The sequence below is a fragment of the Curtobacterium sp. MCSS17_006 genome (assembly GCF_003234215.1).
GTDB lineage: Bacteria > Actinomycetota > Actinomycetes > Actinomycetales > Microbacteriaceae > Curtobacterium > Curtobacterium flaccumfaciens.
In genome coordinates, this window is record NZ_QKSO01000008.1 from 1 (window position 1) to 112,467 (window position 112,467).

Here is a 112,467-nt window from a genome sequence, read left to right on the forward strand (position 1 = left end):
TGTTGACTGTCTACTGACAATCTTCAATCCAAAAGGAATTGCTTCATGACCCGGTCAGCAAGCCGACCAGGCACGAGGTCAATCAATAAATTGGCATTGACAATGTGCACGCTGTTGAGTTCTCAAGGACCAGACGCACTTGCTCCTCGGCTCGAGTTCGAGCTTCAGCCACAAGGCTTGTGTTCTTGGCTTGCCACCGGTTGTTCGTCGGACCCGGAGGTCCAGTGGCTCATCCCGAGGGGAGAGAACCGGTGGGCTTGTCATCCTAGGCGTCGAAGCGATCCGGCGCAAGGCCCGATCTGAACTTCAGTGGAGGATGGTCCCGCTTGAGGGCCGACGTGCTCTGGGCTTTCGCTCCAGCCGCTCCGCCGCACCTTTGGGGTGACGAGTAAGAACTATACGCAGCCCTGAGCGAGTGCGCCAAGCCAGCCCCCATCCCGGGCGTGTCGCGTTGTGCAACACACGTCGCCCGGACGCAGTGATGCCCGGTTGCACAGGGGAACCGGGCATCACAGACGGTGGAGCAACCGGGATCAGGCGAGCGTCACTCCGGCGAGGGTCTTCTTGCCACGACGGAGGACGAGCACTCCCCCGGGCAGGGCGAGGTCGGACAGCGGGGCAGCCGGGTCTTCGGCCCGGACGTTGTTCACGGAGACGCCGCCCTGGTCGATCGCGCGGCGGGCCTCGCCGAGGGACTTCACGAGTCCGGTCTCCACGAGTGCCCGTGCGACGTCCGCTCCGGAGTCGAGCGTCACCGACCCCGGCAGCGCGGCGATCGCCGACCGCAGGGTCTCCGGGTCGAGCGCACCGAGGTCACCGTTGCCGAACAGCGCGGCCGCGGCATCGATCGCCGCCTGGGTCGCCGCGACTCCGTGCACGATCGAGGTGACCTCGAACGCCAGGGTCCGCTGGGCCTCTCGTCGGAAGGGTTCGTCGGCGACGGCCTGCTCGAGTCGTTCGATCTCGGCACGCGTCAGGAACGTGAACTGCCGCAGCCGGGCGATCACGTCGGCGTCCGCCGTGTTGAGCCAGAACTGGTACAGCGCGTACGGCGAGGTCATCTCGGCATCGAGCCAGATCGCGTTGCCCTCGCTCTTGCCGAACTTCGTGCCGTCGGAGTTCGTGATGAGCGGGGTCCCGAGGGCGTGCACCGTGGCACCTTCGGCACGACGGACGAGCTCGGTGCCCGAGGTCAGGTTGCCCCACTGGTCCGAGCCGCCGGTCTGCAGCGTGCACCCGTACTGCCGCCAGAGTTCGCGGTAGTCGAGCCCCTGGAGGATCTGGTAGCTGAACTCGGTGTAGCTGATCCCCGCATCGGAGTTCAGGCGCGCGGCCACCGCGTCCTTCTTGAGCATCGAGTTGACGCGGAAGTACTTGCCGACGTCGCGCAGGAAGTCGATCGCGGACAACGGGGCGGTCCAGTCGAGGTTGTTCACCAGCCGGACGCCGTTGTCGCCGTCCGGACTGAGGAACCGGGACACCTGGGTCTGCAGCCGCGACACCCACTCCGCCACGGTCTCCGGCGTGTTCAGCGTGCGCTCGGCCGTGGGACGCGGATCGCCGATGAGACCGGTCGAACCACCCACCAACGCGAGAGGCTTGTGCCCCGCGAGCTGCAGCCGACGCATGGTCAGGAGCTGCAGGAGGTTGCCGCAGTGCAGCGACGGCGCGGTCGGGTCGAACCCGCAGTAGTACGTGATCGGCTCACCGTCGAGGGCCTCTTTCAGCGCGGTCTCGTCGGTCGAGACCTGCACCAGCCCGCGCCACTGCAGTTCGTCCCACACCGAGTCGAAGGCGGGGTCGTTCTGCTGGCGCGTCAGGACGTCTTGAGCGGTATCACTGGACACCCCGCCATCGTAGCGGCGACGGACGTCCGGCAGGCGCGGCGGCCGGGAGGCCCGTGGCCGGGTTCACGAGTCGAGGGCGCCCTTGTGCCGCCGGTACGTCGAGACCGTGGGGTCACCCGTCAGCCAGAAGCGCCAGGGGTACCCCAACCCGCCGGCGATGCCGCCGACGCCGGTGCGCGGCCCGCGGGAGATCCGTGGGACCGCAGCGCCCGCGGGCGGACCGGCAAGGGTCTCGGACAGGAGCTCGTCGATCACGTGGGCCGGTCCGGCGGAGGCGAGCCGGGCCTCCAGGCCGGGTGCCAGGGTGAGCACGAACGGACCGGACCCGTCGAGGAGCGACGTGCCGTCGTCCTGTCCGAGGACCGCTCCGAGCGCACCACCGAGGTTGCCGGGCCCGCGTGCCAGGGCGACTTCCGCGACCTTCGACCCGCGACGCGCTCGCGCGACGTCGAGTCCCTCGACGACCTGCGCACCGCGCAGCAGGGAGCCCGACGAGGTGCCGGCAGGCCCGCTCACGACGTTGACGCAGGTGTGGATGCCGTACGAGCGGTAGGCGTACAGCGTGCCGGGCGGCCCGAAGAGGTGGCGGTTGCGCTCCGTCATCCCCCGGTGACCGTGTGATCCGGGATCGATAGGGCCGGAGTAGGCCTCGACCTCGGTGATGCGGAGCGCCACGCCGCGCCCAGCGATCGTCGCACCGAGCAGGGCCGGCGCGGCGATCGGGGCGGGCTCGGCGAGCAGCGCGGCGATCCCCTCGGTCATCGCGAGAAGGGCGCGCCCTCGGCCAGGTCGCGGACGCGACGGGTGACGGACGCGAGCTGCTCGGCGACCCGGTCGGGTGCAGTGCCCCCGACGCCGGAGCGCGATGCGACGCTGCCCTCGATGGTCAGGACGGCACGGACGTCGGGCGTGAGGTGCTCGGACACGGACCGGTACTCGTCGTCGGTCGGCTCGTCGAGCTCGATGCCGCGCTCCTCGCAGTACCGGACGAGCGCGCCGGAGACCTCGTGCGCGTCGCGGAACGGGACGCCCTGCCGGACCAGCCACTCGGCGACGTCCGTCGCGAGCGAGAAGCCCTGCGGCGCGAGCTCGGCCATCCGGTCGGTGTCGAAGGTCAGGGTCGCGATCATGCCGGTGAACGCGGGCAGCAGGACCTCGAGCGTGGCGACGGAGTCGAAGACCGGCTCCTTGTCCTCCTGCAGGTCGCGGTTGTACGCCAGCGGTAGTCCCTTGAGCGTCGCGAGCAGCCCGGTCAGGTTTCCGATCAGGCGCCCCGACTTGCCCCGGGCGAGCTCGGCGATGTCCGGGTTCTTCTTCTGCGGCATGATGCTCGAGCCGGTCGAGAAGGCGTCGTGGAGCCGGACGAAGCCGAACTCCTTCGTGTTCCAGAGGATGACCTCTTCCGACAGGCGCGAGACGTCGATGCCGATCTGCGCGAGGACGAACGCGAACTCGGCGACGACGTCCCGGGCGGCCGTGGCGTCGATCGAGTTGTCCGCCGGGCGGTCGAAGCCGAGCTCCGCGGCGATCGCGGCGGGGTCGAGGCCGAGCGAACTCCCTGCCAGCGCACCGGCACCGTACGGGCTGACGCTCGCGCGGCCGGCCCAGTCGCGGAGGCGCTCGAGGTCGCGGACGAGCGGCCAGGCGTGCGCGAGCAGGTGGTGGGCCAGGAGCACGGGCTGCGCGTGCTGCAGGTGCGTGCGCCCCGGCATGATCGCGGCCGGGTGCTCGGTCGCCTGCTGGGTGATCGCGTCGACGAGGTCGATCACGAGCCGGCCGATGCGCCGCCCGTGGTCGAGCATGTGCATGCGACCGAGGGTGGCGATCTGGTCGTTGCGGCTCCGACCAGCGCGGAGCTTGCCGCCGAGTTCGGGACCGAGGTCGGCGATGAGCAGGCGTTCGAGGGCGCCGTGGACGTCCTCGTCGGAGTCGTCGGGCTGCAGTGTGCCGTCGACGTGCGCCGCGTCGAGCCGGTCGAGGCCGGCGAGCATGCGCTCCAGCTCGTCGGCGGTCAGGTAGCCCGCGGTGTGCAGCGCTCGGGCGTGGGCTCGGGACCCCGCGATGTCGTACGGCGCGAGCTGCCAGTCGAAGTGCGTCGACTTCGAGAGCGCGGCGAGGGCCGCACTCGGGCCGTCGGCGAAGCGGCCGCCCCAGAGGGCACCGGTGTTGGTGGCGTCGGTCTTCTCGTCGGTCATGTCGTCCTGCGTCGTTTCGTCGGTGCTGGGTCGGGCCGGGGGCTGTTGGTCGGTGCGGGGTTGCTGTCGGTCAGTTCGCCGCGTCGCGGCGGGCGGAGATCTTGCTGGGCAGTGACCAGAGCTCGATGAACCCCCTGGACACGGACTGGTCGAACGCGTCGCCGGTGTCCGACGTCGCCAGGTCGAAGTCGTAGAGGCTCTGCTCCGACCGACGGCCCGTCACGGTGGCACGCCCGCCCTGCAGCCGCAACCGGACGTCGCCGGAGACGTGCTGCTGGGTGTGCTCGACGAACGCGTCGAGGCTGCGCTTGAGTCCGCCGAACCACAGGCCGTCGTAGACCAGGTCGGCCCACTCGGACTCGACGCCGCGTTTGAACCGGGCGACGTCGCGCTCGAGGGTGAGGCTCTCGAGCTCCTCGTGCGCGGCGATGAGCGCGATCGCGGCCGGCGCCTCGTAGACCTCGCGCGACTTGATGCCGACCACCCGGTCCTCGACGACGTCGATCCGCCCGACGCCGTGCTTGCCGGCGACCGCGTTGAGCTCCTGCACCATGCGCAGCACGCTGAACCGCTGCCCGTCGAGGGCGACCGGGACACCGCGGTCGAAGGTGATCGTGACCTCGTCAGCCTGCTGCGGGAGCGCCGGGTCCTGGGTGGTCGCGTAGAGGTCGGCGGCGGGGGCGGTCCACGGGTCCTCGAGGAGTCCGGTCTCGACCGCTCGGCCCCACACGTTCTGGTCGACCGACCACGGCTCCCGCTCCGAGTGCTGGATCGGCAGCCGGTGCTCCTGCGCGTAGGCGATGGCGCGGTCGCGGGTCAGGGCGAGGTCCCGCACCGGTGCGACGGTCCGCAGGTCCGGTGCGATCGCCGCGACGGCTGCCTCGAAGCGGACCTGGTCGTTGCCCTTGCCGGTGGAGCCGTGCGCGACGCTGTCGGCACCGAGTTGCTTCGCCGTCAGCGCGAGGTGCTTCGCGATGAGTGGGCGGCTCAGTGCCGAGACGAGCGGGTACCGCTTCTGGTAGAGCGCGTTGGCCCGGAGCGCCGGCACGACGTACTCGTCGGCGAACTCGTCCTTGGCGTCGACGACGAGTGACTCGACGGCGCCGCAGTCGAGCGCACGCTGCCGGACCGCCTCGATGTCCTCGCCGCCCTGGCCGACGTCCACCACGAGTGCGACGACGTCCTTGCCGGTGGCGTCGCGCAGCCAACCGATCCCGACGGAGGTGTCGAGACCGCCGGAGTACGCGAGGACGACGCGGTCAGCCACTGGTGTCCGATCCGTCGGCTAGTCGTTGGCGAGCAGCCAGGCCAGCAGCGCCTTCTGGGCGTGCAGACGGTTCTCCGCCTCGTCCCAGATGATGCTGCGGGGGCCGTCGATGACGTCGGCGGTCACTTCGAACCCCCGGTCGGCTGGCAGGCAGTGCATGAAGACGGCGTCGTCGGCGGCGTGCGCCATGAGCGCGTCGTCGACGCGGTACCCCGCGAAGGTGTCGAGGCGCGACTGCTTCTCGGACTCCTTGCCCATCGACACCCAGGTGTCGGTGACGACCACGTCGGCACCCGCGACCGCGGCCACCGGGTCGCTCACCACGAGGACGGAGCCGCCCGTCACGGCGGCGCGTTCCTCGGCGTCGGTGACGACCTGCGGCGACGGGGAGAACTCGGCGGGGGCTGCGACGCGGACGTGCATGCCCGCCGTCGCCCCGGCGAGCAGGTACGACTGCGCCATGTTGCTCGCACCGTCGCCGATGAACGCCACGGTCTGCCCGGCGAGGGCGCCGCGGTGCTCACGGATGGTGAGCAGGTCGGCGAGGAGCTGGCAGGGGTGGAAGTCGTCGGACAGCGCGTTGACGACGGGGACCGTCGTGCCGGCGGCCATCTCCTCGAGCCCGGCCTGACCGTAGGTGCGCCACACGATCGCCGACACCATGCGCTCGAGCACGCGGGCCGTGTCCGACGGGGTCTCCTTGCCGCCGAGCTGGCTGTTCGCCGTCGAGATGATCAGCGGGCTGCCGCCGAGGTCGGAGATGCCGACGTGGAAGGACACCCGGGTACGGGTCGACGACTTGTCGAAGATCACTGCGACGCTCTGCGGACCGGCCAGCGGCTTCTCCGCCCAGCGGTCGGCCTTCATGCGGTCGGCGATGTCGAGGATCGCGGACTGCTCGGCCTGGCTCAGGTCGTCGTCGCGGAGGAAGTGGCGGGTCATGCGGTGGGCTCCTGCGCTGCGGCGACGGCCGCGAGGCTCTGGGCGAGGATCGACAGGAACTCGTCGATCTCGGCGTCGGACACGATGAGCGGCGGCGCGATGCGCAGGCTCGACTCGTTGGGTGCGTTGATGATGAGGCCGCGCTCGAGGGCGGCTGCGTTGACGGCCGGACCGATCGGACCGGTCAGACCGACGCCGATGAGCAGGCCGGTGCCACGGACCTCTTCCACCAGCGGGGAACCGATGGCACGGATGCCGTCACGGATCCGCTCGCCCTTGACCACTGCGCCGGCGACGAGTTCCGCACGCTCGATCTCCTCGAGCACGGCGTTGGCGACGCGGGTGCCGAGCGGGTTTCCGCCGAAGGTCGACCCGTGCTGGCCGGCCGAGAACAGGTCGGACGCCCAGCCGAACGTGACCAGGGCGCCGATGGGGAAGCCGCCGGCGATGCCCTTCGCGACGGTGATGGCGTCCGGCGTCACACCGTGGCCCTGGAACGCGAACCAGTTGCCGGTCCGGCCGACACCCGTCTGGATCTCGTCGAGGATCAGCAGTGCGCCGTGCTCCGCGGTCAGTCGGCGTGCGGCCAGCAGGAAGCCCTCGGGCAGGTCGACCACGCCGGCCTCGCCCTTGATGGGTTCGAGGATCAGGGCGGCGACGGAGTCGTCGATCGACGCTTCGAGCGCCTCGATCGAGGTGTCGATGTGCTCGACACCCGGGATCATCGGCAGGAAGTCCTGCTGCAGCGCGGGCTTGCCGGTGAGCGCGAGGGCACCCATCGTGCGCCCGTGGAAGCCCTGCTTGAGCGCGAGGATCCGGGTCTTCGCGCCGTCCGCACCCTTGTTGAGGCGGGCCAGCTTGAACGCGGCCTCGTTCGCCTCGGCGCCGGAGTTGCCGAAGTAGACACGGCCCGCGTCGCCCGCGCCGGTGATGCGCTTCAGGCGCTCGGCGAGTTCGAGCTGCGGCGGGGTGGCGAAGTAGTTCGACACGTGCACGAGCTTCGCGGCCTGGTCGGCGATCGCCTCCACCAGGGCGGGGTGCGCGTGGCCGAGCGAGTTCACCGCGATGCCGGCGAGGAAGTCGAGGTACTCGTTGCCGTCGACGTCCCAGACTCGGCAGCCCTGGCCACGCTCGAGCATGATCTTGGGCGGGGTCAGGGATCGCATGAGCGACGCCCCGAACCGGTCGTTCCAGGTCTCGGTCTGCGTCTCGGTGCTCACTGCTGGTGTCCCTTCTCGTCCGTACCCGCCACGTGCTGGCCGGTACTGCTGTCGATCGACGGCGACGCCACGCGACGGCCGATCTCGGCGTGGGTCATCTGGTTCTCGGTTCGTCGGCTCGGGTCCGGGATCACCTCGGTGCCCGCACCCCGCAGGGTGAAGACCTCGAGCAGGATCGAGTGCGGGATCCGGCCGTCGATGATCGTCGCACCGCCGACCCCGCCGACCACGGCGTCGAGGCACGCGGTCATCTTCGGGATCATCCCCGACTCGAGGCTCGGCAGGAGTTCGCGGAGCTCGTCGACGGCGATGAGGTCGACGATCGAGTCACGGTCGGGCCAGTTGCGGTACAGGCCGGGGACGTCGGTGAGCATCATGAGCTTCGAGGCCCGCAGCGCGATCGCCAGGGCACCCGCCGCAGCGTCCGCGTTCACGTTGAGTGCCTGGTCGGGGTGCGCGTCGTCGATCGCGATGCTCGAGACGACCGGGATCCGGCCGGCCTCGATCGCGGCGAGCACACCCGACGGGTCGACGTGGGTGATGTCCCCGACGTGGCCCAGGTCGTACTCCTGCCCGTCGACGACGACGCCCTTCTTCTCGCCGGTGAACAGCGAGCCGCCGTCGCCGAACACGCCGACGGCCAGGCCCTCGCCGTGTTCGTTCATCAAGTCGACGATCTCGCGGTTGACCTCGCCGGCCAGGACGTCGCGGACGACCGTGATCGCCTCGGTCGTCGTGACGCGGTAGCCGCCGCGGAACTCGGACTCGATGCCCTGTTCCTTGAGGGCGGCGGAGATCTGCGGCCCCCCGCCGTGCACGACGACGGGGTGCAGACCGGCGTAGCGCAGGTAGACCATGTCCTCGGCGAAGGCGCGCTTCAGGTCCTCGTTCACCATGGCGTTGCCGCCGAACTTGACCACGACGACCTTGCCCGAGAAGCGCTTCAGCCAGGGCAGCGACTCGATGAGCGTCGCGGCCTTGACCGCGGCGAACTCGTGTTCTTCTTCCTTCGTGAGGGGCGTGCCGGCCCCGTTCGTGTCCGCCGCCATCAGCTGGAGTACGCGCTGTTCTCGTGCACGTAGTCGTGCGTGAGGTCGTTGGTCAGGATCGTGGCCGAGTGCGTGCCGACACCGAGGTCGATGCGCACGTGGGTGTCACGAGGGGTCAGGTCGACGGAGTCGCTCGGCTCGTCGGGTGCGCCCGCGTGGCAGACCCGGACGCCGTTCATGCTGACGTCCACCGCGTACGGGTCGAACTCGGCGTCGGTGGTACCGATCGCTGCGAGCACCCGGCCCCAGTTCGGGTCGTTGCCGAAGACGGCCGCCTTGAACAGGTTGTTCCGGGCGACGCTCCGACCGACGGTCACGGCGTCGTCCTCCGTCGCGGCGTGCACGACCTCGATCGCGATGTCGTGGCTCGCACCCTCGGCGTCCTGCTGCAGCTGGCGGGCCAGATCGGCGCAGACCGCGGTCAGGGCTTCCTGGAAGTCACCGACCTCGGGCGTCACGCCACTCGCACCCGACGACAGCAGCACGACGGTGTCGTTCGTGGACATGCAGCCGTCGGAGTCGACGCGGTCGAACGTGATGCGGGTGGCGGCACGGAGCGCCTGGTCGAGCTGGTCCGGCGTCTGCACGGCGTCCGTCGTGATGACGACGAGCATCGTCGCGAGGCCCGGGGCGAGCATCCCGGCGCCCTTGGCCATGCCGCCGACGGTCCAGCCGTCCTCGGTCACGACGGACTGCTTGGCCTTCGTGTCCGTCGTCATGATCGCGGTCGCCGCGTCCGGGCCGCCGTCGCTGCTGAGTGCAGTGCTCGCCAGGTCGACGCCACGGAGCACGTTGTCGCGGAAGGTCTGGTCGCCGACACCGATGAGCCCGGTGGAGCAGACGACGACGTCGCCGGCTCCGATCCCGAGGGCGTCGCCCACGGCCTCGGCCGTCAGGTGCGTGGTCTGGAAGCCGAACGGGCCGGTGAAGCAGTTCGCGCCGCCGGAGTTCAGGACGACGGCACGGGCGACGCCGTCCCCGACGACCTGGCGGGACCAGATCACGGGGTGCGCCTGGGCTCGGTTGCTGGTGAAGACGGCGGCCACGGCCGCGTCGGGGCCGTCGTTGACGACGAGGGCCACGTCCGGCTTGCCGCTCGTCTTGAGGCCTGCGGTGACACCGGCGGCGCGGAAGCCCGCTGCCGCGGTGACGCCCTGGAGGCCCGGCTCGGTCTGGGTGGTCGTGCCTGCGTCGGTCACGGTGCGACTCCGTCCACGCTGAGGCCCGTGGTCTCGGGGAGACCGAGGGAGATGTTCGCCGACTGGACGGCGGCGCCGGCCGTGCCCTTGGCGAGGTTGTCGAGCGCGGTCACCGCGACGACGCGGCCTGCGGCCTCGTCGACGGCGATGCCGACGAGCGCGGTGTTCGCACCGATCGTGTCCGCGACCCGGGGGAACTCGCCCTCGGGCAGCAGGTGGACGAAGGGCTCGTCGGCGTACGCCTGCTCCCAGGCGAGCCGGACGTCGCGTGCGCTGACGCCGGGCGAGAGCTTCGCGGTGGTGGTCGCCAGGATCCCCCGCGACATCGGGACCAGGACCGGCGTGAACGAGATCGTCACGTCGGCGGCCCCCGCGACCTGCAGGTTCTGCTGGATCTCGGGGACGTGCCGGTGCGAGCCACCGACGGCGTAGGCGCTGGCGGACCCCATGATCTCGGAGGCCAGGTAGGTGGTGGCCAGCTTCTTGCCGGCGCCACTCGGGCCGACGCTGAGCACCGCGACGAGGTCGTCGGACTCGACGAGGCCGGCCTGGATGCCCGGCTGGATGCCGAGCGTCACCGCGGTGACGTTGCAGCCGGGGACCGCGATGCGCTTCGTGCCGACCAGGGCGGAACGCTGCTTGCCCTGCGATGCGATGTCGTCGACCTCGCGCCATTCATCGGCCGAACCCGGGGTGGGCGCCGCGAGCAGGAGCTCGGGCAGACCGTACGTCCACGCGCCGAAGTAGTCACCGCCGTAGAACCGCTCCCACGCCGCCGGGTCCGTCAGCCGGTGGTCCGCGCCGCAGTCGATGACGAGCGCGTCGTCGCCGAGTTCCGCGGTGATCGCACCCGACTGGCCGTGCGGCAGCGCCAGGAACACCACGTCGTGTCCGCGCAGCGTCTCGGCCGTCGTCTCCGCCAGCGTCAGGTGCGACAGGGAACGGAGGTGCGGCTGCGTCGCGATCAGGGGCTGTCCGGCGTTCGAGAACGCCGTCACCGTCCTGACCTCGAACTCGGGGTGGGCGGAGAGCACGCGCAGGAGCTCACCACCCGCGTAGCCGGAGGCTCCCGCCACGGCGACGGATACGGACATGGGATTCCACCTTTGGTCGGACTGGTCGTCGAGAGAGTCGGAGGCGGCGACCCCGGGCGGTGCTGATCCCGTGTGGGTCAGTCGCGCAGGGTCGCCCCGAATCGCTCGCCGGCACGTCGGACAGCGCCGTCACGGGCCTCGGTGGCCTCGGCAGCGGTCAGCGTGCGGTCCGTGGCACGGAAGCGCAGGGCGAACGTCAGGGACTTCTGTCCCTCGTCCAAGCCGGAGCCCCGGTAGTCATCCACGAGCCGAGCATACTCCAACAGGTCTCCGGCGCCAGAGCGCACCGCATCCAGCACGTCACCGGCCGGCACACCGGCGTCGACGACGAGCGAGAGGTCCTGCGTGGCCGCCGGGTAGGAGACGATCGGCGCGACCGCGACGAGTTCCGGGGCAGCGGCGACGAGCGCGTCGAGGTCGAGCTCGACGACCGCCACCACCCGGGGCAGGACGGCGGCCTCGGCCAGTTCGGGCAGGAGCTCACCGGCGACGCCCACGACCGTGCCGTCGACGAGCAGCGACGCGGCCCGGCCCGGGTGCAGGGACGGGTGGGTCGTCTGCGCGACGGTGAGTTCCACACCGACGGCCCAGGCGACCTGACGGGCAGCGTCGATCGCGTCGGCGATGCCGAACGGTTCTGCCGTGGTGCCGGGCTGCTTGACGACCCGGTGGCCGGTGAGCAGTGCGGCGACGTGGAAGGGCTGGGCGGGCAGCGAGGCGTCCAGCGCCTCGAGCGTCGCACGGTCGGGCCGGGCGGCGCCCGCCGGGACCTCGTCGGTGCCGAGCGTCACGCCCGTCACCGGCAGGAACACCCGGGACGTCTCGTAGAGGGCGACGTCGACGAGACCGCGCGACACGTTGCGACGGGCGGCGTCGACCAGGGCCGGAACGCCGCTCCGGCGCAGGAGGTTCTGCTCGCTGTCCAGGGCGTTCGCGAGCACGACGCTCGGTCCGCCCTGCGGGTCGATCCCCGGGTAGGCGTCCTGCGTGGCCGCCGACACGAACGGTGCCGTGACGACCTCGGTCAGGCCCGCCGCGGCCAGCGCCGAGGCGACCCGACGACGAGCCTGCTGGTGCCGGGTCAGGCCCCGGCCGGGCGGCGCGACCGGCAGCACGCTCGGGATCCGGTCGTAGCCGACGATGCGCGCGACCTCTTCGACGAGGGTGGTGTCGTCGGTCAGGTCGGGACGCCAGGTGGGCGGAGTGACCGCGAGCTGCTCACCGTCGGCCTCGACCGTGGCGCCGATCGCACGGAGCGTGTCGATGACCTCGGCGTCGGTGTAGTCGACGCCGACGAGCTCGGACGGACGCGAGAGCCGCATCGTCACGGTCGCCCGCGGCTCGGTGTCGACGAGCGTGGACCCGAGGGCGTCAGCGGTGCCGCCGGCGAGCTCGACGAGGAGCCCGACGGCACGGTTCGCCGCGGCCTCGGCCACCTGCGGGTCGACCCCGCGCTCGAAGCGACGGGATGCCTCGCTGGGGAGCTTGTGGCGACGAGCGGTGCGGGCGATGGAGACCTGGTCGAACCCGGCGGCCTCGATCAGGACGTCGGTGGTGCTCGCCGAGATCTCGGTGCGGGCTCCGCCCATGACGCCGGCGAGGCCGACGGGACCGTCGTCGTCGGTGATGACGAGGTCTTCGGGGTCGAGCTTCCGAACCGTGCCGTCGAGGGTCTCGAGCGTCTCGCCAGCGGTCGCCCGACGCACGCCGAGGCCGCCCGCGATGGTCTGCAGGTCGTAACCGTGCAGCGGCTGGCCGAGCTCGAACATGACGTAGTTCGTGATGTCGACGGGCAGGGAGATCGAGCGCACCCCGGCCAGCGACAGGCGCGACACCATCCAGGACGGTGTCTTGGCGGCCGGGTCGATCCCGCGCACGACGCGCGTGATGAACGTCGACGCTCCGACTCGACCCCGGATCGGGGCCTGGTCGTCGATCGTGACCCGGAAGCCCTCGGCCGCACGCGGCGCGACGCGGTCGACGGGGTCGTGGAAGCTGGCTCCGGTGGCGTGCGCGTACTCACGGGCGACCCCGCGCATGCTGAGGACGTAGCCGCGGTCCGGCGTGACGTTGATCTCGACCGCGGCGTCATCGAGGCCGAGGAGCGCGATGGCGTCGGCACCGACGGTGGGGTCCATGCCGAGGTCGGCGAAGCGCAGGATGCCGTCGTGCTCGTCGCCCAGCCCGAGCTCGCGCGCCGAGGCGATCATGCCGTCGGACACGTGCCCGTAGGTCTTGCGGGCGGCGATCGGGAACGGCCCCGGCAGGACCGCGCCGGGCAGCGTGACGACGACGAGGTCGCCGACGTCGAAGTTGTGCGCGCCGCAGACGATGCCGCGAGGCTCGGCTTCGCCGACGTCCACCTGGCACCAGTTGATGGTCTTGCCGTTCTTCTGCGGCTCGGGGACGCGCTCGAGGACCCGACCGACCACGATGGGGCCGGTCAGGTCGAAGGTGTGGACGTCCTCTTCCTCGAAGCCGACCGACACGAGCGCCGCGTGGACGTGCTCGAGGGTGACGTCCTCGGGGAGGTCGACGGACTCACCGAGCCAACGGAGTGGGACGCGCATCAGACCACCGTTCCGAACTGCTGCGAGAAGCGGATGTCGCCCTCGAGGAAGTCACGCATGTCGTTCAGGCCGTTGCGGAACTGCAGTGTCCGCTCGATGCCCATGCCGAACGCGAAGCCCTGGTACTCGTCGGGATCGATGCCGGCGGCACGCAGGACGTTGGGGTTCACCATGCCGCAGCCACCCCACTCGACCCACCGCGCGCCACCCTTGGCGTTCGGCTGCCAGACGTCCATCTCGGCGCTGGGCTCGGTGAACGGGAAGTAGTTCGGGCGGAGCCGGATCTGCGCCTCGGCGCCGAACATCTGCCGGGCGAAGTGCTCGAGCGTGCCGCGCAGGTGCGCCATCGTCAGGCCCTTGTCGATCGCGATGCCCTCGACCTGGGTGAAGACCGGCAGGTGCGTGGCGTCGAGCTCGTCGGCACGGTAGACGCGACCCGGCGCGATGACGTACAGCGGGAGGTCGCGCGACAGCAGCGACCGCACCTGCACCGGCGAGGTGTGGGTGCGCATGACCAGGTGCCGGTCGACGGGCTCGACGAAGATCGTGTCCGCCATCGCCCGGGCCGGGTGGTCCTGATCGAAGTTCAGCGCGTCGAAGTTGAACCACTCGTGCTCGAGCTCGGGGCCTTCTGCCACTTCCCACCCCATGCCGACGAAGATGTCGGCGACGGCTTCGTTCAGCAGCGAGAGCGGGTGGCGGGAGCCGGTGGCGCGGTGGACCGGCAACGCGGTGACGTCGACGCGCTCGGCTTCGAGCCGTGCGCGTTCCTCGGCCACCGCGAGGACGGATTCCTGCTCGGCGATCGCCGCGTTCACCCGCCCACGGGCCTGCCCGACGAGCTTGCCCGCCGCGGCCTTCTGCTCCGGCGGCACACTGCGCATCGATGCGTTCATCCGCGCCAACGGTGACTGCTCACCGGTGTGCTCGGCCCTGGCCTGCTTCAGTTCGGCGACCGTCGTCGTGGCACGGACGGCGGCGAGGGCCGCGTCCACCGCGTCGGCGACGGCCGATTCGCTGATCTCGAGAGGTTCTGACACGAGACCCAAGCCTACCGGCCGTCGGGATACCACCCACCTGCACCGAGCGGACGGTGGATGACCGATGCCGACGACCGGCCTGGGGAGGGACGAGCGTCAGCTCCGGAGCGCGAAGGCTGACTCGTACAGGCACACCGACGCAGCGGTGGCGAGGTTCATCGACTCCGCCTGCCCGTAGATCGGCACCTTGACAGCCCGGTCCACGAGCGCCAGGTCGTCGGCGGTGAGTCCGCGTGCCTCGTTGCCGAAGACCCACGCGGTCGGACCGTCGAGCATCCCCTCGGCGCGGACCACCGGCAGGTCGTCGCCGGAGACGTCCGCCGCGAGCACCGTGTAGCCGAGGGCCTTCGCCCGCTCGATCGTGTCGGCCAGGGTCACGCCGACGGACACCGGGACGTGGAACAAGGACCCGGTCGTCGACCGGACGACCTTCGGGTTGTACGGATCGACCGAGCGTCCGGTCAGCACCACCGCGTCGGCGCCGGCCGCGTCGGCGGCCCGGATGATCGTGCCGGCGTTCCCCGGGTCCCGGACCTCTTCGAGGATGGCGACCAGTCCGGGCAACGCGGCCTGCTCGTCGGACGCATCACGGGCCTCCCGGTCGCCGGCGGCCGCAGCGCGGTCCGGGAAGACGTCCTTCACCGACGTCGGGAACTGCTGGCACACCGCCACCACGCCCTGCGGCGTGACGGTGTCGGCCATGGCGTCGAGCACCTGCTCGGTCACGAACCAGGTGTCCACCGGCGCGTCGTCCAGCCCGTAGCGGGCTGCGGCGGTCGGGGTCACGTAGAGCTCGCGCAGGAGCTCCGGGGCGTACTCCAGGGCTTCGCGGACGGCTTGGGGCCCTTCCAGCAGGAACAGGCCGGTCTCGGCCCGGACGTCCTTCTTGGCCAGGGCCGCAACGGCCTTCACGCGTCCGGCACGGGGGTTCTCGAGGAGATCGCTCACGACCCAAGTCTAGGAACGACGAAACCCCCGCCGTGCGGCGGGGGTTTCGCGAGCAGAAGAACTGACTACGCAGCCTTCGGGGCCGAGGTGTCGGCCGGGAGGGCCTTCTTCGCGGTCTCGACGAGCGCGGTGAAGGTCTCGGGGTTGTTCACCGCGAGGTCGGCGAGGATGCGACGGTCGACCTCGACGCCGGCCAGGTTGAGACCCTGGATGAGGCGGTTGTAGGTCAGGCCGTTCGCACGGGACGCAGCGTTGATGCGCTGGATCCAGAGGCGACGGAACTCGCCCTTCTTCGCGTGACGGTCGCGGTACGCGTAGACGAGGGAGTGGGTGACCTGCTCCTTGGCCTTGCGGTACAGGCGCGAACGCTGGCCGCGGTAGCCCTCGGCGCGTTCGAGGATGACGCGGCGCTTCTTGGCGGCGTTGACCGCTCTCTTTACTCGTGCCATTGCACTATTCCTTTACGATCCGGGGGCTCAGTGGCCGAGGAGCTTCTTGACGTTCTTCGCGTCACCCTTGGAGAGGACCTGGTCCTCGTTCAGGCGGGCCTTGCGCTTGGAGCTCTTGACCTCGAGGTTGTGACGCATACCGGCCTGCTGCTTCATGATCTTGCCGGTACCGGTGACCTTGAAGCGCTTCTTCGACCCGGAGTGGGTCTTCTGCTTGGGCATGGTGGTGCCTTTCCGTGGGATGGATGGGGGGCCGCGTCGTTGCGGGTTCGGTCCGGGGACCTATTCGGCCGCGGCGTCCGTGGATTCCGCAGCTGCCTCGGACGTGGAACCGGCCTCGGCCTCGTCCTTGCCCTTCGCGGCGTGCTCGGTGGCACGACGCTCGGCCTTCTGTGCAGCACGCTTGGCGTTCTGCTCGCCCTTGACGTCGGACTTGTTCTTGAGCGGGGCGATGATCATCGTCATGTTGCGACCGTCCTGGGTCGGACGCGACTCGACGACACCGAACTCGGCGATCTCTTCCGCGAACTTCTGGAGGAGACGGACACCCTGCTCCGGACGCGACTGCTCGCGGCCACGGAAGAGGATCATCGCCTTCACCTTGTCGCCGCCGAGGAGGAACCCCTCGGCGCGCTTGCGCTTCGTCTCGTAGTCGTGCACGTCGATCTTCAGGCGGAAACGGACCTCTTTCAGGTCCGTGTTCACCTGGTTGCGACGGGCTTCCTTGGCCTTCTGAGCGGCTTCGTACTTGAACTTGCCGTAGTCCATGATCTTGGCCACGGGCGGCTTCGAGTTCGGCGCGACCTCGACCAGATCCAGTTCGGCTTCCTGCGCGAGACGCAGTGCCATGGCGATCGGGACAACGCCGACCTGCTCACCCTGCGGACCGACGAGTCGGACTTCGGGAACGCGGATTCGGTCGTTGGTACGGGGATCGGTGATGCGGAGCTCCTTCAATCAGGTGGTGGCCGTCCGGGGCGTTTGCCCTGGACGACAGCACGAGAGAGGAGATCTGACGCACGGGATGTCGACCCGTTCGGCAGCCGCCCTGCATCGGATCTGTGGGATCCGACCGACGTGTGCAACACGTGCACTCGCGGAGCGGTGGTGACCCGGTAGCCTGGTGGAACGCGGCCGCGGGTGGGAGAGACTCCTCTTTCGTGACACCGTCCGGGTGTTGTCGAGGACCTTGATCTCAGGAGAACTGATGTCAAGGGAACTGACGGCACACGGACAGCATCTGCCGCCAGCAAGCCTAGCAGAGGAGCACCGTGAGCGACACCCCGATCGACGACACCGGCATCGACGCCGCCAGGGACATCGCGGAGGTGCCCGCGGTCGAACTCATCAACACCGTTGCGGTGCACCTGCTCAGTGCCGCGGCCGTCAAGGTGGGCCTGGCAGACGACCCGCAGGAGCAGACCGACCTGGACGAGGCGCGGAAGCTCATCACCGCGCTGGCCGGCCTGGTCACCGCAGCCGCGACCGAGATCGGCGACCACCACGCCCGTCCGCTCCGCGACGGGCTGCGTTCGCTGCAGCTCGCCTTCCGCGAGGCGTCGGCGATCCCGGACCCGATCGGTGCCGGACCGGGCGAGAAGTACACGGGTCCCGTCAACTAGACGACGTCACCCGGGGACGGACGGGAGGCCCGTGGCGGTGTCGCCACGGGCCTCCCGTCCGTTCGTGGGTCGCGGTCAGGACCCGCTGTCGCCGACCAGGCGCGCGACGGCCGCGAGCGGGATGCCGACCCAGTCGGGTCGGTTGCGGGTCTCGTAGACGACCTCGTAGACCGCCTTGTCGAGCTCGAAGGCGTCGAGCAGTGCGCTGTGGGCGGCGAGGTCCGCGCCGGTGCCCCGCTGGTAGCCCTCGAGGAAGCGTGCCCGCGCCTCGGCCGCCCAGGCGGCCGCGTCGACCGGTTCGGCATCGTGCGCCAGCGCACCCGCGACGTAGTCGAACGATCGGAGCATGCCCGCGACGTCGCGCAGGGTGACGTCCGGCAGCGAGCGTTCGTCGAGGGGGCGGAGGGGTTCGCCCTCGAAGTCCAGGAAGACCCACCCGCGGGGGTCCGGTGCGGACAGGACCTGTCCGAGGTGCAGGTCACCGTGGATGCGTTGCAGGTCCGGCCACGTCGCCCCAGCGGCACGGGCGTAGACCGCGCGGATGGCGTCCACGTGGTCGGCGACGGCCGGGGCCTCGCGGGCGGCGGTGTCGAGTCGGGCGTGCATCGTCGCGACGGCAGCGTCCCGTCGGGGAGCGTCTGCCGGTTCCGTCGGCAGCGCTCCGGCGAGGGTGCGGTGCACGTCGGCGAGCGCGGTGCCGAGCTGCTCGGCGCGGTCACCGAACGGCGTGCCGGCCTGCGCCTCCTGCAGGGCGACGCGCCAGGCGTCGTCGAGCCCGGGCAGGAACTCCTGGGCGAAGGCGAGGTGCCCCGTCGCCGTGCCGTCCGGGCGTCCGACGTCGGGCCAGTCGGCGCGGAGGGCGCCGTAGACCCGCGGCACGCGCGTGCTGCCCGCCGCCGTGAGGGCGAGCTGCGTGGTCACGTCGGGGTTGTCGCCGTGGTGCAGCACGCGGAAGACCTTGATGATGACGCGGTCGCCGGACTCGGTGTCGCAGATGACCGACGTGTTGGACTGCTCACCGGTCAGGACGCGGGCCGCGGAGACCCGACCGATCGGGCTGAGGCTGTCCGGTGCCGCGTCGATGCGTGCGGCGAGGGCCGACACCCACGCGAGGTCGGTGGTGGCGTCGACGATCGCGCCGTCGGCGTCGCTGGTGATCGGTGACTGGTAGAGGACGGGGACCGCGGGGGCCTCGTCGAGCACCAGCCGGGTCCCGTCGTCGGTCGAGATCGTCCGGAGGCGTGGCACGGACCCCTTCGAGGCGTACCAGCGGCGGTCGGCGATCCAGGACTCGAGGTCGCGGTCGCTCGGCGTGCTGGTGTCGGGGGCGCTGGTGTCGGGGGTGCTGGCGTCTGCGCGGGTGTCTGCGCTCGTGTCTGCGCGGGTGTCGGGGGCGCTGGGTGCTCCGTCGCTCATGCAGCGGAACCTACGCGCCGGGGCCTGGCGAGGCGCCGAGTCCCCCACAGGACGGGCCGGTCAGGGCTCTGTCCACAGAACCCGCTGCCCCCGGTCTGACACGGGTGCGTCGGACGACACTTGCGGCATGCCCCGATCCGCTGCCGCTCCTCCTCCCGCCGCTGACGCTGCACGTGCGCTCCCCGACCCCCGCCGGACCTGGCGGATCCTCGACGACCGCAGGCTCCCCGCACTCGAGCCGTTCGCCGCCGACGTCCGCCGCCACGGAACGGTGACGGTGCGCGAGACGGTGTGGGACTCCGACGACCGGGTGCTCGCCGCCGAGGGCGTCGTGCTCACACGCTTGCCGGACGGCACCTGGACGATCGACCGGGGCGCCCACGGGGTCGGCCCGGAACCGCTCGACGGCGCGTCCGACGATCCACCACGGGATGCCGTCGAGGTGTTCCTGCGTGGTCGTCCGCTGCGGACCGTCCTGGTCCGTGACACCACCACGACGCTCGTGACCCTCCGGGGCAGGGACAGCCGGGTGCGGGCCGAGGTCGCCGACGTGCGCGTGGACGACGGTGACCCGGACACCACCGTGCTGCGGTCGTCGCGGTGGTGGGCCCTGACGGACGACGGACGCGACGGCGCCACGGCACGAGCGGCCGAACGAGCGTTGCACGACGCGGCGACGGACCCGATGGACGTCGCGTCGGTGCCGCTCCCCCGGGGCCCGGAGCCCGCCCCGGAACGCCGACGCGGCCGAGCGAAGCGCCCCCGGTCGGACACCGCCGCCGGGTTCGTCCTGCGGGTGATCGATGCCCTGCGGCGCGACCTCGTCGCGGTGGATCCCCGGGTACGGGCCGACGAGCCCGAGGCCGTGCACGACCTGCGGAAGGTGCTGCGCCGCCTGCGGAGCGTGCTCGCGGCGTTCCGCGGCGCGCTCGACCGCCAGGCGACCGAGGAGCTCCGTGCCCTGCTGGCCGAGACCGGACGGATCGCCGGGACCGCTCGCGACGCCGAGGTGTTGCACGCCGGCCTTTTCCGGTCGGCGGCACACGCCCCCGACGGGTACGTGGACGCCGAGACCCTGGACCGCATCGGCGCCGAGACCGCGGACCGTCGCAGTGTCGCCGCTGCTGAACTCCGGCGAGCGCTGCGTTCCGACGCTTGGTTCCGGACACTCGACGCCCTCGACGACCTGCTGCTGCGGGCACCGGCCGGCCCGCACGCGGACGACGCCGCGGCCGCGTTCGCCACCAGGCGCATCCGGCACGAGCGGGCACGCGTCGGTCGGCTGCTGGGTGATCCCAGCGATGACCTCGACACCCTGCACGAGGTCCGGAAGGCCGCGCGCCGGTTGCGCTACGCCCTGCACGCGGCCGGTGACCTGCCCGACGTCGGGAAGCGCCGGCTCGGTCGACTGCGACGGGTGCAGGAGACCCTCGGCGAGACGCTCGACGCCGCACACGCAGCCGATGCGTACCGACGGCTGGCAGCCGTGGCAGCGCAGCACGGCGAGGACACGTTCGGGTACGGCGTCTTGGCGACGACCGAGCAGGCGGCCAGCACACAGGGCCTGCACCGATCGCGGAAGCTGCTCGCGCGGCTCTGACCGGGTGCGAGAATCGGGCCGTGCCGCACTAGTTCGAGGACCTCGCTGCCGGACAGACCTTCACGACGCCGGGGCGCACCATCACCGAGGCGGACGTGGTGTCGTTCGCCTCGTGGACGAACGACAACAACCAGGTGCACACGGACGTCGAGTTCGCGGGGAAGACCCGGTACGGGCAGCGGATCGTGCACGGGTTGCTCGGCACTTCGCTGTGCCTCGGGCTCATCGCGCGCACGGGCGTCTTCGAGGGGTCCGCGGTGGCACTGCTCGGGATCGACCAGTGGCGGTTCACCGAGCCCGTGTTCATCGGCGACACCGTGACCTGCACCGTCGAGGTCCTCGGCACCCGGCTGACGAGCTCGGGGACGACCGGGATCGTCGAACGAGCGGTGGCCCTGCGGAACCAGCACGGCGTGGTCGTCCAGCAGGGGCGGATGGACGTCATGGTGCTCACGCGCGACGCCGCGATCGGCTGAGCGACCGCTCGGCGAGCACCCGGCGGAACCTGCTCCACGCAATCCCGGTTCCCTGTTCACAACGAGCCCTTTACAACGATGTACCAGCACGGGAGCATGGACGCATGAGCACGCTCGACGGCATCGTGGCCGCACCTGACTCCGCTTCCGCCCCCGGCCTCCCCCTCGCTTCGCGGCAGGACGGCACGTACCCCCGGCCGCAGATGCTCCGCACCGCCTGGGCAGACCTGGACGGCACGTGGTCGTTCCGGAACGACGGCGACGACGACGCCTGGCGCACCGGCTTCACCGACGCCCGGGACATCGTCGTCCCGTTCCCGCCGGAGTCCCCGGCCTCGGGCATCGACGAGCCCGGGTTCCACCCCGTGGTCTGGTACTCCCGCGCGATCGCCCGCTCGGAGCTCGACGCCGCCGGGTTCGGCACCGGCGCGCCCCGGCTCGTGCTGCACTTCGGCGCCGTCGACCACCGTGCCCGCGTCTGGATCGACGGGCAGTTCATCGGTGGACACGAGGGCGGCCACACCCCGTTCTCCTTCGACGTCACGGAAGCGCTGGCCGCCGACCCCGACGCCGTGCACACCCTGGTGGTCCGCGCCGAGGACGACCCGCACGACCTGACCCAGCCGCGCGGCAAGCAGGACTGGCACGAGGACCCGCACGCGATCTGGTACCGCCGGACCACGGGGATCTGGCAGACGGTCTGGCTCGAGGCCGTGCCGACCGCCTCGATCGCGTCCCTGCGCTGGACGAACGTCGACCACGCGACCATGCGGCTGACGGTCCGACTCGACGGTCACCGCACCGGCGGCGAGCGCCTGCGCGTCGAGGCCCGCTGGGACGACCGCGACGAGCACCTCGCCACGATCGAGACCACCGTCGGCGAGACCGGGGACGAGTTCGACGTGGTCGTACCGATCGCGCGGCAGACGAACGGACAGGCCGAGGACGAGCTGCACTGGACGCCGAACACGCCCCGGCTGATCGACGCCACGGTCACGCTGCTGCCGCGCTCCGGCAACGGCAACGGCAACGGCAACGGCAACGGCACGACGGTGGGCACGGGCGCGCTCGACGCCGTCGCCAGCTACTTCGGGATCCGGACGGTCGGGGTCGACGGCGGCGCGTTCCTGCTCAACGGCCGACGCCACGACGTCCGCAGCGTCCTGAACCAGGGCTACTGGCCCGAGTCCCACATCGCCGCCCCGTCCCGCCAGGCACTCCGCCGCGAGGTCGAACTCATCAAGGAGCTCGGCTTCAACGCGGCCCGCAACCACCAGAAGATCGAGGACCCCCGGTTCCTGTACTGGGCCGACCGGCTCGGACTCCTGGTGTGGGGCGAGGCCCCCGGCGCCTACGCGTTCTCCCCCCGCGCCGTGCAGCGTCTGATGCGCGAGTGGATGGACGCCGTCGAGCGTGACGCCTCGCACCCGTCGATCGTCACGTGGGTGCCCGCCAACGAGAGCTGGGGTGTGCAGCACATCGCCACCGACCCCGCCCAGCAGGCCTACGCCCGAGCCCTTGCCGACGTCACGCGGGCGTTGGACCCGACGCGTCCGGTGATCTCCAACGACGGGTGGGAGCACACGAACTCCGACATCGTCACGATCCACGACTACGAGGGCGACGGACCCCGGCTCGCTGCCACCTACGCGGACGAGACCGCACGGACCCGACTCCTCGGTGGGATCGGCCCGGCGGACCGCCGCATCCTCGTCGGCGGCGCCGAGGACCTCGGCCAGCCGGTCATGCTCACCGAGTTCGGCGGCGTGAACTACCAGCCGGGCGTCCAGCGCGAGGACGGCTGGGGGTACACGTCGGCCACTGACGGCGACGACTGGGTCGCCCGGATCACCGCGCTGTACGACGCGATCCGCGCGAGCTCGTTCCTCGCCGGGTCCTGCTACACGCAGCTCACCGACACCATGCAGGAGACGAACGGCCTGCTCAACGCAGACCGCTCCCCGAAGGTCCCGATCGAGCAGATCCGTCGCGCGGTCACGGGACGCTAGCCGGGAGGCCCGCACTTCGTGAGCAGGAATGATCGGGTCCGGCAGACGGACCCGACCAGTACTGCTCACGATGCGCACGGGTTGCCTCGCGCCGGGCGGGTGGCGGCCCGCGATGCGGGGCGCAGCCTGCGATCTGGGAAGATCGGGCGGGTGACGAGCGTGGCGGAAGCGAGCCGGGCCTCCAGGCGGGGGTTCCGCAGCCTGCTGACCGGACGGCGCAGCGCCTGGACCACACCGCTGCTGATCTGGTCGGCCTCGCGGGTGGTCAGCACGGTGATGCTGGCGACCGTGTACCTGCTGGCGACCGCGAACGGCTGGCCGTTCGCCTCGTACCGGCAGGATCCCTCGTTCTTCACGTTCTCGGGCTCGTGGGACGCCTCGTTCTACCGGACCATCGCCGAGCACGGGTACCCGGCAACGCTGCCGGTCGACGACTCCGGGCACGTCCTGCCGAACGCGTGGGCGTTCCTGCCGGTGTTCCCCGCGGTGGTGCGGATCGTGATGACGCTGACCGGCGCCTCGTTCTGGGTCGCCGGGGTCGTGGTGGCGTCGATCGCCGGAGCGGGCGCCTGCGTGCTGCTGTACCGGCTGGTGCTCGCTGTCGGCTGCTCGCACCGGGCCCGCTGGGCGACGGCCCTGTTCGCGTTCGCGCCGACGGGGTTCCTGCTGCAGGTCGCCTACGCGGAGAGCCTGCTGCTCGTGCTGCTGTTCGGCGCGCTGCTGGCGCTGGTGCGGCGACGGTACTGGCTGATCGCGCCGCTCGGTGTCGTGGCGGCGTTCACGAAGCCCGGGGTCCTCGCGCTGGCGCTGGCACTGGCCGTGCACCTGGTCGTGCGGTGGGTCGGAGCGCACCGCTCGGGGCGCGCTGCCGAAACGTTCCCGTGGCGTGACCGGGCGGCGATCGTCGTGACCGGCCTGGTCGTCGCGGCTGCCGGACTGGCGTGGCCCGTCATCGCGACGGCCGTGACGGGGCGACCGAACGCGTACCTGGACACCGAGCTGTCGTGGTGGGTGGGGTTCGTCGGCCGGCAGCACTTCGCGCCGCTGACGCCGTGGTTCACGATGGCGGGGACGTGGCTCGGGCCGCTCGGCATCGTGCTCGTCGTCATGGTGCTCGCCGGCGCGGTGTGGTTCTTCTCGCGCAGGAGCACCAGGGCCCTGGGCCCCGACGTGCTCGCGTTCACAGCCTCCTACGGGCTGTACCTGGTGGCGGTGTTCCTGCCGCAGCAGTCGTTGCCGCGGTTGCTCGTGCCGATGGCGCCGCTGCTCGGGTCGGACGTCTTCGTGGGGACACGGCGGCGGGCGGTGACGTGGCTGGTCGTCGGGGTGTGCCTGCAGCCGCTCGCGATCGTGCTGCTGTGGTTCCTCGGGTACCCGTGAGCGGCGCTGTCAGTCGGCGCTGCAAGACACCGGTGTTCGCCGGTTGAACACGCGCAGACCGCGGTGCGACGCGCGAACACCGGTGTCTTGCGGGCCGCGACAGCGCTACGCGTCGAAGGTGTGGAACCAGGCCGATCCGCCGGGGTGCTGCACCGTGATCATCTCGTCGAGGTCGCGGTAGGGGCCGTCCTGGTTGTGGCTCGCCGACTTGATGCGGATGGTGCCGTCGGGTTCGGTGAAGACCTCGGACACGATGGTGGTGTGGTCCGGTGACCCGTTTGCGTTCCAGTCGAAGAACACGATGTCGCCGACCTGCACCTTGTCGCGCTCGTCCGACGACCGCCGGGTGAGCCCGAACTCCGCCGCGTTGGTCTCGAGCCACGGGTCCATCGTCGGGCAGTAGGTCCACGTCGCACTGTGCTCGGCACCGGCCGCGCGGTTGTACCAGTCGGACCGCTGCTCCCACCCGCGGGCGATGAGCGTCTGGCTGACGTAGTTCGCGCAGTCGCCGCCGATCGGGTTCATCGTGCCGTACTCGGCGAGGTTGTAGTCCTTCCAGTACCGCATCGCGTAGGCGAGCTGCCGGTCGACGTCGGTCAGTGCGGCGTAGGCCAGGGTGGTCGAGGCGACCGCGCTGCCCGCAGCGGGCGTCGCGGCGGCGGTCGGGGTCGGCGTGGTCGTCGCGGTGTCCTGGGTGGCGCCGCTCTGCCCGTCGTTCGCGGCGCTGCCGTTGCCGTCAGAGGACTGGTTCGCCGACGCGGTGGGCTCGATCACCGAGGTGAAGAGCGCGACGTCGGCGTCACCGGCCGTGTACATCGCCTGGTGCGGGGCCGTGAAGGTCACCTTCGACGCGGTCGCCGTGACGTCGCGCGCAGCAACACCGCCGACGGTGACGCCCTTGACGGCGGCGAGTCCGGTCCCCGTCACGGTGATCGTGACGCCACCGGCGAGCGGGACCTGCGCCGGAGTGACGGCCTTCGCGACGGGCTTCGCCGTCGGGGTGGACGATGCGTCCCCACCCCCGGAGCTCCCACGCCCGCCGCCCGAGCCCTTGCCCGAGTCGCCGCCCTTGTCGCTGCCGGAAGAGCACGCCGCGACGGCGAGCCCGATCCCGGCGACGCCGGCGAGGGACAGGAGTGCGCGGCGGTTCATCGAGGCAGTCATGACACGACCAGCGTAAGCGACACCTCCGTCGTTCCGACACGGCATGATCGTCTTCGGGGGCGAGCGTCCTCCGTGTCCCAGCGGACCCGTTCGGAAGGAACACACATGCCCGAGAGCCACGACTTCTTCGTCGCCACCGACCCCGAGACCGCCCGTGCCCAGGTGCGTGAGGCGCTGTCACGCGAGGGCTACACCGTCGACGACGCCGAGCAGGGGGCACTCCGTGCGACCCGTGGCAGCCTCGGCCTGACGCTGCTCATCGGCGGCATGGCGAACGACCGCACGTTCCACACCCGCCTGGACGTGCAGATCATGATCGCCCCGGACGGCCGCACCGTCGCCCGACTGCTGCGCGGCTCGGGCAAGTCCGCGATCAAGGGTGGAGCGCTCGGCATCTCGCGCGGCAACCGTGCCTTCGAGCAGGCCGCGAACGCGATCCACACCACCTTCGCGCAGTCCGGCGTGCTGACGGAGAGCATCGCCGGCTGACACGTCGACGTCGGGGCCGGGTCCGACGCGACCCGCAGACGGGCGGGAGGCCCGGTGCCAGCTGGCACCGGGCCTCCCGCCCGTCTGCGACTCGCGCTCGCTGTCATGATGCGCGCCGATCCGCTCGCGAACCGTCGCAGGTCGCGTGCCCCTGCGTCAGCTGCAGGACCAGTCGCGGTCGATCGCGGTCGAGCCAAACGGCGTGACGTACTGCGTCATCCTGATGGGTCCACCGAGCAGACGAGCGCCGGAGCAGGCCGCCTGAGCCTGGTCGAGTCGGGCTGCACCGAGCGCGATCCAGCTCGGCAGCGGCCGGAGCGGACTCGATGCCGGGACGGTCCCCATGATCTTGTTGAACTGGTACGAGGTCGAGTAGACCCCGATCTGGGTCACTCCCGCGTCCTGCAGGGCCTTCGTCATGCCCTCGAGCGCCGCACGGTTCTGCCCGGCGTCCGAGGTGACGTAGGACAGCCCAGTCTCGACGTCGAGCCACCAGCGGTACTGACCAGGGTTGGTGACTCCGCGGGTGTTGGCTGCTTCGTAGGCGCGGGCGTACCCGTACATGTACGAGCACGCTGCCGTCGTCTTCCAGGTCGACTGCGCACCGGACTGCGGTGTGCAGGTGCCGTACGCCGTGGGCACAGCGACTGTCTGGCCGTTCGGCGCGAGGTTCGACGTCGGCCACACCGAGGCTGCCCGTGCCCCGGGGTTCGTGAAGAGCGAGTAGACCTGCGTCGTCGGCTGGGCGGTGCCGCCGGCGGAGGCCTCGGCCCAGCCGAGCTGCTGTTGCAAGCAGGGGTTCGTCGTGTTGGCCCGTTCACCGTTCACCCCGACGATCCCGAACGACTGGTCGGTGGGGACGGTCTTGCCGCACTGCGGCCAGGAGATGTCCACGCCGGTCCCCGAACCCGTCGATCCATCGAGGAAGTACCCCACGACGTCGACGTAGACCGTCGCAGTCCCGCCGGACACCTTCGCCTGCACCTGCCCTCCGGCTGCGAGCGGCGCGATCAAGGCGTTCCCGATCGTCTGCCCCTTGGCGTAGACCTGCGTCGGCACGCTCGAGGCCAGCCCCGCACCGACGACGCGGAGTGATCCCCCGGTGCTTCCCTTGCCGACCTTCGCGTTGATGACCGCAGCGGTCGCATTGCGCGGGACACCTGCGGTGCCGGCGACGGTGACCTTCTTCGCGGTGGTCCCGGCAGCGACGGTCGCAGCTCGGACCGGGTGCGCGGGGACGAAGACCGAACCGTTGGCGTTCGGCGCGTAGTACCCGACCACGTCGGCGAGCACCCGTGCGGATCCGGAGGAGACTCGCGCTTGCACGGCGCCGCCGGAGAGCCTGACCGTGGTCGTGTTGGCGACGGTGATGCCCTTCTCGTACATCAACGAGACGACCCCGGCGTTGTTGCCGGACGGGGTGATCCGCAGCCGACCACTCGTTGCGGGGCGGGAGACGTCGGTCTGGAGCACCACTGCGGTGGCGTTCGCCGGGACACCCGCCTTCCCCGCGACCACGATCTTCTTCGCCGCGGTGGACACCGTCCCGTTCAGCACGTTCGTCGGCGGCAGCGGCGTGTACGTGGAACCGGATGTACTCGTGCCGTACCACCCCGCAACGTCGAGCGAAACGGTGGCCTTGCCCGCGGACACCTTCACCTGGGCCTTGCCCGAGGTGAGGCCGACCGTGGTCGTGCCGGAGATCGGCTGCCCCCGGCGGAAGTTCTGGATCGCGGGGCTCGCCGTGCTGCCGGCAGGGGCAACACTGACGTACCCGTCGGCGCTCGGCGCGTTCACCGTCGCGGTGAGCACGACAGCCGTGGCCGAAGCGGGGATGCCGTTCCTGCCGCCGAGGGTGACCGTCGTCGCGGTGCTCGTCGCGGTGCCGGACCAGGCTCGTGCCGGTGCGACGGCGGTGAATCGGCCGGTCGTCGGGGCCGCTGCCGATGCCGGCGCGACCGGCCCGACGACGGCGAGCCCGGCGGCGACGGCGAGCACCGTGCCGATCGATGCGATGGCGGTCCTGAAGCGCACGTGTTCCCCCGTTTCCCGCGCCGGTCGGCGCACGGGGAGTCTAGGGCGGTGCGTTGGACAACACACCACCCCTGTCCGTGAACTGTGTCGAACGATCCACCTGACTCGGCCCGTGGAGGACGATCCACTCGACACGACCGCCAACGACAGAACGACCCGGAACCTGTGGGTTCCGGGCCGTTCTCGTGGTTGCTACCTGGTGGAGCTAAGGGGATTCGAACCCCTGACCTTCTCATTGCGAACGAGACGCGCTACCAACTGCGCCATAGCCCCAAGTGCTCGACCACACTAGCACCCTCGTTCGGCCCAGCCGAAATCGCAGGTGGGCCTTCGGGCGTGCCGCGGGTCAGACCGCGCGGCGCCGTCGCATGATCGCGTCGAGGTCGGCCTGCTGGTAGGCGTCGTCGTCGAGGACACCCATGCCGGCCCACTTGCTCGGCGGCCCGGCGGGCTCGTCGGCGGGAGCAGGAGCGGCAGGAGCAGCAGGAGCAACGCCGGCCGACGCAGCAGGGGCCGCGGGGGCCCGGAGCCCGAGCCGTTCGGCCAGACGCCCCTGGTCGTGCGCGGACAGCGACGCCGCAGCCTCTTCGAGTTCGGGTCGCATCCGCGACACCCGCGCCAGCGACGGGTCGGACTCCCCGGCGCGGATCGCGGCCGCTTCGGCCTCGGCTTCCGCCTTGGCCGCGGCGACGCGCTCCTTCAGGCGGGCAGCGAGTTCCGCCGACGACTCGGGCGACGCGGCCGGAGCGGCCGGCCGCTCCACGTAGAGGGGTTTCGGAACGTGGTTCGGGGTCCAGGAGCGGTCTGCTGCAGGCTCGGCAGGCTGCTCGGTCGACAGGGGCGGCGCCGGGTCCGTCCAGGCGGTGGACGGCCGGGAGGCGCGGGTCGCGCCCGTGTCGGCGGCCGCGAGACGCTGCTTCCGCGCCGTCGCCACCTGGTGCAGCTGGGCCAGGACCGCTGCGGACCCGCCGGCGGCGACGAGGCCGGCGACACCGACGAGCCAGAGCGACGGTGCCGCGACGAAGACCACGAGGGCGATGACGACGCCGAGCGTGCCGAACAGGGTCGCCCCGAGCCGGGAACGGCGCATGCGCATCGCGGTCAGGGCCGGCACGGCGGACGCCCGCTCGAGCACCGGTGCCTGCTCGGCCAGGCGGCGGGTGATCTCACGCTGCCGTGCGGCTTCGTGGGCTCGGACGATGGCGGTGCGCTTGGCCTCTTCGGACCGGGCGACGCGTTGCGCCTGGGCGAGGGACTTCGCGTTCATCTCGATGCGGACCTCGTCCGGCAGCTCGGCGGTCTGCGCGAGGATCCGGAGGGTCTGCTGCAGCCGGATGGCGTTCCGCTCGGTGGCCAGGTACTGGCGGCGGGCGGCCCACGACGGCATCAGGTAGACGAGCCAGAGGACGGCCGCGACGAGCAGGACGATGCCGCCACCCCACGAGCCGATTCCTGCCATGCGAACACGGTAGGGGCGGCGGTTCCCGCGCCGCGTCATTGCCGGACGCGTGTTGCGCGTGTCGGGGCGGAATCCGTGGGAGGCGAGCCGCGCCTCCAGGCCCGTCAGACGTGGGACGTCAGATGCGGGGCGTCGTGTCCAGCGGCATCGCCGCCTCGTCACGTGCGGCGAGCGGCACGGTCCCCACGCCGGGCGGCACCTGCCCCTGCACCCAGCGCTCGAGGACGCCCCCGCGGACCTCTTCGGCCACCAGCGCGAAGCAGAAGTGGTCGCGCCAGTCCCCGTTGATGTGGATGTACCGGCGTCGGAGTCCCTCGTACCGGAAGCCGAGCTTCTCGACGACGCGCAGGCTCGGGGCGTTCTCCGGCCGGATGCAGATCTCGATCCGGTGCACGCCGAGCGAGCGGAAGCAGTGGTCGACGGCGAGGGCGACGGAGATCGGCGTCACGTTGTGGCCGGCGGCGTCCTCGACGACCCAGTAGCCGATGGAGGCGCTCGCGAGCGAGCCGTAGGAGATGCCGGAGACGTTGAGCTGCCCGACGAAACGGCCGTCGAGCTCCATCGCGAACGGGAGTCCGAGTCCCGCGCGGGCGTTGGCCTGGAGCGCGCGGATGCTGCCCCGGACGTCGGTGGAGACGTGACCGGAGGGGTTCGTGGCCTCCCAGGTGCGGAGCCACGAACGGTTCGTCGCGAGTGCCGCGTCGAGGTCGCGGGTGTCGCGGAGCCGGAGGGGCCGGATGGTGACCCGCCCGTGGGACAGGGTCGGGATCGTCGTCATCGCTGGGTTCCTCCGGGGTCCCGCCCCGGTGCGGGACGGGGTGTCCCGCCCGGGTCCGTGATCACCGGACCCGAGCGGGATGGCCGACTATTCGCCCGCGTTGAACTCCTTCAGCCACGACTTGAGGTCGGGGCCGAGGTCATCGCGGTCCGAGGCGAGCTGCACGATCGCCTTGATGTAGTCGAGTTTGTCACCCGTGTCGTACCGGCGTCCACGGAACACGACGCCGTACACGCCGCCGGTCCACTCCTCGGCGCTCGCCATCTTCATGAGCGCGTCGGTCAGCTGGATCTCGCCGCCCTTGCCCGGCTCCTGCTTCTCGAGGACGTCGAAGACCTCGGGACGGATGACGTAACGGCCGATGATGGCCAGGTTCGAGGGCGCCTCGCCCTGCGGGGGCTTCTCGACGAGCCCGGTGATCTTCACCACGTCGTCGGTGTCGGTCGGCTCGACCGTGGCGATGCCGTACAGGTGGGTCTGCGACTCGGGGACCTCGAGCAGGGCCACGATGGTGGCGTTCTTCTCGCCCTGGACCTCGATCATGCGCTGGAGCAGCGGGTCACGGGCGTCGATGATGTCGTCACCGAGGAGCACGGCGAACGGCTCGCGGCCGACGTGCATCTTCGCGCGGAGCACCGCGTGGCCGAGGCCGAGCGGGTCACCCTGTCGCACGTAGTGCATGTCGGCGAGGTCCGTCGACTGGTTCACCTTCTGCAGCTTCTCGTGGTCGCCCTTCTTGCGGAGGGTCTCCTCGAGCTCAGACACGTGGTCGAAGTGGTTCTCGAGCGCGTTCTTGTTGCGCCCGGTGATCATCAGCACGTCGGTCAGCCCGGCACCGACAGCCTCTTCCACCACGTACTGGATGGCCGGCTTGTCGACGACGGGGAGCATCTCCTTCGGCATCGCCTTGGTCGCGGGGAGGAAGCGGGTACCCAGCCCTGCGGCCGGGATCACCGCCTTCGAAATCTGGAAGCCCATGCTCAGACCGTATCCGATCCCCCTTTCGAGGGCATGTCGTCGCTCCGGGGGACACGGGACCCCGCGTGTTCCCGGCGGGAAGCCGCAACCGCACCCCTCGGTAGACTCCTGCGCATGATCGCCGATCTCGGGAACGAGAAGCGCGCCCTGCGAGCCGAACTCCGGCAGCGGCGGCGCACCCGGACCACGACCGAACGCGACGCGGACACCGAGACCCTGACCGCGACCCTGCAGCGCTTCGTCGAGGAGCGCCAGGTGACGTCCCTCGCCCTGTACCTGTCCGCACCGGACGAGCCGAACGTGCGGCCCTTCCTGAACTGGGCGTTCGGGCAGGGCATCCGCGTGCTGCTGCCGATCACCCGCGAGGACGGGCTGCTCGACTGGGCCGTCGGCGACGGCGAGAGCGAGACCGAGAGCCTGCTCGGCCTGCCCGAGGTCGTCGGCGAGGTCCTGTCCCCGCTCGCGATCAACGACGTCGACGCGATCCTCGCCCCGGCGGCGGCGGTCGGGCACGACGGCGTCCGCATGGGCTGGGGGCGCGGCTACTACGACAAGACCCTCGGGTCCATGGCGAACCGTCCGCCCGTCTATGCTGTGATCTTCGACGCGGAGTACCTCGACGAGGTCCCGCGCGAACCCCACGACGAACCCGTTGACGGCATCATCACGCCGTCGCGCATCATCACGTTCCGGAGCTGACGTGCCCACCTACTCGTACCGTTGCACCGAGTGCGACAACGCGTTCGACATCAAGCAGTCCTTCTCCGACGCCACCCTGACGGAGTGCCCGGTCTGCGGCGGCGTCCTGCGGAAGGTGTTCTCCCCCGTCGGCGTGACCTTCAACGGCGGTGGCTTCTACCGCACCGACTCGCGCCCGGCCCCGAAGTCCGAGGGCTCGTCGAGCACCCCCGCGAAGTCCGAGCCGAAGAAGTCCGAGCCGGCGAAGAAGGCCGAGTCGAAGCCCAGCGGCTCGAAGCCCGCCGCGTCCTGACGCGGTCTGCGCTCTCCGGATAGGTTGGGGCGCGTCGCCACTCGGCGGCCGTCCTCGACCCGGAAGGAGACCCTCGCATGAAGGGCTTCAAGGAGTTCCTGCTCCGCGGCAACGTCATCGACCTGGCCGTCGCAGTCGTCATCGGTGGTGCGTTCACCGCGATCGTCAACGCGATCGTCAACGCCGTGATCAATCCGGCAATCGGCGCGGTCTTCAACGCGTCCAGCCTGGACAAGGCGCTGCCCGTCGTCATCCCGACCGTGTCCGGCGGGAACGCGACGATGTACTTCGGTGCGGTCATCGGCGCGGTCATCAACTTCGTCATCGTCGCCGCGGTCGTGTACTTCGCGCTCGTCGTGCCCGTCAACCACCTGAAGAAGGTGGCGTTCGAGCGCGTCAAGAACGACGAGCAGCAGACCCCGCAGGACGTCCCCCCGACCGACGTCGAGGTGCTGCTCGAGATCCGCGACCTGCTCCGCCCGCAGAACGGCGGCGCGACCAGCACGGGGGCGCACATCGCCCCGTCGAACGCTCCCGAGGGTCCCGGCATCGGCGGCTCGACGAAGCTCTAGCCCAGGCGCCTTCGCAAGACACCGGTGTTCGCGCGCTGCACACCCGCAAACCGCGGTGCGCAGCGTGAACACCGGTGTTTTGTGCGGGGGCCCGTCAGGCGGCGGGGACCGTGCGGCGCTTCGCGAACATCGCGACGGCGTACTGGGCGCCCGCGAGCACGTGGCCCGCGGTACCGAGGTACACGAACACCAGGGCCACCACCCGGACCCACGGCGCGTTCTCGTCGACGGTGTGCACCGCGGAGAACAGCAGCACCGGCAGCCCGACGAACAGCAGGGCCGAGCGGATCTTGCCCGTCCACGTGACGTCGAGGTCCGGGTTGCCGTGGAACAGCACGCTCGACAGGACGACGAGCACCAGGTCGACGAGCACGACGACGGCCACCACCCACCAGGGCAGCAGGCCGACGAGCACCAGGGACAGCACGATCGCGATGATCGCCAGGCGGTCGGCGACGGGGTCGATGGCCTTGCCGAGCTTGGATCCCTGGTCGAACCTGCGGGCGATGAAGCCGTCCGCCCAGTCGCTCACGCCGATCACGACGAGGGCGACGAGCGCCCACCCCGGGTGGCCGGCGACGACGAGGCCGATGAACACCGGGATCAGCATGAGGCGGAACAGCGTGATCAGGTTCGGCCAGGTCTGCCAGTCGGGGCGCTGTCGCGCGGTGTCAGTCATCACGGGCCAGGCTACCGGTTACCAGTGCGGAGGGACGTCGCGCCGGAGCTGGTCGTCGTTCTCACCGTCGCGGTGCCGCGCCGGTTCCGGCGGCGGTGCGGGGTCGTAGCCCGCCACCGGCTGGGTGGTGACGCGTCTGCGGCGCCGCACCGGGCCTCCCGGCTGGTCCGCCGTCTCGCCTCCGTCAGCGGCGGGACGGACGGGAGGCGCGGCTGACGACGCGTCGTCGACTCGCGTCCACGTGCCCACCAGCTGGTCCGTCTCCGGCGTCACCGGACCGGCGGGCCGCGAGGCCCGGCGGCTCATCGGCGGGCGGGGATCGGGGGTATCGAGATCTCCTGCGTGGCACCGCGGTCGACCCCGAGCACGGACGCGACGGTGTCGGCGACGCGGTCCGGGTCGGAGAACAGCTGGAACGCGTGCACGCGCACGTAGTGCCAGCCGAGACGACGGAGCACCTCGGGGCGCAGGCGCAGGGACTCGCGCAGCGATCCCTTGACGAGCGACGCATCGGTCTCGATCGTGACGCAGACCCCGCCGTGCGCGGCGACGAGGCCGAGCTTGCCGCGGTGTCCGAGCGCGACCGGGATGCCACGCATCTCGAGGCGCCGGGCCAGGTCGACGAGCAGCGGGTCGGAGTCGTCCGGCACGTACTCGGCGGTGGTGCGCGCACGCACCTCGGCCAGGATCTCGGCGAGGGCGACGGTGCCGTGGCCCATGCGCTCGGCCTCGATGTCCGACGGCTGGAAGCAGGTGACGATGACCATCGACCGACGCGCACGGGTCATGGCGACCGCCAGCAGCCGCTCGCCGCCGGGCTTGCCGAGCGGACCGAAGTCGCGGAGCACGCGGCCGTGCGGAGTGCGGCCGTAGCCGATGGAGAACACGACACGGTCGCGGCTCTGCGCCACCGACTGCTCGAGCGTCGCCACGATGAACGGCTCGGCACGGTCGCCGATGACGAACTCGGTCAGGTCCTTGTGGCCCTGCGCGGCGGTCAGCACGGCCTGCTCGACGCGCACGGCGTGCTTCGCCGACGCGGTGATGACCATGAGGGACTCGGTCGGACGGGTGCGGGCGTGGTCGATGACGAGCCGGACCACGCGGTCCACCTCGGCGTCGACGCTCTCGACGGCACCGGACTCGGGGTCGGGCACCGCCTTGCCGTCGCTGACGTAGTCGAGCGCGATCGAGCCGTGGCCGAGGAACGAGCCGGCCCACGGCAGGGACTCGATCTTGCCGCCGTAGAAGCGACGGTTCACGAGCTCGGCGAGGTCCTCGCCGCCGGCGCGGTACGACCGCGACAGCGACAGGGTCGGCAGCAGGGTGGACAGCTTCGCCAGGGCGGAGTCGGCGTGGAACGCATCGAGCGTGCCCTCGTCGACCTGTAGCGCCCGGTGCTCGGGGTCCACGGCGATGCGGAACGGCGACGGCGTCTGGGTGACCGGGTCGCCGAACACGACGGTCTGGCGGGCACGGCGGACGGCACCGACGGTCTCGGCGATCGTCACGGCGCCGGCGTCGACCAGGATCACGGTGTCGAACGGCATGGTGTCGGCGATCTGCGGCACCTCGTACGGGCTGGCGAGCCAGACGGGCGCGATCGACCGGGACAGGTGCGGTGCGGAGTCCTGGAGCAGGCGCGAGGTGATCGCGCCGTCGCGGAGCTGGGTCTTGAGCGCGGTCGCCTCTTCGGGCCAGTCGACGAGACCGACCTTCCAGTTCTCGGCGAGCTGCCACGCCAGGCCCTGGGAGACCCCGGCCGCGTGGGCGTCGTCCACCAGGCGGAAGTCGGCCTCGACCCGGTCGAGCATGTCGGTGTTCGCGCCGAGCAGCGCCCGGTCGGACTCGAGCATGGTCTCGAGGGCGGACTGCCACCAGGCGAGTTCGAGCTCGGCCGGCACCTGCACGTCCGGCACGTGCCGGTTCGCCAGGTCGGTGATGAGCGGCTCGAGCTGCAGGTCGCGCAGGGTCTGCATGAGCTCGGTGCGCTCCTGCAGGTTGTGCAGGACGTCGGACTCGGCCGCGAGTTCGGCGATGGTCGGGACGAGCTGGTCGACCGGGGTGTTCGCGAGCTGGCGGTCACGCTCGGTGCGGCCCAGCGGCTCGTCGAGGCGCGCGAGGTCCTCGGCGACGTTCGAGAACAGCACCTGGACGTCGGCGATGCCCGTGGGCACCTCGGGGTTCACGCCGGCGGCGACGTAGCGCTGCCAGAGCACCCGCTGCTGCTGGACGCGGGTCAGGGCCTCGTGCAGGTCGGACACGTGCACGCCCGGACGGACGTACTCGCGGGCGAGCTTCTTGAGCCGGCGACGGTTCGTCGACGACATCGGGGCGCCCTCGCCGCGGGGAGCGGTGGCGGCCACGAGCTCGGACACCGAGCGGTCGAAGACCACCGGCAGGAAGCGGTCGAGCGTGTCACGGATCTCGGTGAGCAGGCGCAGGTAGATGCCGAGCTCGTTGATCGTCGTGAACTGGCGCATGTGCGTCGAGCTCACCAGGTCGTGGGCGCGACGGAGCAGGGTCGGCAGGCCGTCGGCGTCGAGGTCCTTCGCGATGCGGTGCGCACGCTGGGCGCCATCGCTCGAACCGAACTTCGCGCCGTACCAGGGCGAGTCGTCGGGGCCGTAGCGGAACTCACCGAGGTTCGCGGCGCTGACCATCGTCTCGGCGACGCGCGAGCGGCCCTCGACCATCGAGGCGACGGACTGCTTCGACAGCCGCGCGGTGGTCGACGGGGCGACGGGCAGCAGCGACAGGCGCGACAGCTCCACCAGGCAGTCGAGCACCGAGACGCCGAAGTCGGGGTCCTTGCGGGTGAGCGAGCCGCGGTAGTCCTTGAGCACCTTGCGCAGGCGGACCAGGGCGTCGTCGACCTCGCGGAGGTTCGGACGCGCGGCCTTCTCGTTCCGGGCGATCGCACGGACGACGTCGCGGCGCAGGGTCGACGGCGTGACCGCGACCCCGGGCAGCTGGACCTCGCCGAAGCGGGCGGCGATGCCCCGCAGGGTGGCGCGGCGCGGGCTCACGACGAGCACGCGCTTGTTCGCGGCGACCAGGCCACCCAGGGCGTTCACGATGGTCTGGGTGCCACCGGTGCCTGGAAGGGTCTTCACGACGATGGAGTTGCCGGCCGTGATCTGCGCGATCACGTTCTCCTGCTCGTCGTCGGCGTCGAGCAGGAGCGTGTCCGTCTCCGGGCTGCGCTCGTCCGACGGGGTCTGCTCGACCGGGTGGTAGGACTGCTCGACCTGCCACTTCGCGCTCGGGTTGCCGGCGAGGGCGTCGAGCACGGGGTGCGACAGGTCGCCGGTGTCCTCGACCATGCCGGTGGCGACCTCGGCGAAGGTGGACACCACGAGGCGTGCGTGCACCGAGAAGCCGGGGATGTGCGCGGTCAGGCCACGCAGGCGGTCGATGACGGGGTTCGGCGTGAACGAGCCGTCCTGCTGCGCGAGGGCCACGAAGGACTGCGCGTCGAGGATGACCCCGAACTGCTCGTGCAGGGCGTCGGCGAGGCCCGGGTTGAGCACCGGCTCGCCGAGCAGGCGCACCTCGAAGTCGCGACCGTGCCGGCGGATCGCCAGGGGACGCAGGAGCACCGGGCCGCGGAACTGCTCGTCGCCGTGCTTCCAGTCAGCCATGCCGATGCCGAGCTTCACGGCGTCGATGCCGCGCACGGTGGCCAGCTCGGTGCCCTTCGCCTCGACGTGTCCGGCGGCCACGCGGGCGGCACGGAGCGCCACCTCGTCGCGGATCAGGCTGGACAGCAGGGTCGTCTTGCCGGTGATGAACTGCGCGAGACCGCCCGGGTGGGTGGTCGAGAGCTCGATGCGGGCGCGCGGGTGGTCGCTGAAGTGCGTGAGCGGGCTCGTGCCGCCGACGCCGGTCAGCTGGGTGCGCCAGCCGTCCCACGTCGGTTCGGCCGCGTTGCCGGCCTGCAGCCGCGGGTCGCCGAGGCTGATCGCCTGCGGGCTCGTCATCTGCAGCTCCGGGCGGAGCGTGCGGTCCGGCTCGTCGTCGGTCCGTTCCTGGTCCACGTCCTGCTGCTCGTCTCGATCGTCGTCGGGGCGCGCGCGGGCACCCTCGACGGGGACGTCGTCGTTCACGTCGTCCTCACCGTCGGTCACCCTGTCCGCTCGCCACACATCCGACACTGTAGGCGGAACCGGACGGCCTCTCTGGCAATGAACCGAGGTTTCGGGGTTTCCGCACGGACGTGACCGCCGTCCGGCCCGACGTGCGCCGCCGTCCGACCCGACGTGCGGCGCGCCCGATCCGACGGCGGCCCCGTCCGGTGTGGTACCAACGGGGCATGGCCATCGACGACCGCACCGCTCCGTCCGCCCCCACGCCGAACCGGCGTCGATCGGTCCCCGCCGAGATCTCACGGTCGTGGCTGCTGGTCTCCGGCACCGCCACCGACCGGTTCGACAAGTCCCAGCGCTCCCGCGCCGACCAGATCATCCTGGACATCGAGGACGCCGTCGACCCCGCCGCGAAGCCCTCGGCCCGGCAGGGCGTCGCCGCCTGGCTGGCCGGCGGTGGCGAGGCCTGGGTGCGCATCAACGACGTCACGACGGACTTCTGGGCGGACGACGTCGAGGAGCTCCGCGGCCTGCCCGGGCTGCAGGGCGTCATGCTCGCCAAGACCGAGTCCCCCGCCCAGGTCACCGACACCTGGCACCGGCTCGGCGGCCAGACGCCGGTGATCGCCCTGGTCGAGTCGGCCCTGGGCATCGAGGAGTCCGTGTCGATCGCCAAGGCGCAGGGCGCGTTCCGCCTGGCCTTCGGTTCCGGCGACTACCGCCGCGACACCGGGACCAGCGCCGACACGCTCGCGATGGCGTACCCGCGGTCGAAGCTGGTCGTCGCCTCGCGCGTCGGCGACCTGCCGGGCCCGATCGACGGCCCCACGGTCGGGTCGTCGCACCCGATCCTCCGCGAGCAGTCGCAGGTGGCGGTGTCGCTCGGCCTCACCGGCAAGCTCTGCCTGGACACCGAGCAGCTCCCCGTCATCAACGAGGTCATCTCCCCCACACCGACCGACGTCGCCTGGGCGCAGGACTTCCTCGACGACTTCGAGGCCCGCGGCCGGGTCATCCGCGACGGTTCCGACCTGCCGCGGCTCGGTCGGGCGCAGAAGATCCAGCGGCTCGCACAGGCGTTCGGGGTCGAGGCGCGGTAGGACTGCACGCATGACCTGGTCCAACGTCCCCGGCCCTCCGCCGCAGTCCTCCTCCGGTCCCACGGACGCGCAGCGCGCGGCGTGGGAGCGCGGTGGCACCACGCTGTTCCCGCCGGCGAAGCTCGCCGACCGGATCTCGACGGTGCTGCTCCTGGTGTTCGGTGCCGTCATGACCGCGATCACGGCGGTCGTCGGCATCGTCGCGATCGCCTCGGCCACGGCGGAGTGCGACGCCTCGTCGGGCTGCACGCCCGGCGGGTACTTCGGTGGCGCGGCCATCGCGGTCGGTGGTGCCTTCGTCATCGGGGTCGCCACGATCGTGCTGTCGATCGGCGCGTGGATCCGGCGGAAGCCGTCGTGGTGGATCGCCGCGATCGGCTTCGTGCTCGCGATCGTCGTCATCGTGTGGGGCGGGGTCGTGTTCGCGAACGCCGTCGACAGCGGTTCTGCCTCGTCGTCGGTGTCCGCCAGCGCCTGACCGGCGCCACGCTTCCGACAGGACACGCGTCGATCGACGCGTGTCCTGTCCGAGAACGCGTGTGCGTTCCGGCCTGGAGGCGCGAAGGCGGGGCCGCCACGCGCCTCCAGTCCGCCTGTCGGTCACGGCCACGGCGTGACCACCTGGGCGTGCGAGCGCACCCCCGGCGCATGCTGGGCCGATGAAGCAACGAGTCATCGGAGACGTGTCCGTCAGTGCCATCGGTCTGGGCGGGATGCCCATGTCGATCGAGGGCCGACCGGACGAGCGTCAGTCCATCGCCACGATCCACGCAGCGCTCGAGAACGGTGTCACGCTCATCGACACCGCCGACGCCTACCACCTGGGCGGCCACGACGAGGTGGGGCACAACGAGGAGCTCATCGCGCGGGCCGTCCGGGAGTTCCACGACGACACCTCGGACGTCCTCATCGCGACGAAGGGCGGACACCTGCGCCCCGAGGCCGGCAACTGGGCGCAGAACGGGCACCCGGAGTACCTGAAGGAGGCGGCGAAGGCCTCGGCGAAGCGGCTCGGCGTCGAGCAGATCGGCCTGTACCAGTTCCACCGCCCCGACCCGGCGGTGCCGTACGCCGACTCGATCGGGGCGCTCGCCGAGCTGCTCGACGAGGGCGTCATCCGGATGGCGGGCATCTCGAACGCCGACCCGGACCAGATCCGCACCGCGAACGAGGTCCTCGGCGGACGCCTGGCGTCGGTGCAGAACCAGTACTCGCCGAAGTTCCGGTCGAGCGAGCCGGAGCTCGAGCTGTGCGACGAGCTCGGCATCGCGTTCCTGCCGTGGAGCCCCCTCGGTGGCATCGGGAGCGCGGCGGACCTCGGCACGGCGTTCGAGGACTTCGCGTACATCGCCCGCGACCGTGGGGTCACCCCGCAGGTCATCGCTCTGGCCTGGGAGCTGCAGAAGAGCGACGTCGTCGTGCCGATCCCCGGTGCGTCGCGGCCGCAGTCGATCCTGAACTCGATCACGGCGCCGACCGTGCGGCTGCGGCCGGAGGACGTCGCACGCCTCGACGCCTCGCAGCCCGCGGCCGTCTGACGCTCGTTCCCCCGACGGGGCAAGCACGTCGCCCCGCCGCTCCTGGTCCAGGAGCGGCGGGGCGTCGTCGTGCGTGGCCGCGCGTGCGCCCGCTCAGCTCTTGGCGGGACAGACCGCCGAGACCTGGTCGAGCGTGGTCTGTACCTCGGACTGGGCCTTCGTCACCTTGGCGGAGTCCTCGGCGGCGCCGGAGCGGATGGCGGAGCTGTAGCCCTTCGCCGCGCTGGAGAAGTCCTCGAACGTGTCGTGCACCTGCTCGTTCGAGACCTTCGTCAGCGCCGAGTCGATGCGCTGGACGAACGCTCCGATGAGCGCCGCGCGGGCCTTCACGTCGGACGGCGCCGTGTTGGCGCCCTGCTCCTTGAGGAACGACGCGAGTTCGTCCTCGAGCAGGGAGCAGGCTTCCCCCTTGGTCTGGGCGGGTGCTGCGGCGGCCGTCTTCGAGGCCGACGGCGCGCTGGACGAGCCCGAGTCGCCGCCGGAGGAGCCGCCGTCGGACGAACCGCCGTCGCCGCCCGAGCAGCCGGCGAGCAACGTGAGCGCGAGGCCGGCGGTGGCGAGCGCGGTGAGGGTGCGGCGCATCAGGAGTTGCACTCCTTCTGGAACGCGTTGCCGGCGTCCTGCACCTTGGTGCTGGACTTCGTCAGGGCCGAGACGTCGGCCGACTGCGGGTCGTCGGCGATGTCCTCGATGTCGTCGACCAGGTCGCCGTACGCCTCTTCGAAGGCGTCGCCCTTGGCCTTCAGGTCGTCGTCCGACAGGTCGTCGACGCCGTCGGAGATCTTCTCGTCGAGCTCCTTGAGCTTCGTGACGGCGGCGTCCGGGTCGGACTGCAGGTTCGCGGCCTCGGACTGGACGCCCTGGGCGGCGGACTTGACGGTCTTCTCGAACTGCGTGCACTGCTCGGCCTTGGACGGCCCGGTCGAGCAACCGGCGAGCAGCGTGAGCGCGAGGCCGGCGGTGGCCAGCGCGATGAGCTTCTTGGGCATGGTGGAGAGTCCCCCTCGATCTGTCCGCACTCCCCCGGATGAGGTGCAGATCCGTCATCGAGCGTACAGGGAACATCCACAGGGAGACCGGCCGGGTTGTGGGCGATCGGCACCCGGCCGGAGGCACGTGGCGCGTACCGTCGAGGGCATGCGAGCCATCACGTTCGACGACGCTTCCATGTCCGTCACCGACCTGCCCGACCCGGAACCCGGTACGGACGAGGTCCTGATCGAGGTCGCCGCTGCCGGCGTCAACAACGCCGACCTGCAGCAGCGCGCCGGGAACTACCCCCCGCCGCCCGGGGCCTCGCAGCTCCTCGGGCTCGAGGTCTCCGGCACGGTGCGGGCCGTCGGCGCGGGCGTCACGACCGTGGCGGTGGGAGACCGGGTGTGCGCGCTGCTCTCCGGCGGCGGGTACGCGGCACTCGTGGTCGCGCCGGTCACCCAGGTGCTGCCGGTCCCCGAAGGCGTCGACCTGGTCGAGGCGGCCGGGCTGCCCGAGGCCGCCTGCACCGTCTATTCCAACATCGGCATGCTCGCCGGGCTCCGACCTGGGCAGACGCTCCTGGTGCACGGCGGCACCGGCGGCATGGGGTCGCACGCGGTGCTGTGGGCGAAGGCCCTCGGTGCGACGGTGATCGCGACGAGCGGCGGCGACCGCAAGGTCGCCGCGTCCCGTGACCTCGGCGCCGACCTGGTGGTCGATCACCGTACGGAGGACTTCGTGGAGCGCGTCATGGCGTTCACCGACGGTGTCGGCGTCGACGTGGTGCTCGACGTCGTCGGACCGTCCTACCTGGAGCGGAACCTGCAGGCCCTCGCCCCGAACGGGCACATCGCGGTCATCGCCTCGGGCAGCGGCCGCACCGCCGAGCTCGACTTCGGGGTGCTGATGCGGAAGCGCGCGACGATCAGCGGCACGACCCTGCGTGCACGGCCGCTCGCCGAGAAGGCCGCCATCGTCGAGGCGGTCCGCTACAACGTCTGGCCGCTGGTCGCCGACGGCCGGGTGCGCCCGGTCATCGACTCGGTGCTGCCCCTGGCCGAGGTCGAGGAAGCCCACCGCCGCGTGCGCGACGGCGAGGTGATCGGCAAGGTGCTGCTGACGCCCTAGGCGTGCACGCGGGCGAGGAACTCGACGAGCGCCGGGTGCTGCGGGTGGTCGAGGACGTCGGCGGGGGATCCCTGCTCGACGACCTCGCCGCGGTGCAGGAACACGATCCGGTCGGCGACGTTCCGCGCGAAGTGCATCTCGTGCGTCGTCATCAGGATCGTCGAACCCTGCCGCTTCAGCTCGGTGACCAGGTCGAGCACCTCGCCGACGAGCTGCGGGTCGAGGGCGCTCGTGACCTCGTCGAGCAGCAGGAGTTCCGGGTCCGACGCGATCGCCCGGACGATCGCGACGCGCTGCTGCTGCCCACCGGACAGGCGGTCGGGGTACGCATCGGCGAACGAAGCGAGGCCGATCCGGTCGAGCAGCCGGCGCGCGGTGTCCTCGGCCTGGGCCCGTCCGATGCCGTGCACCTGGCGGGAGGCGAGCGTGACGTTGTCGAGCACGCTCATGTGCGGGAACAGGTTGAACTGCTGGAACACCACGCCGATGCGCGCCCGCACGGCGTCGACGGCGACGCGCGGGTCGGCGATGTCCGTGCCCTGCAGCAGGATCTCGCCGTCGTCGATGCCCTCGAGCAGGTTGACCGTCTTGAGCAGCGTCGACTTGCCGGAGCCCGAGGCCCCGATGACGCAGATGACCTGGTGGCGGTGGACCGTCAGGTCGATCCCGCGCAGGACCTCGTGCTCGCCGAAGGCCTTGCGCAACCCGCGCAGTTCGAGGACCGCGGCGTCCGTACCGGACGCACCACAGGCCTCCTGGCCGGCCTCGCTCATACGGTCCCTCCGATCTGTTCGCGCCGCTGCTGGCGACGCGCGATCGCGTCCGTGACGCGGATCAGCGGCAGGCTGATCACCACGAACAGCAGCCCGGCGACGAAGTACGGCGTGAAGTTGTAGGTCTCGGCCTGCGCGATCTGGGCGGAGCGGACCGCGTCGACGGCCCCGAGGATCGACACCAGACCGACGTCCTTCTGCATCGACACGAAGTCGTTCATCAGCGCCGGAGTGACCTTGCGGATCGCCTGCGGCAGCACCACCAGCCGCAGGGTCTTGGCGTGCGAGAGTCCGAGCGACCGGGCGGCCAGGCGCTGCGAGGGGTGCACGGCCTCCATGCCGGCGCGGAGCACCTCGGCGATGTACGACGAGTAGGTCAGGGTGATCGCGATCGTGCCCCAGACCTCGGCGGGGAGCCGCGGGAACACCCCGAGCCCGGGGATGCCGTAGCCCACCAGGTAGAGCACGATGATGAGCGGCAGGCCGCGGAACAGGTCCGTGTAGCCGGTCGCGAGCATCCGCAGCGGGAAGAACACCGGGTTGCGCAGGCCGCGGACGACCGCGAGCAGCGTGCCGAACACGGCGACGCCGATGGCGCTGAAGAACAGGATCCGGACGTTGAGCCAGAGGCCCAGCAGGATGTCCGGGAACGTGTCGACCGCGGTCTGCGGGTCGAAGAACGACTGCTGCACCGCTGCCCAGCCGGGGGTGTTCACGACGCCGAAGTACACGACGGCGAGCACGACCAGGGTGGAGACGACCGACACCACGACCGAGCGACGGCCACGCTGGCGGCGGTAGAGCCGACGCTCGAGCTCGACCTGGCTCGGCGCGGGTGCGGCGACCGGGGTGCCGGCCCCTGCTGGCAGGGTCATCCGGTTACTTCAGGACCGGCGTGCCGGTCTCCGACGACAGCCACTTGGTCTGCAGGTCCTGCAGGGTGCCGTCGTCGTCGAGGGTCTTCAGGGCCTTGTCGACCTTGCTCGTCAGCTCCGAGTCCTTCGGCAGGACGAAGCCGAACTGGTCGCCCTTGCCGTCGTCGGGGAACTGCGCGGACACGGTGCCGTCGTCGACCTGGGCCGAGGCCATGTAGAACGCCGTCGGCAGGTCGGTGACGATCGCGTCGATCTGCCCGGACTTGAGCGCGAGCACGGCGTCGTCGTTGGAGTTGAACACCTGCGGCGTGACACCGAGGACGTCCTTGACGCTCGCGATGCTCGTCGAACCGGTCGCGACGCCGATCGCATCCTGCTTGAGGGCAGCGATCGTGGTGTCGCCGGCGGCCTTCGACCCGGAGGTCGTCACGACCGCCTGGGTCGTCGTGTAGTAGGCGCTCGACATGTCGACGGCCTTCTTGCGCTTCGCGTCGATCGAGAACTGCTGGACGTTGAGGTCCCAGTCCTTCGGGCCCGGTGCGATGGCACTGTCGAAGGTGCTGCGCTTCCACACGACGTCGGACTTGCTGTAGCCCATCTCCTTCGCGACCGCGTAGGCCACGGCGGACTCGAAGCCCTTGCCGGACTGCGGCTTGTTGTCCTCGACCCAGGGCGAGTACGCCGGGTCACCGGTGGCGATCGTGAGCTTGCCGTCGGTCACGGTGCCGTCGGCGTTGCTGCTGCCCCCGGCGGAGCAGGCCGACAGGGCGAGGGCGGCGACCGCGGCGGTGGCGACGGCGAGGGTGAAGCGGAGGGGACGGGTCACGGTCGGGCCTTCGTGCGAGGGGGTGGGGGCAGGTCGAAGTGTACTTCGCAGTGGGATACCAACGCGAAACAGTGTCGCGGTGCTACTCGGCGGCAGGGTCCCCGTCGTCGGCCATCGTGAAGTCGTCGAACGAGAAGCCCGGCGACACCAGGCAGCTCAGCAGCACCTCGCCGTCGCCCGGGATCGTCCGCTGCCACACCCCGCCGCGCACGAACGCCTGCGCGTCGTTCACGCGGTCGCGTCCGGCGTCCGGGCCGAGCGTGATCGTCGCGCCGGGCTCGGGGACGTCACCGTCGCCGCCGAGCTGCAGGTCGACGGTGTCCGGCCCGTGCCACATCCAGATCTCGTCGCTCGTGACCCGGTGCCAGGCGGAGGCCTCGCCCGGGGGCAGCAGGAAGTGGATCAGGGTGGCGGCGGGACGGTCCCCCGCGGGGGTGGTGACCGTCGCCGGCGAGGTCCAGGTGCGGACGTACCAGCCGCCCTCGGGGTGCGGTTCCATGCCGAGGGCGATCGCGCGCTTCGGCACGTCGAGCCACTCGATCAGCTCACCGGTGACGGTTCGGCGTGCGGCCATTCCGGGGTGGGGTGCGGTGTCGGTCATCGTTCCTCCTGGTGCGGTGCGGGGATGTCCATGTGCGGGGAAGCCGGCTCGGTGACGACGCCCGCCGCGGCGCGGACGACCCCGCGGATCACGGTGGCGGCCGCCCGCCCGGCGCCGTCCTCGACGAGCTCGGCGAGTGCGTCCGGCACGGTCCGGGCGTCGACGTCGAAGACCGCCAGGTCGGCACGCGCCCCGACGGCGAGGTGCCCGATGCGGTCCGGCCCGACGGCGAGGCCCATCGCGTGCGCACCACCGAGGGTCGCCGCCGCGAGCAGCCGCTCGTGCAGGTCACGGTGCCCGTAGCCCTGGGCGCGGGCAATCCGGTGCAGCGCGGTGACGTCGGCCATCAGGTCGAGGGACGGCGACGACGACAGGGAGTCGGTGCCGATGGCGATCGGGCTGCCCTCGCGCAGGTAGTCGGCGACGGGCGGCGGGTCGAGGCCGATGACGGCGTTGGAGCGGGGGCACAGCGCCACCGCGGTGCCCCGAGCACGCAGGAGGGCCCGGTCGGCCGCGGTCATGTAGACGCCGTGGGCGATGTGGCAGTCCGGGCCGAGCACCCCGAGCCGGTCGACGAACGCGGTCGCGCTCGCACCGAAGCCCAGGGCTCGCAGCGCCCGGAACGACGGCACGTTCGCCAGGTGCCAGTCGTTCCCGTGGCCGACGCCGTCGACCCCGTCGAGACCGGGGACCGGACCGAGGGCGGTGCGCTCCCCCTCGAACGCCGCCTCGCCGAGGTGCAGGTGCAGTCGCAGACCGCGCTGCCGCACGATGTCGGGGAGCTCGAGCAGCGGAGCGACCTCGAGCGAGTAGGGCGCGTGCGGCGACAGGCCGGCACCGGGCGTCGTGGGGATGCGGTCGAGTTCGTCGAGCACCTGGTCGCGTCCGTGCGACTGCCAGGCGTCGTTCTCCCAGTCCATCACCTCCCAGTACGCGATGCCGCCGAGCCCGGCGTCCTGCAGGGCGGTCGAGGCCTCGATGTCGGTGACGATGTCCGCGATGCTCGTGACGCCGGCCAGGATCGACGCCCGTGCACCGTCCGCGGCTTCGGCCCGCCAGTCGTGCGGTTCGGCGTAGTCGACGTTGAACGCTGCGGCCCAGTCCTCGAATCCGCCGTACTGCCGTTGGCCGACACTGGCCATGCCGGTGTACTGGAGGTGCGAGTGCGCGTTCACGAGTCCGGGCAGGAGCGCGCCACGCCACTGCCGCTCGGTGAAGGTCGCGCCGGACCCGGTGAGCTGGTCGATGACCCATGACCGGTCTCCGACGTGCAGGATCCGGCCGTCCTGCACGGCGACCGCACCGTCCGCGATCGGTGGTGCGGTCATCGGGACGACGACGCGCGCCGAGTGCACCGTGACCGGCTGCTGTCGGGCGCTCACGACGGGGCTCCGAAACGGTGCGTCCGGACGTCCGGCTCGCGGTCCGCGGGGTGCTCAGCGGGGAGGCCGGGAGGCACGGGTCGGCTCCCGAACGCGGCGAGCGCCGCGCGGGCGGTCACGTCGTCGACCGCGGGGTCGATCGGCACGACGGCACGCTCCAGCTCGTCGCCGCGCTCCAGGAGCATCCGGACGGCGCCGAGCTGCACGGCGAACGACAGGTCCATGATCTCGACCGGGTTGCCCTCGGCCGCGGTGATGTTGATGCAGCCGCCGTCGTCGAGCACGATCGGCCCACCGTCGGACCCGGGGAACACGAACCGCTCGGCCTCGGGGCCCGCGTCCTGGCGCCGGGCCCCGGCCGCGAGCGCGTCGTCGGTGGCGATCTCCTGGTCGACCCCGCCGGCGACGGCGAGGACCGCACCGTCCGCGCAGGCACGGAGCACCTCGAGGCCGATGGTGTGCGACACCCCGGTGGCGCTCATCACGAGGTCGGCGTCACGCACCGCCTCGACGAGCGGGGCCACGGCGTACCCGGCGAAGCGCGCCTGCAGGGCGCGGACAGGGTCGGTCTCGGCGACCGTCACCCGGAACCCGAGGGCGGTGAGCACCAGGGCGACCCCCTCGCCGACGTGCCCGAACCCGGCGACGACCGCCGCGCCTCCCGGGATCACCCGGTGTGTGCCGGACGCGAGCCCGTCGACCAGGTCGAGCACCGCGAACACCGTCGACTGCCCGGTGCCGTACCGGTTGTCGAAGAACGTCTTGGTGCGGGCGTCGTTCACCGCGATCACCGGGATGCCGAGCTCGCCGCGCGCTGCCAGCACACGCAGGGGTCGCAGGCCGCTCGTGGTCTCCTCGGCGGCGCCGAGCATCGTCGGCAACAGGTCGGGGCGTTCCTGGTGGGCGAGCCGGATGACGTGCGAGCCGTCGTCGAGCAGGATGTGCGGCGCGGTGTCGAGCATCGCGAGGGCCAGCTGTTTCTGCTCGGGGAGCGTCGCCGTGCTGCTCGCGAAGACCGCCAGGCCGGCGGACCGCAGTGCCTCGGCGACGGCGTCGTCGGTCTCGTCGGCGTGGGCGTAGACGACGACCTCGGCGCCGGCGTCCCGGAGCAGCAGGCTCAGCACGGCTGTCTTGGGCTCGAGGAACATCGCGACGCCGATGCGTGTGCCGCGCAGGAGTCCACCGACGCGGAGTTCCGCGGCGACCGACCGGGCGACCGGCATCGACCGTCGCGCCCAGCGCAGGCGGGCGTCCGCTGCTGGGTCGTCCTCGGGGTCGCGGCCGGTGGAGACGAGGAAGACGTCGTCGGAGAGCATCGGGACGGCGAGGACGCCGGGGCGGGCGGGCGCGATGGAGCCGAAGGCGTCCTCGTCGACGGCGGGCAGGTACCGGCCGGCGTCGATGACGACCAGGGTGGTGCCGCGTGGGCGGTCGGCGGCCTGCTCGACCGCGGGGGTCGATTCCTCGGGCGTGCCGAGGCACCAGAGCTGGTCGACGAGGTCGGACGGGTGCTGCCGGTGCTGGTGCTGGTGGTTCGACTGCTCGGCCTCGTGCGCGCCGAGTGCGGTCAGCAGGTGCCGCAGTGCCGCGGCGTCACGGGGGTCACCGCCGACGATGCGGAACCGGCGGGCGGCGACGAGCAGGTTGGTCGCGGCGGCGAAGCGCCGGACGGCCGCCGAGGCCCAGGCCAGCGTCGCGGGATCGGGTGCTGGCGGCATGTGCCAATCGTAGGGCGAGGCCGGGCAGACGCCTGCTGCGAAGGCCTGCAGTCCTGCGGCGCTCCGGGAATGCCCGGGGGCGCTCCGACGTACTCTCTGCACATGAGCGATGCGACGACTGCCCCCGACCGCGTGACCATGTTCGGTGCCGACTGGTGCCGCGACTGCCGTCGGTCCAAGGCGCTGCTCGACACCCTCGGCGTGGACTACGAGTACGTCGACGTGGAGCAGGACCTGTCCGCGGCCGACCGCGCCGAGGCGATCAGCGGCCGGAAGAACATCCCCGTCGTGGTGCTGCCGAACGGCAAGCACTTCGTCGAGCCGTCGGACGCCGAGCTGCGCGCCGAGCTCGAGGCCTCCGGCATCGTCTGATCGCCACTGGCCGCTGCGACTCCACGCGCCCAACGACACCTCACGGGCACTGTGGCGCGTGAGGTGTCGCTGAGCGCGAGCGGTCGCCGCACCGGCACCCGAGCGGACATCGGATGAATCGGGCATCATGAGCGCGTGATCATCGACGCTCACCACCACCTCTGGGATCCCGCCGACCGGCCGTACCCCTGGATGGACGACTCGGTCGCTCCGATCCGCCGCCGGTTCGACGTGGACGACCTCCGCGCCGCCGCCCGGAGCACCGACGTCACCCGGACGATCGTCGTGCAGGCCGTGCACGACCCCGGCGAGACCGCCTGGCTCCTCGAGCAGCCCGAGCCGGTCGCCGGGGTCGTCGGCTGGGTGGACCTGACCGCCCCGGACGTAGTCGACCGCATCGCCGCACTGATCGCGGGGTCCGGCGGAGACCGGCCGGCCAGCAGACGGCTGGTGGGCAATCGGCCAGGCAGCAGCCGGCTGGCGGGCAATCGGCCGGCCAGCACCCGCCTGGTCGGCATCCGCCAACAGGCGCACGACGAACCGGACCCGGACTGGCTCGCCCGGCCCGAGGTCGTCCGCGGAGTCCGTGCGGTGGCCGCCGCCGGCCTGGTGTTCGACGTGCTCGTCCGAGCGCGTGAGCACCGCGCTGCCCTCGCGCTGCTCGACGCCGTGCCCGAGGGATCGTTCGTCCTCGACCACGCCGGCAAACCCGACATCGCGGGCGGGGACCCCGGGTGGGCGGCCCGGATCGACGACTTCGCCGCGCGTCCGAACGTGGCCTGCAAGGTGTCCGGACTGTTCACCGAGGCCGGACCGGAGTGGCGACGGCAGCCCGTCGACCGGTACGTCCGTGCGGTGGTCGAGCGGTTCGGACCGGAGCGGTCACTGTTCGGGTCGGACTGGCCCGTCTCGACGCTCGCCACGACCTACGACGACGTGGTGCGGCGGACCACCGACGCGCTGGCCGACCTGACCGCGGACGAACGGCAGTCGGTGCTGAGCGGGACGGCGGAGCGCACGTACCTGCATGGGAGGACCCTCAGCACCGGCGACCTTGTCGGCAACCCGGCGCAGACATAGGATGTCTCTGGTTGCGCCGGTGCAGCCGGAGAGCGAGGAACGATGCAGTTCGCACGACTCGGCCCCGCGGGCGGCGAGATCCCCGTCGCGGTCGACACCGACGGCGAGGTCCTCGACCTCCGCCCGATCACGACCGACATCGGCGGGGCCTTCCTGGCGTCCGACCCGGTCGCCCGCGTCCGGCACGCGCGGAGCGCCGGGGACCTCCGAGCGCTGCCCGACGCCGAGGGCCTCCGCCGCGGTGCACCGGTGGCCCGCCCCGGCAAGGTCGTCTGCATCGGCCTGAACTACCGCGACCACGCCGCCGAGACCGGCGCCGAGATCCCGACCGAGCCGATCGTGTTCATGAAGGACCCGATGACGGTGATCGGCCCGGACGACGAGGTCCTGATCCCCCGCGGCAGCGAGAAGACCGACTGGGAGATCGAACTCGCCGTCGTCATCGGGCAGACCGCCCGCTACTGCGACTCCGACGAGGCCGCGAGCGCCTGCATCGCCGGCTACGCCATCGCCAACGACGTCTCCGAACGGGCATTCCAGCTCAAGCGCGGCGGCCAGTGGGACAAGGGGAAGTCCTGCGAGACGTTCAACCCGCTCGGCCCGTGGCTGGTCACCCCCGACCAGGTCGACCCGGCGGCGCTCGCACTCCGGCTCACCGTCAACGGCGAGGTGCGGCAGGACGGCACCACCGCCGACATGATCTTCCGACCCGTCGAGATCGTCCGGTACCTGTCGCAGTTCATGGTGCTGTACCCGGGCGACGTCATCAGCACGGGCACACCGGCCGGGGTCGCCCTGGCCGGACACGCGCCGTACCTGCAGCCCGGCGACGTGGTCGAGCTCACCGCCGACGGGCTCGGCTCGCAGCGCCAGACAGTGGGAGCAGCCTGATGACCGACACCACCGACCAGACCAGCACGACCGGGATGCCCAGCACCCACGCGGGTCTCCGCGCGATCGTCACCGGTGGCGCCTCCGGCATCGGCGCGGCCATCGCGGCCGCCCTGCACGAGCGGGGCGCAGCGGTCGCCGTGCTCGACCTGCAATCGTCCGCCGCCGAGGGACTCGTCTCCGTCACCTGCGACGTGTCGTCCGACGAGTCCGTCCGTGCCGCCGTCGCGTCGGCCGTCGACCAGCTCGGCGGTCTCGACGTGCTCGTCAACAACGCCGGCATCGGCGCCCAGGGAACGGTCGAGGACAACTCCGACGACGAGTGGCGCCGCCTGTACGAGGTCAACGTGCTCGGCGCCGTGCGCCTGTCCCGCGCTGCGCTCCCCCACCTCCGAGCGTCGGACAGCGCGAGCATCGTCAACACGTGCTCCGTCGCGGCCACGGCCGGACTGCCCCAGCGGGCGCTCTACTCCGCCACGAAGGGGGCGATCTCCGCGCTCACCCGCGCGATGGCCGCCGACCACGTCCGCGAGGGCATCCGCGTCAATGCCGTCAACCCCGGCACCGCCGACACCCCGTGGATCGCGCGACTCCTGTCGTCCGCGGACGACCCGGCCGCCGAACGCGCCGCGCTCGAGGCACGCCAGCCGCACGGACGTCTGGTGCAGGCGGCGGAGGTCGCCGAGGCGGTCGCCTACCTGACGAGCCCGCTCGCCCGGTCGACGACGGGCGTCGAGCTGGCGGTCGACGGCGGGATGCAGGCACTCCGGCTGCGGCCGGCCTGATGGTCGCCCCGCGGCTCCGCCGCACCGGCCTGGAGGCCCGTCCCGGGTATCGTCGGGACGTCCCACCGCGCACGCGGCCGGGTCCACAGGAGGTGGTGACGTGGCGTCGTTGACCGACGATGCGATCGCACGCATCCAGCAGATGATCGTGAGCGGCGAGCTCCAACCCGGCCAGCGCCTCCCGCCCGAGAAGGAACTGAGCGAGTCGCTCGGACTGTCCCGCAACAGTCTCCGCGAAGCCGTGAAGGCGCTCGAGCTCATCCGCGTGCTCGACGTCCGACGCGGCGACGGCACCTACGTGACGTCGCTCGAACCGGGCGTCCTGCTCGAGGCGGTGTCGTTCGTCGTCGACATGCACCACGACCGGTCGCTCGTCGACCTGCTTGAGGTGCGCCGCATCCTGGAACCGGCGTCCGCCGTCCTGGCGACGGCCCGCGCCACGGAACAGCAGATCGACGAGCTCGCGACCCTGATGCAGTCCGTCGGCGAGGACACCGGCGTCGAGGACCTCGTCGCCCACGACCTGCTGTTCCACTCGACCATCGCGGGCATCGGCGGCAACCAGTACCTGTCCGGGCTGCTCGACGCGCTGTCGAGCAAGACGGTGCGGGTGCGGGTGTGGCGCGGACTGACGCAGAACGGGTCGGTGCAGCGGACCCTCGACGAGCACGCGGCCATCGTCGACGCCATCCGGCGCCGGGATCCGCAGCTCGTGCAGGCCCTCGTCGTGTCCCACGTCGAAGGTGTCGAGCGCTGGTTGCGGCGCTCCCTCGACTGAACCCGACAATCCTCCCAGGAACCTCGGAGTTGTGTCGGTCCTCGGCCCTGACTCCGGCAACCATGCCGCGGCAACCGCACCCACGAGGAGGACACCGTGCTCGGTCTCATCATCAGCTTGATCATCATCGGACTCATCGCCGGCGCTCTCGCCCGGCTCATCATCCCCGGCAAGCAGAACATCGGCATCCTCATGACGATCGTCCTGGGCATCGTCGGCTCGTTCGTCGGCGGGTTCCTCGGCTACCTGATCTTCAACCACGACGGGAACGACGGCTTCTTCCAGCCCGCCGGCATCATCGGCTCGATCATCGGCGCCATCATCGTGCTGTTCATCTACACGCGCGTCGCCGGCCGCGGTTCGCGCCGCTAGGCACCACGCTGCCGGTCCGACCGGCGCACCACCGAAGTCACCCCGAACCACGCAGACGCGTGGTTCGGGGTGACTTTCGTCGTACGTGGCGTCACATCGCGAGCAGGCCCGCTGCACGCAGGTCGTCCCAGAGCGCCTCGGGAACGACGGCGGCGGCCCGGGCGACGTTCGAGCGCACCTGGTCGGCGGACTGCACCCCGAGGGCGATCGCCGCGACCGCCGTGGCCCGACGCGGGAACGCCAGTGCGGCTTCGGGCAGCGTGACCCCGTGGCGCTCGCAGACGTCGGCGATGGAATTCGCCCGCGCGAGCAGCTGCGCGGAGGCCTCGGCGTAGTCGTAGGTCGCACCCGCCGAAGGGCGCTCCTGCCCGAGCAGCCCCGAGTTGTAGACCCCGACCGCCACGACCGCGACGCCCAGTGACGCACACCGGTCGACGAGCGCCGCCGCCGGTTGCTCGAGCAGGGTGTACCGCCCGGCGAGCATGACGACGTCGCAGAGCCCGGTGTCGACGGCCGCCGACAGCGCCTCGACGGAGTTCGACCCGACGCCGACCGCCCGCACGACGCCCTCGTCGCGGAGCTCGGCGAGCGTCGGCAGTGCCTGGGTCAGACCGTCGGTGAGTGAGTACACGTCCGGGTCGTGCAGGTAGGCGACGTCGACGTGGTCGAGCCCGAGGCGGCCGAGCGACTCGTCGAGCGAGCGCCGCACGCCCGACGGCGACGGGTCCCACTGCCGCACGGTGTCGTCCGGCACCGCGAAGCCCCCGGACGCCAGGTCGTCACCGCCACCGCGCCCGGGCACGAGCACCCGCCCGACCTTCGTCGACACGAGGAACTCCGTCCGGGGGCGTCCGGCGAGCGCCGCACCGAGCCGCCGTTCGGACAGGCCCAGGCCGTAGTGCGGGGCGGTGTCGAACCCGCGGACGCCGGCGTCCCACGCGGCGTCAACCGTGGCGCGGGCGTCGGCGTCGGACACCGGACGGAGCAGGTTGCCGATGCCGGCCCCGCCGAACCAGAACGGGCCACGGTCCAGGTCGAGATCGGTCACGGGTCCACCTGGTCCACGTGGTGCACCTGGTCCGCCAGCGACCAGACCCGTGGGACCCCGTCGTCGTCGCCCGAGTAGTCGTCGTCCGCCTCGAGCAGCGGGTTGATCGTCTCCTGCCACTCGGCGTTGACCGGGTCGTCGGCGAGCGCCCGGCGCATCGCCCGGTGGTCCTCGACCTCGATCAGGTGGACCAGGTCGAGCCCGTCCCGCCAGATCGTCCAGTCGTGCACGCCGGCCTCGCGCAGTCGCGCCGCGAGCGCGGGCGGGACCGAGGCGTGCACGGTGTCGTACGCCGCCTCGTTCCCGGCCCGCAGTCGCGTCCGCGTCAGGATCCGCTGCATCAGTCGCGCAGGAACAGCTCGACGACGGGCACGGCGACGTCGGGCCGCACGATCGGCAGCGTCAGGGTGAGCGTGCCGGCGGGCTGACCGCCGAGCCCGGTGTTCTGCGCCCGGGTGCCCGGCGGGATCTCGCGGAAGTGGATCTCCGATGCGTCGTTGAGCAGCTGCGCGTACGCCACCCGGCCGGCGAGGTCGGGCAGGTGCACGTGCTCGAACGGCCACGCGAACAGGTGCAGGTACAGGCGGTTGCCGTTCTGCGTGTAGACGGTGTTCCGCGGGGCGACGAACCGCGACGGCCCCGCCCCGTACACCGAGCGGGCGTGCTGGCGCATCCACGTCCCGATGCCGTCGAGTGTCTGCCGCGAGACCCCGTCGAACTCGCCGCGACCGGTCGGCCCGATGTTGAGCAGCATGTTCCCGTTGTTCGAGACCCCGTCGACGAGCATGCGGACGAGCAGGTCGACCGGCTTCAGGTTCAGGTTGTCGCGGTCGTAGCCCCACGAGCCGTTCAGCGTCTGGCAGGCCTCCCACGGCACCGGGACGCCGTCGACCTCCATCGGCTTGTCGGGCTGGTACTGCTCGGGGGTGACCAGGTCACCGGGGATGTCGAGCCGGTCGTTCACGATGATGCCGGGCTGCAGTCGCTTGGTCAGCGCCATGAGCTCCTCGGACCCCCACTCGTCCCGGCCCTTGCCGCCCCAGATGTCCTCGTGGTCGTTGTCCCGGTAGGAGAAGTCGTAGAACAGGTAGTCGATCTGCCCGTAGTCGGTGAGCAGCTCCTCGACCTGACCGTGGAGGTACTCGCGGTAGCGCGACATGTCGCGGCCCTCGTTGAACGCCTCGATCTCCTCCGGCGAGTCGTCGCGCCGGGGGTGCACGCCGTCGACGGTGAAGTCCGGGTGGTGCCAGTCGATGAGCGAGTGGTAGAAGCCGACCCGCAGCCCCTCGGCACGGACGGCGTCGACGAACTCGCGCACGATGTCACGGCCGAACGGGGTGTTCGTGGACTTGTAGTCGGTCAGGGCGGTGTCCCACAGGCAGAAGCCCTCGTGGTGCTTCGTGGTGAGGACGACGTACTTCATCCCCGCCTGCCGTGCCCGACGTGCCCAGTCCGCGGCGTCGAACAGGTCCGGGTCGAAGTGGTCGAAGTACTTCTGGTAGTCCTCGTCGGTGATCCGTTCGCGGTTCTTCACCCACTCGTGCCGTGCCGGCAGGGCGTACAGCCCCCAGTGGATGAACATGCCGAACCGGTCGTGGGAGAACCACGCGGGGAACCCCGCGGAGTCGGTCGCGGTCTGCGGCTCGGCAGGTGCGGTGATGGTCATGAGGCCAGTGTTCCTTTCAGTGGAGGACGAGAGAGGGACGGTCGGCGGTGTCACCGGCCGCCGAGACCGCTGGTGACGATCCCCTTGACGAGGTGCTTCTGGAGCAGGATCAGCAGGACCACCGTGGGCAGCATCGAGATCACCGACGCCGCCATCACGAGGTTCCACTCGGAGCCCTGCTGCCCGAAGAACTGCTGCAGGCCGAGCGGGATGGTGCCACGGGCCTCGACGTCGTTGACGATGACGAGCGGCCAGAGGAACGAGTTCCAGTACGCGATGAACGAGAACACGGCGAGGACCGCCATCGTCGGTCGCGCCAGCGGGAGCATCACCGAGAAGAACGTCCGGATCGCTCCGGCACCGTCCACCCGGGCGGCGTCGTCGAGCTCCTGCGGCACGGTGAGGAAGAACTGCCGCACCAGGAACGCGCCGAGCGCCGTGAACGCCCACGGGATGATGAGCGCCTGGAACGTGTCGACCCACCCGAAGCCCTGCATCATCACGTACATCGGGATGACGAGGACGTCCTGCGGGATCATCAGCGTCGCCAGGAACAGGACGAACACCGTGTTCCGGCCGCGCCACCGCAGTCGCGAGAACGCGTAGCCGGACAGCACCGCGACGGCGACGTTGATCGCCGTGCCGGCCGCGGCGACGAAGACGCCGTTCAGGATGAACCGGGCGAACGGCAGGTACGTGAACGCCTGTGCGTAGTTGCCCCACTCGATGGACGAGCCCCAGAGCGTCGGCGGGGTCGTGAACACGTCGGCTGACGGCTTCAGACTCGTCGCCACCATGTAGATGAGCGGCGAGACGAACAGCAGGGCCACCAGGCAGAGCAGCACGTAGCCCACCGCGTGGCGCACCCGGCCGGTCTGCCGGTGCGTGCGGGGCAGCGCCCGCGGGTTGATCGTCCGGTTGGACGAGGTCAGCTCACTCATAGTGCACCCACCGCTTCTGTCCGAGGAACTGGATGGCCGTGATGCCGAGGATGATGACGAACAGCACCCACGCCCCGGCCGATGCGAGTCCGAGCTGCTGGGTCTGGAACCCCGTGTTGTAGATGTACTGCACCAGGGTCTCGGTGGCGGTGCCGGGGCCGCCCTTCGTCAGGACGAACGGCTGCACGAACACCTGGAACGAGGTGATCAGGGTCATCATCGTCGCGAAGAAGATCGACGGCGAGATGAGCGGGAACTTGATCCGCCAGAACATCTGCCAGGCGTTCGCCCCGTCGAGCTGCGCAGCCTCGATCTGGTTCTCCGGCACCGAGTCGAGCGCCGCCGAGAAGATCAGCATGTTGTAGCCGAACCCCTGCCAGACGCTCATCGCGACGACGGCGAGCATGGCCCAGTTGTCGTCGGCCAGGAAGTTCGGGGCGTTCACGCCGACGGTCGACTGCAGCGTCGCGTCGATGGCACCGCCCGGCTGGTACAGCATCCGCCAGACGACGACGTTCGCGACGATCGGCGTGATGGTCGGGATGAAGAACAGCACGCGGAAGACGTGCCGGTGGCGGATCTTCGGCGTCAGCCAGGCCGCGAGCCCGAGGGACACGACCAGGTTGAGCGGCACGTAGAGCACGACGAACAGCACGGTGTTCAGCGTCACGGTGCGGAAGATCGGGTCGGAGAACAGCTGCGCGTAGTTCGACAGGCCTGCCCACGAGCGTTCGCCGAGCATCGGCCAGTTCATGAAGCTCACGACGAGCGACGCGAGGATCGGGAACGCCGTGAACACGACGAGGCCGATCGAGTGCGGAGCGGCGAAGGCGGCGCCCCACCAGGAGCGGCGGCCGAGCTCGGCGTCGGCGCCGCTGTCCTTCCGGCGCGGAGCTGCGCCGGTCGCGACCGCGACCGCGGGGGCGGGCAGCGCCGCCTCGGCGGGTGGGTCCTGGATGGTGGTCATGCGACGACCTCCTCGTCGTTCGCGCGGTCCTGGTCAGGGGATGGGACAGGCCGGGAGGCGCGGGGCGGGGTCCACCCGCGCCTTCCGTCCGTCAGGGGGTGACGCCCGTCACTGCGAGCCGAGCTGGCTCGCGATGGACGACATCGTCTCCTTGCCCGAGGTCTGTCCGTTCACCGCCTGCAGGGCGTACTGCGCGAAGAGCTGGTTGAGCTGGTCGCTCTGCTTGTTGCCGGGCAACGGGGTGGCGTTCTCGAGGCCGGTCTTCAGGGCGTCCTCGACCCCGTCGATGCCGGCGTTGTCGTACCAGGCCTGCTGTGCCGCGGTGCGTGCCGGGAAGGCGCGCCCCTGCTCGGCGAGCGAGGTGAGCGTGGCCTCGTTCGTCATCGTGGTGATGGCCTTGAACGCCTGCTCGGGGTACTTGCACTGCTTCGAGATGCCGAAGCCCGACCCGGCGGCGAACGAGCTGGGGCCGTCCGTGCCCGAGGGGATCGTCGTGATGCCGAGGTCGAACTTGACCTTGGCCTTCTGGCTGATGATCGACCAGGGGCCGTCGCTGTACATGGCGACGTCACCGGACACGAACGCGTTGTCGTCGGTGGAACCGTCGGTGCTCGCCTGTGTGGCGTAGCCGTCCTTGACGAGGCCGCCGATCCAGTCGAGCCCCTCGGCGAACTGGGCGTTCGAGGCGTCGAGTGTGCCGTCGGCATCGATCACCCGGCCGCCGTTGTAGCCGAGGATCATCGACTCCAGGGGGATGTCCTCGACGCTCGTGCCCCAGATCGGCGTGCCCGCGGCCTTGAGCTGTTTCGCGGCGTCCTCGAACTCGTCGACCGTCCAGCCCGGCTTCGGCTCGTCGACGCCCGCCTTCTCGAAGATGTCCTTGTTGTAGAACATGACCATGGGGCCGGTGTCGTACGGCAGCCCGTAGAGCTTGCCGTCGACCTTCATGCCGTCGAGCCCGGTCTGGTCGTACTCACCCAGGTCGAGGTCGGCCTGCTTCGCCATGTCGTCGATCGGCACGAGCACGTCCGTGTAGTTCGCGGTGCGGAGCGACTGGATGCTCACGATGCAGGGTGCGGTGCCGGTGGACAGCTGGGTGCGGAGCTTGGTCCAGTAGTCGTTGAAGGGTGAGCCCTGGATCGAGACGTCCACGTCGTCGTCGGTCTTGACCGTGTCGGCGACCTTCTGCCACGCGGCCTTGTCCTCCTTCCCGGCGATCCACATGGCCCAGGTGAGGGAGTCCTTCGACTGGCCGTCGCTGGCGTTGCTGCCAGCGGAACAGCCGGTGAGCACGAGCACGGCAGCTGCTGCTGCCGCCAGCCCGGCGGTGCGTCGTCGTTGCATCGGTGTCTCCACTTCGTCGTGGTGATGGGGTGTGCGGTGGGGTGTTCAGGCGACCCGGACGGCGTCCGGGACCCGATCAGGATCGGACTCGGCCCAGACCGGGCCGTCCGGGAACGCGTGGGTGGTCAGGGTGTCGGCGAGCATCTCGGTGCCGGCGCCGGGCGTGGTCGGCGGCCAGTAGCGGCCGTCGTGGACGTCGACCGGTGTCACGAAGTGCTCGTGCAGGTGGTCGACGAACTCGATGCACCGGGTGTCGAGGTCACCGGTCAGGGCGACCGCGTCGAACATCGACAGGTGCTGCACCGCCTCGCACAGGCCGACGCCGCCTGCGTGTGGGCACACACGGACGCCGTGCTTGGCGGCGAGGAGCAGGATCGCCAGGTTCTCGTTCACCCCGGCGACCCGGGTGGCGTCGATCTGCAGCACCGACATCGACCCGGCCTGGATCAGCTGCTTCGCGATCACCCGGTTCGCCATGTGCTCCCCCGTCGCGACCGGGATCGGGGCGATGCGCCGGGCGATCTCGGCGTGGGCGAGGATGTCGTCCGGGCTCGTCGGCTCCTCGACCCACGCGACGTCGAAGGGGCGGAGCCGGTCGATCCACGCCACGGCCTCGTCGACGTCCCAGCGCTGGTTCGCGTCGATCGCGATCCGGACGTCCGGGCCGACGGTGGCGCGGGCGATGCCCATCCGTCGGACGTCCTCGTCCACGTCGCCGCCGACCTTCAGCTTGATCTGGGTGAACCCGTCGTCCACGGCTTCCCGGCACAGCCGCGCGAGCTTCTCGTCGTCGTAGCCGAGCCAGCCCGGGGTCGTCGTGTAGGCACGGTAGCCCTCACGCTCCAGGCGCGCTCGACGTTCGGCACGCATCGGTTCGGCGGCGCGGAACAGTTCGAGCGCCTCGGCCGGGGTGATCGCGTCGGTCAGGTACCGGAAGTCCACCAGGTCGACGAGCTCCTCGGGGCGCAGGTCGGCGAGCAGGGCCCACAGCGGCTGCCCCGCACGCTTCGCCCGGAGGTCCCACAGGGCGTTGACGACGGCGCCGATCGCCATGTGCATGACGCCCTTCTCCGGGCCGAGCCACCGCAGCTGCGAGTCGTGCACCATCGCGCGCCAGGTGCCGCCCATGTCGGCGAGGACCGCCTCGGCATCGGCGCCGACGACCTGCCCACGGAGGGCTGCGATCGCCGACTCCTGCACCTCGTTGCCGCGGCCGATGGTGAAGACGAAGCCGGTGCCGACCAGGCCGTCGAGCGCGTCGGTGGTGAGCTCGACGTAGGCGGCGGAGTAGTCGGGTGCGGGGTTCATGGCGTCGGACCCGTCGTGCTCCCGCGAGGTCGGGAACCGGATGTCGTGCACGTGCAGACCGGTGATGCGGCTCATCTGTGTCTCCTGCCGTCCGGTCTCCGTCGACCGAACGGTGCAATCAAAACATCCGATGTCTCGCGCGTCAAGAGCCTTGTTCTTGCGGTTCTGGCGAAAGTGGCCGCCCAACCGTCCGATGACTGCGCGACCGGCGGTGTGGACGCGACAACGGCCTGGAGGCGCGGTGCGGGTCCGACCCGCACCGCGCCTCCAGGCCGTGGTCGCCCCGCGCCGGGGGCGACGCGATGGTCACGCTGGTCAGGCGGTGGCGAGCCGCCCCATCTCGGCGACGACCGCGCGCAGCCGCGCAGCGAGCTCGTCGCGCGAGCCGTCCGCCGACCGGTGGGCGGACTCGATCACGGCGGCCATCACGAGGGTGGTCACGGTCCGCGCGGTGTCCTCGTCGACGCGCTCTGCAGCGACCGCCAGCACGGTCTGCCGCGCGTGCGCCATCCACTGCATCATCGCCGGGACCATCTCGGGGCGGGCTCGGACGAGCTCCTTCATGCGCCGGCGGTCCTGCGGCAGGGTGACGGTGTGCGCGACGAGGTCGCAGAGGTCCGAAACGAGCGGACCGGTGGCACCGAGGAACGCAGCGCGTGCCGGGTCCGGGACCGTCGTCGCCGGCAGTCCGAGGGCTGCTTCGGCCTTCGACGGGAAGTAGTTGAAGAACGTCCTCGGGGAGACCCCGGCGTCCGCGCAGATCTGCTCGACCGTCACGCCGGCGAGCCCGTGGTCGGTGACCAGCGCGAGTGCCGACCGGTGGATGGCGGACCGGGTCTGCTGCTTCTTGCGTTCCCGCAGGCCGCAGTCGCTCGCGACGAGGTCCTCGGTGGTGGTGGGCTGGTGCACGTGCTGCGCTCCGTCCTGTTCTCGGGTCCGTGCGACGCCGGGCCTCCGCGTCGTGTGACGGGGAGGCCCGGCGTGGTTCAGACCTGCGACCGACCACCCTGGACGGGGATCGAACCGGTGACCGGGGCGGTGGGCGAGCCCATCGTGTCCGCGGCCCGTACGGCCTGCGCCTCGAGGTCGTCGGCGGTGCCGGCGTCGTCCGCCTGCTCCTGCAGGGCCGAGCTCTTGCGGAGCGGCGGTGCCTTGAAGAAGAAGCTCAGGACGAACGCGAGCAGGATCACCGCGAAGCCGACCCAGTAGACGGTCACGGCCGAGGCGTTGAACCCGGACATGAACGGCCGGGTCAGGGCCGAATCCGCACCGTTGAGGTACGACGTGTCGCTCGTCTCGGCGTTCGAGTCGCTCGAGTCGTTCGCGCCCTTGTCGATCTGCTTCGACAGCTCCGGTGCGAGCTGGTCCACCCAGTAGGTGCGCTGCGACGAGTCGGACCAGTCGACGACGAGCCGGCCGTCCTGCACGCTGGCGTGCGCCTTGTCGGCGGCGGCGGTGAGCGCCTGCTGCTGCACGGCGTCGGGAGCCCCGGCGGTGGCCTGGGCCACCTGGTCGGTGGCGGTGTCGAGGCCGGACTGCACCTGCTGCTGGAGCGGGGTGACGATCGGGTTCCAGATCTGGTCCATGACGCCCTGGTTCGCCTTCGCGCTGGCGATCTCCGGGTCGAGCGCCGCACTGAGGGCGGGCTTCAGGTTCGACTCGTCCGCCGTGGCGTGCAGGATGTTCGTCGGCATGAGCGAGAACAGGACGGACAGCAGGACGGCGGTGCCGAGCGTGCCACCGATCTGGCGGAAGAACGTGGCGGACGACGTCGCCACACCCATGTCACGCGGCTGCACCGAGTTCTGCGATGCCAGGGTGATGCTCTGCATGAGCTGGCCGAGCCCGAGACCGATCAGGAACATGCCGATCATCAGGAACCACAGCGGCTTGTCGATCGTCATGAACGTCAGGACGACGTAGCCGAGCGACACCAGGGCCGTGCCGATGACCGGGAAGATCCGGTAGCGGCCGGTGCGGGCCACGATCTGCCCCGAAGCGATCGAGGCGATCATCAGGCCACCGATCATCGGCAGCGTCGCGAACCCGGACTCGGTCGGCGTCAGGCCGGTGACGATCTGCAGGTAGAGCGGGATGGTGAGCATCGCGCCGAACATCGCGAAACCGACCAGGAAGCCCAGGATGGTCGCCATCGAGAACGTGCTCGAGCGGAAGAGCTTGAGCGGGATGATCGCGTCGTCCTGCATGCGGGTCTCGATCACCAGGAAGGCGACGAGGCCGAGCGCACCGATGACGTAGCAGGCGATCGCGCTGGCCGAACCCCAGCCCCACGTGCGGCCCTGCTCCGCGACGAGGAGCAGCGGCGCGAGCGTGACGATGACCGAGGTCGCACCCCACCAGTCGATGCGCGGCTTGGCCTTGGCCTCGCCGAACTTCGGCAGGTGCAGGAACGCGATCACCATGAGGAGCGCGGCGACGCCGATCGGCACGTTGATCAGGAAGACCCAGCGCCACCCGGTGATGCCGACGATCGAGCTCGCACCGGCGAACAGGCCGCCGATCAGCGGGCCGATCACGGACGAGATGCCGAACACCGCGAGGAAGTAGCCCTGGTACTTCGCGCGCTCACGGGGCGCGAGGATGTCGCCCATGATCGCCAGCGGCAGCGACATCAGCGCACCCGCACCGATGCCCTGGAACGCGCGGAAGGCGGCCAGCATGGTCATCGACGTCGACAGGGTCGAGAGCAGCGACCCGAGGATGAAGACCGCGATGCCGAAGATGTAGAGCGGGCGACGGCCGAAGACGTCGGAGAGCTTGCCGTAGATGGGCGTGGTGATGGTCGACGCGATCAGGTAGGCCGTCGTGACCCAGGCCTGCTGGTCGAGGCCGTGCAGGTCGTCACCGATCGTGCGGATCGCCGTGCCGACGATGGTCTGGTCGAGCGACGACAGGAACATGCCCGCCATCAGGCCGTAGATGACGAGCAGGATCTGGCGGTGCGACATGATCGGCTTGCCCGGCGTGCTCGCCGGGGAGTCCTGTCGTCCGCGCGACACCTCGACGGGTGCGGTGGCAGTGGACATGCGGAGTTCCTCACAGGGGATGTGGCGTGGTGGTCGTCGGCCTGGTCGGGACCCCGAACGGGTGTCAACCTTGCAGGCTCTGCAACTTTACACCGTCAGCACCTTTGCTGCCAACGCAAAGTTGCCGAGCGTGCACGTTCGTGTACGGGTTCTCAGGTAGCGTCGGCGCATGGGGCGAACCACCTGGACCGATGTACCGACGACGCTGCGGCAGCAGGTGGAGGGGGTGCTGGGCGGTCCGGTGGTGACCGCCGAGTCCCAGGCGAGCGGGTGGTCTCCCGGCAGCGCCGACCGGGTGTCGACCGCGGCGGGACGACGGGCGTTCGTGAAGACCGTGTCGCGCTCGCGCAACGAGGCAGCCCTCGAGCTGCACCGCCGCGAGGCCGCCGTCATGGCCCAGCTGCCGACCACCGTGCAGGCGCCACGGCTGCTCGACGCGCTGCACGCCACGGTCGACGGCGACGACTGGGTCGCGCTCGTGCTCGACGACGTCGCAGGCCAGCACCCGGGCCGGCACCTCGACGGCTCGGACACGACGGCCGTGCTCGACGCACTCCATACGCTGCCGCCCGCGACCGGTGGGCTGGCGACGCTCCCCCGCATCGCCGAGGACCTGCGCGGTGAGTTCGGAGCCTGGGACCGGATGCTGGCCGACGACGCGGACGCCGTCCGTGTCGCCCAGGTCGTACCGCCGCACGTCCTCGACGCCGGGCCAGCGATCGCCCGCGCGGCAGCGGGAGCCGCTGCACTCGTCGATGGCGAGCACCTCGTGCACGCCGACTGCCGAGCGGACAACCTGCTCGTCGACGACGCCGGGCTCGTCTGGGTGGTCGACTGGCCCTGGGCGAGCGTGGGCGCGCACTGGCTCGATCCGCTGACCTACCTGCTCGACACGCTCGTCCGCGGTGAGGACGCCGACGTCGAACACCACCTCGCCACGCACCCGGTCTTCGCCGAGGTGCCGGCCGACACGATCGACGCCGTGCTGGCCGGGCTCGCCGGGCTGTTCTTCGAGCACGCCCTGCCCCCGGCGCCGCCGAACATGCCCACGATCCGCGACTTCCAGCGGCGCGAGGGCGTGGCCGCCGCCGAGTGGTTGCTCCGGCGCTGGGCCGACTGACAGCGCGGGGGACGCATCTGTCCAGGGAGCGCAGCGCACCGGAGCGTACGGTCCACCGCATGACTGATGAGCACCGCACCCCGCGTCCCGAAGACGACGCCGCGCGCCTCGGTCTCGTCGTCGTCGGAGAAGCAGCAGCCCTGCAGTCCGGCGACGAGGCGGCACTGGACGCGAGCGAGCAGAACATCCGCGACACGATCGACGAACTGGTCGACGAGCCCCTGACCCCGCGGCAGGAGGAGGTCGTCGAGCGACTCGCTGCGGCCGGCGGCACCCTGACCGCCGGACTCAGCGGCGCCCTCGCCGCCCAGAGCGGTCGCAGTGTCGACGACGTGCTCGAGGGTGCGGCTCGCAGCGTCGTCTGGCAGCAGCGGCTCGCCGACGAGCGTGAGGACGCCGGCGCACAGCAGCGCGACCCGCAGAACGAGAACGGGCGCGACGAGGGCTGATCCCCCGTCGCGCCCGCTGCAGGCGTCCGCCCGGTTACTCGGCCGGTTCGCCCTGTGGCACGGACTGCTCGCGCACGACGGCACGGGCAGCCGCCTGACCCGTCGTGGTGCTCTTCACGATGTCACTCAGGGTGAACCCGGCGGTGGCACCGAGCAGCGCATCGACCTCGCTGAACTGACTGACGACGCTCTTCGACAGTGCACCGGCACCGTCGGAGGACACCACGGTGAGCGTGTCGATGTTGCTCATCGGAGCAGCGAGTTCGCGGGCGATGCTCGGCAGTGTCTCGATCGCCTTGACCCGCAGGACGGCCTCGGAGTGCTGTGCGAGCGCGTCGGCCTGGGCCTTGGTCGCATCAGCCTCGGCCTGACCCTTCGCACGGATCGCGTCGGCGGCGGCTTCACCCTCGGCGCGTGAGGCGTCGGCGGCGAGCTTGCGGGCATCCGCCTCGGCCTTCGCCTCGGCCGCGACGGCCTCGGCGGAGATCCGGCGGGCCTCGGCCTGGGCGCGGGCGGTCTCGACCTGGGCGCCAGCAGCGGCTTCGGCCTCGACGCGGGTCTTGCGCGCCTGGGCCTCGGCGACCGCAGAGACCTCGGACTCGAGCTCGGCACGGCGCAGCTCGGCACGCTTCTGCGCGGTGATCTGCTCCTGCTCGACGACGCCCTGGGACGCACGCGCCTGGGCGAGCGGGCCGGCGGCAGCGGCTTCGGCGGACGCACGGTCGGCGTCGAGCTGCAGCGCGGCACGGCGGATGGCCAGGGTGTTCTCGGCCTCGGCGATCGCCTGGTCTGCGGTCGCGCGGGCCTCTCGCGCTTCACGGTCGGCCTGGGCCTCGGCGTTCTCGGCCTCGAGCCGCACGCGTGCACGCTCGGCACGGCCGAGGTCGCTGATGTACTCGTTGCGGTCCGAGATGCCCTTGATCTCGAACGAGTCGACGTCGAGCCCCTGGCTGTGCAGGGCGTCCTGCGCGACGGTGAGGACCGCGACGGTGAGCTGGTCGCGGTTCCGGATGATCGTCGAGACGTCGGTCGCGCCGATCGAGGCACGGAGCGAGCCGGACAGGACCTCGCGCGCGAAGTCGTCGATCTTCTTCTCCTGGCCGAGGAACCGCTGCGCTGCCGCCCGGATGGACGCGTCGGCCTCGCCGACCTTGACGAGCGCCACGGCCTCGACGTCGATGGTGACGCCGCGGGAGTCCTGCGCGTTGACGTTGATGTCGATCGCACGCGAGCTGAGCGACAGCTTCGCGACCTTCTCGAAGAAGGGGCGGACGAGCACGCCGGCGCCGAGCACGACCTTGATGCCGGACTCGACGGTCTCGGTGCCGTCGGCGTTCTTGACCTTGCGGGAGCGCTTGCCGGTGATGATGAGCGCTTCGTCGGCACCGGCGTTGCGGTACACGACCTTGGCGTAGATCAGCGCGATCACGGCGAGGACGATGATCCCCACGATGATCAGCGGGACGGCTCCGAGCGCGAACAGGACTTCCATGACTCCCCCTCCGGACCAGGCGCCAGCCTGGATTCCGCATCTGTTGTTCCGTTGGCTCCCATCCTAGGAGCGCGCGCGGACAGCCGGAGCGCTCAGGGAAGGGTTGGGGACAACAGGCTGGAGGCGCGGTGCAGGATCACCTGCACCGCGCCTCCAGGCCGGGGTAGCGTCAGCGCCTACGCGCCCGCACGCCACCAGTCGTCGAAGGGTGTCGCCGGCACCTGGCGCTTGTGCTCGGTCGCGCGGTAGCGCGACTCGATCGCCTCGGCGACCTCGACCGGCATGTCGTGGCCCTGCAGGTAGGCGTCGATCTCGGCGTAGGTGAGACCGAGGTTCGCCTCGTCGGTCTGCCCGGGCAGTTCGTCGAGCAGGTCGGCGGTGGGTGCCTTCTCGTACAGGCGGGCGGGTGCGCCGAGGTGCTCGAGCAGCTGCCGCCCCTGGCTCTTCGACAGCCCGGTGAGCGGGGTGAGGTCGACGCCGCCGTCGCCGTACTTGGTGAAGAAGCCCGTCACCGCCTCTGCCGCGTGGTCCGTGCCGACCACCAGCAGGCCGCGCTGCCCGGCGATCGCGTACTGGGCGACCATGCGCATGCGCGCCTTGACGTTGCCCTTCACGAAGTCGCTCAGCTCGACGCCCGAGGCCGCGGTGTCCTGCATGACCCCGTCGACCCCGTGCTCGATGTTCACGGTGACGCCCGGGTCGGCCGCGATGAACTGCAGGGCGAGCTGGGCGTCGTCCTCGTCGGCCTGCACGCGGTAGGGCATGCGCACGGTCGTGAACTCGGCCGGGTGCCCCTCGGCGCGGAGCGACTCGACCGCGAGCTGGGTCAGGCGGCCGGCCAGGGTGGAGTCCTGCCCGCCGCTGATGGCGAGGAGGTACCCCTTCGCCCCGGTCGTCAGCAGGTAGTCGCGCAGGAACCCGACGCGACGGGCGACCTCCTGCTCCGGGTCGATGGTCGGCTGGACGTTGAGGTCCGCTGCGATGGCGGCTTGGAGTTCACGCACCACCCCAGTATCACGCCGATCCGGCTCCGTGGACCGGCGGGTTCCCGAAGACGTCGATCGGATCGACCGGGAGGTCCCGGGGCGGCGGTGACCCGATCACCACCGCCCCGGGGATCCGCGACGACCCGAACGCGTCGCGGACCCGGTGAGGCGGACGCCGGTACCCGCCGGCGCCCGTCCTGGTCAGGCGCGACGAACTCGTCGCGCCGGGATCGCGGTGGGTGGTCCGTGGTGTGGCAGGGTGCCTCCTCCCCCGACGGGGTCTCCGCCGCTGATCCGCCCCCGGTGGTGAGCCGGGGGATGTGGGGCCCGTCGAACGGGCCGAGGGCGGCTGGTGAGGCCGCTTCCTGTGGAAGGTATCAGGGTCCGGGCAGGGCTCGACACCCCCGTTGTGGGGTCATGACCAGGACTGCCTTCGTTGACAGTTCGATGGCTAACAGTTAGAGTACTGATCATGCAGGCACCGGACCTCACGACACCGCTCCAGCTCATGCGGTGGATCGGATGGGCACAGCGCAAGGGCGCCGAGGAGTGGGTCCGTGAACGCGACCTCACCCACGAGCAGTCCTTCGTGCTCGGGTACCTGCAGGAACACCCCGGCGCCATCCAGCGGGACGTCGCCGAGGCCACCCGGACCAGCGCGGCCAGCGTCTCGAGTCTCCTGCAGGGGCTCGAGCGGCGTGGCCTGATCGAACGACGACCGGACGCCACGAACGGGCGGACGAAGACGGTGCACGCCACCCAGGCGGGCATCGACCTCATCGCCGGGTTCACCGACGCGATGGTCGCCCTCGACGACTCCCTGCTCGCACCCCTCGACGAGGACGAACGCGAAACCCTGCGGCGACTGCTGCAGAAGGTGACCGCGGAACTCGCGCCGCCGACCCGCTAGCCGCACCACCGCACCACCGGCGCCACGCGCGCCACCGCACCGACCCGCTCACGCACCACGCGCCTCCCGGCCGGATCCGCCGGCGCGCCCTCGCGACCCCGCGATCCCGCGCCTTCCCGACCCGCGACCCTGCGATCCCGCGACCCCACCGGTCGCGCGCTCCCCCCTGCCGTGCCGGCGTCCGTCGGCGCGCCCACCGTCATGCCCGGAAGGGAACCGTCATGTCCTCCACCACCACCACCGCTGCGGCGACGAACCGCTGGTACCTCTCCGCTGCCCCGATCGCCCGAGCCCTGGTGCACCTGTGCGTGCCGATGGCCGCCGCGATGGTCGTCAGCGCCCTGTACAACGTCATCAACGCGGGCTTCATCGGCGCCCAGCACGACACGTCCCTGCTCGCCGCGATCACCTTCGGCACGCCGCTGCTCGGCCTCGTGATGGCCGTGGGCGGAGTGTTCGGCGTCGGCGGCAGCGCGTTGATGTCCCGGTTGCTCGGCGCCTCGGAACACGACCCCGACAAGGCCAGGGACATCAAGCACGTCGCCTCGTTCGCCCTGTGGGGAGCCGTCGTGACCGGAGCCGTGCTCGGCGTCGTCGGTCTCCTGCTGCTCCGCCCGCTCGTCGCCGTCCTGGGTGCCGACGCGGCAGCGGTCCCCGCCACGAGCGAGTACGTCGCCGTGATGCTCGCGTTCGTCCCCGTCCTCGCCGCGTCCTTCGCGCTCGAGCAGATCGTCCGCTCGGAGGGCGCCGCGAGGCAGGCGATGATCGGCCTGGTCCTGTCCACGGTCGGCAACCTGGTGTTCGACGTCCTGTTCATCCTGGGGCTGCACTGGGGTGTCGGCGGCGGCGCACTCGCGGTGGGCCTGGCCAACGTGGTCTCGATCGCCTACTGGGTGACCTGGCTGCAGCGGAACAGCGAGAACGTCAGCTTCGCGCCGAAGTGGTTCACCCTGCGTGCGGACATCCTGAAGCCCGTGTTCGGCATCGGCGTCGGCGAGCTGCTGCAGTCCGCGTTCCTCATCGTCACGACACTCGTCCTCAACAACCTCGCCGCCGCCTACGGTGATGACCCGCTGGCGGCGATGGGCGTCGCGGTCCGCATCGCCCAGGTGCCGGAGTTCCTGGTGATGGGCGTGACCATCGGCGTGCTGCCGCTGCTCGCCTACGCGTTCGGAGCGGGTGACGCAGCTCGACTGCGCTCCGGCCTGCGCGCTGCGGCCCTGACCGTCGGCGGCATCGTGCTCGTCTTCTCCGGCACCGTGTTCGTGTTCCGCGAGCAGGTCTTCACGATCTTCTCCGGTGACCACTCGGTGCTCGCGATCGGCATGACGATCCTGACGGCACAGCTCGTCGCCGCCGTCGTCAACGGGTTCACGGGACTGCTCACCTCGCTGTTCCAGGCGACCGGGATGGTCATGCCCGCGATGGTGCTGTCGATGGCGCAGGGCGTGCTGTTCATCCCGATCGTGATCGCCGGCAACGTCTGGTTCGGACTCGCCGGGATCGTCTGGGCACTCACCGTCACCGAGGGCATCGTGTTCGTCGCCGCGGTCGTCCTCTGGCTGTCGACGCGGGGCCGCATCGCCCGAGGCCTGGCCGAGGGCAGCGCGGCACGCGCCGACGCCGCGCTGGAGGCCGCCCCCGTGGCGTGAGGCGCGTCGCCCCCGGCGTCACGCACGACGTGCGGACGGGAGGCCCGGTGCCGGTCCGGCGCCGGGCCTCCCGTCCGTTGCGTGGTCGCGTGACGTGCGCCGCGTGCGCTTCGTGAGCAGGAACGGTCGGGTGCGCGCGTGCGACCCGACCGCTTCTGCTCACGAAGTGGGCTGGCGCTGCGCGCGCTCCGCGCTCCGCGCTACGCGCTGCGACCGCGCCGCAGCAGCAGCACGACGACCGCGCCGGCCACCAGGACGGCTCCGGCGCCGAGGCCGATCCACACGCCCGGCGCGATGCCCGGCGACGAGGACGGAGCACCGTCCGAGGCTCCGGTGGCCGTCGCGGTGGCACTCGACGTCGGAGCGGTGCTCGCCGTCGGGGTCGGGGTGACACTCGTGCTCGGGGTCGACACGGGCGCTGCGGCCCGGTACTCGAACGCGAGCGTGCCCTCGATCGGGTGGCCGTCCGGCGACACGTACCGCCAGAGCACCGTGTAGCTGCCCCGGTCGAGGTCGACCGCGCGGCGCATGGTCGTTCCGGAGACCGTCACGTCACCCGTGGCGACGTCGGTGCCGGAGGCGTCAGTCACCTGGATCCGGAGTCCGGCGTCGAGGCCGGCGAGCGGCGCCTCGGAGAAGGTCAGGTCGACGGATTCGAGCGGTTCGGTGACGACCGCCCCGTCCGCCGGGGTACTGCTGGTCAGGGCCGAGTGGGCCGACGCGGGCTGAACGCCGACGAGCGTCAGCAGTCCCGCCGCGACGATCGCCAGTGCCGCCGCCGTGGTTCGGGCTGTGCGCATGCGCAGACTCTACCGACGGCCGAGCGGCAGCCCGCTGGGGGTCAGAGCTGCTCGCCGAGGAAGTCCGCGTAGGTGGGCTCGTAGCGCGCTTCACTGACGCTGACGAGCTGGTGGCCGGTTCCTTCGAGGCGTTCGGCGACGAGGGCGGCGAGGTCTTCGGGCGAGCGGAGGCCGTGGCGGTGCCAGGCGTTCTGGATGGTGGCGGTCATGGCGACCAGCCCTTCGTCGAGATGATGCGCATCTCGGATCCGTCCGGGTCGACCCGCTGTGCCAGACCTCACAGATCGTGAGGAGCATCGTGACGACGAGTCCCTGATGACTGACCCGGTACCGCAACGATACGGTCGCGCCCGATCGCCGTCGAGGCGGATGCGCTTCGCGGCTGACGAACGGACGGGAGGCCCGGTGCCAGCTGGCTCCGGGCCTCCCGTCATCAGGGGGTCGCGCCCAGGGCGCGGGTCCGCCCGATCAGTCGGTGCCGGAGTCGAAGGCAGCGCCCTCGGAGGCGAGGTCCGTGCGACGACCAATCGCGTCCTCGGCGTCGGAGGCGACGATCGCGCCGCCGAGGATCTCCTCGGCCTCGCCCGCCTCGAGCTCGCCGACGAGCTCGGCCGTCGCGCCACCGATGAGGCCCGCGGCCGCGTACTGCTCGAGCCGCGAACGGGAGTCCGCGATGTCGAGGTTGCGCATGGTGAGCTGGCCGATGCGGTCGTCCGGGCCGAAGGCGGCGTCGCCGACGCGCTCCATCGACAGCTTGTCCGGGTGGTACGACAGCGCGGGGCCCGTGGTGTCGAGGATCGTGTAGTCGTCGCCGCGACGCAGGCGCAGCGTGACCTCGCCGGTGACGGCGGAGGCGACCCAGCGCTGCAGCGACTCGCGGAGCATGAGGGACTGCGGGTCGAGCCAGCGGCCCTCGTACATCAGGCGACCGAGACGGCGACCCTCGTTGTGGTACGACGCGACCGTGTCCTCGTTGTGGATCGCGTTGAGCAGGCGCTCGTAGGCGATGTGCAGCAGCGCCATGCCCGGAGCCTCGTAGATGCCGCGGCTCTTCGCTTCGATGATGCGGTTCTCGATCTGGTCGGACGCACCCAGGCCGTGGCGGCCACCGATGGCGTTCGCCTCGTAGACCAGGGCTACGGCGTCGGTGTACTCGACGCCGTTGATCGCGACGGGGCGACCGGCCTCGAACCGGACGCTGACGATCTCGGTCGCGACCTCGACGTCGTCACGCCACGCGGCGACACCCATGATCGGCTCGACGATGTCCAGGCCGCTCGACAGCTCTTCGAGGCTCTTCGCCTCGTGCGTCGCGCCCCAGATGTTCGCGTCGGTCGAGTACGCCTTCTCGGTGGAGTCGCGGTACGGGAACCCGCGGGCGACGAGCCACTCGCTCATCTCCTTGCGGCCGCCGAGCTCCTCGACGAACTCGGAGTCGAGCCACGGCTTGTAGACGCGCAGACGCGGGTTGGCCATCAGGCCGTAGCGGTAGAACCGCTCGATGTCGTTGCCCTTGTAGGTGGAGCCGTCGCCCCAGATGTCGACGCCGTCTTCCTTCATCGCGCGGACGAGCATCGTGCCCGTCACCGCGCGGCCGAGCGGCGTCGTGTTGAAGTACGTCTTGCCGCCGGAGCGGATGTGGAAGGCACCGGTCTGCAGGGCGACCAGGCCCTCTTCGACCAGGGCGCTCTTCGCGTCGACCAGTCGGGCGATCTCGGCGCCGTACTCGTGGGCGCGGCTCGGGACGGCGTCGATGTCCGGCTCGTCGTACTGGCCGATGTCGGCCGTGTACGTGCAGGGGATCGCTCCCTTCTCGCGCATCCAGGCAACGGCGCAGGAGGTGTCGAGACCCCCTGAGAACGCGATGCCGACTCGTTCGCCGACGGGGAGACTGCTCAGGACCTTGGACACGGGGTCAATCGTACGGGGCCAGCGGGGTCGACTACCGTCCGGGGCGACGGTTGTGGAGAACTGACCTGCCACCTGACCCGCCGTCACACCAGGAAGGGAACGAGATGACTGCCGAGGCCCTCGACGTCCGGGCGGAACTCCGCGCGCTGATCGAGCACGGTTCCGTCGCACTCGACGCGATCGCCCAGATGACCGGGATCTCGGAGTCCACGCTCTCCGCGTACCTGAACGGCCCAGGGATCGAGCACCAGGGCCTGACCGCCCTCGGGACCGGGCTGACTCCCGATGAATCGCAGCGGCTCGCCGTGCTCGCAGCGATGCTGGCCGCAGCTGGGAGCGTGCCCGACGACGACCGCGTCCGGGGAATCCTCGAGGGTCTCACGCAGGTCTCCGGGCTGACGGTCGCGAACATCGCGTCACTCACCGGGATCGCGGAGTCCGACCTCGACGCGTTCTCGATCGATCCGACCGGGGTGAGCGCTGCGGTGAAGTACGCGATCGCGACCAGGACCTCGTTCCTCGTGAACGCCGTCAACCTCGCCGCACCGCGGTACTGAGCGACGCCGAGACAATGGATCTGCTGGTGCCCCTGGAGGGACTCGAACCCCCAACCGTTTCCTTAGGACGGAACTGCTCTTCCATTGAGCTACAGAGGCTGGCCCGACCACTCTAGCGGCGGAAGGGCCCCAAGAACGCGTGCAGTTCCTCGACGAACAGGTCGGGCTGCTCGAACGGCGCGAAGTGCCCGCCGCGGTCGAGTTCGTGGTGGAACACGAGGTTCGTGGTGCGCTCGAGCCACTCGCGCGGCGCCCGCACGATGTCGCCCGGGAAGATCGAGAACCCGGACGGCACCTCGACCCGTCGTTCCAGCTGGTCCGCCGGGATCGCCGCGTTCGCGTGGTACATCCGCATCGCTGAGCCGATCGTGGCGGTGGCCCAGTACTCGGTGAGGAGCGCCAGGACCTCGTCACGCGTGTAGACCGACCACAGGTCCCCGTCGCAGTCGCTCCACGCCCGGAGCTTCTCGAGGATCCAGGCGGCGAGCCCCGCGGGCGAGTCGTTCAGCCCGACGGCGGCGGTCTGCGGCTTCGTGCGGTGCAGCATGGCGTAGGCACCCTCGGCGGTGCGCCACCGATCGGTCGCGGCGACGAACTCCCGCTCGGCGGCGGACAACGTCGACGCATCCAGCCCCGGCCAGGCGAGCCCGCCGTCGATGCGGTGCACGGCGACGACCCGGTCGGGGTGGTCGAGCGCCAGGTAGCGGGCGACGTGCGTGCCGATGTCGCCACCGGACACCGCGAACCGCTCGTACCCGAGGTCCGTCATCAGCGTCGCCCACATGCCGGCCACCTGCCGGGCGTCGAGCACCTGCGGCGGTGCATCCGAGAAGCCGTACCCGGGCATGTCCGGTACGACGACGTCGTACCCGGCGTCGACGAGCATCGGCAGCACCTTGCGGTACCGCCACCCGGAGTCCGGCCAGCCGTGCGCGAGCAGGACCGGCAGGGCGTCGGTCCGCGGAGCGCGGGCGTGTAGGACGTGGATGCCGATGCCGTCCACGACGACACGGCGCGAGGGCAGCGCGGCGAGCTCGGCACGGTGCGCGTCGAAGTCGAACCCGTCGGCCCAGTACTCGACGAGCGGGCGCAGGACGTCGAGGTCCACACCGAGCGACCAGCCGACCCCGGCGGGCGCGTCCGGCCAGCGCGTGGCACGCAACCGAGCGCGCAGGTCGTCGATGGTCGCGTCGTCGATGTGCGGTGTCTCGCCCATGCCGGCGACGCTAGTCAGCGCCACCGACGAACGGAAGGCCAGGCCGACGAACGGAAGACCGCAGCCGATCAGGTCAGCGGTGCGTCCCGACCGGCCTCGAACAGCACCCGGATGGCGTCCGCCCGGATCCACCGCTCGCTCAGGCAGAGCGGTCGCTCGTCGTCGCGGTCCGACGTCAGGCTCTCGATGAACCAGCCGAGCGTCACCTCGTCGAGGTCCAGGTGCCGGGCGACGTCCTCGGACACCACGTCGGCGGTCGCACGGACCCAGCGGCGGTGCGGCGTGGAACGTCCCACCTGCCGGAGCACCTCGTACAGCGAGTCACTGACCTGCAGCGCCTCGGCGAGCTCGGGCACGATCGACGGCGGGACCCACTCCACGCCCCACGCTGCCGGCAGCCCGTCGACCAGCGAGCGCCGGGTCAGGCGGTGCACGGGCGCTCCCGGTTCCAGGTCGAGGGACTCCGCGATGCGCGGTGGGACGGGGACGAGTGCGCACGACAGCGTCACGCTGGACGGCTTGCCTCCGGCCGCGCGGACGGTGTGGCTCCACGACGGTGCCGCCCGCGAACCGATCAGGTAGTCGATGCGGCGTGCGACGAAACTGCCGACGCCCTTGACCCGGCGGATGCGGTTGCGCCGCTGCAGGTGCTGCAGCGCCGCCCGGGCTGCGGACCGCCCGACGCCGAACCGCGCCGCCAGCTCCGCCTCGCTGGCCACCCGCGAGCCGATCGGCAGATCGGCCAACTCGCCCTCCAGGGCGGCGGCGATGTCGAGGTATCGGGTCTCCGGCACGCTCGGACTGTAGCCGGTCCCCCTGGCGGACCGCATGCCTGTCCGAACAGGCCGTGACGAGCCTCCCGGCGTCGTTCACCTGGCGGACACCTGCGCACCGTCTGCCCGCCACGGGGCGCTCCGACGCTGGTCGGACCGCGCCGGTCCCGGCGTGACGGCACGAACCCAGGAGTCCCATGATCTCGCTCGTCTGCCTCGACATGGCAGGAACCACCGTCGACGACGGTGGCGTCGTCCTCGACGCCTTCCGCACCGCGCTCACCGACGTCGGCCTCGAGCACGGGAGCTCGGAGCACGACCGTGCGGTGCAGTACGCGGTCGACACCATGGGCCAGTCGAAGATCGCCGTGTTCACGGCACTCTTCGACGGGGACGGCGACCGTGCCGAGGCTGCCAACACTGCCTTCGAGCGCGCCTACGCACGAACCCTCGACCGCGGTGTTCGGCCGGTGGACGGCGCCGTCGAGACGCTCGTCGCACTCCGCGCAGCGGGGCGACGGATCGCGCTGACCACCGGGTTCTCGCCCGCGACGCGCGACGCGGTGCTCGACCTGCTCGGCTGGCGGCCGCTGATCGACCTCGCGCTCTCCCCCGCCGACGCCGGCCGCGGGCGCCCGTACCCGGACATGGTGCTCGCCGCCGTGCTCCGGACCGGCACCGACGACGTCCGTGACGTGGCGGTCGTCGGGGACACCGTCGCCGACCTGCTCACAGGACACCGTGCCGGCGCCTCCGTCGTGGCGGGCGTGCGGACCGGGACGCACCAGGACGCCGACTTCGCGACCGTCCAGCACACCCACGTCCTCGACTCGGTCACCGAGGTGCCGTCGGTGCTCGCCGAGGTCGAGGACGCCGCCCGGGTCCTGGCGTGACGCCGGTGCGCGCCGACGCCCGGTACGCCCTGTGGCACGGCGTCGGCGCCCCGGTCACCGTCGAGTCGCTGCCGTCGACGACGCTGCCGGACGGCGGTGTGCTCGTCGAGGTCGAGCTGGCCACCGTGTGCGGCAGCGACGTGCACACCGCGCTCGGCCACCGTCCGGGTCCGACGCCGAGTGTCCTCGGCCACGAACAGGTCGGCCGCGTCGTCGCGGTCGACGCCGTGCCGCCGACCACCGTCCAGGGACAGCCGGTCCGGGTCGGTGACCGCGTCGTGTGGTCGGTCGCCGCGTCGTGCGGCGACTGCGACCGGTGTGCGTCGGGCATCCCGCAGAAGTGCCGCTCCCTGCGGAAGTACGGCCACGAGGCCGTCACCGCGGACTGGACGCTGAACGGCGGCTTCGCCACGCACTGCGTCCTGCTCCACGGCACGGCGATCGCGGTCGTCCCCGCGCACGTGCCGGCGGCCGTCGCCGCGCCGGCGGCCTGCGCCACGGCGACCGTGGCCGCGGCACTCGACGCCGTGCAGCGACCGCTCGACGGCGCACGGGTCCTGGTCACCGGTGCCGGCATGCTCGGGATCACCGCCGTCGCGATGGCCGTCGACGCGGGTGCCACCGTGACCGTCTCCGACCCGAACGCGGGCCGACGTGCCCGGGCGGTCTGCTTCGGCGCGGCGCGGGCCGTCGCCCCGGGTGACACGATCGGGTCCTTCGACGTCGCGGTCGAGCTGTCCGGCCATCCCGATGCGGTCGAGGCGGCGGTGGACTCCCTCGACGTCGACGGTGTCGCGGTGCTCGTCGGAGCGGTCTCGACGAGCCGTCCGGTGACCATCGACCCGGAGCAGATCGTGCGGCGGCTGAACCGGATCGTCGGGGTCCACAACTACGCGCCCCGGCACCTCGCGACCGCGGTGGCCTTCCTCGCGCGCAGCGGGCTGCCCTTCGCGGACCTGGTCGAGCGGTCGGTCGGCCTCGACGCGGTCGGGCACGCCGTCACGACACCGCCGTCGGACGGGTTCCTGCGCCGCGGGGTCGACCCCGCGGTCGCCGTGGTGTGATGGCTGCGTGACGACCTTCACCGCTGCCCGTGTCCACCGGGGCGACGGCGGGACCCCGGGTTCGTCGTTCGCCGTGCGCGACGGCGTGGTCGTCGAGGCGTCGGACGGACCGGCGGTCGACCTCGGCGACGTCGACGTCCTGCCGGGGCTGGTCGACCTGCACGCCGACTCGCTGTCCCGCTTCGAGCAGCCGCGCCCCGGCGTCCCGGTGCCGCTCGGGCACGCGCTCGAGTCCTTCGCCGCCGACGCCCTGCTCGCCGGCGTGACGACCGCCCTGCTGTGCTGCTCGGTGGAGCACGCGACGGCTCCGGCGCGCAGCGCCGAGCACGCCGCCGCCGTCCTCGACGCGGTCGCCGCGTCCGACCTGCCGGTCGACGTCCGCGTGCACCTGCGCGTCGACGTCACCCACGACGACGCCGTGGCGGCGGCCGGGAGGCTCGTGGCGGCCCATCCGGATCGGGTCGCCCTGGTCTCGTACATGGACCACACCCCCGGTCGCGGCCAGTACTCGACCGTCGCCGCCTGGAGACGGGCCTACCGCGCGCTCGACCGCGCCGACGACGAGGAGCTCGACGCCCGCCTGGCGGCGTTCCACGCCGGCGCCGAGGGCATCGGCCGGCGACGAGCGGCCGTCGCCGAGCTCGCGGACCGGGCCGGTGTCGTCGTCGCAGCACACGACGACGAGACACCCGAGGCCGTCCTCGAGGCCCGCCGGCTCGGCGCCCGGATCTCGGAGTTCCCGGTCACCGAGGGCGCTGCGGCCGCGGCGATCGACGTCGGACTCGGGGTCGTCGTCGGTGCCCCGAACCTCTGGCGGGGCGGGTCGCACGGCTCCGGGCTGTCCGCGCGCGCGGCGATCGCGGCCGGGCGAGCCGACGTGGTGGCGTCGGACTACCAGCTCGGGTCGCTGCTGCCGGGGCTGCGAGCGGCCGTCACCGCCGGGGTCGCACCGTTCGCCGAGCTCGTCGCGACGGTCACCCGGAACCCCGCGGAACACGTCGGACTCACCGACCGGGGGCTCCTCGCACCGGGTCGCCGTGCGGACTTCGTCGCCGTGCGCGAGGACCGTGTGGTCGGTGTCTGGCGCGACGGCCGGCAGCGGCTGTTCCGCGACTGACGGTCTCCCCCGGCCGAGTACTGCCGAGGACCACCGGGGTCAGCCGAGGACCGTCGGCGCGATGCCGAGGCCGGTCGTCATGCCGATGCCCGTGGTGACCGTCACGACGTCGACGCCCGGGACCGGCCGGTCGATGAGGAACTCCCGCCCCGGGGCCGAGGCGTAGACGCCCTGCCACCGGTCGACCACGGAGATCGGCGCACCGAACAGCCGCTCGGTCTCGGTGACGAGCAGCCGGAAGCCGTCCTCGTCCTGGAACGGTGGCGCATCGACCCCGCGCTCGTGTGTGTCCCCGACGATGACGCTGCCGTCCGGCGGTGACGTGTACATCTGGTTGAGGTCCCAGCGGATCCCCTCGGGCAGGTCGGCGGCGAGCCGGTCCCGCAGGGCACCCGCTCCGGGCATCGCGGCGAACCCCGAGTAGCGCAGCAGCGACCACCCCGTCAGCAGCGGTGTGGCGAGCGGGAAGGCGAGCGGGATCGTCGCACGCAGCATGTGGAGCCGGCAGCGGACCAGACCGATCGACTCGGCGAGCTCCGGGAAGAGCTGGTCGAGGTCGTGGTTGGCGCAGACGACGATCCGGGTCCCCTCCACGACGCCACGACCGGTGCGGACGGCGCCGGTGGTGACCTCGAGCGCGGGGGTGCGCCAGTGGAAGGTGACCCCCTGCCCGGCGAGCCAGCGCGCGATCGCGGGTGCCGCCTCCCGGGGGTCGACCTGCAGGTCGTGCGCCAGGTGCGCGCCGCCGAGGGCCGAGCCGGGATCGACCGGCACCGCCGCGGCGATCTCGGCCGCGTCGGCCAGCCGCAGGTCCGCGCCGGAGTCGCGGTACTCCTCGAGCACCGCCAGCTCCTCGGGGCGACGGGCGACGACGTGCGCGCCGCGTTCCCGCGCCGTGAACCCGGCGAGCAGCGCGAGTGCAAGCCAGCGGCGGCGTGCCTCCTGCGCGTACCCGGCCGCCTCCCCGGTCTGCGGGGTGACGCAGGCGTGCCCGAAGTTCCGGACACTCGCACCGACGACCGCGGCCGCACGGTCGACCACCGCGACGCGGGCGCCCTGCCGGAGTGCCTCGTAGGCCATGCCGAGCCCGACGATGCCCGCGCCGACCACGACGACGTCGTACCGTTCCGTCGCGCTCACCGGAACACCCGCCGCAGCCACATGGCCAGGCCCTCGGTGACGAGCACCGTGACCAGGATGAGCAGGACGATCGCGGTGACCGACGCGTAGTTCGATCCCTGCGCTGCGTTGAGGAGGTAGTAGCCGATGCCACCACCCCCGACGATGCCGAGGATCGTCGCCGCACGGATGTTCGTGTCGAGCAGGTAGAAGGTGTGCCCGAGCATCGCGCGGAACCCCTGCGGCACCGTCGCCGAAGCGTAGCGCTGCAGGCGACCCGCGCCGGTGGCCGTGACGGCGCGCTCCGGTCCGGGAGCGACCTCCTCGAGCGAGTCCGCGATCAGCTTGCCGAGGAGCCCGATTCCACCGAAGGCCAGGGCGAGGGTCCCCGCCTGCGCACCGAGCCCCGTCACGACGATGAGCACGACCGCGAGGATCGTCTCCGGGATCCCGCGGACGACGACGAGCAGCAGCCGTGCGCCGCCCCGGACCCCGCGGCCGGGAGCGACGTTGCGGGCGGCGAGGGACCCGATGACGAGCGAGAGCAGCAGCGCGAGGACGGTCGCGGCGAGGGCGATCGCGACGGTGTCGAACATCGCGCTGAACATGATGCCGGCACCGTAGCTGCCGAAGGACGGCGGCCAGAACTGCACGGCGACAGCGGGGATCTTGCCCCACACGGTGACCAGGTCACCCCAGGCGATGTCGCAGACCACGACACTGCCGACGACGACGGCCAGGGCGACCCAGCACCAGATCGCGTTCCGGACCCGGACGGGGGTCCACGGGCGGCGGAGGGTGCCCTCAACCGTCGCGGCGACCGGTCGCCGCCTGGACGGTGCGGCCTCGGTTCGCTGCCGGTCCCGCCGCCGCATCCACCGACGGGCAGCCGTGGCACCGATGCCGCGCCCGGCCGGGGCCACGCCGAGCATGGCGGCGCGCACCGAGCTGGAGACGATCTCCATCAGGACGCACAGGCCGAAGATGACGATCGCGTACCCGATGCCGAGTGAGTAGTCGAGCGACTTGAACGCGAAGGACATCTCGCGGCCGAGGCCGACGATGCCGACGTACCCGAGGATGACCGACCCGCGCAGGTTGATGTCGTTGCGGTGCAGGATCGTCGCGACCCACGACGGCAGCACCTGCGGGAGCACGCCGGCGGTGAACTGCTGCGCACGGCTCCCTCCGGCTGCCCGGATCGCGTTGCGCGGTCCTTCGTCGATCTGCTCGATGGCGTCGGCGAAGAGCTTCGAGATCATCCCGACGGAGTGGATGCCGATCGCCAGGATCCCGGGCAGCGGGCCGATCGTGAAGACCAGGACGAACACCATCGCGAGGACGACGTCCGGCACGGCCCGCGTCAGGACGCTGACGAACCGCGCGGCGGCCACCCACCCGTGGCGCGGGCTGGTGTTCGCTGACGCCAGGTACGCGACGGGGACGCTCAGCGCGGCGGCGAGCAGGGTGCCGAGCAGGACGAGCCCGACGGTGAGCGCGGTCTGCTGCAGCAGCACCGGGGCTTCCGGGAACCGAATGGTCCCCACACGCTGGAAGAAGTGCTCGGCGTTCGACCACGACGCGATGATGTTCGGGATCGAGATGTCGACCCGCGCGACCGCGACGCACGCCAGCACGCCGAGGGCGACGAGGGTCAGCACCGCAGCGGTGCGCTCCGGCGAGACCCGGCGGCGGGGTGCCCGACGGGCCACGTCCTCGGCGAGGTCCGCCGCGGACCCGGGTCGGGTGTCGAGCGTCGTCACGAGGTCCGCTCGCCCGCGTCGAGTGCGTGCAGCTCGGCCTCGATCGTGGCGAACTCGTCGGTGCTCGTCGCGACCTGCCCGTAGATCTCCATGACCTCCGCCTTGCCGAGGCCGTCGGTCCGGGTGTCGAGCACGACCTCGCCGTGCCGGAGCCCGATGATCCGGTCCGCCCACGACAGGGCCAGGTCGACCTGGTGCAGGCTGCAGAGCACCGTCAGCCCCCGGTCGGCGGCGATCTCGCGGATGAGGCGCATGACCTGCCCGCTGGACTCCGGGTCGAGGGAGGCGACCGGTTCGTCGGCCAGGAGCACCGTCGGGTCCTGCATGAGGGCCCGGGCGATCGCGACGCGCTGCTGCTGCCCGCCCGACAGGGTGTCGGCCCGCTGGTAGGCGCGGTCGAGCAGCCCGACGCGGTCGAGGTGCCCGAGTGCGGTGCGACGGAGGCCGCGCGGGTACGACCAGAGGCCGAGCCGCGGGCCACGGAGGGTCGCGAGCGCTCCGGTGAGCACGTTCTCGAGCACGGTGAGCGCCGGCACGAGTTCGAACTGCTGGAACACGAACCCGACGCGACTCCGCAGCTCGCGCAGTCGACGCCCGGTCAGGCGGTGCACCTCGGTCCCGTCCACCCGGACGCTGCCGGACGTCGGGAGTTCAAGGGCGTCGACGTGGCGGAGCAGGGTGCTCTTGCCCGAGCCCGACAGCCCGAGCAGCACGACGACCTCGCCCTGCCCGACGCGCAGCGACACGTCGCGCAACGCCGTCGTGTCGCCGAAGCGCTTCGTCAGGCCGGTGATCTCGACGGCCGGGGTACCGACCGGTGCGTGGTTCGTCATGGTGCTCCTCGGGCTGCCGTCTCGCGGTCGCCGGGTCAGGCCTGGCAGGTGGTCGACTTCGTCGTCTTGCAGATGTCGCGGATCAGGTCGTAGTACTCGTCGTCGACGGGCTTGGTGCCGTAGAAGACGCTGCGGAAGCCGTCGCTGTCGGCGCTGGTGACACCGGCGTCGATGATCTGGTCGATGGTGACGTCGGACAGTGCCTTCGTCAGCGTCGCCTTCTCGGCCGACGGCAGGGTGTCGGAGACGACGATCGGGGCGCCGGGGACCATCGTCTTCGCGACGACGCGCACGTCGTCGTTCTTCTCGACCTCGCTGTCCTCGGCGAAGCCGGCGTCGCACTCGGTGCCCGCCGCGACCTTCTGGACGCTGACGTCGTGCTTGCCGGCGAACACCGGCGTGACGTCCGTCTTCGGGTCGACGCCCGCCTTGATCAGGTTGTAGCTCGGGAACAGGTAGCCCGAGGTCGACGACGGGTCGACGAAGCAGACCTTCTTGCCGGCGAAGTCCTTCAGCGAGTCGATGTCGCTGTCCTTCGGCACGATGGCCTCGGAGTAGTACCCGGGCTTCTGCCCCTCGGCGGTGATGATGGAGGAGATCGGGGTGATCTTCGCGCCGTTGTTCTTCGCCGTGACGTAGGTGAACCCGGAGAACGACGCGACGTCGATCTTGCCCGCGACGGACGCCTCGATGAGCGCGGCGTAGTCGGTCGACTCGTGGTACTCGACCTTCTTGCCGGTCTCCTTCGCGATGTAGTCCATCAGCGGCTGGTAGTTCGTCTCGGTGTCCACGGAGTCGGGGACCACGCCGAACACGATGGTGTTCTCGTCCGCGGCGTACTGCACGGCGTCGGAGCCGCCTGCGGGGCTGCCGTCACCGGTCGCGGCGGTGGAGCCGGCGGAGCAGGAGCTGAGCGTGGCGACGAGGGCCAGGGCGCCGGCCAGCGCGACGAGCGACTTGCGTGCGGAGATGGGCATGATGACCTTTCGGGCGGTTCGGGGGGCGGGTCCGGTGCGGACGACCGCAACTGTCGCAGCCGACCGGTGGAGTGGAGTTCCGTCCCGGTACACACGGCGTGGACGGCAGGTGAACTCGGTTGGCACCTGTCCGGACAGGCCGCCGCCGCCGCTGTCGCCGCCGCCGTCAGAGCGCGAGCAGCGCGATCCCGCCGAGCACGACGACCGCGGCTCCGACCCGGGCGAGCGCACGGCCCTCGCGGAGCACCAGCACCCCGAACAGGCTGACGAGCACGACACTGACCTCGCGCATCGGTGCGACGAGGGCCACGGGAGCGATGCCGATCGCGACCAGCACGAGGATGTACGACAGCGGCGACAGCACCCCGAACGCGAGCACCCGCGGCCAGTGCTCCCGCAGCACGGGCAGGACCTCGCGCCGCCGCGACCCGAGGGCCAGTCCGAAGAACACGACCTCGACGGCAGTGCACCCGACCATGAACGCGACCGGCGCGACGCCGAGGTCACGGACGACGTAGGCGTCCCAGATCGTGTACGCGGCGATGGCCACACCGGTGAGCAGCCCCGCGACCAGCCCCGGGTCGATCCGCCTCCCCGGGAGCTCCGTCGACGTCGTCCCCCGGTCGGCGAGCCCGGCCGCGACCACGCCGACGAGCACCAGGAGCCCGCCGACCAGGGCGATCCAGTGCGGTCGCTCCCCCAGGAGCACGATCGCCAGGACGACGCTGATCGTCGGCCCGGTCCCGCGCGCCGTGGCGTACACCGTCGACAGCCGCCCGACCCGGTACCCCCGCTGCAGCACCAGCATGTACAGGACGTGCAGCACCCCGGACGCGGCGACGCCGAGCACGAACCCGCCGGGCTCCGCGTCACCGAGGCCCCCGGTGAACGGGACCGCACCGATCCAGACCAGCACGCTCGACACCGCGCCGAGCCACAGGAACGGCATCCCGATCCGGCTCACCCCGTGGGCGATGACGTTCCACCCCGCGTGGGCGACGGCGGCGGACAGGACGAGGAGGACGGCGAGCGGTGTCACGGCAGGACCTTCTGCCCGGCGCGCGGCGCGTCGGGCGAGGTCCTCCAGGCTTTTGTCCGTTCAGATGACGGCCCGCGTTCGGTGGCGGACCGTGGCGCCGCTCGGACCAGTCGGACGGGGAGTCCCGGAACCCTAGGCGCTGTCGGGACGGACGCTAGCACCGCGGCCGACCCGGCCGCCACCCTGTCCGGACAGGCACGAGCCGCCGTTCAGGTCACGTTCTGCGGGCGTTCCCGTCATCGCCGAGCCGCGTCCGGCCCGAGGACGCGCGACAGACGGACTGGAGGCCCGTGGCGGGCTCGCCACGGGCCTCCCGTCCGTCACGTGGTGCGTTCGACGCGACCCTTGACGAAGAAGAGCACGGCGAGCGCGAGCACTGGGTAGGCGAAGTTGAACAGGCCGGCGAGGCTGACCAGTTCGCCGCCCCCGGCGGTCGCGGTGCTGGTGTCGATCCCGCCGGTGGCGAGGATCGTCGTGGGATCGGTCGCCGCGTGCAGGAGCATCGCGGGGACGATGCTGCCCGTGACCCGCATCGACAGGTAGAACATCGTGCCGATGCCGAAGGTGTAGAGGACGGTGACCGCGACCGTCTGCACCGCCGTCCCACCGATGGCGTTGGCCGCGTGCATCAGCCCGAACAACAGCGACGAGAGCAACGCGACCGTGCGTTCCGTGTGGTGACCGCGGCGGAGCAGGTTGACCGCGACGCCGCGGGCGATGAGCTCCTCGGCGAACCCGATGCAGAGGCCGAGGAAGAACACCGCGAAGACCACGGAGACCGAGTACGACGACCAGCTCGTCGCCGCGACACGGATGAGGATCGGGACGACCAGCAGCGCCACGGCGATCCACATCCACCCGCGTCCCCGGACGGGTTGCCGTCCGAACACCTCGCGTCCCCACCCGAGGCTGCGGACGAAGAGCAGCGTCAGCAGCCCCATCACGATGATCGGCAGGGCGATGCCGACGATGACCGCGCCGGGGGTGGCGAACAGCTCTTCGGTGGTGATCCCGCTGGCCAGGGTGCGAGCGTTGAGCCAGCCGATGCCCTCGTAGACGGCCAGGTAGACGACGACGGCCAGCACGGCCCGCCACCATCCGCCGCGGTTCCAGAAGCGGCGCCAACCGTTCTCGGTGTCCGACGGAGCGGTGCGCTGTCCGGTTGCCATGACGGCCTTCCTGGTCCGGGGTGACGGGCTGGCGAATGGTCGGTCGCCCTCACCGTACCGGCTGACGCCGCCCGCGCGGCCGTCGATGGGCCCGATGACATCGACAGCCTGCTGATAACTTCGGCACCATGTCCAGACCCCGTGGAACCGCACCGCTGCTCGTCGGCCTCGGGGGCGCCATCGCCGGCGCGCTCCTCGGGTACTGGGGAGGGACCCTGATGCTCGCGGTCGACGGCGCAGCGTCCACCGACGCCGACCGGCCGACCTACCCGCTCATCGTGGTGATCGTGGCGGCGATGATCGGGATCGGGATCCCGCTGATCACCATCGCCTGGTACTTCAGGCGGAAGGTCTCGCTCGAGGACACACCACACCGGGTCCAGGCCACGTGGATCGGCCTCGCCTGGGGAACGATCGCGATGCTGGTGGCAGGGACCGTCAACGGACCCGCCACCCTGCTGCCGGGCGGAGCGATCTGGCCCGGCCTCGTCGAGGAGTTCCTGAAGCTCCTGCTCCCGGTCATCCTGCTGCTCGCCGCACAGACCTACCGTTCTCCCCGGCTCGGCGTGTGGCTCGTCCTCGTCGTCGCGGGCTGGCTGGGGTTCCTCGAGGGCGTCAGCTACATCATCACGTCACTCGACCCGATCCTCGACGGCGGCGCGGCACCCTCGGATGCACCGTTCATCATGATGATGGACGTGGTCGTCCGCATCATCGCGGAGGTCTCCCACCCGCTCATCACCGTGGGCGCCGCCGTCGTCATCTGGCTCGCTGCGAAGCGGTACCCGCGGGCCAAGGCCGTCGGCATCGGCGTCCTGGCCTACCTCGGTGCAGCCGCCATCCACGGCCTCAACGACGCCGTGATCGACGGGCCGGTCCGCGACTGGAACGTGCCGGTCAGCATCGCGCTCGAGGCCGTGTACGTCGTCGCGATCTTCGTGTTCTGGTTCCGCCCGCAGGTGCGGCGGTTGAGCGCACACGACGTCGATGGCGCTCGCGTCCGCTAGGACGAGCACGAACGTCAGTCGCGATCGCTGCCCTGCGGCTTCGGCAGGTACGGCTGGATCGCTGCGGCGAGGGCGGCGGGAGTCATCGACTGCAACCACATCGTGCCCGGCCCGTGCACCTCGGCGAGGAACATCGAGTCGCCGAACACCTTGTTCTTGATGCCCTTCACGGTGGCGAACTCGACGGGCATCCCAGCCCGGTACATCGCCAGGTGCCCCGGGTGGATCAGCAGTGACTCTCCCGCGGCGAGCTCGACCTCGGTGAGCTCCCCGGCGAGCTGCACCCAGGCGGTCCCGGTCCCGCTCAGCGTCTGGAACACGACACCGGCGCCGCCGAAGATGCCGGCGCCGAGCCGCTTCTGCAGCCCCACCGACACGTCGACGCCGAGGGTGCTGGCCGTGTACGAGCCGTTCTGCACCATGTAGGTGTCGGCCGCGTCGACCGTGATCTCCCGGATCGTGCCCGGCAGCTGCGCGGCGATGCTGAGCTGCCCACCGGTGCGCGGCGCCGTGTACCGGGTGAGGAACAGCTGCCCACCACCGAGCACCCGCTTCAACCCGTTCAGGAATCCACCGCCGCCAGCGTGCGTGGTCGAGGTGTCCATCTCGAACCCCGTGGTGAGCCAGGCGATGTCTCCGCCCTCCGCGACGACCTGCTCGCCGGCGTCGAGGGTGATGTGCAGGACGGGCATGGTCGTGCCGGTGATGGTGCTGTGCATCGTGGTCTCCTCGGAGTGGTGGGCGTCGCTTACGGGGTGACGGTGGCGTGCTGCTCGCGGTTGCGTCGGTCCTCGCGGATGACACTGACGACCCCGATCGCGAGGAAGAGCCACAGCACGAGTTCCGCGTTGCCGACGATCAGGTCGGTGGGAGTCTGCCCCTGGGACATGGATGCCGCGGGGACGACGTCGCTGCCGGAGAGGTAGAGCACCCAGTCGGTGAACGCGTGCACGAGCACCCCGGCCCAAAGCCGCCCTGTCACGCGGCGGATCCAGTAGTAGGTCGCTCCCACGACCGAGAGACCGGCGACCTGGATGACGATGACCAGCGGCGGGTTGCCGGCGACGATGCTGCCGGGGATGTGGATGAGCGCGAAGACGAGCGATGTGACCAGCAGGGTCACGAATTCGCCGTGTCGTTCGCGGACGGCGGCGAGCAGGACACCGCGGATCGCGAGTTCTTCACCGAGGCCGACCAGCAGCGTCCCGACGGCCACCAGCGCGATGATCCCGATCCCTCGCTCGGCCCACGGGATCTGCGTGCTCTCGACGAGGTACGTCCCGACCGCGAGGACCGGGATCACGAGCAGGTACCAGCGGTGCGGCGTCATCGTCGGCGTCGGACGTTCCCGCCACACCGCACGGCCGTTCCCCGCCCAGCGGACGGCGAGCAGCAACAGGACGATGCCGATCGGCAGGGGGATCAGGTGCCCGAGGGCGAACTGCGCGGCCTCGTGGTCGTCGCTCACCAGATCGCTGAGCACGTTGCCGAGACCGGCTGCCAGGAGGACGTAGACGACGATCGCCACCAGCGCGGTCAGCACGCCGTGCCGGCGGACCCACCCGCGGGCGGCGGACACGGCGCTCACGCGAGGCTCCGCGTCGGGCGCAGGCCACTGGCGACGCGCTCGTCCGCACCGCGGACCACGAAGAAGACCGCCACCAGGCTGAGGGCCCAGGCGGGGAAGAGCAGGACCCCGACGACACCGGCGAACGGCGCGACCGCGCCGGTGCCCTGGATGAAGAGGGAGAAGTCCCACAGGGCGTGCAGCGCCATCGCCGGCAGGAGTGTCCCCGCCACCCGACGCAGGACGTACAGGACGTTGCCGAACATGAACGCGGAGAACACCTGGCTGAGGGTCGACGCGACCGATTGGCCGAGGACGATGTTGACCAGGTGCATGAGCGCGAACGCCGCAGTCGTGATCAGCCACACCCACACCTCCGGCATCCGGCTCCGCAGGGCGACGAGCAGCACCCCGCGAACCGTGACCTCCTCCGTGAACCCCACCAGGAGCAGCACGAGCGCCGCCGCGAGGAAGGCGCCACTGACAGCGCTCCACTCGGAGCCGATCAGGCCCGCGATCGCGATCAGGGCCATCAGCGCGGGAGCGATCAGCGCCCACCGGTGCCGGCTCGGTTCCCGCTCCCGCAGCACCGGCCGCCACCACCCCAGCCCGGTGATCACCGCAGCGAGGACGATGCTCGCGATGATCAGCGACAGGCCGGACCCGAAGAACAGGTTCCGGGCGTTGTCCCCCCACTCCGGGAACGGGATGCCGCTGGACAGCTGCACCACCGTGATCAACGCCAGGTAACCGACGAAGACCGCGAACCCGATCCAGACACGTGGTGTGACCCGCATGGAGGCTCCCCTGATCCGAGGCACCCTCATGGCGGCTCCCAACCAGTATGCCGGAGGGTCCGCGCGCAGGTACGGCCGACTGAAGGGGACGCACCGACAGGCGGACTGGAGGCCCGTGGCCGTGCCCGCCACGGGCCTCCAGTCCGGCACGCGGTGCGCCGCGGCGGCCGCTACGCGGCCACGAGGTACTCGTCCCACTCCGCCTGCGGACGCTCGATGCCGCGCACAACCCACGAGGACCCGTGCGGCACCTTCGGCGGGAACCGGAGGCGCCACCCCATCTCCTGTGGGGTGCGGTCGCCCTTGGTGTTGTTGCAGGCCAGGCAGCAGGCGACGAGGTTCTCCCACGAGTCCTGCCCACCGCGCGACCGCGGGTGCACGTGGTCGATCGTGGTGGCGTGGCGGCCGCAGTAGGCACAGTGGTTGCCGTCCCGACGCAGCACACCGCGACGGGACACCGGCACGAGCCTGGAGTGCGGGATGCGCACGTAGCGGGTGAGGATGATGACGGACGGACGGTCGTAGCTCGACGTCGACCCGGTGACCGGGTGTTCGACGTCGGCGGCGACGATGGCGGCCTTCTGGTTCATGACCAGCACGAGGGCTCGTCGGAACGAGATCACCGCGAGGGGCTCGTAACCGGCGTTGAGGACGAGAGTGCGCATGGGTTCCCTTCCGACGTGCCTGGACGGCTTCCAGGCGCTGCGGGTGCGTCGGACCGACGACGCGAACGGGTGAGGACGACCTGTTCACACCCCTGGAACCACGAAGAGCACCACCCGGATGGGCAGTGCTCTCGTCATGCAGGGGCGTGCTCGTGCACGCAGGCTGTGCTCGACCATATGTCGACGCGCGCGCGCCGACCCATGGTGCGGGTCGTGCGGAACATCGACATGAGGTCTCCTGTTCGCGCCGGTGCGGACCGGTGCAGCGTCAGGTTAACCCAGAAACCGGCCCGGCACGAGAGTGCGCGGGCCGGTTCCGGTGAAGTTCACACGCCGGAGGGGCAGTGGTCGCTAGATGCCGAAACGGACGATGTGGTAGTCGCTGGTCCAGATCGGGCGGATCTGCACGGTGCCACCGGGCTTCGGGGCGTCCATGATCATGCCGTTCCCCATGTAGAAGCCGTCGTGCGCCTCGTTGTTGAAGATGACGACGTCACCGGGCTGCGCCTCGGACTCGGGGATCGTGGTGCCGGCCTGGTCCTGCAGCGGCACCGAGTGCGCGAGGTTGATGCCGTACTGGGCGTACACGAACATGATGAAGCCCGAGCAGTCGAAGCCCGACGGGTCCGCGCCACCGAAGACGTAGGGGGTGCCGATGTACTGCTTGCCGGTGGCGACCACGGCCGGCAGCGAGAACGGGGTGTCGGCGGCGGACGAGCTGGCCGCGTACTCGGCGGCGGTCGGCCCGGTGTACGAGGAGTACTGCTTCGCCGTCGCGGCCCGGGCGGACTGGGTCTGCTCGGCCTGCTCGGCGGCTTCCTTGGCTGCGGCGGCCTGGTCGGCGGCGGCCTGCTTGGCGGCCTTCTCGGCGCCGAGCGTCGCGGTGGAGGTTGCGCCGAAGCCGTCACGGCTCGTGTCGGCGAGCGCCACGGCGTCGGAGACCGACAGCTCCTGGCTCTGCGTGGCACGGACCTGGCGCTGGGCGTCGGCGACGGCGGTCGAGTTGCCGGAGGTCGTCGCGGCGAAGGCCGGGGCGACCGCGACCGTGCCGAACATTCCGGCGGCCACGGTGAGGACGACCGGCGCGAGGAACTTGCGCTTGCGCGACGACGAGCTTGCCTTGGCGGTGTTCGCTGCGGCCGCGGCCTGCGCGGCACGACGACCACCGGGCAGCGGGGCGGAGCGCACCGGCACGACCTTGCGGACCGGGCGGCCCTCGGTCTCGCGCACGGCCCGCCGGGTGAGCGGGGCGGTGGTGGCGTTCTCGGTGTTCGTCGGGTTCGCGGGCGTCTGGTCGTCCGCGGCGGTACCGGTCTGCGTCAAGAGGTGGGTCTCCAACGTCTCGTCATCACGCCGCCGTGGGTGTCCGGCGGCGTGCAACCCCATCCGTTCGTCATCGTTTCCGATCGAGGCAGGAGACGGGTTCGAGACGTCCTGCCACGGGTCTCCGGCTCAGGGGCAGCGCGGCGACTCGGACGAGTGTACGGAGGCGTCGTTACCGTGTCGAGACCAAACGCCCCGGAGGTAACGAAACGGTAAAGACTCTCAGGGACGACCAGGAACGGTCAGTCCCGCTCGATGTAGACGTGCTGTGCGACCTCGATGGGCAGCTCGATGCCCGAGTCCTCGCCCTCGACGCGGACCGCGACGTAGGCGCCCGCACGCTGCACGCTCGCCATGCGCCCGGGCATGACCCCGGCGGTGCGGAGCTGGTGCAGGAGCTCCGGTTCGAACTGCACGGGCTCGCCCAGGCGTCGGACGACCCCGGTCGTGACGGCGTCGGTGCCCTCGGTCGCGGCGACGATGTTCTGGACACCGTCGAGGAACCCGGCGGCCGCGGGGCCACCGATCTCGGCCAGTCCGGGGATCGGGTTGCCGTACGGCGATTCCGTCGGGTTGCCGAGCATCTCGAGCAGGCGGACCTCGACCTGCTCGCTCATGACGTGCTCCCACCGGCAGGCCTCGTCGTGCACGAACGCCCAGTCGAGTCCGATGACGTCGGCCAGCAGGCGTTCGGCCAGACGGTGCTTGCGCATCACGTGGGTGGCACGGGAACGACCTTCGTCGGTGAGCTCCAGGTGGCGGTCACCGGAGACGACGACCAGGCCGTCGCGCTCCATGCGGGCGATGGTCTGCGAGACCGTCGGGCCCGAGTGTCCGAGGCGCTCGGAGATGCGCGCGCGCAGCGGCACGATCGCCTCTTCCTCGAGGTCGAGGATGGTGCGAAGGTACATCTCCGTGGTGTCGACGAGATCGGTCACGGTCCGCCTCTCATGTCTGGGCCCAGCGCCGACCACACTACTTGTTCGCACCGACGAACACCGACCGGCGCCCGGGTGCACGTGAGAAAGGGTCATCCGACGCGGTGGACGGGTGGGCCGAACCCTCCCCGTCCGGCCGGTACACGGGCTCGGGCAGGCGGATCGTCGTCGGTAGGATCGGTGCATGGCAGACATCGTCATCCCGGCCGAACTCCTCCCCACCGACGGTCGCTTCGGCTGCGGTCCGTCGAAGATCCGCGGCGCCCAGCTCGAGTCCCTCGTGACGCGCGGTGCCACGATCCTCGGCACCTCGCACCGCCAGAAGCCCGTGAAGGACCTGGTCGGCAGCGTCCGCTCCGGCCTCGCCGACCTGTTCCAGGTCCCCGAGGGCTACGAGGTCGTCCTCGGCAACGGCGGCTCGACCGCGTTCTGGGACGCCGCCGCGTTCGGCCTCATCGAGCGCCGTGCCGAGAACCTGTCCTTCGGCGAGTTCGGGTCGAAGTTCGCCAAGGCCGCAGCGGCCCCGTGGCTCGAGGCTCCGCACGTCGTCGAGGCACCGGGTGGCTCCCTCGCCGCACTCGAGCCGGTCGAGGGCGTGGACGTCTACGCCTACCCGCACAACGAGACCTCGACGGGCGTCATGGCTCCGGTCGTCCGCGCGACCGGTGACGCCGGCGCCCTCACCGTCGTCGACGCGACCAGCGCCGCCGGTGGCGCCCTGTTCGACGTCAGCGCCACCGACGTCTACTACTTCGCCCCGCAGAAGAACTTCGCCTCGGACGGCGGCCTGTGGCTCGCGCTGCTCTCCCCCGCCGCGATCGAGCGGATCGAGCGGATCGCCGCCTCCGACCGGTACATCCCGGAGTTCCTGTCGCTCAAGAACGCCGTCGACAACTCGCGCCTGAACCAGACCCTGAACACCCCGGCGATCTCCACGCTGCTGCTCCTCGACGAGCAGGTGCGGTGGATGAACGAGTCCGGTGGCCTGGCGTGGGCGGACCTCCGCACGAAGACCTCGTCGTCGACCATCTACGACTGGGCCGAGGCCAGCGACTGGGCGACCCCGTTCGTCACCGACCCCGCCGCTCGCTCCCAGGTCGTCGCCACGATCGACCTCGACGACTCGATCGACGCCAAGGCCGTGGCCGCGACCCTGCGTGCGAACGGCATCGTCGACACCGAGCCGTACCGGAAGCTCGGTCGCAACCAGCTGCGCGTCGCGACGTTCACCGCGATCGACCCGGACGACGTCGCGAAGCTCGTGCGCGCGATCGACTTCACGATCGACGCCCTGCGCTGACCTCGGGGACACCCGACGGAACGAGGACGGGCCCGGCACCACCGGATCGGTGGTGCCGGGCCCGTTCGTCGGTCCGGGTGGGTCAGGCGCGGTGGAAGCCCGGGTCGGCCTCGCCGGCGTCGAGCTGGTCGACCTCGAGGTCGGCGTCGGGCTCGAAGGGCTGCACGCGGCGGGCACGGCGACGACGGGGCGGTTGCGGGGCCTCGTCCTCGGTGGCGGAGGTGTCAGTGTCGCTGTCGCTCACGTCGGCGAGCGCATCGACGTCCACACCCTCGATGTCGTCGTCGTCCGACTCGTCGAGGTCGTCCTCGTCGGCGTCGAACTCGTCGTCATCGTCATCGTCATCGTCCGACTCGTCGTCGTCCTCGTCGTCATCCGAGTCGTCGTAGTCGTCGTCCTCGTCCGAGTCCTCGTCGTCGTCCGACTCGTCGTCGTCCTCGTCGTCGTCCTCATCCGACTCGTCGTCGTAGTCCTCGTCGTCCGAGTCCTCGTCCGCCGCGTCCTCACCCTCGTGCTCCTGCGCAGCCCGGTACTCGGCCAGTCGCTCCGACCACGGCACCCACTCGGGCGCGACGAGCGAGCCGTCCCCGGGCATCAACTCGACCTCGAGCACGGTGGGTTCGTCGTCGCCGATCTTCGCAACACTGACGGTCCAGCGCCACCCGGGGTACCCGGGCAGGCGGTTGGCGAACAGGACGGACACGACGCCGTCCCCTTCGTCCACCGTGCCGACGGGTGCGCCGACGGTCGACTCGGGGGTGACCTCGAGCAACGCCTCGCGCGCCAGGTCGGTGTAGTTGATGGACGCTGCGTCGGTGGACACGGCGTCAGTGGACACGGCGTCAGTCGACGCTGCGTCGGGAGCCGTCTCGGCCCCTGCTGTCTCGGACTCGGTCATGGGGTCACGCCTCCAACTGGTCTGCGACGTGCCGCAGGATGGCGGCGATGCGATCGCCGTTCTTCGGGTAGCGGCCGTGGCGGAGGTCTCCGCTGATCCGGTCGAGTTCCTTCACCAGGTCCTCGACGATCACGGCCATGTCGTCCGCGGAGCGACGGGTCATCCGCGACAGCGACGGCTGGGGCTCGAGCAGCCGCACGGACAACGCCTGCGACCCCTTCTTGCCCTGGACGACGCCGTACTCGAGCCGCGTGCCGGCCTTGACGGTCACGACGCCGTCGGGCAGCGAGGACGCGTGCAGGAACACCTGGTCGCCGTCGTCTCCGGTGATGAAGCCGAAGCCCTTGTCGTCGTCGTAGAACTTGACCTTGCCGGTGGGCATGCGTGGACTCCTCGAGGTCGTGGTACGGCCGTGGTGCGTCGGATATCCTGGGTCGATGGCCAAGCCGACCCGATCAACCGGGAACCCGCAGGACTCCGCAGAACCCCCGGTGACGTTCAATCGTACCGAACGCGCTCTGGCGTTCATGATCGGTGGGATCATCATCCTCGGCCTGCTCTGCTTCGTCGCGATGATCATCATGTGGCTCACCGCTCCCAGCGCCCAGGGTGCGATGCCGTGGCCGGTGGTCATGGCGATCCCGCTCTACGGCTTCCCGATCGCCATGGTGCTGGTCTTCACGCTCCTCGGCATCACCTGGACACGTCGCGCACGAGCGAACCGGACGGCTCGCTGACGTCCGCCCCGGACGCTGGCACCGGACGATGACGACCACCGCCGACCTCGCCGCCCGACTCCGGGCGATGCCGGACGATGCGCTCGAGCGCCTCGTCGCGGCGAGGCGACTCCCCACCGCTGCACTCGCCGAGACCGGCCCGCAGCGCATCACCGACTTCTTCGACCTCGCCGAGGCGCTCCGGAGCGACGACGCGGTGGACGCCGCCGTCGAGCACCTGCCGCGCGCCACGATCCTCGCGCTGCGTGACGGCGGCGCCGTCGACGCACTCGGCCCCGCGATCGAGCTCGGCCTCGCCGACGAGGACGGCGCCGTCGACGACGCGGTCGCCGCACGCGTGGCCGCCCACCCCGACCTCACCTCGCTCGACGAGCAGCCTGGAGGCCCGGAGCAGGTCCGCCCCGCTGCCCCCGCCCTCGACGACGCGGCCCTCGAGCGTGCGCGCACCACCGGCGCGGAGCAGGCGTTCGCGACGATGACGGTGCTCGCCGAGCTGCTGCGGGCGGTCGACGCCGGCGCGGTCCGCGAACTCGTCAAGGGCGGGATCGGCATGCCGCTCGCCCGCACCCTGGCCGAACGCATCGGCACCGATGCCGAGCTCGTCGCCGGTCGCCTGGCGCTGCTCGACAGCATCGGGTTCGCCGACCCCGACACCGGACGCTGGATCGTCACCGACCCCGGGCACGCGTGGTTGCTCGCAAGCTGGCCGGAGCGCTGGGTGTCGCTGGTGGCCGCGTGGTCGGACACGCTCCCGCCCGCCGTGCACCAGGTGCTCGAGCTGGCCGACGGGGACCTGCGCGACCTCGTGCCGCTCGGGCGCTGGGCGTACCCGGCGGGCTCCCGCTGGCTCGATGCCCTGCTGCTCGACGTCGCCGGCACCGCGGCGTCGCTCGGCCTGGCCGTCGACGGCATCGTGACGAGCACCGGCCGGGCACTCCTCGACGGCGACGCCGACCAGGCCTCCGACGACCTGCCGGGCACCGTCGAGCGGGTCTACCTGCAGCACGACCTCACCGTCATCGCACCGGGGCCGCTCGCGCCGGTGGACGACGACGCCCTGCGCACCGTCGCCGTGCTCGAGGCACCGGGCCTCGCGGCGCGCTACCGCATCTCCGAGGACACCCTGCGCGCGGCGTTCCGGGCCGGACACTCCCGCGACGACCTGCTGTCCCTGCTCGGACGGCTGTCGGCCACCGGGATCCCGCAGCCCCTCGCCTACCTGATCGACCAGGTGGCCGGACGCGACGGCAGCATCGTCGTCGACCGGGGGCCGGGCGGCGTCGGGACCGAGGTCCGCGGCACCGCCGACCAGCTCGACCTCGTCGGGGTGGACGCCGAGCTCCGGCAGCTCGCGTGGGAGCGGCCCGACCTGACGACGCTGACCACGCGCTACCCGCCGCACGTCGTGCACACCGCGCTCGAGGACCAGCGCTACCCGGCCGTCCTGACGACCGCAGCCCGCCCCGAGGCGCACCACGGGCCTCCCGGCCGGCGCAGCCCCACCGGACGCTCGCCGGAGCAGTCGGCGCACGCACTCGTCGAACGGCTCCGCCTGACGACGCAGCGCGGCGACGCGGAGCCGGAGCAGGAGTGGCTCGGTCGGCAGATCGACCTGGCCGTGCGCGGACGCACGCCGATCCGTGTGACCGTCCGGATGCCGGACGGCTCGGAGCGGCCGTTCTCGATCGTGCCGACCTCGGTCGCGGCCGGACGCGTCCGCGGGCGGGACACGGCCGTCGACGTCGAGCGGACCCTGCCGCTGTCACTCGTGGTGTCGGTCGAGAGCGACGCCTGAGCCGCGCGGTCACCCGCACGCAGGTGCCGACGGCTAGGCTGGCAGGTCATGAACGGACCGCTGATCGTGCAGAGCGACCGCACCGTGCTCCTCGAGGTCGCGCACCCCGATGCCGAGGACGCACGCCACGAGCTCGCGGCCTTCGCCGAGCTCGAACGCGCTCCCGAGCACGTGCACACCTACCGGATCACCCGCCTCGGACTCTGGAACGCGCGCGCCGCGGGCCACGACGCCGAGGCGATGATCGACACCCTGGAACGCTTCGCGAAGTTCCCCGTGCCGCAGAGCGTCACGGTCGACATCCGCGACACGGTCTCGCGCTACGGACGGCTCGTGATCCGTCGCGAGGAACGGCCCGACGCGCCCGTGATCGCGAACTCCCCCACCGAGGAACTCGAGCGGCTGCCGCTCCTGCTCCTCACCGCCGAGGACCCGTCGGTGCTGGCCGAGGTCATCCGGTCGAAGCGCATCAAGCCGTTGCTCGGCGACATGCGGTCCTCGACCGAGGTCGAGCTGCAGCCGTGGGCGCGGGGACAGATCAAGCAGGAGCTCGTGAAGCTCGGCTGGCCGGCGGAGGACCTGGCGGGCTACACCCCGGGCCAGCCGCACCCGATCGACCTGGACACCGCCGAGTGGCACATGCGGCCGTACCAGGAGCAGGCGGTCGACACGTTCTTCGCCCAGGGCTCCGGCGTCGTCGTGCTGCCCTGTGGCGCGGGCAAGACGCTCGTCGGCGCTGGTGCGATGGCGACCGTCAAGGCGACCACGCTCATCCTCGTGACGAACACCGTCTCGGCGCGGCAGTGGCGCACCGAGCTCCTCAAGCGCACGACCCTGACGCCGGAGGACATCGGCGAGTACTCGGGCAGCGTCAAGGAGATCCGGCCGGTCACGATCGCGACCTACCAGATCCTCACCGCCCGCCGGAAGGGTGAGTACACGCACCTGTCGCTCCTCGACGCCCTCGACTGGGGGCTCATCGTCTACGACGAGGTGCACCTGCTGCCCGCGCCGGTGTTCAAGCTGACCGCCGACCTGCAGGCCCGCCGACGCCTGGGTCTCACCGCGACGCTCGTGCGCGAGGACGGCCGCGAGGGCGACGTCTTCTCACTCATCGGGCCGAAGCGGTACGACGCCCCGTGGAAGGAGATCGAGGCGCAGGGCTACATCTCGCCGGCCTCCTGCTACGAGGTCCGCATCGACCTGCCGCACCAGGACCGCCTGGAGTACGCGGCGTCGAGCGACGACGAGCGCTACCGGCTCGCCGCGACGTCCCCGGCCAAGACCCCGGTGGTGCGGGAACTCATCGAGAAGCACCGCGGTGAGCAGATCCTGGTGATCGGGCAGTACATCGACCAGCTCGACGAACTGGCTGCGTCGCTCGACGCCGCGGAGATCACGGGGGCGACCCCGGTCGACGAACGGGAGCGGCTGTACGACGCGTTCCGGTCCGGCGAGGTCGACGTGCTCGTCGTCTCGAAGGTCGCGAACTTCTCGATCGACCTGCCCGACGCGACCGTCGCCATCCAGGTCTCCGGCTCGTTCGGGTCCCGGCAGGAAGAGGCGCAGCGGCTCGGCCGGCTCCTCCGCCCGAACAAGGACGGCCTGCCCGCGTCGTTCTACACGCTCGTGGCCCGGGACACCGTCGACCAGGACTTCGCGCAGAACCGGCAGCGGTTCCTGGCGGAGCAGGGCTACTCGTACACGATCCTCGACGCCGACCAGGTCCAGACGCCCGTGGGCTGACGTACGAACCGCTCTCAGGAAACCCCGAGGGAACAGTCAGAAGATAAGACCATGAGCGATGGCCCCAAGATCCTGATCGTCGACGACGAGCCGAACATCCGCGACCTCCTGACGACCTCGTTGCGCTTCGCCGGCTTCGCCGTGCGTGCGGTGGGCAACGGAGCACAGGCGATCTCCGCCGTGCTGGAAGAAGAGCCGGACCTCATCATCCTCGACGTGATGCTGCCCGACATGAACGGCTTCGGCGTCACCAAGCGCCTGCGTTCCTCGGGCTACACCTCGCCGATCCTGTTCCTGACGGCGAAGGACGACACCGAGGACAAGATCACCGGCCTCACCGTCGGCGGCGACGACTACGTCACCAAGCCGTTCTCGCTCGACGAGATCGTCGCCCGCATCAAGGCCATCCTCCGTCGCACCATGAACGACGAGGAAGACGCGATCATCCGCGCCGGCGAGCTCACGATGGACCAGGACACGCACGAGGTCACGATCGGCGACGCGCAGATCGAGCTCTCGCCCACCGAGTTCAAGCTGCTCCGCTACCTGATGCTCAACCCGAACCGCGTGCTGTCGAAGGCGCAGATCCTCGACCACGTGTGGGAGTACGACTTCAACGGCGACGCGGGCATCGTCGAGAGCTACATCTCGTACCTGCGCCGCAAGCTCGACCAGTACTCCGCCGAGCCGATCATCCAGACCAAGCGCGGCTTCGGCTACATGCTGAAGGCGTCCAAAGCTTCGTAGGAGCAGGAGTCCCGCGGGGCTCGACTTCACGGCGGTCGTCCGGTTTCACCGGGCGGCCGCTGTCTATCGTTGGGGCAGCATGCACACGCGAATGAACCACTGGTGGGACGGGATCTCCCTGCGCACCAAGATCACCGGGATCACGGTGCTGCTCGTCGCGCTCGGATTGCTCGTCGCCGGACTCGGCACGATGACCGTGCTGTCCACCTACCTCATGCAGCAGCTCGACAACACGGTCAAGCAGACGACCGAACAGCTCGAGGGCCAGAACATCAGCGACGGCGAGCAGTACTGCAAGCTGTCCGTCGTGGTGTCGCAGAGCGCCTACGTCGCCGCGTACGATGCCGACGGCGACCGGATCTGCCAGACGAAGGCGTCGAGCCGGCCCGACGTCCGCGAAGCCACCCTGGTCGAGGCCTCGCAGGCGAACCAGCGCATCTCGCTCTACGACAGCCAGCACAACCACGAGTGGCGTGCGCAGATCATCCCGGCCTCGCTGCAGAACCAGTCCGACGGCACCACCGAGACCGGCTACGTGCTCATCGCGGTCTCCAGCGCCGGCACCGACGAGACGATCGGCAAGTTCACCGCGATCTTCCTCGGGTTCGGTGCCTCGGTCATCCTGCTCGGCGCCATGCTCACCCGGCTGCTCGTCACCGCGACCTTCGACCCGCTGCGCGACGTCGAGGACACTGCCGCACGGTTCGCCGCGGGTGACTTCAACCAGCGCCTCGAGGCCGACACCCCGAACACCGAGGTCGGCCGACTCAACCGCTCCCTCAACGTCATGCTCGAGCGGATCGACTCCGCGTTCGAGGACCGTGAGCGCACCATCGCCCAGATGCGCCGGTTCGTCGGGGACGCCTCGCACGAGCTCCGCACGCCGCTGGTGTCCCTGCGCGGGTACGCCGAGCTGTACCGGATGGGTGCCCTGCGCAAGGAAGAGGACGTCGCCCAGGCGATGGAGCGCATCGAGAAGGAAGCGCAGCGGATGGGCCTGCTCGTGCAGGACCTGCTGCAGCTCGCCCGCATCGACGAGTCGAAGCCGCTCGAGCTCGGCCCGGTCGACCTCGTCGCCATCGCCCGCGACTCGGCGCTCGACACGATGGCTTCCAACCCCGACCGCGAGATCCAGGTCCTCGTCGAGGACTCCCTGACCGGCGAGAGCGTGCCCCAGGCCGTCCGCCCGTCGGCGTCGTCGTCCATCGGCTCTCCGGACTCCGGTGAAGCACCGCCCGTGTCGCCCACCTCGGCGAACACCACCGGGCCGATCGCGTTCTCGCGCCAGACCATCGCGCGTCTGCGGGCCCGTCGGACCCGCGCCATGAACATCGACGCCGGTGCCGCACCGACCGACGAGACCACCCCGCTGCCCACGGTCGTGCTGCCGAAGCGGCCGCCGATCGTCCTGGCGGAAGAGAACAAGATCCGCCAGATCGTCACGAACCTGATGGGCAACGCCATGCGGTTCACGGCGAACGACGACCCGATCGAGATCGGCATCGGCGTGGACGACGAGCGCGGCATGGCACACCTCGATGTGATCGACCACGGTGAGGGCATCCCGCCGCAGCTGCGCGAGAAGATCTTCCAGCGCTTCTGGCGCGCGGACACCTCGCGCGCGCGGGACACCGGCGGCTCGGGCCTCGGGCTCGCCATCGTGTCCGGCATCGTCGCGGCGCACCACGGCTCCGTCGAGGTCTTCGACACCGAGGGCGGCGGCGCCACCTTCCGCGTCTGGCTCCCCCTGCTCCCCCGCGACTTCGCCGCCTGACCCGGGCGCGCCGCTGCTCGAGGTAGCGCTAACTGCCGCCCATCCTCCGCCCTCACGGCGCAACGTGCGACCCGGGTGACGAACGCACGGCGTGTTGTGCGACCGCCGCGAGCAAGCGTCGGACCCTTCGGAGGGACAACCCGCCGACGTCACGACGAGCGCGAGACGAAGGCCTGGCGCAGACGCTCGAACAGCACAGCAGGGCGAGCGGCATCAGCCCGCGTCGCATGCAGGACGAGCCAGCCGTTGACCGCCATACCGTTGTCACGCCGCTGGTCGTACTGGAAGACATCCTTCTCGCGGTGGTGATCGCCGTCGTACTCCAACGCGATCCGACGTTCCGGCCAGGCCATGTCCACGCGTCCGAGGAACCGGCCGTGGTGATCCGACACCTCGACCTGCAGTTCCGGCTCGGGGAAGCCCGCGTCCACCACGGCGAGCCGAAGCCAGGTCTCCATCGGTGACTCGGCACCGACGCGCACCCGCGCGATCGCGGCACGAGCGACCGCGATCCACCGAGATCCGGGCACGATGCTCTTGGCGAGCGTGTCGATCGTGCAGAGTCCGCTCTTGCCCACCAGGAAATCGCCCACCGCGACGAGTTGCTCCACGCTGAGCAGACCGGCGCACTCCCGCCACGCAAGCTCTGGAGTGCTGAGCCGCATCCCCTGCCGCTCGCAGCTGGTAGCTCCGGACCGGCGACGGTGTCCTTTGACCTGTGGACGTCGCATCACCGGGCCGGTTCCGTCGGTCGTGACGTGGACGGGGACTTCGGCACCGTGCGGGAGCGGTGCTCCCCACAGCGCGGCGGCCTCCGCGAAGCGGCAGTTCGTGCGATCTCGGCCCAACCGGCCCGACCCGCACACACAAAAGGGCCCCACACGCGCAGCGTGTGGGGCCCTTCCGTCAGGCGGACTTAGAAGTCCATGCCACCCGTCGGGTCGCCAGCCGGAGCAGCAGGGGTGCGCTCGGGCTTCTCGGCGACGACGACCTCGGTGGTCAGGAACAGACCGGCGATCGACGCAGCGTTCTGCAGCGCCGAACGCGTGACCTTGGCGGGGTCGATGATGCCGGCGGCGATCAGGTCGACGTACTCGCCGGTCGCGGCGTTGAGGCCCCAACCCGACTCGAGCTCGCGGACCTTGGCGGCGACGACACCCGGCTCGAGACCGGCGTTCAGCGCGATCTGCTTGAGCGGCGCGTCGATGGCCACGCGGACGATGTTCGCACCGGTCGCCTCGTCACCCTCGAGCTCGAGGGCCTCGAGTGCGACGGCACCGGCCTGGATGAGGGCGACGCCACCACCGGCGACGATGCCCTCTTCGACGGCAGCCTTCGCGTTGCGGACGGCATCCTCGATGCGGTGCTTGCGCTCCTTGAGCTCGACCTCGGTCGCGGCACCCGCCTTGATGACGGCGACGCCACCGGCGAGCTTCGCGAGGCGCTCCTGGAGCTTCTCGCGGTCGTAGTCGGAGTCGGTCGCCTCGATCTCGGCACGGATCTGGCGGACACGGCCGGCGATCTGCTCGGCGTCGCCGGCACCCTCGACGATCGTGGTCTCGTCCTTGGTGATGACGACCTTGCGGGCACGACCGAGCAGGTCGAGCGTCGCGTTCTCGAGCTTGAGGCCGACCTCTTCCGAGATGACCTGGCCGCCGGTGAGGATCGCGATGTCCTGCAGCATGGCCTTGCGGCGGTCGCCGAAGCCCGGAGCCTTGACGGCGACGGACTTGAAGATGCCGCGGATCTTGTTCACGACGAGCGTGGCCAGGGCCTCGCCGTCGACGTCCTCGGCGATGATCAGGAGCTGCTTGCCCGCCTGGATCACCTTGTCGACGACCGGCAGGAGGTCCTTGATGTTCGAGATCTTCGAGTTGACGATCAGGATGTAGGCGTCCTCGAAGACGGCTTCCTGACGCTCGGGGTCGGTGACGAAGTACTGCGACAGGTAGCCCTTGTCGAAGCGCATGCCCTCGGTGAGCTCGAGCTCGGTGCCGAAGGTGTTCGACTCCTCGACGGTGACGACACCTTCCTTGCCGACCTTGTCGATGGCCTCGGCGATGAGCGCGCCGATGGTCGGGTCAGCGGCCGAGATCGACGCGGTCGCGGCGATCTGGTCCTTGGTCTCGATGTCCTTCGCGTTGGCGAGGAGCTGGTCGGAGACGGCGGCGACGGCCTTCTCGATGCCGCGCTTGAGCGACACGGGGTCAGCACCGGCAGCGACGTTGCGGAGGCCTTCGCGGACGAGCGCCTGGGCGAGGACGGTCGCGGTGGTCGTTCCGTCACCGGCGACGTCGTCGGTCTTCTTGGCGACCTCCTTGACGAGCTCCGCACCGATCTTCTCGTACGGGTCGTCGAGCTCGATCTCCTTGGCGATGGAGACACCGTCGTTCGTGATCGTGGGGGCGCCCCACTTCTTCTCGAGGACGACGTTGCGGCCGCGCGGGCCGAGCGTCACCTTCACGGCGTCGGCCAGCTGGTTCAGGCCGCGCTCGAGGCCACGGCGGGCCTCCTCGTCGAAAGCAATGATCTTAGCCATGTGGTTTTTCGTCCCTCCCGGACGTCGTCTTGGGGGTCGTGCTGGCACTCAGCGTGAGCGAGTGCCAACGCCGATTCTGGCACTCGCCGGGTGTGAGTGCAACACAGTCGGGAGGCTCGTGACGACTTCCCAGGACACGTCGCGTCCGGTGGACCCCGCACCACCGCCGCGGTCGCGCTCCCCGCGCCGGTCACCGTCCCGGCACACGACGAACGCGCCGCCCCTGACGGGACGGCGCGTTCTGGAAGTGGTGCTGCTCAGGCGGGGCGGACGGACTCTGCCTGCGGGCCCTTCGACCCGGTGCCGACGTCGAACACGACGGCCTGGCCCTCCTCGAGGACCTTGTAACCCGACATGTCGATGGCCGAGTAGTGCACGAACACGTCCTGGCCCCCTCCATCCACGGTGATGAAGCCGAAGCCCTTTTCAGCGTTGAACCACTTCACGGTTCCGTTGGCCATGATCTCTTGCTCCCTGGTACTGCAGTGCGGAACGACGTGATCGTCGTCTGCATGGGACTCTGACCGAACCCGTCCGATCAGGCAAGAGGTGTGACGTTGTTTCACGTCGATTCCGTCAGAAATCAACGTGCTCGAAACACGGCCGTCACACAATGCGCGGAAAACGCGGCGCGACGACCCGCAGAACGACCGATCAGCCGGTGTAGTCGGCGCCGAGGACGACGCTCACGTCGGCGTTCGGGAACGCCGCTGACTGCTGCACAGCCGTGACGCCGAGCTGCTTCGCGATGCCCTGCGCGACCGCCGCCTGCGACGCCTGCTGGTAGTAGACGATCGTCGACGTGGAGCCCGTCGTGCCGGCGTCGCCGGTGGAGGCGACCTGCCAGCCGGCGCCGGTCAGCGCCGCACTCGCCCGGCTTGCGAGGCCCGTGGTGGTCGTGCCGTTCAGCACGACGACGGTGGTGGTGCCCTGCTGTGCCGGCGTCGCTGCCGCCGCACTGCCCGATCCCGACCCTGCAGAGCCGGAACCGGCCGACGAGGACGCGGACGGCTTGGACGTCGCCGAGGGCTTCGCGGTGGCGGACGCCGACGTGGAGGCCGATGGGGAATCCGAGCTGTTGAAGGAGTAGCTGCCGTTCAGCAGCGCGAGGACGAGCACCCCGACGCCGACGAGCACACCGGTGGCGAGCGCCGCCCAGGCGAAGGCGATCCAGCCACGGCCGCGACGCTGGGCACCGCGGTGCGCACCGACCCGCGGGCCGTCGGCGACGTCGTCGAACCGGTCTCGGGGGAATCTCGTGCTCATCGTTCCTCTTCACGTCCTTCGGGAGCTGCACCGGGCGCGACGAAGCTGCGTGTCGCCCGGGCGCTGGTGCGCGCGTGACGGAGCCGCTGCAGCCGGCTGACGAGCTGCGGGTCGTACGCGAGTGCCGCGGGCGAGTCGATCACGCGGTTCAGCACCTGGTAGTAGCGCGCCGCCGACATCTCGAACTCGACCCGGATCTCCGCTTCCTTCGTGCGGTCGTGCCGTGCCCGGTTCTGCTCGAACGTCAGCACGTGCTTCGCGAGCTCACTGAGCTGGTCAGCACCGAGCTGGTCAGCACGCAGCTCGTCAGCACTGAGCTCGTCGACGCTGCGTTCGTCGGTGGGGCTGGTCACTGCGGTTCCGATCACGGTCGGGTAACGGGTCTCGCACATCGTAGGGGTGGAGTCGATCCGGACCCTGGCACGGCGCTGGACTGTCGCGAACACCGGTCACAGGTTCGGCGCGCGGAACCAGCGCACACGCCGACCGAACGGGTCGGAGACGGCCACCGCGACCCCGTCGAGCGAGACCGTCGCGAACGAGTCAGGATCCGCCGCATCGACGTCGTCGGGCAGCGTCGCCGCCACCCCGCGCAGGATCCCGGTGCGTTCGAGGGCGATCCAGTGCACGCCTCGCGCTCGGATCCCGTCGACGAACCGCTGCCGGTCCGCGCCCGGCACGTAGACCAGGGTCCCGGTGGTCAGGACGACCGGTTCGACGTCGTCCGGCAGGGCGTCCAGTGCACGGTCGAGGTCGCCGGGCAGCGCGCCCCGGATCCGGACTGGAGGCACGGTGAGCGTCGCGGACGCCGCCGCGCGCATCAGGGCGGTCCGGTCCGACGCCTCGGGCGGGACGGCCTCGACCAGCCGGTCGAACGCACCGGGGACCGACAGGTCGATCGGGTTCGGGTCGAGGGCCACCCGGGCGCCGACCCTGATCGGGACGGTCGCGGGAGTGGGAACGGCCCCGGTTGCGTCCGCGACGAGCCGGGCCGAGGGCTCGGCGACCGCCGTGTGCATCCGGAGGACTGCGGCCCCGGAACCGACGCGGTAGTCCAGGGTCACCCGGTCCGGGATCGAGCACAGCCCGGCGGCGGCCCCGGCGTCGACCAGGCCGAGCGGACGCGCGGACCGTTCGGCGAGCGCCGCGAACAGCGGAACGACCGGGGCGAGCCGCTGCGGGTCGTTGGCCTGCACCGTGGCGGAGGCGAGGGCCGTGACCAGCGCGGGGCGGGCCTCCAGGCCGAGCGCGCGCAGCGCAACCGGGTCCGACGGGTCCGCGCCCAGCTGCCGCGCGACCGCGAAGAACAGTTCCGGCTGCCGCTGCTGCTCGGGGACCTCGGCGAGGAGCGCGACGAGGGAGTCGTCGAGCGACCGTGCCCAGGCCGCGTACGACGGGGAGACCGCCTGGATGCGGTCGGCGTACGCGTCGTACCGGGCGCGGGTGTCCATCAGCGTCCGGGCCGGTGCATGCCGACGTGTCGGATGCCGGCCTCGTCGTACGGCTCCCCGAACCGCACGAAGCCGTACCGCTCGTACAGGGCGGCGACGTACTCCTGGGCATGGAGGACGAACGGGTCGTGTCCGTGTTCGTCGAGGACGGCGGCGACGAGCCGGCCGGCGATCCCCTGCCCGCGGTGTCCGGGATCGGTGGCGACCCGGCCGATCACCCATGCCGGCGGCGCCGCGCCGTCGGGGTGGACCTCGTCGACTGCCGGGCGGATGAGCCGCAGGTACCCAACCGCATCGGTGTCCGTGCCGAACCACCAGTGCTCGGTGTCGGGCTCGCGGTCACGGCCGTCGAAGTCCTCGGCGGTGACCCGCTGCTCGAGCGCGAACACGCGGTTGCGCAGGACGACGATGCCGTACAGTTCGTCCGTCGTCAGACGGGTCCAGCGGGCGTGGTGCACGGAATGCTCGGACATCGTGGCGAGTTTAGTGAAGTGGTCGGGAGTGCCCGGAAGAGCCCGGCCGGAAGCAGGAGGAACCAATGGCATACAACGTCGACAAGTCCGACGCCCAGTGGCGCGAGGAGCTCTCCCCGGACCAGTACGCCGTCCTCCGCCAGGCGGGGACCGAACGACCGTGGACCGGTGAACTCCTCGACGAGGAGCGCGCCGGCGTCTACACCTGTGCGGCCTGCAACGCGGAGCTGTTCAAGAGCGGCACGAAGTTCGACTCCGGCTGCGGCTGGCCGTCGTTCTACGAGTCGGTGAACCCGGACGCCGTGCAGCTCATCGAGGACAACTCCCTCGGCATGGCCCGCACCGAGGTCCGGTGCGCGAACTGCGGTTCGCACCTGGGCCACGTGTTCCCGGACGGGTTCGGCACCCCCACGGGTGACCGGTACTGCATGAACTCGATCTCGCTGAACTTCTCGGAGAAGTCGGGCGAGTGAGCCCCGGACGCCCTCACCGGTAGGATGAGCGGCGTCAGCCGGCATGGCGCAATTGGTAGCGCACCGTACTTGTAATACGGGGGTTGCGGGTTCAAGTCCCGCTGCCGGCCCCATATACTGCATGCGCAGGCCGCGACTCGTTCGCCGCCCGCACCGCCTTCAGCCCCGCCTCGAGCGGGGCTGTCGTGCGTCCGGAGCCCTGGTGCCGGTCGACCAGTTTCAGGGCCAGACGCCGGGCTGGTACGCGCACCGTTCGATGTCGTCGACGAGCGCGGCGAGGACACGCGCCTGCCGCGGATCCCGTTCCTCCACCGTCCGCGAGCGCACCCAGACGAACGCCAGGAGATCGGCGACCTGCAGCATGCGTGAGTGGTGACTCGGCGCGAAGTGAACGGTGTCGAGCAACCGTTCGAGCCGGGTCTGCATGTACGTTCCGGGAGTCCCGTAGGCCTGGTACACCGCGAAGCGCTCACGGTGCCGGTCTCGATCCGACCGTTCGTCCGCGATGACGAGCGCGTGCACACCCATCTCACCGGCCTTCCCGTCGACCCGCTGCAGGAGGTGCTGGAAAGCCACCTGTTCCGGCGAGTGCCGATCACGGAAGCCCCGCGCGTCCTGGTACCGACGCAACCGCCCGGGGCGGCACCCTCGGAGCAGCACGGTTGCTCCGGAAGTCACGACGGCTTCGACCACGTCGAGGAACACCTTCACGCGCACGCGTGGCGGGACGGCGCTCCAAGCGCCCTTCCCGTGGAAGATCGGATGGGCGTGGATCTCGGCCTGCGCCTCGACGCCGTACTCCTCGAGCGCCGCGACGATCTCGTGCATGCGATGCGTGAGCCAGCGGGTCTGTGCCGCGTCCGCCATCACGGCGCCGAAGCCGTAGAGGTCCGGCTTGAAGGATTCGTCGACGAAGCAGAGCAGCACGGTGGAATACTGCCGTACAGAAGGTGTGGAGGGGGTGCGACGCACTGCCCTCGATGAAGCGATGCCCCGGGCGAAGTCTCGCCCGGGGCATCGGCACACGGAACGCGGATCAGGGGGCGTTCCGGGCGCTGGACGCGGTAACCAGCCGGTCGTGCGACGAGGATGACACCTCACCGACCCGCGCGTCCACACCCTGACCCCACATCCGCGGAAATCCGCACGATGTGCACGAACGCGCCGGGGTCCTGTCCGCTCAGCGCCCGCCGGTGATCTTCCGCTCCCGCTGCGCGACGCCGGCCGTGCCGTAGGGGTAGTCGTCGATGCGGGGAGCGCTGGCGTCGGTCAGTCGGGCGAGCTCGTCGTCGGTGAGCACCAGGTCCGCGGCACCGAGGTTGTCCTCGAGCTGCGACAGGGTGCGGACGCCGAGGATCACGCTCGTGACCGCGGGCCGGGCCAGCAGCCAGGCGAGTGCGACCTGCGACTTCGAGGCGTCGTGGGCGTCGGCCACCTCGGAGACGGCGTCGAGCACCTCCCACGTGCGCTCGTCACCGTTGCGGGCTTCCCAGGCCTCCATGCCGCGCTGCGGGTTCTCGCCCAGGCGGGTGGCGCCGGTCGGGGCCTCGTCGCGCTGGTACTTGCCGGAGAGCCAGCCGCCGGCCAGGGGCGACCAGGGCAGCAGGCCGATGCCGGCGTCGAGGCAGGCGGGCACGACCTCGTGCTCGATGTCGCGGACGAGCAGGTTGTACTGCGGCTGCAGGGTGACCGGCGGTGCCCAGCCGTGCGCCTTCGCCTCGTAGACGGCCTTGGTGACCTGGTAACCGAGGTAGTTCGAGAACCCGTACGAGCCGATCTTCCCGGCGGACACGGCGTCGTCGAGGAACCGCAGGGTCTCGTCGATGGGGGTCAGGGCGTCCCACGCGTGCATCTGGTACAGGTCGATGTGGTCGACGCCGAGCCGCTCGAGCGAGGCGTCGAGGGCCACGCGCAGGTGTCGTCGGGACAGGCCGAGGTCGTTCGGGCCGTCGCCCTGCGGGAACCGGCCCTTGGTGGCGAGGACGACCTGCGCGGCCTCGGTGGGGTGTGCTGCGAGCCAGCGGCCGATGATCCGCTCGGACTCGTTGCCGGAGTAGACGTCCGCCGTGTCGACGAGCGTGCCTCCGGCGGCCACGAAGGCGTCGAGGATGGCGTGTGAGGTGGGTTCGTCGGCTTCGCTGCCGAACGTCATGGTGCCGAGGGTCAGCGTCGACACCGATGTCCCGCTGTTGCCGAGGAGTCTGTAGTCCATGGCGGGGACGGTACGCCCGGTGGGGTCCGACCGAGGGGACCCACGAGTACCCCTCAGCGCGGGGCGGACAGGAACCGCAGTGCCGCTTCGCGGAACGGCCGCGAGGTCGGGGCGTTGAAGTGGTTGCGCCCGGGGATCTCGAAGAAGGTGGCGTCCGGTGCGGCTTCGGCGAGCCGGACCGCGCTGTCGCGGATGCCGTCCTCGCTGCCGGCGGCGATCAGGAGCGGCTGCGCCGGGGCGTTCTCCGGGGTCGGCTCGATGCTGTTCCGCATCCCCTCGACCATGGCCACGAGCGCGCCGAGGTCGTTGCCCTCGACGTTGCCCGCCATCGTCAGGTAGCCGTTCGTGACGCGGTCCTCGATGGGGGTGCCGTCGGCGATGTACGCCTTCGCCTGGTCGACGCGGACGCGTCGCATCGGGTCGGCGTCCGGGATCCCGCCGAACACCGCGCGCGAGATCCGGCCGGGCAGCCGTTCGGCGGTGTGCCAGCCGACGCGGGCGCCGAGCGAGTACCCGAGGAACGCGACGTCGTCGAGCAGGTACGTGTCGATGACGGTGGTGACGTCGGCGACGAGCAGGTCCATCGAGTAGGCACCCGGGTCGTGCGGCTTCGCGCTCGCGCCGTGCCCGCGCTGGTCGAGTGCCACGACCCGGTAGCCGGCACGGACCAGGTGCCGCGTCCAGCCCGAGGCGTGCCAGTTGAGCACCGCACCGGAGGCGAAGCCGTGCACCGCGATGACGGCCGGGGCGTCGGGGTCGCCGAAGTCGTAGGTCGCGAGTCGCAGCCCGTCGGGCGACATCACGAACCGGGGGCGGGGCGCTTCGGGGACGAGTGACATGTCCTCTCAAGCGTATCGGGGCAGTGTGGTGGCCATGGACGGTTACGGCGGCGATCAGATCCGGGCGGCGGAACGCCCCCACCTCGACGCGGGGGAACCCCTGATGCAGCGCGCCGCCGACGGGCTCGCGCGCATCGTCGGCGACCTGCTGGACGACCCGGCCGTGCGGCCGGTCGACGGGCCGGGATCCGTCCTCGTGCTCGCCGGCAGCGGCGACAACGGCGGTGACGCCCTGTTCGCGGGCGCACGCCTGGCAGCGGCCGGGAGGCACGTGACGGTCCTGCGCGTTGGCTCCCGTGTCCACGAGGCCGGCCTGGCAGCGGCGCTGGACGCCGGCGCCCGCCTGCTCGACGGTCCGTCCGGCGCCTCGGGACCGAACGCGGGCGGGGCGGCGGACATCCTGCGGGCCGCCGGCCGGAGCGACGGCGAACGCCTGGCGGACGTCGCGACCGAGGCCGCACTCGAGGCCGACCTGGTGCTCGACGGCATCCTCGGCATCGGGGTGCACGGCGCGAACGCACTTCGGTCCCCCGCGCGGGAGGTCGTGGACGCCATCCGTGAGCTCGCACGCGACCAGCGTGCGCCGTTCGTGGTCGCGGTGGACGTGCCGAGCGGCATCGACGTGGACACCGGCGGCGTCGCGGACGACCACGTCCTGCACGCCGACGTCACCGTCACCTTCGGCGGCGTGAAGGCCGGCCTGTTGACCGGACCCGCCGCCACCCTCGCCGGCCGGATCGAACTCGTCGACGTCGGGATCGGTGCGGACCTGGCGACGACGGAGCCGCTGATCCGCACCTGACCCCTCGCCCGTCAGTGCTGCTCGAACGTCAGTGCTGCTCGAACGTCAGTGGTGCTCGTACAGCACGGGCTCCGGCAGACCGTGCTCGGCGCGGACGCTGCGTGCGATGCCCTCGATCGCGACCAGGGCGTCGACCACGAGCTCCGGCGTCACCGGGAACGGCATGTTGTGGATGGTCTCGCCCTCCACCGTCGCGGCCTCGGCCACGGCACGCAGCACGTCACGGTCGTCCGCCGTCAGGCCGATCTCGGTCAGGGTGTTCGGCAGGCCGACCTTCGTGGTGAAGACGACGAAGTCCTCGATCTCCTCGGCCGGGGCGCCCTCGAGCACCAGCTGCGCGATCGTCCCGATGTTCACCTTCTGCCCGTGCGCCAGGCCGTGTGCCTGCGGAGCCGCGGTCAGCCCGTTGTGGATCGCGTGGGCGGCGGCGAGCCCGCCGGACTCGAATCCCAGGCCGGACAGCAACGTGTTCGCTTCGACGACCTTCTCGAGCGCCGGGGTGACGACCTTGGCCTTGACGGCCTCGATGGCTTGCAGGGCGTTCTCGTGCAGGAGCTTCCACGACAGCTCGGCGAGCGCGACGCCGGTCTGGGTCTGCAGGCCGCCGGCCATGGTGTCGGCGTTGGCACGCTTCGCGGCACGGGCCTCGACCCAGGTCGCCAGTGCGTCACCGATGCCCGCGACCAGGAACTGCACCGGCGCGTTGGCGACGAGCCTGGTGTCGATGAGCACGAGGTCCGGGTTGTGCGGGAAGAAGCGGTACTCGATGAACTCGCCCTCGGCGGTGTAGATGACGGCGAGCGCCGAGGTCGGGGCGTCGGTGGACGCGGCCGTCGGCACGCTCGCCCACCGGATGCCGGCGAGGTGCCCAGCGGCCTTCGCGGCGTCGATCGCGGAGCCGCCGCCGAGCCCCACGATGACGTCGGCGTCGTTCGCGCGGATCTGCTCGACGAGCTCGTCGACGGCCTCGGGGGTGGCGAAGCGGCCGAACCCGACACGCTCCACGGCCAGGTCGGCGGACCGGAAGCTCTCGGAGACGGCGGTCTCGACGATGCCCCAGACCACGTCGTCGGCGACGATCAGGGGCCGCTTGCCGATCGGGGCGATGAACTCGCCGACGCGGGTGATCGCGTCCTTGCCCTGGACGTAGCGGGCGGGGCTCATCACGGTGCTGATGGGAGTGGCCATCGTGCGATTCCTTCCGGTTGTACGACATGTGTACGACAGGTGTCGGGGTGGCCGACGCCGCCGACGGTACGCGGGGCCGCTGATCGGGAGGTGCTGATCGGTAGGTTCGGGATCATGACGTTCAACGACGACTCCCAACTCCGGGGCGGCAAGGTCAAGCGGCGGGGTCGCACCACAGCGATCGGCGGGGGTGCCGTGGGCGTCGGCGCCATCGTGGTGTTCCTGATCGCGCAATTCACCGGCTTCGACCTGAGCGGGATCGTCGGCGGCGGCAACGGCCTGACGACGATCCAGCAGGAGGGCGAGTCCGTCGACGCCGCCCCCGAGTGCCGGACCGGGCGCGACGCCAACCTGCGCGTCGAGTGCCGGATGGAGGGCGCGGCCGAGTCGCTCGACGCCTACTGGACGTCCGAGGCGCGGTCGCTCGGCATCTCGTACACGGCACCGGAGTTCTTCCTGTTCCAGGACTCCACCGACACCTCGTGCGGGCAGGCATCGGCCGCGACCGGCCCGTTCTACTGCCCACCGGACCGTGCGGTCTTCCTGGACACCGCGTTCTACGACGACCTGCAGTCGCAGTACGGCTCGTCCGGCGGTCCGCTCGCGCAGATGTACGTCGTCGCACACGAGTGGGGCCACCACGTGCAGCAGCTGCAGGGCTCGTTCGCGAACACCGACCGCTCCGGCACGGGGGCGTCGTCGGGCAGTGTCCGCGTCGAGCTGCAGGCGGACTGCTACGCCGGTGCCTGGGTCGGCGACGCCGCCACGACGAAGGACGCGAACGGCGAGACGTTCTTCGAACCGATCACCCGCTCCCAGATCACCGACGCCCTGTCGGCGGCGAGCGCCGTGGGCGACGACAGCATCCAGGAGCGCGCGACCGGCCGCGTCGACCCGGACTCGTTCACGCACGGGTCGAGCGAGCAGCGACAGCGCTGGTTCCTGCGGGGCTACCAGCAGGGCGCGACGAGCTGCGACACCCTGAGCATCCCGGGTTCGGCCCTGTAGCCGCACCGTCGA

At 71.1% G+C, this 112,467-nt stretch carries 108 protein-coding genes, 3 tRNA genes and 1 pseudogene; 38 read left to right on the forward strand and 74 right to left on the reverse strand.

Translation table 11 applies throughout. The features are described from left to right. Positions 1–533 precede the first annotated feature (533 nt). The 15 genes from tyrS to infC form a co-directional block, all read right to left on the reverse strand. Positions 534–1,847, reverse strand: a complete 1,314-nt coding sequence (tyrS, locus tag DEJ21_RS09105; protein ID WP_111224385.1) for a tyrosine--tRNA ligase — start codon at positions 1,845–1,847, stop codon at positions 534–536. Positions 1,848–1,910: 63 nt separating this feature from the next. Then, a complete protein-coding gene (locus DEJ21_RS09110) occupies positions 1,911–2,609 on the reverse strand; it encodes a DNA-3-methyladenine glycosylase (protein WP_111224386.1) in 699 nt (232 codons plus the stop codon). After that, positions 2,606–4,042 carry an argininosuccinate lyase gene (gene argH, locus DEJ21_RS09115; RefSeq protein ID WP_111224387.1) on the reverse strand — a complete coding sequence of 479 codons (1,437 nt, stop codon included), beginning with the start codon at positions 4,040–4,042 and terminating at the stop codon, positions 2,606–2,608. The genes DEJ21_RS09110 and argH overlap by 4 nt, the downstream gene beginning before the upstream one ends. A gap of 70 nt (positions 4,043–4,112) precedes the next feature. After that, a complete protein-coding gene (locus DEJ21_RS09120; RefSeq protein WP_111224388.1) occupies positions 4,113–5,309 on the reverse strand; it encodes an argininosuccinate synthase in 1,197 nt (398 codons plus the stop codon). Positions 5,310–5,327: 18 nt separating this feature from the next. Next, positions 5,328–6,251: an ornithine carbamoyltransferase gene (gene argF / locus DEJ21_RS09125; RefSeq protein WP_110865444.1), complete on the reverse strand. Its 924-nt coding sequence runs from the start codon at positions 6,249–6,251 to the stop codon at positions 5,328–5,330. Next, positions 6,248–7,471 carry an acetylornithine transaminase gene (locus tag DEJ21_RS09130; RefSeq protein ID WP_111224389.1) on the reverse strand — a complete coding sequence of 408 codons (1,224 nt, stop codon included), beginning with the start codon at positions 7,469–7,471 and terminating at the stop codon, positions 6,248–6,250. The genes argF and DEJ21_RS09130 overlap by 4 nt, the downstream gene beginning before the upstream one ends. Beyond that, positions 7,468–8,520 carry an acetylglutamate kinase gene (argB, locus tag DEJ21_RS09135; RefSeq protein WP_110865442.1) on the reverse strand — a complete coding sequence of 351 codons (1,053 nt, stop codon included), beginning with the start codon at positions 8,518–8,520 and terminating at the stop codon, positions 7,468–7,470. Before argB ends, DEJ21_RS09130 begins: the two co-directional genes overlap by 4 nt. Continuing rightward, positions 8,520–9,719: a bifunctional glutamate N-acetyltransferase/amino-acid acetyltransferase ArgJ gene (gene argJ / locus DEJ21_RS09140; RefSeq protein WP_071405142.1), complete on the reverse strand. Its 1,200-nt coding sequence runs from the start codon at positions 9,717–9,719 to the stop codon at positions 8,520–8,522. The genes argB and argJ overlap by 1 nt, the downstream gene beginning before the upstream one ends. Then, positions 9,716–10,813, reverse strand: a complete 1,098-nt coding sequence (locus tag DEJ21_RS09145; RefSeq protein WP_111224390.1) for an N-acetyl-gamma-glutamyl-phosphate reductase — start codon at positions 10,811–10,813, stop codon at positions 9,716–9,718. Before DEJ21_RS09145 ends, argJ begins: the two co-directional genes overlap by 4 nt. 77 nt (positions 10,814–10,890) lie before the next feature. Beyond that, complete coding sequence (gene pheT, locus DEJ21_RS09150) at positions 10,891–13,383, reverse strand: phenylalanine--tRNA ligase subunit beta (protein WP_111224391.1); 2,493 nt, start codon at positions 13,381–13,383, stop codon at positions 10,891–10,893. Then, entirely contained in the window at positions 13,383–14,423 is a 1,041-nt protein-coding gene (pheS, locus tag DEJ21_RS09155; RefSeq protein ID WP_027466550.1) for a phenylalanine--tRNA ligase subunit alpha, read from the reverse strand. The genes pheT and pheS overlap by 1 nt, the downstream gene beginning before the upstream one ends. A gap of 96 nt (positions 14,424–14,519) precedes the next feature. Beyond that, positions 14,520–15,371: an RNA methyltransferase gene (locus tag DEJ21_RS09160; protein WP_111224392.1), complete on the reverse strand. Its 852-nt coding sequence runs from the start codon at positions 15,369–15,371 to the stop codon at positions 14,520–14,522. 65 nt (positions 15,372–15,436) lie between these two features. Continuing rightward, a complete protein-coding gene (gene rplT, locus DEJ21_RS09165) occupies positions 15,437–15,820 on the reverse strand; it encodes a 50S ribosomal protein L20 (protein ID WP_017887975.1) in 384 nt (127 codons plus the stop codon). Between the two features lie 27 nt (positions 15,821–15,847). Continuing rightward, positions 15,848–16,042 (reverse strand): 50S ribosomal protein L35, encoded by a 195-nt coding sequence (rpmI, locus tag DEJ21_RS09170; RefSeq protein WP_017887976.1) that lies wholly within the window; start codon positions 16,040–16,042, stop codon positions 15,848–15,850. 60 nt (positions 16,043–16,102) lie between these two features. Continuing rightward, positions 16,103–16,777 carry a translation initiation factor IF-3 gene (gene infC / locus DEJ21_RS09175; protein WP_081827403.1) on the reverse strand — a complete coding sequence of 225 codons (675 nt, stop codon included), beginning with the start codon at positions 16,775–16,777 and terminating at the stop codon, positions 16,103–16,105. Positions 16,778–17,091: 314 nt separating this feature from the next. On the opposite strand from infC, the gene DEJ21_RS09180 reads away from it, so the two are divergent. Next, positions 17,092–17,442 (forward strand): DUF1844 domain-containing protein, encoded by a 351-nt coding sequence (locus DEJ21_RS09180; protein ID WP_027466553.1) that lies wholly within the window; start codon positions 17,092–17,094, stop codon positions 17,440–17,442. Between the two features lie 75 nt (positions 17,443–17,517). On the opposite strand, the gene DEJ21_RS09185 is transcribed toward DEJ21_RS09180, so the two are convergent. Further along, entirely contained in the window at positions 17,518–18,858 is a 1,341-nt protein-coding gene (locus DEJ21_RS09185; protein WP_258374984.1) for a phosphotransferase, read from the reverse strand. A 127-nt stretch (positions 18,859–18,985) separates the two neighbouring features. Here DEJ21_RS09185 and DEJ21_RS09190 point away from each other — a divergent pair, with 127 nt between their 5' ends. From DEJ21_RS09190 to DEJ21_RS09205, 4 genes and pseudogenes are all read left to right on the forward strand, one after another. After that, a complete protein-coding gene (locus DEJ21_RS09190; protein ID WP_181435836.1) occupies positions 18,986–20,458 on the forward strand; it encodes a CHAD domain-containing protein in 1,473 nt (490 codons plus the stop codon). Between the two features lie 59 nt (positions 20,459–20,517). After that, positions 20,518–20,934, forward strand: a pseudogene (locus DEJ21_RS09195) (MaoC/PaaZ C-terminal domain-containing protein); the annotation flags it as partial. A gap of 104 nt (positions 20,935–21,038) precedes the next feature. Next, positions 21,039–22,943 (forward strand): glycoside hydrolase family 2 protein, encoded by a 1,905-nt coding sequence (locus DEJ21_RS09200; RefSeq protein WP_111224395.1) that lies wholly within the window; start codon positions 21,039–21,041, stop codon positions 22,941–22,943. 159 nt (positions 22,944–23,102) lie between these two features. Continuing rightward, entirely contained in the window at positions 23,103–24,323 is a 1,221-nt protein-coding gene (locus DEJ21_RS09205) for a hypothetical protein (protein ID WP_258374985.1), read from the forward strand. A 105-nt stretch (positions 24,324–24,428) separates the two neighbouring features. On the opposite strand, the gene DEJ21_RS09210 is transcribed toward DEJ21_RS09205, so the two are convergent. Then, positions 24,429–25,487: an amidase domain-containing protein gene (locus DEJ21_RS09210; protein WP_258374986.1), complete on the reverse strand. Its 1,059-nt coding sequence runs from the start codon at positions 25,485–25,487 to the stop codon at positions 24,429–24,431. Between the two features lie 105 nt (positions 25,488–25,592). On the opposite strand from DEJ21_RS09210, the gene DEJ21_RS09215 reads away from it, so the two are divergent. Then, positions 25,593–25,976: a hypothetical protein gene (locus DEJ21_RS09215; RefSeq protein WP_071405149.1), complete on the forward strand. Its 384-nt coding sequence runs from the start codon at positions 25,593–25,595 to the stop codon at positions 25,974–25,976. 156 nt (positions 25,977–26,132) lie between these two features. Here DEJ21_RS09215 and DEJ21_RS09220 read toward each other — a convergent pair whose 3' ends face one another. The 5 genes from DEJ21_RS09220 to galU all read right to left on the reverse strand — a co-directional run bounded on the left by DEJ21_RS09220 (position 26,133) and on the right by galU (position 31,225). After that, the gene (locus DEJ21_RS09220; RefSeq protein ID WP_111224396.1) at positions 26,133–28,010 is read right to left on the reverse strand and encodes a hypothetical protein; all 1,878 of its coding nucleotides are present in this window, start codon (positions 28,008–28,010) and stop codon (positions 26,133–26,135) included. 197 nt (positions 28,011–28,207) lie between these two features. Continuing rightward, positions 28,208–28,283, reverse strand: a tRNA-Ala gene (locus DEJ21_RS09225). A gap of 73 nt (positions 28,284–28,356) precedes the next feature. After that, positions 28,357–29,469 (reverse strand): hypothetical protein, encoded by a 1,113-nt coding sequence (locus DEJ21_RS09230; RefSeq protein ID WP_111224397.1) that lies wholly within the window; start codon positions 29,467–29,469, stop codon positions 28,357–28,359. A gap of 118 nt (positions 29,470–29,587) precedes the next feature. Beyond that, positions 29,588–30,247, reverse strand: a complete 660-nt coding sequence (locus DEJ21_RS09235) for a GNAT family N-acetyltransferase (RefSeq protein WP_017887986.1) — start codon at positions 30,245–30,247, stop codon at positions 29,588–29,590. 87 nt (positions 30,248–30,334) lie between these two features. Next, positions 30,335–31,225: a UTP--glucose-1-phosphate uridylyltransferase GalU gene (gene galU, locus DEJ21_RS09240; protein WP_027466560.1), complete on the reverse strand. Its 891-nt coding sequence runs from the start codon at positions 31,223–31,225 to the stop codon at positions 30,335–30,337. A gap of 114 nt (positions 31,226–31,339) precedes the next feature. On the opposite strand from galU, the gene DEJ21_RS09245 reads away from it, so the two are divergent. The 3 genes from DEJ21_RS09245 (at position 31,340) to mscL (ending at position 32,788) form a co-directional block, all read left to right on the forward strand. Beyond that, entirely contained in the window at positions 31,340–31,924 is a 585-nt protein-coding gene (locus DEJ21_RS09245) for a 5-formyltetrahydrofolate cyclo-ligase (RefSeq protein WP_111024332.1), read from the forward strand. Position 31,925: 1 nt separating this feature from the next. Further along, positions 31,926–32,216, forward strand: a complete 291-nt coding sequence (locus DEJ21_RS09250) for an FmdB family zinc ribbon protein (RefSeq protein WP_027466562.1) — start codon at positions 31,926–31,928, stop codon at positions 32,214–32,216. Between the two features lie 77 nt (positions 32,217–32,293). Next, positions 32,294–32,788: a large conductance mechanosensitive channel protein MscL gene (mscL, locus tag DEJ21_RS09255; RefSeq protein WP_111024330.1), complete on the forward strand. Its 495-nt coding sequence runs from the start codon at positions 32,294–32,296 to the stop codon at positions 32,786–32,788. A gap of 94 nt (positions 32,789–32,882) precedes the next feature. Here mscL and DEJ21_RS09260 read toward each other — a convergent pair whose 3' ends face one another. Beyond that, positions 32,883–33,467 carry a CDP-alcohol phosphatidyltransferase family protein gene (locus tag DEJ21_RS09260; RefSeq protein ID WP_111224398.1) on the reverse strand — a complete coding sequence of 195 codons (585 nt, stop codon included), beginning with the start codon at positions 33,465–33,467 and terminating at the stop codon, positions 32,883–32,885. A gap of 302 nt (positions 33,468–33,769) precedes the next feature. Continuing rightward, complete coding sequence (locus DEJ21_RS09270; RefSeq protein WP_111038986.1) at positions 33,770–37,597, reverse strand: ATP-binding protein; 3,828 nt, start codon at positions 37,595–37,597, stop codon at positions 33,770–33,772. A gap of 185 nt (positions 37,598–37,782) precedes the next feature. On the opposite strand from DEJ21_RS09270, the gene DEJ21_RS09275 reads away from it, so the two are divergent. The 3 genes from DEJ21_RS09275 (at position 37,783) to DEJ21_RS09285 (ending at position 40,193) form a co-directional block, all read left to right on the forward strand. Next, entirely contained in the window at positions 37,783–38,655 is an 873-nt protein-coding gene (locus DEJ21_RS09275; RefSeq protein ID WP_017887994.1) for a CoA ester lyase, read from the forward strand. A gap of 10 nt (positions 38,656–38,665) precedes the next feature. Beyond that, positions 38,666–39,133 carry a DUF6264 family protein gene (locus DEJ21_RS09280; protein WP_111030703.1) on the forward strand — a complete coding sequence of 156 codons (468 nt, stop codon included), beginning with the start codon at positions 38,666–38,668 and terminating at the stop codon, positions 39,131–39,133. 181 nt (positions 39,134–39,314) lie between these two features. Next, a complete protein-coding gene (locus DEJ21_RS09285; protein WP_071244093.1) occupies positions 39,315–40,193 on the forward strand; it encodes an aldo/keto reductase in 879 nt (292 codons plus the stop codon). A gap of 93 nt (positions 40,194–40,286) precedes the next feature. Here DEJ21_RS09285 and DEJ21_RS09290 read toward each other — a convergent pair whose 3' ends face one another. Then, positions 40,287–40,775, reverse strand: a complete 489-nt coding sequence (locus DEJ21_RS09290; RefSeq protein ID WP_111224399.1) for a hypothetical protein — start codon at positions 40,773–40,775, stop codon at positions 40,287–40,289. Continuing rightward, positions 40,775–41,182: a hypothetical protein gene (locus tag DEJ21_RS09295; RefSeq protein ID WP_071404030.1), complete on the reverse strand. Its 408-nt coding sequence runs from the start codon at positions 41,180–41,182 to the stop codon at positions 40,775–40,777. Before DEJ21_RS09295 ends, DEJ21_RS09290 begins: the two co-directional genes overlap by 1 nt. Before the next feature lie 148 nt (positions 41,183–41,330). On the opposite strand from DEJ21_RS09295, the gene DEJ21_RS09300 reads away from it, so the two are divergent. Continuing rightward, positions 41,331–42,296: an NAD(P)H-quinone oxidoreductase gene (locus tag DEJ21_RS09300; RefSeq protein WP_111224400.1), complete on the forward strand. Its 966-nt coding sequence runs from the start codon at positions 41,331–41,333 to the stop codon at positions 42,294–42,296. Here the strand turns inward: DEJ21_RS09300 and DEJ21_RS09305 are convergent. The 6 genes from DEJ21_RS09305 to DEJ21_RS09330 all read right to left on the reverse strand — a co-directional run bounded on the left by DEJ21_RS09305 (position 42,293) and on the right by DEJ21_RS09330 (position 48,471). Further along, the gene (locus DEJ21_RS09305) at positions 42,293–43,069 is read right to left on the reverse strand and encodes an amino acid ABC transporter ATP-binding protein (RefSeq protein WP_111224401.1); all 777 of its coding nucleotides are present in this window, start codon (positions 43,067–43,069) and stop codon (positions 42,293–42,295) included. The two genes, DEJ21_RS09300 and DEJ21_RS09305, sit on opposite strands and share 4 nt — an antisense overlap. Next, a complete protein-coding gene (locus DEJ21_RS09310) occupies positions 43,066–43,944 on the reverse strand; it encodes an amino acid ABC transporter permease (protein WP_071404033.1) in 879 nt (292 codons plus the stop codon). The genes DEJ21_RS09305 and DEJ21_RS09310 overlap by 4 nt, the downstream gene beginning before the upstream one ends. A gap of 4 nt (positions 43,945–43,948) precedes the next feature. Then, positions 43,949–44,770, reverse strand: coding sequence for an ABC transporter substrate-binding protein (locus DEJ21_RS09315; RefSeq protein WP_111224402.1), 822 nt, complete (start codon positions 44,768–44,770; stop codon positions 43,949–43,951). 82 nt (positions 44,771–44,852) lie between these two features. Further along, positions 44,853–45,371 carry a cupin domain-containing protein gene (locus tag DEJ21_RS09320; protein ID WP_258374987.1) on the reverse strand — a complete coding sequence of 173 codons (519 nt, stop codon included), beginning with the start codon at positions 45,369–45,371 and terminating at the stop codon, positions 44,853–44,855. Beyond that, positions 45,368–46,753, reverse strand: coding sequence for an amidohydrolase family protein (locus tag DEJ21_RS09325; protein ID WP_258374988.1), 1,386 nt, complete (start codon positions 46,751–46,753; stop codon positions 45,368–45,370). Before DEJ21_RS09325 ends, DEJ21_RS09320 begins: the two co-directional genes overlap by 4 nt. Next, complete coding sequence (locus tag DEJ21_RS09330) at positions 46,750–48,471, reverse strand: adenosylhomocysteinase (protein ID WP_111224403.1); 1,722 nt, start codon at positions 48,469–48,471, stop codon at positions 46,750–46,752. The genes DEJ21_RS09325 and DEJ21_RS09330 overlap by 4 nt, the downstream gene beginning before the upstream one ends. Positions 48,472–48,573: 102 nt before the next feature. On the opposite strand from DEJ21_RS09330, the gene DEJ21_RS09335 reads away from it, so the two are divergent. The 6 genes from DEJ21_RS09335 (at position 48,574) to DEJ21_RS09360 (ending at position 52,749) form a co-directional block, all read left to right on the forward strand. Then, a complete protein-coding gene (locus DEJ21_RS09335; RefSeq protein ID WP_111091297.1) occupies positions 48,574–48,843 on the forward strand; it encodes a glutaredoxin family protein in 270 nt (89 codons plus the stop codon). A 135-nt stretch (positions 48,844–48,978) separates the two neighbouring features. Beyond that, positions 48,979–49,923 carry an amidohydrolase gene (locus tag DEJ21_RS09340; RefSeq protein ID WP_111224404.1) on the forward strand — a complete coding sequence of 315 codons (945 nt, stop codon included), beginning with the start codon at positions 48,979–48,981 and terminating at the stop codon, positions 49,921–49,923. Between the two features lie 42 nt (positions 49,924–49,965). Next, positions 49,966–50,814, forward strand: coding sequence for a fumarylacetoacetate hydrolase family protein (locus DEJ21_RS09345; RefSeq protein WP_111224405.1), 849 nt, complete (start codon positions 49,966–49,968; stop codon positions 50,812–50,814). After that, positions 50,814–51,599, forward strand: coding sequence for an SDR family NAD(P)-dependent oxidoreductase (locus DEJ21_RS09350; protein WP_181435838.1), 786 nt, complete (start codon positions 50,814–50,816; stop codon positions 51,597–51,599). The genes DEJ21_RS09345 and DEJ21_RS09350 overlap by 1 nt, the downstream gene beginning before the upstream one ends. 100 nt (positions 51,600–51,699) lie before the next feature. Beyond that, entirely contained in the window at positions 51,700–52,377 is a 678-nt protein-coding gene (locus tag DEJ21_RS09355; protein WP_110862381.1) for a FadR/GntR family transcriptional regulator, read from the forward strand. A gap of 96 nt (positions 52,378–52,473) precedes the next feature. Continuing rightward, a complete protein-coding gene (locus DEJ21_RS09360) occupies positions 52,474–52,749 on the forward strand; it encodes a GlsB/YeaQ/YmgE family stress response membrane protein (protein WP_110865416.1) in 276 nt (91 codons plus the stop codon). Between the two features lie 91 nt (positions 52,750–52,840). Here the strand turns inward: DEJ21_RS09360 and DEJ21_RS09365 are convergent, their stop codons facing one another. The 9 genes from DEJ21_RS09365 to DEJ21_RS09405 all read right to left on the reverse strand — a co-directional run bounded on the left by DEJ21_RS09365 (position 52,841) and on the right by DEJ21_RS09405 (position 63,070). Beyond that, entirely contained in the window at positions 52,841–53,797 is a 957-nt protein-coding gene (locus tag DEJ21_RS09365) for an aldo/keto reductase (protein ID WP_111224406.1), read from the reverse strand. Then, the gene (locus DEJ21_RS09370; protein WP_111032370.1) at positions 53,794–54,138 is read right to left on the reverse strand and encodes an L-rhamnose mutarotase; all 345 of its coding nucleotides are present in this window, start codon (positions 54,136–54,138) and stop codon (positions 53,794–53,796) included. Before DEJ21_RS09370 ends, DEJ21_RS09365 begins: the two co-directional genes overlap by 4 nt. Beyond that, on the reverse strand, positions 54,138–55,463 hold the full coding sequence (locus DEJ21_RS09375) for an alpha-L-fucosidase (protein WP_111224407.1): 1,326 nt from the start codon (positions 55,461–55,463) through the stop codon (positions 54,138–54,140). The genes DEJ21_RS09370 and DEJ21_RS09375 overlap by 1 nt, the downstream gene beginning before the upstream one ends. A 50-nt stretch (positions 55,464–55,513) precedes the next feature. Beyond that, positions 55,514–56,404 carry a carbohydrate ABC transporter permease gene (locus DEJ21_RS09380; RefSeq protein ID WP_111092779.1) on the reverse strand — a complete coding sequence of 297 codons (891 nt, stop codon included), beginning with the start codon at positions 56,402–56,404 and terminating at the stop codon, positions 55,514–55,516. Beyond that, on the reverse strand, positions 56,397–57,371 hold the full coding sequence (locus DEJ21_RS09385) for a carbohydrate ABC transporter permease (protein ID WP_111032368.1): 975 nt from the start codon (positions 57,369–57,371) through the stop codon (positions 56,397–56,399). The genes DEJ21_RS09380 and DEJ21_RS09385 overlap by 8 nt, the downstream gene beginning before the upstream one ends. A 108-nt stretch (positions 57,372–57,479) precedes the next feature. Then, entirely contained in the window at positions 57,480–58,715 is a 1,236-nt protein-coding gene (locus DEJ21_RS09390; RefSeq protein ID WP_258374989.1) for a sugar ABC transporter substrate-binding protein, read from the reverse strand. Positions 58,716–58,760: 45 nt separating this feature from the next. Next, the gene (locus DEJ21_RS09395; protein WP_111224409.1) at positions 58,761–60,098 is read right to left on the reverse strand and encodes an enolase C-terminal domain-like protein; all 1,338 of its coding nucleotides are present in this window, start codon (positions 60,096–60,098) and stop codon (positions 58,761–58,763) included. Between the two features lie 240 nt (positions 60,099–60,338). Next, positions 60,339–60,932, reverse strand: coding sequence for a TetR/AcrR family transcriptional regulator (locus DEJ21_RS09400; protein ID WP_111224410.1), 594 nt, complete (start codon positions 60,930–60,932; stop codon positions 60,339–60,341). A 77-nt stretch (positions 60,933–61,009) separates the two neighbouring features. Then, positions 61,010–63,070, reverse strand: a complete 2,061-nt coding sequence (locus DEJ21_RS09405; RefSeq protein ID WP_111224411.1) for an MDR family MFS transporter — start codon at positions 63,068–63,070, stop codon at positions 61,010–61,012. A 169-nt stretch (positions 63,071–63,239) separates the two neighbouring features. Here DEJ21_RS09405 and DEJ21_RS09410 point away from each other — a divergent pair, with 169 nt between their 5' ends. Next, positions 63,240–64,190, forward strand: a complete 951-nt coding sequence (locus tag DEJ21_RS09410) for a phosphotransferase family protein (protein ID WP_111224412.1) — start codon at positions 63,240–63,242, stop codon at positions 64,188–64,190. A gap of 59 nt (positions 64,191–64,249) precedes the next feature. Then, complete coding sequence (locus DEJ21_RS09415) at positions 64,250–64,639, forward strand: hypothetical protein (protein WP_110863065.1); 390 nt, start codon at positions 64,250–64,252, stop codon at positions 64,637–64,639. Positions 64,640–64,673: 34 nt separating this feature from the next. On the opposite strand, the gene DEJ21_RS09420 is transcribed toward DEJ21_RS09415, so the two are convergent. Then, complete coding sequence (locus DEJ21_RS09420; protein WP_111224413.1) at positions 64,674–66,131, reverse strand: SPFH domain-containing protein; 1,458 nt, start codon at positions 66,129–66,131, stop codon at positions 64,674–64,676. 176 nt (positions 66,132–66,307) lie between these two features. Beyond that, positions 66,308–67,135, reverse strand: coding sequence for an ammonia-dependent NAD(+) synthetase (nadE, locus tag DEJ21_RS09425; RefSeq protein ID WP_111224477.1), 828 nt, complete (start codon positions 67,133–67,135; stop codon positions 66,308–66,310). A gap of 454 nt (positions 67,136–67,589) precedes the next feature. On the opposite strand from nadE, the gene DEJ21_RS09430 reads away from it, so the two are divergent. Together DEJ21_RS09430 and DEJ21_RS09435 are read left to right on the forward strand one after the other, a co-directional pair. Then, positions 67,590–68,027, forward strand: a complete 438-nt coding sequence (locus tag DEJ21_RS09430) for a MarR family winged helix-turn-helix transcriptional regulator (RefSeq protein ID WP_111224414.1) — start codon at positions 67,590–67,592, stop codon at positions 68,025–68,027. 221 nt (positions 68,028–68,248) lie between these two features. Further along, positions 68,249–69,679, forward strand: coding sequence for an MATE family efflux transporter (locus DEJ21_RS09435; RefSeq protein ID WP_111224415.1), 1,431 nt, complete (start codon positions 68,249–68,251; stop codon positions 69,677–69,679). A gap of 200 nt (positions 69,680–69,879) precedes the next feature. Here the strand turns inward: DEJ21_RS09435 and DEJ21_RS09440 are convergent, their stop codons facing one another. The 3 genes from DEJ21_RS09440 to argG all read right to left on the reverse strand — a co-directional run bounded on the left by DEJ21_RS09440 (position 69,880) and on the right by argG (position 72,390). Then, positions 69,880–70,479 carry a copper resistance CopC family protein gene (locus DEJ21_RS09440; RefSeq protein ID WP_111224416.1) on the reverse strand — a complete coding sequence of 200 codons (600 nt, stop codon included), beginning with the start codon at positions 70,477–70,479 and terminating at the stop codon, positions 69,880–69,882. A 41-nt stretch (positions 70,480–70,520) separates the two neighbouring features. Further along, complete coding sequence (locus DEJ21_RS18230) at positions 70,521–70,688, reverse strand: hypothetical protein (RefSeq protein ID WP_155896891.1); 168 nt, start codon at positions 70,686–70,688, stop codon at positions 70,521–70,523. Positions 70,689–70,947: 259 nt separating this feature from the next. After that, positions 70,948–72,390 (reverse strand): argininosuccinate synthase, encoded by a 1,443-nt coding sequence (argG, locus tag DEJ21_RS09445; RefSeq protein WP_111224417.1) that lies wholly within the window; start codon positions 72,388–72,390, stop codon positions 70,948–70,950. A 104-nt stretch (positions 72,391–72,494) separates the two neighbouring features. On the opposite strand from argG, the gene DEJ21_RS09450 reads away from it, so the two are divergent. Then, positions 72,495–72,947, forward strand: coding sequence for an HTH domain-containing protein (locus DEJ21_RS09450; RefSeq protein WP_111224418.1), 453 nt, complete (start codon positions 72,495–72,497; stop codon positions 72,945–72,947). Between the two features lie 24 nt (positions 72,948–72,971). On the opposite strand, the gene DEJ21_RS09455 is transcribed toward DEJ21_RS09450, so the two are convergent. The 3 genes from DEJ21_RS09455 to DEJ21_RS09465 form a co-directional block, all read right to left on the reverse strand. After that, positions 72,972–73,046 (reverse strand) — tRNA-Arg (locus DEJ21_RS09455). A gap of 13 nt (positions 73,047–73,059) precedes the next feature. Continuing rightward, positions 73,060–74,163, reverse strand: coding sequence for an epoxide hydrolase family protein (locus DEJ21_RS09460; RefSeq protein ID WP_111224419.1), 1,104 nt, complete (start codon positions 74,161–74,163; stop codon positions 73,060–73,062). A gap of 68 nt (positions 74,164–74,231) precedes the next feature. Next, positions 74,232–74,957 (reverse strand): GntR family transcriptional regulator, encoded by a 726-nt coding sequence (locus DEJ21_RS09465; protein ID WP_220036566.1) that lies wholly within the window; start codon positions 74,955–74,957, stop codon positions 74,232–74,234. Positions 74,958–75,133: 176 nt separating this feature from the next. Here DEJ21_RS09465 and DEJ21_RS09470 point away from each other — a divergent pair, with 176 nt between their 5' ends. The 3 genes from DEJ21_RS09470 to DEJ21_RS09480 are packed head-to-tail and all read left to right on the forward strand — an operon-like array spanning position 75,134 to position 78,010. Then, positions 75,134–75,829 (forward strand): HAD family hydrolase, encoded by a 696-nt coding sequence (locus tag DEJ21_RS09470; RefSeq protein WP_071244062.1) that lies wholly within the window; start codon positions 75,134–75,136, stop codon positions 75,827–75,829. After that, complete coding sequence (locus DEJ21_RS09475; protein WP_111224421.1) at positions 75,826–76,893, forward strand: alcohol dehydrogenase catalytic domain-containing protein; 1,068 nt, start codon at positions 75,826–75,828, stop codon at positions 76,891–76,893. The genes DEJ21_RS09470 and DEJ21_RS09475 overlap by 4 nt, the downstream gene beginning before the upstream one ends. A 7-nt stretch (positions 76,894–76,900) precedes the next feature. Next, the gene (locus DEJ21_RS09480) at positions 76,901–78,010 is read left to right on the forward strand and encodes an alpha-D-ribose 1-methylphosphonate 5-triphosphate diphosphatase (RefSeq protein WP_111224422.1); all 1,110 of its coding nucleotides are present in this window, start codon (positions 76,901–76,903) and stop codon (positions 78,008–78,010) included. A 39-nt stretch (positions 78,011–78,049) separates the two neighbouring features. Here DEJ21_RS09480 and DEJ21_RS09485 read toward each other — a convergent pair whose 3' ends face one another. From DEJ21_RS09485 to DEJ21_RS09510, 6 genes are all read right to left on the reverse strand, one after another. Beyond that, positions 78,050–79,150: a TIGR03364 family FAD-dependent oxidoreductase gene (locus DEJ21_RS09485; RefSeq protein ID WP_111224423.1), complete on the reverse strand. Its 1,101-nt coding sequence runs from the start codon at positions 79,148–79,150 to the stop codon at positions 78,050–78,052. Next, positions 79,147–80,892 (reverse strand): ABC transporter permease, encoded by a 1,746-nt coding sequence (locus tag DEJ21_RS09490; RefSeq protein WP_111224424.1) that lies wholly within the window; start codon positions 80,890–80,892, stop codon positions 79,147–79,149. Before DEJ21_RS09490 ends, DEJ21_RS09485 begins: the two co-directional genes overlap by 4 nt. After that, positions 80,889–81,725, reverse strand: a complete 837-nt coding sequence (gene phnC, locus DEJ21_RS09495; RefSeq protein WP_111032350.1) for a phosphonate ABC transporter ATP-binding protein — start codon at positions 81,723–81,725, stop codon at positions 80,889–80,891. Before phnC ends, DEJ21_RS09490 begins: the two co-directional genes overlap by 4 nt. Before the next feature lie 35 nt (positions 81,726–81,760). Beyond that, a complete protein-coding gene (locus DEJ21_RS09500) occupies positions 81,761–82,702 on the reverse strand; it encodes a phosphate/phosphite/phosphonate ABC transporter substrate-binding protein (protein WP_111224425.1) in 942 nt (313 codons plus the stop codon). Between the two features lie 166 nt (positions 82,703–82,868). Beyond that, a complete protein-coding gene (locus DEJ21_RS09505; RefSeq protein ID WP_111224426.1) occupies positions 82,869–83,741 on the reverse strand; it encodes an EamA family transporter in 873 nt (290 codons plus the stop codon). A gap of 320 nt (positions 83,742–84,061) precedes the next feature. After that, positions 84,062–84,910 carry a CPBP family intramembrane glutamic endopeptidase gene (locus DEJ21_RS09510; RefSeq protein WP_111224427.1) on the reverse strand — a complete coding sequence of 283 codons (849 nt, stop codon included), beginning with the start codon at positions 84,908–84,910 and terminating at the stop codon, positions 84,062–84,064. A gap of 128 nt (positions 84,911–85,038) precedes the next feature. Here DEJ21_RS09510 and DEJ21_RS09515 point away from each other — a divergent pair, with 128 nt between their 5' ends. After that, on the forward strand, positions 85,039–85,917 hold the full coding sequence (locus DEJ21_RS09515) for a PrsW family glutamic-type intramembrane protease (protein ID WP_111224428.1): 879 nt from the start codon (positions 85,039–85,041) through the stop codon (positions 85,915–85,917). Positions 85,918–85,931: 14 nt separating this feature from the next. On the opposite strand, the gene DEJ21_RS09520 is transcribed toward DEJ21_RS09515, so the two are convergent. From DEJ21_RS09520 to DEJ21_RS09545, 6 genes are all read right to left on the reverse strand, one after another. Beyond that, positions 85,932–86,636, reverse strand: a complete 705-nt coding sequence (locus tag DEJ21_RS09520; protein ID WP_111224429.1) for an AIM24 family protein — start codon at positions 86,634–86,636, stop codon at positions 85,932–85,934. Positions 86,637–86,665: 29 nt separating this feature from the next. Further along, positions 86,666–87,505 carry a CPBP family intramembrane glutamic endopeptidase gene (locus DEJ21_RS09525; RefSeq protein WP_111224430.1) on the reverse strand — a complete coding sequence of 280 codons (840 nt, stop codon included), beginning with the start codon at positions 87,503–87,505 and terminating at the stop codon, positions 86,666–86,668. Further along, positions 87,502–88,281 (reverse strand): CPBP family intramembrane glutamic endopeptidase, encoded by a 780-nt coding sequence (locus DEJ21_RS09530; RefSeq protein ID WP_181435839.1) that lies wholly within the window; start codon positions 88,279–88,281, stop codon positions 87,502–87,504. The genes DEJ21_RS09525 and DEJ21_RS09530 overlap by 4 nt, the downstream gene beginning before the upstream one ends. 170 nt (positions 88,282–88,451) lie before the next feature. Beyond that, entirely contained in the window at positions 88,452–88,946 is a 495-nt protein-coding gene (locus tag DEJ21_RS09535; RefSeq protein WP_111224432.1) for an HNH endonuclease, read from the reverse strand. 351 nt (positions 88,947–89,297) lie between these two features. After that, a complete protein-coding gene (locus DEJ21_RS18675) occupies positions 89,298–90,284 on the reverse strand; it encodes a C40 family peptidase (RefSeq protein WP_181435840.1) in 987 nt (328 codons plus the stop codon). A gap of 227 nt (positions 90,285–90,511) precedes the next feature. Beyond that, positions 90,512–91,207 carry a metal-dependent transcriptional regulator gene (locus tag DEJ21_RS09545; RefSeq protein ID WP_027466592.1) on the reverse strand — a complete coding sequence of 232 codons (696 nt, stop codon included), beginning with the start codon at positions 91,205–91,207 and terminating at the stop codon, positions 90,512–90,514. A gap of 184 nt (positions 91,208–91,391) precedes the next feature. On the opposite strand from DEJ21_RS09545, the gene serC reads away from it, so the two are divergent. Further along, positions 91,392–92,507: a phosphoserine transaminase gene (serC, locus tag DEJ21_RS09550; protein ID WP_111224434.1), complete on the forward strand. Its 1,116-nt coding sequence runs from the start codon at positions 91,392–91,394 to the stop codon at positions 92,505–92,507. 82 nt (positions 92,508–92,589) lie between these two features. Here serC and DEJ21_RS09555 read toward each other — a convergent pair whose 3' ends face one another. Next, the gene (locus DEJ21_RS09555; protein ID WP_258374991.1) at positions 92,590–93,330 is read right to left on the reverse strand and encodes a DUF3027 domain-containing protein; all 741 of its coding nucleotides are present in this window, start codon (positions 93,328–93,330) and stop codon (positions 92,590–92,592) included. 79 nt (positions 93,331–93,409) lie between these two features. Beyond that, positions 93,410–93,787, reverse strand: a complete 378-nt coding sequence (locus tag DEJ21_RS09560) for a cold-shock protein (protein ID WP_017888041.1) — start codon at positions 93,785–93,787, stop codon at positions 93,410–93,412. A 109-nt stretch (positions 93,788–93,896) separates the two neighbouring features. On the opposite strand from DEJ21_RS09560, the gene DEJ21_RS09565 reads away from it, so the two are divergent. From DEJ21_RS09565 to DEJ21_RS09585, 5 genes are all read left to right on the forward strand, one after another. Next, entirely contained in the window at positions 93,897–94,142 is a 246-nt protein-coding gene (locus tag DEJ21_RS09565; RefSeq protein ID WP_110863079.1) for a multidrug ABC transporter ATPase, read from the forward strand. A gap of 28 nt (positions 94,143–94,170) precedes the next feature. Beyond that, positions 94,171–95,937, forward strand: a complete 1,767-nt coding sequence (locus DEJ21_RS09570; RefSeq protein WP_111224436.1) for a helicase-associated domain-containing protein — start codon at positions 94,171–94,173, stop codon at positions 95,935–95,937. Positions 95,938–95,985: 48 nt separating this feature from the next. Further along, positions 95,986–97,683 (forward strand): DNA repair helicase XPB, encoded by a 1,698-nt coding sequence (locus DEJ21_RS09575; RefSeq protein WP_027466594.1) that lies wholly within the window; start codon positions 95,986–95,988, stop codon positions 97,681–97,683. Positions 97,684–97,734: 51 nt separating this feature from the next. Continuing rightward, entirely contained in the window at positions 97,735–98,430 is a 696-nt protein-coding gene (locus DEJ21_RS09580) for a response regulator transcription factor (protein WP_017888045.1), read from the forward strand. Between the two features lie 79 nt (positions 98,431–98,509). Continuing rightward, positions 98,510–100,204 carry a cell wall metabolism sensor histidine kinase WalK gene (locus DEJ21_RS09585; RefSeq protein ID WP_111089032.1) on the forward strand — a complete coding sequence of 565 codons (1,695 nt, stop codon included), beginning with the start codon at positions 98,510–98,512 and terminating at the stop codon, positions 100,202–100,204. Between the two features lie 149 nt (positions 100,205–100,353). Here DEJ21_RS09585 and DEJ21_RS09590 read toward each other — a convergent pair whose 3' ends face one another. The 7 genes from DEJ21_RS09590 to DEJ21_RS09620 all read right to left on the reverse strand — a co-directional run bounded on the left by DEJ21_RS09590 (position 100,354) and on the right by DEJ21_RS09620 (position 105,933). After that, on the reverse strand, positions 100,354–100,869 hold the full coding sequence (locus tag DEJ21_RS09590) for an endonuclease domain-containing protein (RefSeq protein WP_146247733.1): 516 nt from the start codon (positions 100,867–100,869) through the stop codon (positions 100,354–100,356). 251 nt (positions 100,870–101,120) lie between these two features. Next, the gene (gene groL, locus DEJ21_RS09595; RefSeq protein ID WP_017888048.1) at positions 101,121–102,743 is read right to left on the reverse strand and encodes a chaperonin GroEL; all 1,623 of its coding nucleotides are present in this window, start codon (positions 102,741–102,743) and stop codon (positions 101,121–101,123) included. A gap of 257 nt (positions 102,744–103,000) precedes the next feature. Continuing rightward, a complete protein-coding gene (locus DEJ21_RS09600; protein WP_017888049.1) occupies positions 103,001–103,204 on the reverse strand; it encodes a cold-shock protein in 204 nt (67 codons plus the stop codon). A gap of 193 nt (positions 103,205–103,397) precedes the next feature. Continuing rightward, positions 103,398–104,009 (reverse strand): LytR C-terminal domain-containing protein, encoded by a 612-nt coding sequence (locus tag DEJ21_RS09605; RefSeq protein ID WP_111224438.1) that lies wholly within the window; start codon positions 104,007–104,009, stop codon positions 103,398–103,400. Continuing rightward, on the reverse strand, positions 104,006–104,362 hold the full coding sequence (locus DEJ21_RS09610) for a DUF3263 domain-containing protein (protein WP_258374992.1): 357 nt from the start codon (positions 104,360–104,362) through the stop codon (positions 104,006–104,008). The genes DEJ21_RS09605 and DEJ21_RS09610 overlap by 4 nt, the downstream gene beginning before the upstream one ends. A 96-nt stretch (positions 104,363–104,458) precedes the next feature. Further along, the gene (locus DEJ21_RS09615; protein ID WP_111224440.1) at positions 104,459–105,460 is read right to left on the reverse strand and encodes a DUF2332 family protein; all 1,002 of its coding nucleotides are present in this window, start codon (positions 105,458–105,460) and stop codon (positions 104,459–104,461) included. Next, on the reverse strand, positions 105,460–105,933 hold the full coding sequence (locus DEJ21_RS09620; protein WP_111110557.1) for a GNAT family N-acetyltransferase: 474 nt from the start codon (positions 105,931–105,933) through the stop codon (positions 105,460–105,462). Before DEJ21_RS09620 ends, DEJ21_RS09615 begins: the two co-directional genes overlap by 1 nt. A 65-nt stretch (positions 105,934–105,998) precedes the next feature. Here DEJ21_RS09620 and msrB point away from each other — a divergent pair, with 65 nt between their 5' ends. Together msrB and DEJ21_RS09630 are read left to right on the forward strand one after the other, a co-directional pair. Then, the gene (msrB, locus tag DEJ21_RS09625; protein ID WP_027466599.1) at positions 105,999–106,406 is read left to right on the forward strand and encodes a peptide-methionine (R)-S-oxide reductase MsrB; all 408 of its coding nucleotides are present in this window, start codon (positions 105,999–106,001) and stop codon (positions 106,404–106,406) included. Between the two features lie 37 nt (positions 106,407–106,443). Next, positions 106,444–106,519: transfer RNA gene (locus DEJ21_RS09630), tRNA-Thr, on the forward strand. 106 nt (positions 106,520–106,625) lie between these two features. Here DEJ21_RS09630 and DEJ21_RS09635 read toward each other — a convergent pair. The 3 genes from DEJ21_RS09635 to DEJ21_RS09645 all read right to left on the reverse strand — a co-directional run bounded on the left by DEJ21_RS09635 (position 106,626) and on the right by DEJ21_RS09645 (position 109,457). Next, complete coding sequence (locus DEJ21_RS09635; protein ID WP_181435841.1) at positions 106,626–107,333, reverse strand: DUF3800 domain-containing protein; 708 nt, start codon at positions 107,331–107,333, stop codon at positions 106,626–106,628. Positions 107,334–107,586: 253 nt separating this feature from the next. Further along, positions 107,587–108,618 carry an aldo/keto reductase gene (locus tag DEJ21_RS09640; RefSeq protein ID WP_110861756.1) on the reverse strand — a complete coding sequence of 344 codons (1,032 nt, stop codon included), beginning with the start codon at positions 108,616–108,618 and terminating at the stop codon, positions 107,587–107,589. Between the two features lie 53 nt (positions 108,619–108,671). Then, positions 108,672–109,457, reverse strand: a complete 786-nt coding sequence (locus DEJ21_RS09645; protein WP_110863109.1) for an alpha/beta fold hydrolase — start codon at positions 109,455–109,457, stop codon at positions 108,672–108,674. A 34-nt stretch (positions 109,458–109,491) separates the two neighbouring features. Between DEJ21_RS09645 and DEJ21_RS09650 the strand changes: the two genes are divergently transcribed. After that, positions 109,492–110,259, forward strand: coding sequence for an NAD(P)H-hydrate epimerase (locus DEJ21_RS09650; protein ID WP_111224441.1), 768 nt, complete (start codon positions 109,492–109,494; stop codon positions 110,257–110,259). A 45-nt stretch (positions 110,260–110,304) separates the two neighbouring features. On the opposite strand, the gene DEJ21_RS09655 is transcribed toward DEJ21_RS09650, so the two are convergent. Beyond that, positions 110,305–111,447 (reverse strand): glycerol dehydrogenase, encoded by a 1,143-nt coding sequence (locus tag DEJ21_RS09655; protein WP_111224442.1) that lies wholly within the window; start codon positions 111,445–111,447, stop codon positions 110,305–110,307. 114 nt (positions 111,448–111,561) lie between these two features. Here DEJ21_RS09655 and DEJ21_RS09660 point away from each other — a divergent pair, with 114 nt between their 5' ends. Next, entirely contained in the window at positions 111,562–112,455 is an 894-nt protein-coding gene (locus tag DEJ21_RS09660; protein WP_111224478.1) for a neutral zinc metallopeptidase, read from the forward strand. Positions 112,456–112,467: the final 12 nt, after the last annotated feature.

What these genes read in the sequence shown, in the direction of transcription:
- DEJ21_RS09110 (WP_111224386.1), bottom strand. Translation starts at nt 2,609, where the DNA reads ATGACCGAGGGGATCGCCGCGCTGCTCGCCGAGCCCGCCCCGATCGCC.
- argH (WP_111224387.1), bottom strand. Translation starts at nt 4,042, where the DNA reads ATGACCGACGAGAAGACCGACGCCACCAACACCGGTGCCCTCTGGGGC.
- argF (WP_110865444.1), bottom strand. Translation starts at nt 6,251, where the DNA reads ATGACCCGCCACTTCCTCCGCGACGACGACCTGAGCCAGGCCGAGCAG.
- argB (WP_110865442.1), bottom strand. Translation starts at nt 8,520, where the DNA reads ATGGCGGCGGACACGAACGGGGCCGGCACGCCCCTCACGAAGGAAGAA.
- DEJ21_RS09145 (WP_111224390.1), bottom strand. Translation starts at nt 10,813, where the DNA reads ATGTCCGTATCCGTCGCCGTGGCGGGAGCCTCCGGCTACGCGGGTGGT.
- pheT (WP_111224391.1), bottom strand. Translation starts at nt 13,383, where the DNA reads ATGCGCGTCCCACTCCGTTGGCTCGGTGAGTCCGTCGACCTCCCCGAG.
- rplT (WP_017887975.1), bottom strand. Translation starts at nt 15,820, where the DNA reads ATGGCACGAGTAAAGAGAGCGGTCAACGCCGCCAAGAAGCGCCGCGTC.
- rpmI (WP_017887976.1), bottom strand. Translation starts at nt 16,042, where the DNA reads ATGCCCAAGCAGAAGACCCACTCCGGGTCGAAGAAGCGCTTCAAGGTC.
- DEJ21_RS09185 (WP_258374984.1), bottom strand. Translation starts at nt 18,858, where the DNA reads ATGAGCGACGGAGCACCCAGCGCCCCCGACACCCGCGCAGACACGAGC.
- DEJ21_RS09190 (WP_181435836.1), top strand. Translation starts at nt 18,986, where the DNA reads ATGCCCCGATCCGCTGCCGCTCCTCCTCCCGCCGCTGACGCTGCACGT.
- DEJ21_RS09200 (WP_111224395.1), top strand. Translation starts at nt 21,039, where the DNA reads ATGAGCACGCTCGACGGCATCGTGGCCGCACCTGACTCCGCTTCCGCC.
- DEJ21_RS09210 (WP_258374986.1), bottom strand. Translation starts at nt 25,487, where the DNA reads ATGACTGCCTCGATGAACCGCCGCGCACTCCTGTCCCTCGCCGGCGTC.
- DEJ21_RS09215 (WP_071405149.1), top strand. Translation starts at nt 25,593, where the DNA reads ATGCCCGAGAGCCACGACTTCTTCGTCGCCACCGACCCCGAGACCGCC.
- DEJ21_RS09230 (WP_111224397.1), bottom strand. Translation starts at nt 29,469, where the DNA reads ATGGCAGGAATCGGCTCGTGGGGTGGCGGCATCGTCCTGCTCGTCGCG.
- DEJ21_RS09235 (WP_017887986.1), bottom strand. Translation starts at nt 30,247, where the DNA reads ATGACGACGATCCCGACCCTGTCCCACGGGCGGGTCACCATCCGGCCC.
- galU (WP_027466560.1), bottom strand. Translation starts at nt 31,225, where the DNA reads ATGGGCTTCCAGATTTCGAAGGCGGTGATCCCGGCCGCAGGGCTGGGT.
- DEJ21_RS09245 (WP_111024332.1), top strand. Translation starts at nt 31,340, where the DNA reads ATGATCGCCGATCTCGGGAACGAGAAGCGCGCCCTGCGAGCCGAACTC.
- mscL (WP_111024330.1), top strand. Translation starts at nt 32,294, where the DNA reads ATGAAGGGCTTCAAGGAGTTCCTGCTCCGCGGCAACGTCATCGACCTG.
- DEJ21_RS09260 (WP_111224398.1), bottom strand. Translation starts at nt 33,467, where the DNA reads ATGACTGACACCGCGCGACAGCGCCCCGACTGGCAGACCTGGCCGAAC.
- DEJ21_RS09275 (WP_017887994.1), top strand. Translation starts at nt 37,783, where the DNA reads ATGGCCATCGACGACCGCACCGCTCCGTCCGCCCCCACGCCGAACCGG.
- DEJ21_RS09280 (WP_111030703.1), top strand. Translation starts at nt 38,666, where the DNA reads ATGACCTGGTCCAACGTCCCCGGCCCTCCGCCGCAGTCCTCCTCCGGT.
- DEJ21_RS09285 (WP_071244093.1), top strand. Translation starts at nt 39,315, where the DNA reads ATGAAGCAACGAGTCATCGGAGACGTGTCCGTCAGTGCCATCGGTCTG.
- DEJ21_RS09290 (WP_111224399.1), bottom strand. Translation starts at nt 40,775, where the DNA reads ATGCGCCGCACCCTCACCGCGCTCGCCACCGCCGGCCTCGCGCTCACG.
- DEJ21_RS09295 (WP_071404030.1), bottom strand. Translation starts at nt 41,182, where the DNA reads ATGCCCAAGAAGCTCATCGCGCTGGCCACCGCCGGCCTCGCGCTCACG.
- DEJ21_RS09300 (WP_111224400.1), top strand. Translation starts at nt 41,331, where the DNA reads ATGCGAGCCATCACGTTCGACGACGCTTCCATGTCCGTCACCGACCTG.
- DEJ21_RS09305 (WP_111224401.1), bottom strand. Translation starts at nt 43,069, where the DNA reads ATGAGCGAGGCCGGCCAGGAGGCCTGTGGTGCGTCCGGTACGGACGCC.
- DEJ21_RS09310 (WP_071404033.1), bottom strand. Translation starts at nt 43,944, where the DNA reads ATGACCCTGCCAGCAGGGGCCGGCACCCCGGTCGCCGCACCCGCGCCG.
- DEJ21_RS09320 (WP_258374987.1), bottom strand. Translation starts at nt 45,371, where the DNA reads ATGACCGACACCGCACCCCACCCCGGAATGGCCGCACGCCGAACCGTC.
- DEJ21_RS09330 (WP_111224403.1), bottom strand. Translation starts at nt 48,471, where the DNA reads ATGCCGCCAGCACCCGATCCCGCGACGCTGGCCTGGGCCTCGGCGGCC.
- DEJ21_RS09335 (WP_111091297.1), top strand. Translation starts at nt 48,574, where the DNA reads ATGAGCGATGCGACGACTGCCCCCGACCGCGTGACCATGTTCGGTGCC.
- DEJ21_RS09345 (WP_111224405.1), top strand. Translation starts at nt 49,966, where the DNA reads ATGCAGTTCGCACGACTCGGCCCCGCGGGCGGCGAGATCCCCGTCGCG.
- DEJ21_RS09350 (WP_181435838.1), top strand. Translation starts at nt 50,814, where the DNA reads ATGACCGACACCACCGACCAGACCAGCACGACCGGGATGCCCAGCACC.
- DEJ21_RS09370 (WP_111032370.1), bottom strand. Translation starts at nt 54,138, where the DNA reads ATGCAGCGGATCCTGACGCGGACGCGACTGCGGGCCGGGAACGAGGCG.
- DEJ21_RS09375 (WP_111224407.1), bottom strand. Translation starts at nt 55,463, where the DNA reads ATGACCATCACCGCACCTGCCGAGCCGCAGACCGCGACCGACTCCGCG.
- DEJ21_RS09380 (WP_111092779.1), bottom strand. Translation starts at nt 56,404, where the DNA reads ATGAGTGAGCTGACCTCGTCCAACCGGACGATCAACCCGCGGGCGCTG.
- DEJ21_RS09385 (WP_111032368.1), bottom strand. Translation starts at nt 57,371, where the DNA reads ATGACCACCATCCAGGACCCACCCGCCGAGGCGGCGCTGCCCGCCCCC.
- DEJ21_RS09390 (WP_258374989.1), bottom strand. Translation starts at nt 58,715, where the DNA reads ATGCAACGACGACGCACCGCCGGGCTGGCGGCAGCAGCAGCTGCCGTG.
- DEJ21_RS09395 (WP_111224409.1), bottom strand. Translation starts at nt 60,098, where the DNA reads ATGAGCCGCATCACCGGTCTGCACGTGCACGACATCCGGTTCCCGACC.
- DEJ21_RS09405 (WP_111224411.1), bottom strand. Translation starts at nt 63,070, where the DNA reads ATGTCCACTGCCACCGCACCCGTCGAGGTGTCGCGCGGACGACAGGAC.
- DEJ21_RS09410 (WP_111224412.1), top strand. Translation starts at nt 63,240, where the DNA reads ATGGGGCGAACCACCTGGACCGATGTACCGACGACGCTGCGGCAGCAG.
- DEJ21_RS09415 (WP_110863065.1), top strand. Translation starts at nt 64,250, where the DNA reads ATGACTGATGAGCACCGCACCCCGCGTCCCGAAGACGACGCCGCGCGC.
- DEJ21_RS09420 (WP_111224413.1), bottom strand. Translation starts at nt 66,131, where the DNA reads ATGGAAGTCCTGTTCGCGCTCGGAGCCGTCCCGCTGATCATCGTGGGG.
- DEJ21_RS09430 (WP_111224414.1), top strand. Translation starts at nt 67,590, where the DNA reads ATGCAGGCACCGGACCTCACGACACCGCTCCAGCTCATGCGGTGGATC.
- DEJ21_RS09435 (WP_111224415.1), top strand. Translation starts at nt 68,249, where the DNA reads ATGTCCTCCACCACCACCACCGCTGCGGCGACGAACCGCTGGTACCTC.
- DEJ21_RS09440 (WP_111224416.1), bottom strand. Translation starts at nt 70,479, where the DNA reads ATGCGCACAGCCCGAACCACGGCGGCGGCACTGGCGATCGTCGCGGCG.
- DEJ21_RS18230 (WP_155896891.1), bottom strand. Translation starts at nt 70,688, where the DNA reads ATGACCGCCACCATCCAGAACGCCTGGCACCGCCACGGCCTCCGCTCG.
- DEJ21_RS09450 (WP_111224418.1), top strand. Translation starts at nt 72,495, where the DNA reads ATGACTGCCGAGGCCCTCGACGTCCGGGCGGAACTCCGCGCGCTGATC.
- DEJ21_RS09460 (WP_111224419.1), bottom strand. Translation starts at nt 74,163, where the DNA reads ATGGGCGAGACACCGCACATCGACGACGCGACCATCGACGACCTGCGC.
- DEJ21_RS09470 (WP_071244062.1), top strand. Translation starts at nt 75,134, where the DNA reads ATGATCTCGCTCGTCTGCCTCGACATGGCAGGAACCACCGTCGACGAC.
- phnC (WP_111032350.1), bottom strand. Translation starts at nt 81,725, where the DNA reads ATGACGAACCACGCACCGGTCGGTACCCCGGCCGTCGAGATCACCGGC.
- DEJ21_RS09500 (WP_111224425.1), bottom strand. Translation starts at nt 82,702, where the DNA reads ATGCCCATCTCCGCACGCAAGTCGCTCGTCGCGCTGGCCGGCGCCCTG.
- DEJ21_RS09510 (WP_111224427.1), bottom strand. Translation starts at nt 84,910, where the DNA reads ATGGCAACCGGACAGCGCACCGCTCCGTCGGACACCGAGAACGGTTGG.
- DEJ21_RS09515 (WP_111224428.1), top strand. Translation starts at nt 85,039, where the DNA reads ATGTCCAGACCCCGTGGAACCGCACCGCTGCTCGTCGGCCTCGGGGGC.
- DEJ21_RS09520 (WP_111224429.1), bottom strand. Translation starts at nt 86,636, where the DNA reads ATGCACAGCACCATCACCGGCACGACCATGCCCGTCCTGCACATCACC.
- DEJ21_RS09530 (WP_181435839.1), bottom strand. Translation starts at nt 88,281, where the DNA reads ATGCGGGTCACACCACGTGTCTGGATCGGGTTCGCGGTCTTCGTCGGT.
- DEJ21_RS09535 (WP_111224432.1), bottom strand. Translation starts at nt 88,946, where the DNA reads ATGCGCACTCTCGTCCTCAACGCCGGTTACGAGCCCCTCGCGGTGATC.
- serC (WP_111224434.1), top strand. Translation starts at nt 91,392, where the DNA reads ATGGCAGACATCGTCATCCCGGCCGAACTCCTCCCCACCGACGGTCGC.
- DEJ21_RS09560 (WP_017888041.1), bottom strand. Translation starts at nt 93,787, where the DNA reads ATGCCCACCGGCAAGGTCAAGTTCTACGACGACGACAAGGGCTTCGGC.
- DEJ21_RS09570 (WP_111224436.1), top strand. Translation starts at nt 94,171, where the DNA reads ATGACGACCACCGCCGACCTCGCCGCCCGACTCCGGGCGATGCCGGAC.
- DEJ21_RS09575 (WP_027466594.1), top strand. Translation starts at nt 95,986, where the DNA reads ATGAACGGACCGCTGATCGTGCAGAGCGACCGCACCGTGCTCCTCGAG.
- DEJ21_RS09580 (WP_017888045.1), top strand. Translation starts at nt 97,735, where the DNA reads ATGAGCGATGGCCCCAAGATCCTGATCGTCGACGACGAGCCGAACATC.
- DEJ21_RS09585 (WP_111089032.1), top strand. Translation starts at nt 98,510, where the DNA reads ATGCACACGCGAATGAACCACTGGTGGGACGGGATCTCCCTGCGCACC.
- DEJ21_RS09590 (WP_146247733.1), bottom strand. Translation starts at nt 100,869, where the DNA reads ATGCGGCTCAGCACTCCAGAGCTTGCGTGGCGGGAGTGCGCCGGTCTG.
- groL (WP_017888048.1), bottom strand. Translation starts at nt 102,743, where the DNA reads ATGGCTAAGATCATTGCTTTCGACGAGGAGGCCCGCCGTGGCCTCGAG.
- DEJ21_RS09600 (WP_017888049.1), bottom strand. Translation starts at nt 103,204, where the DNA reads ATGGCCAACGGAACCGTGAAGTGGTTCAACGCTGAAAAGGGCTTCGGC.
- DEJ21_RS09605 (WP_111224438.1), bottom strand. Translation starts at nt 104,009, where the DNA reads ATGAGCACGAGATTCCCCCGAGACCGGTTCGACGACGTCGCCGACGGC.
- DEJ21_RS09615 (WP_111224440.1), bottom strand. Translation starts at nt 105,460, where the DNA reads ATGGACACCCGCGCCCGGTACGACGCGTACGCCGACCGCATCCAGGCG.
- DEJ21_RS09620 (WP_111110557.1), bottom strand. Translation starts at nt 105,933, where the DNA reads ATGTCCGAGCATTCCGTGCACCACGCCCGCTGGACCCGTCTGACGACG.
- msrB (WP_027466599.1), top strand. Translation starts at nt 105,999, where the DNA reads ATGGCATACAACGTCGACAAGTCCGACGCCCAGTGGCGCGAGGAGCTC.
- DEJ21_RS09640 (WP_110861756.1), bottom strand. Translation starts at nt 108,618, where the DNA reads ATGGACTACAGACTCCTCGGCAACAGCGGGACATCGGTGTCGACGCTG.
- DEJ21_RS09645 (WP_110863109.1), bottom strand. Translation starts at nt 109,457, where the DNA reads ATGTCACTCGTCCCCGAAGCGCCCCGCCCCCGGTTCGTGATGTCGCCC.
- DEJ21_RS09650 (WP_111224441.1), top strand. Translation starts at nt 109,492, where the DNA reads ATGGACGGTTACGGCGGCGATCAGATCCGGGCGGCGGAACGCCCCCAC.
- DEJ21_RS09655 (WP_111224442.1), bottom strand. Translation starts at nt 111,447, where the DNA reads ATGGCCACTCCCATCAGCACCGTGATGAGCCCCGCCCGCTACGTCCAG.
- DEJ21_RS09660 (WP_111224478.1), top strand. Translation starts at nt 111,562, where the DNA reads ATGACGTTCAACGACGACTCCCAACTCCGGGGCGGCAAGGTCAAGCGG.